The 115,343-nt window shown below is 73.0% G+C and carries 107 protein-coding genes and 1 pseudogene (1 of these 108 running past the window's edge); 73 read left to right on the top strand and 35 right to left on the bottom strand.

The genetic code is table 11. The features are described from left to right. The 4 genes in view from ACFQ46_RS14370 to rutA are tightly spaced (at most 51 nt apart) and all read right to left on the bottom strand, a layout consistent with a single transcriptional unit that may run on beyond the window. A protein-coding gene (locus ACFQ46_RS14370) for a sugar ABC transporter ATP-binding protein (protein WP_380260090.1) crosses the window boundary here: on the bottom strand, positions 1-273 show its 5' portion. It extends 1,323 nt beyond the left edge of the window; 273 of the gene's 1,596 nt are visible here — the first part of the coding sequence; the start codon lies at positions 271-273; the stop codon falls past the left edge of the window. Further along, positions 270-1,451: a sugar ABC transporter substrate-binding protein gene (locus tag ACFQ46_RS14365; RefSeq protein ID WP_380260089.1), complete on the bottom strand. Its 1,182-nt coding sequence runs from the start codon at positions 1,449-1,451 to the stop codon at positions 270-272. The genes ACFQ46_RS14370 and ACFQ46_RS14365 overlap by 4 nt, the downstream gene beginning before the upstream one ends. A gap of 51 nt (positions 1,452-1,502) precedes the next feature. Beyond that, positions 1,503-2,411, bottom strand: a complete 909-nt coding sequence (locus ACFQ46_RS14360; RefSeq protein WP_380260088.1) for a carbon-nitrogen hydrolase family protein — start codon at positions 2,409-2,411, stop codon at positions 1,503-1,505. Beyond that, a complete protein-coding gene (gene rutA, locus ACFQ46_RS14355; protein WP_380260087.1) occupies positions 2,408-3,484 on the bottom strand; it encodes a pyrimidine utilization protein A in 1,077 nt (358 codons plus the stop codon). The genes ACFQ46_RS14360 and rutA overlap by 4 nt, the downstream gene beginning before the upstream one ends. A 375-nt stretch (positions 3,485-3,859) precedes the next feature. Between rutA and ACFQ46_RS14350 the strand changes: the two genes are divergently transcribed. Both ACFQ46_RS14350 and ACFQ46_RS14345 read left to right on the top strand, forming a co-directional pair. Then, positions 3,860-5,089 carry an Ig-like domain-containing protein gene (locus tag ACFQ46_RS14350; protein ID WP_380260086.1) on the top strand — a complete coding sequence of 410 codons (1,230 nt, stop codon included), beginning with the start codon at positions 3,860-3,862 and terminating at the stop codon, positions 5,087-5,089. Further along, positions 5,059-6,030 (top strand): YbhN family protein, encoded by a 972-nt coding sequence (locus ACFQ46_RS14345; RefSeq protein WP_380260085.1) that lies wholly within the window; start codon positions 5,059-5,061, stop codon positions 6,028-6,030. The genes ACFQ46_RS14350 and ACFQ46_RS14345 overlap by 31 nt, the downstream gene beginning before the upstream one ends. A 75-nt stretch (positions 6,031-6,105) precedes the next feature. Here ACFQ46_RS14345 and ACFQ46_RS14340 read toward each other — a convergent pair whose 3' ends face one another. The 5 genes from ACFQ46_RS14340 to ACFQ46_RS14320 form a co-directional block, all read right to left on the bottom strand. Beyond that, positions 6,106-6,867: an SDR family oxidoreductase gene (locus tag ACFQ46_RS14340; protein ID WP_380260084.1), complete on the bottom strand. Its 762-nt coding sequence runs from the start codon at positions 6,865-6,867 to the stop codon at positions 6,106-6,108. A 107-nt stretch (positions 6,868-6,974) separates the two neighbouring features. Continuing rightward, positions 6,975-8,648, bottom strand: coding sequence for a cytochrome bc complex cytochrome b subunit (locus ACFQ46_RS14335; RefSeq protein WP_380260083.1), 1,674 nt, complete (start codon positions 8,646-8,648; stop codon positions 6,975-6,977). Beyond that, positions 8,645-9,676 carry a Rieske 2Fe-2S domain-containing protein gene (locus tag ACFQ46_RS14330; RefSeq protein WP_380260082.1) on the bottom strand — a complete coding sequence of 344 codons (1,032 nt, stop codon included), beginning with the start codon at positions 9,674-9,676 and terminating at the stop codon, positions 8,645-8,647. The genes ACFQ46_RS14335 and ACFQ46_RS14330 overlap by 4 nt, the downstream gene beginning before the upstream one ends. 61 nt (positions 9,677-9,737) lie before the next feature. Beyond that, positions 9,738-10,523 carry a c-type cytochrome gene (locus ACFQ46_RS14325; protein ID WP_380260434.1) on the bottom strand — a complete coding sequence of 262 codons (786 nt, stop codon included), beginning with the start codon at positions 10,521-10,523 and terminating at the stop codon, positions 9,738-9,740. Between the two features lie 108 nt (positions 10,524-10,631). Beyond that, positions 10,632-11,291 carry a heme-copper oxidase subunit III gene (locus ACFQ46_RS14320; RefSeq protein ID WP_380157032.1) on the bottom strand — a complete coding sequence of 220 codons (660 nt, stop codon included), beginning with the start codon at positions 11,289-11,291 and terminating at the stop codon, positions 10,632-10,634. 314 nt (positions 11,292-11,605) lie between these two features. On the opposite strand from ACFQ46_RS14320, the gene trpD reads away from it, so the two are divergent. After that, a complete protein-coding gene (gene trpD / locus ACFQ46_RS14315; RefSeq protein ID WP_380260081.1) occupies positions 11,606-12,676 on the top strand; it encodes an anthranilate phosphoribosyltransferase in 1,071 nt (356 codons plus the stop codon). 28 nt (positions 12,677-12,704) lie between these two features. On the opposite strand, the gene ACFQ46_RS14310 is transcribed toward trpD, so the two are convergent. Together ACFQ46_RS14310 and ACFQ46_RS14305 are read right to left on the bottom strand one after the other, a co-directional pair. Then, entirely contained in the window at positions 12,705-12,983 is a 279-nt protein-coding gene (locus ACFQ46_RS14310; RefSeq protein WP_328295650.1) for an Lrp/AsnC ligand binding domain-containing protein, read from the bottom strand. Positions 12,984-12,992: 9 nt separating this feature from the next. Continuing rightward, the gene (locus tag ACFQ46_RS14305; RefSeq protein WP_380260080.1) at positions 12,993-14,753 is read right to left on the bottom strand and encodes a DEDD exonuclease domain-containing protein; all 1,761 of its coding nucleotides are present in this window, start codon (positions 14,751-14,753) and stop codon (positions 12,993-12,995) included. A 229-nt stretch (positions 14,754-14,982) separates the two neighbouring features. On the opposite strand from ACFQ46_RS14305, the gene ACFQ46_RS14300 reads away from it, so the two are divergent. From ACFQ46_RS14300 to ACFQ46_RS14290, 3 genes are read left to right on the top strand one after another with little or no spacing between them, the layout of a single operon-like run. Then, the gene (locus ACFQ46_RS14300; protein ID WP_380260079.1) at positions 14,983-15,168 is read left to right on the top strand and encodes a hypothetical protein; all 186 of its coding nucleotides are present in this window, start codon (positions 14,983-14,985) and stop codon (positions 15,166-15,168) included. Positions 15,169-15,175: 7 nt separating this feature from the next. Further along, entirely contained in the window at positions 15,176-16,330 is a 1,155-nt protein-coding gene (locus ACFQ46_RS14295; protein WP_380260078.1) for a hypothetical protein, read from the top strand. Further along, positions 16,327-17,517: a glycosyltransferase family 4 protein gene (locus ACFQ46_RS14290; protein ID WP_380260077.1), complete on the top strand. Its 1,191-nt coding sequence runs from the start codon at positions 16,327-16,329 to the stop codon at positions 17,515-17,517. The genes ACFQ46_RS14295 and ACFQ46_RS14290 overlap by 4 nt, the downstream gene beginning before the upstream one ends. On the opposite strand, the gene ACFQ46_RS14285 is transcribed toward ACFQ46_RS14290, so the two are convergent. After that, the gene (locus tag ACFQ46_RS14285; protein WP_380260076.1) at positions 17,420-18,787 is read right to left on the bottom strand and encodes a hypothetical protein; all 1,368 of its coding nucleotides are present in this window, start codon (positions 18,785-18,787) and stop codon (positions 17,420-17,422) included. The genes ACFQ46_RS14290 and ACFQ46_RS14285 overlap by 98 nt on opposite strands. 8 nt (positions 18,788-18,795) lie before the next feature. Beyond that, positions 18,796-20,595: an AMP-dependent synthetase/ligase gene (locus ACFQ46_RS14280; RefSeq protein WP_380260075.1), complete on the bottom strand. Its 1,800-nt coding sequence runs from the start codon at positions 20,593-20,595 to the stop codon at positions 18,796-18,798. A 196-nt stretch (positions 20,596-20,791) separates the two neighbouring features. Here ACFQ46_RS14280 and ACFQ46_RS14275 point away from each other — a divergent pair, with 196 nt between their 5' ends. The 4 genes from ACFQ46_RS14275 to ACFQ46_RS14260 all read left to right on the top strand — a co-directional run bounded on the left by ACFQ46_RS14275 (position 20,792) and on the right by ACFQ46_RS14260 (position 24,390). Next, the gene (locus ACFQ46_RS14275) at positions 20,792-21,400 is read left to right on the top strand and encodes a hypothetical protein (protein ID WP_380260074.1); all 609 of its coding nucleotides are present in this window, start codon (positions 20,792-20,794) and stop codon (positions 21,398-21,400) included. 112 nt (positions 21,401-21,512) lie between these two features. Next, positions 21,513-22,514, top strand: a complete 1,002-nt coding sequence (locus ACFQ46_RS14270) for an ROK family protein (RefSeq protein ID WP_380260073.1) — start codon at positions 21,513-21,515, stop codon at positions 22,512-22,514. 32 nt (positions 22,515-22,546) lie between these two features. Beyond that, on the top strand, positions 22,547-23,629 hold the full coding sequence (locus ACFQ46_RS14265; RefSeq protein WP_380157019.1) for an ROK family glucokinase: 1,083 nt from the start codon (positions 22,547-22,549) through the stop codon (positions 23,627-23,629). After that, the gene (locus ACFQ46_RS14260; RefSeq protein ID WP_380260072.1) at positions 23,629-24,390 is read left to right on the top strand and encodes an endonuclease/exonuclease/phosphatase family protein; all 762 of its coding nucleotides are present in this window, start codon (positions 23,629-23,631) and stop codon (positions 24,388-24,390) included. Before ACFQ46_RS14265 ends, ACFQ46_RS14260 begins: the two co-directional genes overlap by 1 nt. A 9-nt stretch (positions 24,391-24,399) precedes the next feature. Here the strand turns inward: ACFQ46_RS14260 and ACFQ46_RS14255 are convergent, their stop codons facing one another. Beyond that, positions 24,400-24,936 carry a hypothetical protein gene (locus ACFQ46_RS14255; protein WP_380260071.1) on the bottom strand — a complete coding sequence of 179 codons (537 nt, stop codon included), beginning with the start codon at positions 24,934-24,936 and terminating at the stop codon, positions 24,400-24,402. Between the two features lie 114 nt (positions 24,937-25,050). On the opposite strand from ACFQ46_RS14255, the gene ACFQ46_RS14250 reads away from it, so the two are divergent. The 3 genes from ACFQ46_RS14250 (at position 25,051) to ACFQ46_RS14240 (ending at position 28,408) form a co-directional block, all read left to right on the top strand. After that, entirely contained in the window at positions 25,051-25,851 is an 801-nt protein-coding gene (locus tag ACFQ46_RS14250) for a lysophospholipid acyltransferase family protein (RefSeq protein ID WP_380260070.1), read from the top strand. Positions 25,852-25,926: 75 nt separating this feature from the next. After that, entirely contained in the window at positions 25,927-26,958 is a 1,032-nt protein-coding gene (locus tag ACFQ46_RS14245) for a 6-phosphofructokinase (protein WP_380260069.1), read from the top strand. Positions 26,959-27,013: 55 nt separating this feature from the next. Continuing rightward, a complete protein-coding gene (locus ACFQ46_RS14240) occupies positions 27,014-28,408 on the top strand; it encodes a class II 3-deoxy-7-phosphoheptulonate synthase (RefSeq protein WP_380260068.1) in 1,395 nt (464 codons plus the stop codon). Between the two features lie 53 nt (positions 28,409-28,461). Here the strand turns inward: ACFQ46_RS14240 and pknB are convergent, their stop codons facing one another. After that, the gene (gene pknB / locus ACFQ46_RS14235; protein WP_380260067.1) at positions 28,462-30,342 is read right to left on the bottom strand and encodes a Stk1 family PASTA domain-containing Ser/Thr kinase; all 1,881 of its coding nucleotides are present in this window, start codon (positions 30,340-30,342) and stop codon (positions 28,462-28,464) included. Between the two features lie 32 nt (positions 30,343-30,374). Continuing rightward, positions 30,375-31,514 (bottom strand): LysM peptidoglycan-binding domain-containing protein, encoded by a 1,140-nt coding sequence (locus tag ACFQ46_RS14230; protein ID WP_380260066.1) that lies wholly within the window; start codon positions 31,512-31,514, stop codon positions 30,375-30,377. Between the two features lie 175 nt (positions 31,515-31,689). Between ACFQ46_RS14230 and ACFQ46_RS14225 the strand changes: the two genes are divergently transcribed. Next, positions 31,690-32,085 (top strand): Rv2175c family DNA-binding protein, encoded by a 396-nt coding sequence (locus ACFQ46_RS14225; protein ID WP_380260065.1) that lies wholly within the window; start codon positions 31,690-31,692, stop codon positions 32,083-32,085. Between the two features lie 51 nt (positions 32,086-32,136). Here ACFQ46_RS14225 and ACFQ46_RS14220 read toward each other — a convergent pair whose 3' ends face one another. The 3 genes and pseudogenes from ACFQ46_RS14220 to ACFQ46_RS14210 all read right to left on the bottom strand — a co-directional run bounded on the left by ACFQ46_RS14220 (position 32,137) and on the right by ACFQ46_RS14210 (position 35,752). Further along, on the bottom strand, positions 32,137-33,096 hold the full coding sequence (locus tag ACFQ46_RS14220; protein ID WP_380260433.1) for a phytoene/squalene synthase family protein: 960 nt from the start codon (positions 33,094-33,096) through the stop codon (positions 32,137-32,139). Positions 33,097-33,098: 2 nt separating this feature from the next. Continuing rightward, positions 33,099-34,760 (bottom strand): annotated as a pseudogene (gene crtI, locus ACFQ46_RS14215) (phytoene desaturase family protein); the annotation flags it as partial. Continuing rightward, positions 34,655-35,752: a polyprenyl synthetase family protein gene (locus tag ACFQ46_RS14210; RefSeq protein WP_380260064.1), complete on the bottom strand. Its 1,098-nt coding sequence runs from the start codon at positions 35,750-35,752 to the stop codon at positions 34,655-34,657. The pseudogene crtI and the gene ACFQ46_RS14210, both read right to left, overlap by 106 nt. Positions 35,753-35,853: 101 nt before the next feature. Here ACFQ46_RS14210 and ACFQ46_RS14205 point away from each other — a divergent pair, with 101 nt between their 5' ends. Next, positions 35,854-36,498 carry a CDP-alcohol phosphatidyltransferase family protein gene (locus ACFQ46_RS14205; RefSeq protein ID WP_380260432.1) on the top strand — a complete coding sequence of 215 codons (645 nt, stop codon included), beginning with the start codon at positions 35,854-35,856 and terminating at the stop codon, positions 36,496-36,498. Here ACFQ46_RS14205 and ACFQ46_RS14200 read toward each other — a convergent pair. From ACFQ46_RS14200 to ACFQ46_RS14165, 8 genes are all read right to left on the bottom strand, one after another. After that, the gene (locus ACFQ46_RS14200) at positions 36,495-37,961 is read right to left on the bottom strand and encodes a phytoene desaturase family protein (protein WP_380260431.1); all 1,467 of its coding nucleotides are present in this window, start codon (positions 37,959-37,961) and stop codon (positions 36,495-36,497) included. The two genes, ACFQ46_RS14205 and ACFQ46_RS14200, sit on opposite strands and share 4 nt — an antisense overlap. Beyond that, positions 37,958-39,061, bottom strand: coding sequence for a glycosyltransferase family 2 protein (locus ACFQ46_RS14195; RefSeq protein WP_380260063.1), 1,104 nt, complete (start codon positions 39,059-39,061; stop codon positions 37,958-37,960). The genes ACFQ46_RS14200 and ACFQ46_RS14195 overlap by 4 nt, the downstream gene beginning before the upstream one ends. Further along, a complete protein-coding gene (locus ACFQ46_RS14190) occupies positions 39,058-39,846 on the bottom strand; it encodes a carotenoid biosynthesis protein (protein WP_380260062.1) in 789 nt (262 codons plus the stop codon). Before ACFQ46_RS14190 ends, ACFQ46_RS14195 begins: the two co-directional genes overlap by 4 nt. A 44-nt stretch (positions 39,847-39,890) precedes the next feature. Then, complete coding sequence (locus ACFQ46_RS14185; protein WP_380260061.1) at positions 39,891-40,586, bottom strand: monooxygenase; 696 nt, start codon at positions 40,584-40,586, stop codon at positions 39,891-39,893. 9 nt (positions 40,587-40,595) lie between these two features. Beyond that, a complete protein-coding gene (locus ACFQ46_RS14180) occupies positions 40,596-41,417 on the bottom strand; it encodes an alpha/beta fold hydrolase (RefSeq protein WP_380260060.1) in 822 nt (273 codons plus the stop codon). Beyond that, a complete protein-coding gene (locus tag ACFQ46_RS14175; protein ID WP_380260059.1) occupies positions 41,414-41,935 on the bottom strand; it encodes an aminoacyl-tRNA deacylase in 522 nt (173 codons plus the stop codon). Before ACFQ46_RS14175 ends, ACFQ46_RS14180 begins: the two co-directional genes overlap by 4 nt. Before the next feature lie 66 nt (positions 41,936-42,001). Then, positions 42,002-42,778, bottom strand: coding sequence for a PKD domain-containing protein (locus tag ACFQ46_RS14170; RefSeq protein ID WP_380260058.1), 777 nt, complete (start codon positions 42,776-42,778; stop codon positions 42,002-42,004). A 59-nt stretch (positions 42,779-42,837) separates the two neighbouring features. After that, positions 42,838-43,452 carry a DUF6318 family protein gene (locus ACFQ46_RS14165; protein WP_380260057.1) on the bottom strand — a complete coding sequence of 205 codons (615 nt, stop codon included), beginning with the start codon at positions 43,450-43,452 and terminating at the stop codon, positions 42,838-42,840. A 354-nt stretch (positions 43,453-43,806) separates the two neighbouring features. Between ACFQ46_RS14165 and ACFQ46_RS14160 the strand changes: the two genes are divergently transcribed. The 6 genes from ACFQ46_RS14160 to ACFQ46_RS14135 all read left to right on the top strand — a co-directional run bounded on the left by ACFQ46_RS14160 (position 43,807) and on the right by ACFQ46_RS14135 (position 51,472). Beyond that, the gene (locus ACFQ46_RS14160) at positions 43,807-44,211 is read left to right on the top strand and encodes a DUF6504 family protein (protein ID WP_380260056.1); all 405 of its coding nucleotides are present in this window, start codon (positions 43,807-43,809) and stop codon (positions 44,209-44,211) included. 59 nt (positions 44,212-44,270) lie between these two features. Next, complete coding sequence (locus tag ACFQ46_RS14155; RefSeq protein WP_380260055.1) at positions 44,271-44,702, top strand: SAV_6107 family HEPN domain-containing protein; 432 nt, start codon at positions 44,271-44,273, stop codon at positions 44,700-44,702. 97 nt (positions 44,703-44,799) lie between these two features. Continuing rightward, positions 44,800-48,759: a DNA polymerase III subunit alpha gene (locus tag ACFQ46_RS14150; protein ID WP_380260054.1), complete on the top strand. Its 3,960-nt coding sequence runs from the start codon at positions 44,800-44,802 to the stop codon at positions 48,757-48,759. 40 nt (positions 48,760-48,799) lie between these two features. Further along, a complete protein-coding gene (locus tag ACFQ46_RS14145; protein WP_380260053.1) occupies positions 48,800-49,600 on the top strand; it encodes a methyltransferase domain-containing protein in 801 nt (266 codons plus the stop codon). Between the two features lie 27 nt (positions 49,601-49,627). Next, positions 49,628-50,854: a DNA polymerase IV gene (gene dinB / locus ACFQ46_RS14140; protein ID WP_380260052.1), complete on the top strand. Its 1,227-nt coding sequence runs from the start codon at positions 49,628-49,630 to the stop codon at positions 50,852-50,854. Between the two features lie 222 nt (positions 50,855-51,076). Continuing rightward, a complete protein-coding gene (locus tag ACFQ46_RS14135; protein ID WP_328295682.1) occupies positions 51,077-51,472 on the top strand; it encodes a DUF3040 domain-containing protein in 396 nt (131 codons plus the stop codon). A 113-nt stretch (positions 51,473-51,585) separates the two neighbouring features. On the opposite strand, the gene ACFQ46_RS14130 is transcribed toward ACFQ46_RS14135, so the two are convergent. From ACFQ46_RS14130 to ACFQ46_RS14120, 3 genes are read right to left on the bottom strand one after another with little or no spacing between them, the layout of a single operon-like run. Beyond that, complete coding sequence (locus ACFQ46_RS14130) at positions 51,586-53,886, bottom strand: transglutaminaseTgpA domain-containing protein (protein ID WP_380260051.1); 2,301 nt, start codon at positions 53,884-53,886, stop codon at positions 51,586-51,588. Then, positions 53,883-55,208 carry a DUF58 domain-containing protein gene (locus ACFQ46_RS14125; protein ID WP_380260050.1) on the bottom strand — a complete coding sequence of 442 codons (1,326 nt, stop codon included), beginning with the start codon at positions 55,206-55,208 and terminating at the stop codon, positions 53,883-53,885. The genes ACFQ46_RS14130 and ACFQ46_RS14125 overlap by 4 nt, the downstream gene beginning before the upstream one ends. Positions 55,209-55,215: 7 nt before the next feature. Next, entirely contained in the window at positions 55,216-56,235 is a 1,020-nt protein-coding gene (locus ACFQ46_RS14120) for an AAA family ATPase (RefSeq protein WP_380260049.1), read from the bottom strand. A gap of 443 nt (positions 56,236-56,678) precedes the next feature. On the opposite strand from ACFQ46_RS14120, the gene mraZ reads away from it, so the two are divergent. From mraZ to ACFQ46_RS14005, 23 genes are all read left to right on the top strand, one after another. Then, positions 56,679-57,110, top strand: coding sequence for a division/cell wall cluster transcriptional repressor MraZ (mraZ, locus tag ACFQ46_RS14115; protein ID WP_328295686.1), 432 nt, complete (start codon positions 56,679-56,681; stop codon positions 57,108-57,110). 196 nt (positions 57,111-57,306) lie between these two features. After that, positions 57,307-58,464 (top strand): 16S rRNA (cytosine(1402)-N(4))-methyltransferase RsmH, encoded by a 1,158-nt coding sequence (rsmH, locus tag ACFQ46_RS14110; RefSeq protein WP_380162129.1) that lies wholly within the window; start codon positions 57,307-57,309, stop codon positions 58,462-58,464. Next, positions 58,464-58,910 carry a hypothetical protein gene (locus tag ACFQ46_RS14105; protein ID WP_380260048.1) on the top strand — a complete coding sequence of 149 codons (447 nt, stop codon included), beginning with the start codon at positions 58,464-58,466 and terminating at the stop codon, positions 58,908-58,910. The genes rsmH and ACFQ46_RS14105 overlap by 1 nt, the downstream gene beginning before the upstream one ends. Before the next feature lie 55 nt (positions 58,911-58,965). Continuing rightward, positions 58,966-60,873 (top strand): peptidoglycan D,D-transpeptidase FtsI family protein, encoded by a 1,908-nt coding sequence (locus ACFQ46_RS14100; protein ID WP_380260047.1) that lies wholly within the window; start codon positions 58,966-58,968, stop codon positions 60,871-60,873. Between the two features lie 82 nt (positions 60,874-60,955). Further along, positions 60,956-62,524: a UDP-N-acetylmuramoyl-L-alanyl-D-glutamate--2,6-diaminopimelate ligase gene (locus ACFQ46_RS14095; RefSeq protein WP_380260046.1), complete on the top strand. Its 1,569-nt coding sequence runs from the start codon at positions 60,956-60,958 to the stop codon at positions 62,522-62,524. Next, complete coding sequence (gene murF, locus ACFQ46_RS14090; RefSeq protein WP_380260045.1) at positions 62,521-63,984, top strand: UDP-N-acetylmuramoyl-tripeptide--D-alanyl-D-alanine ligase; 1,464 nt, start codon at positions 62,521-62,523, stop codon at positions 63,982-63,984. Before ACFQ46_RS14095 ends, murF begins: the two co-directional genes overlap by 4 nt. Beyond that, positions 63,981-65,072 carry a phospho-N-acetylmuramoyl-pentapeptide-transferase gene (mraY, locus tag ACFQ46_RS14085; protein WP_380260044.1) on the top strand — a complete coding sequence of 364 codons (1,092 nt, stop codon included), beginning with the start codon at positions 63,981-63,983 and terminating at the stop codon, positions 65,070-65,072. Before murF ends, mraY begins: the two co-directional genes overlap by 4 nt. Beyond that, entirely contained in the window at positions 65,069-66,637 is a 1,569-nt protein-coding gene (murD, locus tag ACFQ46_RS14080) for a UDP-N-acetylmuramoyl-L-alanine--D-glutamate ligase (protein WP_380260043.1), read from the top strand. The genes mraY and murD overlap by 4 nt, the downstream gene beginning before the upstream one ends. Position 66,638: 1 nt before the next feature. Next, complete coding sequence (gene ftsW / locus ACFQ46_RS14075; RefSeq protein ID WP_380260042.1) at positions 66,639-67,964, top strand: putative lipid II flippase FtsW; 1,326 nt, start codon at positions 66,639-66,641, stop codon at positions 67,962-67,964. Further along, positions 67,965-69,053, top strand: a complete 1,089-nt coding sequence (gene murG, locus ACFQ46_RS14070; protein WP_380260041.1) for an undecaprenyldiphospho-muramoylpentapeptide beta-N-acetylglucosaminyltransferase — start codon at positions 67,965-67,967, stop codon at positions 69,051-69,053. Next, positions 69,050-70,441: a UDP-N-acetylmuramate--L-alanine ligase gene (gene murC / locus ACFQ46_RS14065; RefSeq protein ID WP_380260040.1), complete on the top strand. Its 1,392-nt coding sequence runs from the start codon at positions 69,050-69,052 to the stop codon at positions 70,439-70,441. The genes murG and murC overlap by 4 nt, the downstream gene beginning before the upstream one ends. A 110-nt stretch (positions 70,442-70,551) precedes the next feature. Further along, positions 70,552-71,394, top strand: a complete 843-nt coding sequence (locus ACFQ46_RS14060) for a cell division protein FtsQ/DivIB (RefSeq protein ID WP_380260039.1) — start codon at positions 70,552-70,554, stop codon at positions 71,392-71,394. Between the two features lie 253 nt (positions 71,395-71,647). Beyond that, positions 71,648-73,102, top strand: coding sequence for a cell division protein FtsZ (ftsZ, locus tag ACFQ46_RS14055; protein WP_380260038.1), 1,455 nt, complete (start codon positions 71,648-71,650; stop codon positions 73,100-73,102). A gap of 15 nt (positions 73,103-73,117) precedes the next feature. Then, positions 73,118-73,846, top strand: a complete 729-nt coding sequence (gene pgeF, locus ACFQ46_RS14050; RefSeq protein ID WP_380260037.1) for a peptidoglycan editing factor PgeF — start codon at positions 73,118-73,120, stop codon at positions 73,844-73,846. Further along, entirely contained in the window at positions 73,843-74,559 is a 717-nt protein-coding gene (locus ACFQ46_RS14045; RefSeq protein WP_380260036.1) for a YggS family pyridoxal phosphate-dependent enzyme, read from the top strand. Before pgeF ends, ACFQ46_RS14045 begins: the two co-directional genes overlap by 4 nt. Before the next feature lie 73 nt (positions 74,560-74,632). After that, the gene (locus ACFQ46_RS14040; RefSeq protein WP_380260035.1) at positions 74,633-75,208 is read left to right on the top strand and encodes a cell division protein SepF; all 576 of its coding nucleotides are present in this window, start codon (positions 74,633-74,635) and stop codon (positions 75,206-75,208) included. A gap of 41 nt (positions 75,209-75,249) precedes the next feature. Next, a complete protein-coding gene (locus ACFQ46_RS14035) occupies positions 75,250-75,555 on the top strand; it encodes a YggT family protein (protein ID WP_328295701.1) in 306 nt (101 codons plus the stop codon). A 134-nt stretch (positions 75,556-75,689) separates the two neighbouring features. After that, positions 75,690-76,373: a DivIVA domain-containing protein gene (locus ACFQ46_RS14030; protein ID WP_380260034.1), complete on the top strand. Its 684-nt coding sequence runs from the start codon at positions 75,690-75,692 to the stop codon at positions 76,371-76,373. A 225-nt stretch (positions 76,374-76,598) separates the two neighbouring features. Further along, a complete protein-coding gene (locus ACFQ46_RS14025; RefSeq protein ID WP_380260033.1) occupies positions 76,599-77,072 on the top strand; it encodes a TraR/DksA family transcriptional regulator in 474 nt (157 codons plus the stop codon). Positions 77,073-77,156: 84 nt separating this feature from the next. Continuing rightward, on the top strand, positions 77,157-77,720 hold the full coding sequence (lspA, locus tag ACFQ46_RS14020) for a signal peptidase II (protein ID WP_380260032.1): 564 nt from the start codon (positions 77,157-77,159) through the stop codon (positions 77,718-77,720). Continuing rightward, positions 77,713-78,636 carry an RluA family pseudouridine synthase gene (locus ACFQ46_RS14015; protein ID WP_328295705.1) on the top strand — a complete coding sequence of 308 codons (924 nt, stop codon included), beginning with the start codon at positions 77,713-77,715 and terminating at the stop codon, positions 78,634-78,636. The genes lspA and ACFQ46_RS14015 overlap by 8 nt, the downstream gene beginning before the upstream one ends. A 107-nt stretch (positions 78,637-78,743) precedes the next feature. Then, positions 78,744-82,295, top strand: a complete 3,552-nt coding sequence (dnaE, locus tag ACFQ46_RS14010; RefSeq protein WP_380260031.1) for a DNA polymerase III subunit alpha — start codon at positions 78,744-78,746, stop codon at positions 82,293-82,295. Then, positions 82,292-82,771, top strand: coding sequence for a hypothetical protein (locus ACFQ46_RS14005; RefSeq protein ID WP_380260030.1), 480 nt, complete (start codon positions 82,292-82,294; stop codon positions 82,769-82,771). Before dnaE ends, ACFQ46_RS14005 begins: the two co-directional genes overlap by 4 nt. A gap of 68 nt (positions 82,772-82,839) precedes the next feature. Here the strand turns inward: ACFQ46_RS14005 and ybaK are convergent, their stop codons facing one another. Then, complete coding sequence (gene ybaK / locus ACFQ46_RS14000) at positions 82,840-83,340, bottom strand: Cys-tRNA(Pro) deacylase (RefSeq protein ID WP_380260029.1); 501 nt, start codon at positions 83,338-83,340, stop codon at positions 82,840-82,842. Positions 83,341-83,350: 10 nt separating this feature from the next. Beyond that, a complete protein-coding gene (locus tag ACFQ46_RS13995; RefSeq protein ID WP_380260028.1) occupies positions 83,351-84,031 on the bottom strand; it encodes an LON peptidase substrate-binding domain-containing protein in 681 nt (226 codons plus the stop codon). A 52-nt stretch (positions 84,032-84,083) separates the two neighbouring features. Between ACFQ46_RS13995 and hisD the strand changes: the two genes are divergently transcribed. Beyond that, positions 84,084-85,403, top strand: a complete 1,320-nt coding sequence (gene hisD, locus ACFQ46_RS13990) for a histidinol dehydrogenase (protein WP_380260430.1) — start codon at positions 84,084-84,086, stop codon at positions 85,401-85,403. Continuing rightward, entirely contained in the window at positions 85,400-85,915 is a 516-nt protein-coding gene (locus ACFQ46_RS13985; RefSeq protein WP_380260027.1) for a hypothetical protein, read from the top strand. The genes hisD and ACFQ46_RS13985 overlap by 4 nt, the downstream gene beginning before the upstream one ends. 13 nt (positions 85,916-85,928) lie before the next feature. On the opposite strand, the gene poxB is transcribed toward ACFQ46_RS13985, so the two are convergent. Then, positions 85,929-87,647 carry a ubiquinone-dependent pyruvate dehydrogenase gene (poxB, locus tag ACFQ46_RS13980; RefSeq protein ID WP_380260026.1) on the bottom strand — a complete coding sequence of 573 codons (1,719 nt, stop codon included), beginning with the start codon at positions 87,645-87,647 and terminating at the stop codon, positions 85,929-85,931. A 64-nt stretch (positions 87,648-87,711) separates the two neighbouring features. Between poxB and ACFQ46_RS13975 the strand changes: the two genes are divergently transcribed. The 9 genes from ACFQ46_RS13975 to ACFQ46_RS13935 all read left to right on the top strand — a co-directional run bounded on the left by ACFQ46_RS13975 (position 87,712) and on the right by ACFQ46_RS13935 (position 94,977). Beyond that, a complete protein-coding gene (locus ACFQ46_RS13975; RefSeq protein ID WP_380260025.1) occupies positions 87,712-88,275 on the top strand; it encodes a TetR/AcrR family transcriptional regulator in 564 nt (187 codons plus the stop codon). 136 nt (positions 88,276-88,411) lie between these two features. Beyond that, positions 88,412-89,392 carry a Gfo/Idh/MocA family protein gene (locus ACFQ46_RS13970; RefSeq protein WP_380260429.1) on the top strand — a complete coding sequence of 327 codons (981 nt, stop codon included), beginning with the start codon at positions 88,412-88,414 and terminating at the stop codon, positions 89,390-89,392. Beyond that, positions 89,389-90,390, top strand: a complete 1,002-nt coding sequence (locus ACFQ46_RS13965) for a Gfo/Idh/MocA family protein (protein ID WP_380260024.1) — start codon at positions 89,389-89,391, stop codon at positions 90,388-90,390. The genes ACFQ46_RS13970 and ACFQ46_RS13965 overlap by 4 nt, the downstream gene beginning before the upstream one ends. 114 nt (positions 90,391-90,504) lie before the next feature. Next, complete coding sequence (locus tag ACFQ46_RS13960; RefSeq protein ID WP_380260023.1) at positions 90,505-91,641, top strand: histidinol-phosphate transaminase; 1,137 nt, start codon at positions 90,505-90,507, stop codon at positions 91,639-91,641. Further along, on the top strand, positions 91,638-92,237 hold the full coding sequence (gene hisB / locus ACFQ46_RS13955) for an imidazoleglycerol-phosphate dehydratase HisB (RefSeq protein WP_328295717.1): 600 nt from the start codon (positions 91,638-91,640) through the stop codon (positions 92,235-92,237). Before ACFQ46_RS13960 ends, hisB begins: the two co-directional genes overlap by 4 nt. Beyond that, positions 92,234-92,875, top strand: a complete 642-nt coding sequence (gene hisH / locus ACFQ46_RS13950; protein ID WP_380260022.1) for an imidazole glycerol phosphate synthase subunit HisH — start codon at positions 92,234-92,236, stop codon at positions 92,873-92,875. The genes hisB and hisH overlap by 4 nt, the downstream gene beginning before the upstream one ends. A gap of 28 nt (positions 92,876-92,903) precedes the next feature. After that, on the top strand, positions 92,904-93,455 hold the full coding sequence (locus ACFQ46_RS13945; protein ID WP_380260021.1) for a hypothetical protein: 552 nt from the start codon (positions 92,904-92,906) through the stop codon (positions 93,453-93,455). An 11-nt stretch (positions 93,456-93,466) separates the two neighbouring features. Beyond that, the gene (gene priA, locus ACFQ46_RS13940) at positions 93,467-94,222 is read left to right on the top strand and encodes a bifunctional 1-(5-phosphoribosyl)-5-((5-phosphoribosylamino)methylideneamino)imidazole-4-carboxamide isomerase/phosphoribosylanthranilate isomerase PriA (RefSeq protein ID WP_380260020.1); all 756 of its coding nucleotides are present in this window, start codon (positions 93,467-93,469) and stop codon (positions 94,220-94,222) included. 59 nt (positions 94,223-94,281) lie between these two features. Next, a complete protein-coding gene (locus ACFQ46_RS13935) occupies positions 94,282-94,977 on the top strand; it encodes an SseB family protein (RefSeq protein ID WP_380260019.1) in 696 nt (231 codons plus the stop codon). Between the two features lie 52 nt (positions 94,978-95,029). Here ACFQ46_RS13935 and ACFQ46_RS13930 read toward each other — a convergent pair whose 3' ends face one another. Continuing rightward, positions 95,030-95,593 carry a DoxX family protein gene (locus tag ACFQ46_RS13930; protein WP_380260018.1) on the bottom strand — a complete coding sequence of 188 codons (564 nt, stop codon included), beginning with the start codon at positions 95,591-95,593 and terminating at the stop codon, positions 95,030-95,032. Between the two features lie 127 nt (positions 95,594-95,720). Between ACFQ46_RS13930 and ACFQ46_RS13925 the strand changes: the two genes are divergently transcribed. Further along, positions 95,721-96,953 carry an MFS transporter gene (locus tag ACFQ46_RS13925; RefSeq protein ID WP_380260017.1) on the top strand — a complete coding sequence of 411 codons (1,233 nt, stop codon included), beginning with the start codon at positions 95,721-95,723 and terminating at the stop codon, positions 96,951-96,953. Here the strand turns inward: ACFQ46_RS13925 and ACFQ46_RS13920 are convergent. Continuing rightward, complete coding sequence (locus ACFQ46_RS13920; protein ID WP_380260016.1) at positions 96,934-97,305, bottom strand: DUF1844 domain-containing protein; 372 nt, start codon at positions 97,303-97,305, stop codon at positions 96,934-96,936. The genes ACFQ46_RS13925 and ACFQ46_RS13920 overlap by 20 nt on opposite strands. Positions 97,306-97,613: 308 nt before the next feature. Here ACFQ46_RS13920 and infC point away from each other — a divergent pair, with 308 nt between their 5' ends. From infC to tyrS, 17 genes are all read left to right on the top strand, one after another. Then, complete coding sequence (gene infC / locus ACFQ46_RS13915; RefSeq protein ID WP_380260015.1) at positions 97,614-98,339, top strand: translation initiation factor IF-3; 726 nt, start codon at positions 97,614-97,616, stop codon at positions 98,337-98,339. Between the two features lie 84 nt (positions 98,340-98,423). Next, positions 98,424-98,618 (top strand): 50S ribosomal protein L35, encoded by a 195-nt coding sequence (gene rpmI, locus ACFQ46_RS13910; protein WP_328295725.1) that lies wholly within the window; start codon positions 98,424-98,426, stop codon positions 98,616-98,618. Positions 98,619-98,752: 134 nt separating this feature from the next. Then, positions 98,753-99,142, top strand: a complete 390-nt coding sequence (gene rplT / locus ACFQ46_RS13905; RefSeq protein WP_328295726.1) for a 50S ribosomal protein L20 — start codon at positions 98,753-98,755, stop codon at positions 99,140-99,142. A 55-nt stretch (positions 99,143-99,197) separates the two neighbouring features. Beyond that, on the top strand, positions 99,198-100,043 hold the full coding sequence (locus ACFQ46_RS13900) for a TrmH family RNA methyltransferase (RefSeq protein WP_380260428.1): 846 nt from the start codon (positions 99,198-99,200) through the stop codon (positions 100,041-100,043). A 55-nt stretch (positions 100,044-100,098) separates the two neighbouring features. Next, the gene (locus ACFQ46_RS13895) at positions 100,099-101,238 is read left to right on the top strand and encodes an ATP-binding protein (protein ID WP_380260014.1); all 1,140 of its coding nucleotides are present in this window, start codon (positions 100,099-100,101) and stop codon (positions 101,236-101,238) included. Positions 101,239-101,337: 99 nt separating this feature from the next. After that, positions 101,338-102,522, top strand: a complete 1,185-nt coding sequence (pheS, locus tag ACFQ46_RS13890) for a phenylalanine--tRNA ligase subunit alpha (protein WP_380260013.1) — start codon at positions 101,338-101,340, stop codon at positions 102,520-102,522. Further along, the gene (gene pheT / locus ACFQ46_RS13885) at positions 102,522-105,095 is read left to right on the top strand and encodes a phenylalanine--tRNA ligase subunit beta (protein WP_380260012.1); all 2,574 of its coding nucleotides are present in this window, start codon (positions 102,522-102,524) and stop codon (positions 105,093-105,095) included. The genes pheS and pheT overlap by 1 nt, the downstream gene beginning before the upstream one ends. After that, positions 105,088-105,897, top strand: coding sequence for an SDR family NAD(P)-dependent oxidoreductase (locus ACFQ46_RS13880; RefSeq protein WP_380260011.1), 810 nt, complete (start codon positions 105,088-105,090; stop codon positions 105,895-105,897). Before pheT ends, ACFQ46_RS13880 begins: the two co-directional genes overlap by 8 nt. A 48-nt stretch (positions 105,898-105,945) precedes the next feature. Then, the gene (gene argC, locus ACFQ46_RS13875) at positions 105,946-107,004 is read left to right on the top strand and encodes an N-acetyl-gamma-glutamyl-phosphate reductase (protein WP_380260010.1); all 1,059 of its coding nucleotides are present in this window, start codon (positions 105,946-105,948) and stop codon (positions 107,002-107,004) included. Beyond that, positions 107,001-108,167, top strand: coding sequence for a bifunctional glutamate N-acetyltransferase/amino-acid acetyltransferase ArgJ (gene argJ / locus ACFQ46_RS13870; protein ID WP_380260009.1), 1,167 nt, complete (start codon positions 107,001-107,003; stop codon positions 108,165-108,167). Before argC ends, argJ begins: the two co-directional genes overlap by 4 nt. Then, the gene (argB, locus tag ACFQ46_RS13865; protein ID WP_380260008.1) at positions 108,164-109,075 is read left to right on the top strand and encodes an acetylglutamate kinase; all 912 of its coding nucleotides are present in this window, start codon (positions 108,164-108,166) and stop codon (positions 109,073-109,075) included. Before argJ ends, argB begins: the two co-directional genes overlap by 4 nt. A gap of 17 nt (positions 109,076-109,092) precedes the next feature. Beyond that, complete coding sequence (locus tag ACFQ46_RS13860; protein WP_380260007.1) at positions 109,093-110,343, top strand: acetylornithine transaminase; 1,251 nt, start codon at positions 109,093-109,095, stop codon at positions 110,341-110,343. Beyond that, entirely contained in the window at positions 110,340-111,260 is a 921-nt protein-coding gene (gene argF / locus ACFQ46_RS13855) for an ornithine carbamoyltransferase (RefSeq protein ID WP_380260006.1), read from the top strand. Before ACFQ46_RS13860 ends, argF begins: the two co-directional genes overlap by 4 nt. Then, the gene (locus ACFQ46_RS13850; RefSeq protein ID WP_380260005.1) at positions 111,257-111,811 is read left to right on the top strand and encodes an arginine repressor; all 555 of its coding nucleotides are present in this window, start codon (positions 111,257-111,259) and stop codon (positions 111,809-111,811) included. Before argF ends, ACFQ46_RS13850 begins: the two co-directional genes overlap by 4 nt. Then, positions 111,811-113,253 (top strand): argininosuccinate lyase, encoded by a 1,443-nt coding sequence (gene argH, locus ACFQ46_RS13845; protein ID WP_380260004.1) that lies wholly within the window; start codon positions 111,811-111,813, stop codon positions 113,251-113,253. Before ACFQ46_RS13850 ends, argH begins: the two co-directional genes overlap by 1 nt. Continuing rightward, positions 113,238-113,885 carry a DNA-3-methyladenine glycosylase gene (locus ACFQ46_RS13840; RefSeq protein WP_380260003.1) on the top strand — a complete coding sequence of 216 codons (648 nt, stop codon included), beginning with the start codon at positions 113,238-113,240 and terminating at the stop codon, positions 113,883-113,885. Before argH ends, ACFQ46_RS13840 begins: the two co-directional genes overlap by 16 nt. Before the next feature lie 14 nt (positions 113,886-113,899). Then, complete coding sequence (gene tyrS, locus ACFQ46_RS13835) at positions 113,900-115,168, top strand: tyrosine--tRNA ligase (protein WP_380260002.1); 1,269 nt, start codon at positions 113,900-113,902, stop codon at positions 115,166-115,168. The last annotated feature ends 175 nt before the right edge of the window (positions 115,169-115,343 follow it).

The following is a 115,343-nucleotide window of genomic DNA, read 5'->3' as shown; positions in this document are numbered from 1 at the left end:
GTCCTGGTGCACGACGCTGATCCCGAGCGCCCGGAAGGCCCCCGGGGCCAGCGGCAGGGGGGCGGGGCGGCCCCCCACCTCCAGGACCGCTCCGGCGTCCGGCTCGTAGACCCCGGTGAGGACCTTGATGAGGGTCGACTTGCCCGACCCGTTCTCCCCCAAGAGCCCGTGGACGGTCCCGGCGGGGATCTCCAGGCTGACGTCGTCCAGGGCGCGGTGGCCGCCGAAGGTCTTGCTCAGCCCGGTCAGCCGGATGGCGGGGGCGGCTGTCACGGTCGGCCCCAGAGCGCCTCGTACCCCGCGACGTAGGCGTCGCCGTAGCCGGTGCCGGCGGCCGGCGGGGTGCCCGTCTCGGCGACGTTGTCGTCGGTGAAGACCTTCAGCGGGGTGCCCTCGTCGCCGTCCTCGACGATCGGGGCCCCGGTCAGGACGCGCCCGGCCTGGTCCAACGTCGAGTAGGCCAGCCAGGAGATGTTCTCGCCGACGTCCATCGCCATGACGTCGCCGTCCTGGATGAGCTTCAGCAGGTCGGGGGTCCCGTTGAACGAGGCCATCTGGACCTGGCCGGTCTTCCCGGCCGCGGTGATGCCCTGCTGCGCGTAGATCGACATGGAGTCGTAGATCGGCAGGACGTAGTTCACCTCTGGGTCGGACTGCAGGGCGGTCTGGACCTCGCTGGAGATCTTCGTCGCCCAGTCGGTGGTCGGGACGTTGACGACCTTGCTCGTGCAGGAGGGGCAGTTCTCCTTCAGCGTGGCCTGCATCGCCTCGACCATGCCGTTGGAGGGCGGCACCTCCTGGGAGGTGATGATGACGGCGTCGACCGAACCCCCGGAGTCGGCGATGGACCAGTTCGCGATGAGGGCGGCGGCCTCGTTGAACGGGGCCGTGACCTGGGCCGCGATCAGGGGCGCCGAGGTGGCGCTGAACGTCGTCCCCGTCTGCTGGGTGTGGGTCACGATGACCGGAATGCCCGCGGTCTTGGCCCGTTGCAGGGCCGGGGTCAGCAGGTCGGCGTTGATGCCCTGCGCGAGCACGATGAGGTCCGCGCCCTGGCTGATGGCCTGGTCGATCCCGGCGCTGTGCTCGGTGGGGGTGCCCTGGTTGGTGTACTCCACCCAGGTGGCTCCGTACTTCTCGGCGATCGTCGCGCTCTCGTCGTCGACGGCCTGGATGTAGGGGATCGCGCTGGAGTTCGGGATGTTGAAGATCTTCTTGCCCTTGATGCCGGACATCGCGAACGCCGGGGCGTCGAGGGTGAACGTCGGGTCGACGCTGGCGGCCTTGACCGCGGCCGCGGCCGCGGTCACCCCGGCCTGGTCGACGTCGCCGGAACCACCACCGGTCGAGGCGTCGGAACTGCTGCAGGCGGTGAGGGTCGCGGACAGGCCGACGGCGAGGAGGAGGGCAGCGGCCCGGAACGAGGGGCGGCGCGGCGAGGCGACGGGCACAGGAGCTCCTGGAGGGTCGGCGGGAGTTCGTGGGGGGTTCGTGCGGGTGGTTCAGCGGGTCGCGACGAGGCGGGCGAGCAGTTCGACGACGTCGGAACGGCGGTCGCGCGACAACGGGAACGCCGCGCGGGTGCGGGTGACCAGGTCGAGGTCCAGGTCGACCTGCAGGACCGCTCCGGCGGAGTGCGCGGGTGCCTCGGAGAGGACGGAGCCGGTGGGGTCGACCGCGCAGGAACGGCCGAAGTAGCTGACCCGGTGGCCGTTGAGCTCCTCGGCGCCGGCCCGGTTGGCGGCGAGGACGAAGACCTGCGACTCCATCGCCCGGATCGACAGTTCCTGCAGGAACAGCTCCTCCCGGCTCCCCAGGGAACTCACGACGGCCAGCACGACCTCGGCGCCCATCGCCCGGGCCAGCGCCCAGTGCTCGGGGAAGGACCGGTCGTAGCAGATGACGCAGGCGAACCGGACCCCGAGCACGTCGAGGACGACGGGGGAGGCGCCGGGGGAGAAGAAGAACTTCTCGTCCACGTCGACGCCACCGACGTGGTTGGCCGGCAGCGACAACTTCCGGTAGGCCGGGCGGCTGTTCCCGTCGGCGTCCCGCCAGGGGAGCAGGTCGCCGTTCGCGTCGACCGCGACGGCGGAGTTGTGCAGGACGTCGGAACCCGTCCGCTCGTACATCCCCCAGACGATCGCGACCCCGAGTTCGCGTGCGAGGGCGGCGAAGCGTCCGGTGGTGGGCCCGGGCAGGGTCTGCGCCCACCCGGAGCGGTCCGTCGCCCGGGAGGTGCAGAAGTAGGGGGTGGTGATGAGTTCCGGGAGCAGCACGAGGTCGGGGGACGTCCCGTCGTCGCGTCGGGATGCTCTGCGCACCAGCGCTTCCAGCGAGTCGAGGTTCGCGTCGAGGTCTTCGGTGGACTCCCCGGCCTGGACGACCGCCGCGCGCAGGACCCGGCTCACGCGGGGACCGCCACGTGCCGGCGACTGGTCATGAGCGGCTGGATGCGTTCCCCGAACGCGTCGACGCCGGCGACGAAGTCGTCGAAGGTCAGCATGACGCCGGCGATCCCGGGGACCGTGGACAACTCGTCGAGCATCCGCGCGACGGAGGCGTAGGAACCGATGAGGGTTCCCATGTTGAAGTTCACCGCGCCCTCGGGGAGGGAGATGGTGCGTGCGGTCGAGTCCGCGTCGGCGTGCACGTCGGCGGCGGCCTCGTCGGCGCGGTAGTCGAGGGCGGAGAGGTCGGCGTTGGCGTGGTAGTCGTGCCACTTCGCCATGGCCAGCTCGTCGGTCTCGTCGGCGATCACCATGAACAGGGCGAGCGCGCCGACGTCGCGACCGGACTCCTTCGTCGCCGCCAGCAGGCGTTCGCCGTGCGGGGCCATCGCGGTCGGGGTGTTGATCCCGACGCCGTTGAGGAAGTCGTACTCGGTGTTCTCGGCCGCGAAGCGGATCCCGGTCTCGGACTGACCGGCGGCGACGACGTCGATGTGTCCGGGACGGGGGGAGAGCACGCAGTCGTCCATCGTGTAGAACTCGCCCTCGAGGTCGCTGCGACCGTTCTCGGTGAGGTCGCGCAGGACCCGCACGTACTCCTCGGCGCGGCGGTAGCGGTCGCGGAAGTGGTCGTCGCCGGGCCAGAGACCCATCTGCGAGTACTCCTTCGGGGCCCATCCGGTGACGATGTTCACGCCGATCCGCCCGGGGGCGATCGAGTCGATGGTCGACACCATGCGGGCGACCAACGCCGGGGGCAGGGTGAGGATCGCGGTCGAGGCGTAGAGCTTGATGCGGTCGGTGACCGCCGCGAGCCCGGCCATCAACGTGAAGGACTCCAGGTTGTGGTCCCAGAACTCCGTCTCCCCGCCGAAACCGCGGAGTTTGATCATCGAGAGGGCGAAGTCGAACCCGTGCTGCTCGGCCTTCTGGACGATGGTCTTGTTCAGTTCGAAGCTGGGCATGTACTGCGGCGACGACTTGGAGATGAGCCAGCCGTTGTTGCCGATCGGGATGAAGACGCCGACGTCCACGAGACTCCTCGGTTGGTCGTGGGTGGGTGCGTGACCTGCTTCGATGACTTCGAATGTCACTCGAGTCGAACGTAGGTCGTCCGCGTTGCTTGCTCGTCTCGTTCCTGTGAACAGCTCGTTTCGCCGGGGCCGGGAACGTCCGGTGCACGGCCCGGGCGGGAAACCCTGCGGCTGGTCGTCCGGGGATCACGGTCTCCCGTCACCCCGTTGCCGCCACCCCTCGGCCGGTGCCCGTCGAGACCGTGACCGGATCGTGATGTGCACGCGTGCAACGCGACGTGCCCGCGCGGCGTCACCCGGGCGAGCCGTCCAGGTGCGAGGATCGACGGTGGGGAAGTACGAGAGGGTCCTGGTGACCCGGGGGAGAAGCGCTCGGTGGAGAACAGCACGTACGTCCAGGTGCGGCGACGCACGATCGTCGCGGCGGTCCTGGCAGGGGTCGCCCTGCCGTTCGGGCTGACCGCCTGCCAGTCGGACGCCGACTCCGGCGCGGCCGGGCAACCGTCCGCGAGCGGGACGCCGTCCGCACCGCCGGCCACGATCACCGTGACCCCGGCCGACCTGACCGGTGACGTCCGTCCGGACGCGCCCGTCACCGTCACCGCGGCCGGCGGCAAGCTCACCGACGTCACCGTGACCGCGGCCGACGGCACTCCGCTCCCGGGCGCCGTGGACGCCGCCGGGGCCACGTGGACCAGCAGCGCGGCGCTCGCGCCGGCCACGGCCTACGCCGTGCACGCCGTCGCCACGAACACCGCGGGTTCGGCCGCGACGCGGGACAGCACCCTCACGACGTTGACCCCGACCGAGACGGCCTTCCCGGCGGTGGCTCCGCTGGCCGGTTCCGAGGTCGGGGTCGGGATGCCGGTCATCGTCACCTTCGACGCCCCCGTCGCCAAGGACAAGCGCAGCGTCGTCGAGCAGAACATGACGGTCACGGGGTCCCCGAACCCCGTCGCCGGGTCGTGGAACTGGCGTTCCGACACCAAGGTCGAGTTCCGGCCCGAGCAGTACTGGCCCGCGCACAGCACGGTGCACGTCGGCCTCGCGCTCGGCGCGATCGAGGTCGCCCCGGGCGTGTGGGGCAAGAGCCGCGACATCGACTTCACGATCGGCTCCGCGATGCTCAGCACCGTCGACATCGGTGCGCACACCCTCACCGTCACCCGCGACGGCGAGGTCCTCAAGACCATCCCCGTCACCCTGGGGCAGTCCGGCAGCGGTGGGCAGTTCGTCACCCGCAGCGGCACCAAGGTGATCATGAGTCTCGAGAAGTCCCGAGAGATGAACTCCGAGACCACCGGCATCGGGCAGGACGACCCGCGCTACTACAACCTCGACGTGAAGTACGCGATGCGTCTGACCAACTCGGGGGAGTTCCTGCACGCCGCTCCGTGGTCCGTCGCCTCGCAGGGCAGGGCGAACGTCAGCCACGGCTGCACGGGCATGAGCACCGAGAACGCGCAGTGGATGTTCCAGAACTCCAAGGTCGGTGACGTCGTGACCTACACCGGCAGCGACCGCAGCATCGAACCCGGCAACGGCTTCAACGTGTGGAACGAGACCTACGACCAGTGGCGCCAGGGCTCCGCGCTGACCGCCTGAGACGCCGCCGGCTGTGGGCCCGTCGCCTCTGGCGGGCCCTCCTCGCGGTCGCCACCGTCGTGGCCGTGGTCGTCCTCGTGCACCGTCTGCAAGGGGCCGACCTGGGGGAGCGGCTGCGCTCCGCCGACCCCGGCTGGGTGACGATCGCCGCGATCGTCGCCGTCGTCCCCCTGCTCGGCAACGTCGCCTCCATGACCGCCCTCTCGCCGGTGCGGATCCCGGTCGTGCGGACCTGCCTGCTCTGGCTCGCGACGTCCTTCGTCAACCTCGTCACCCCCTCGAGCACCGGGGGTGTCGCGCTGACCGTCCGCTACCTGCAGCAGCGGGGCCTGCCGCTCGCGGTCGCGGCCACCACCATCGGCATCGTCCAGTCCACCTCGTTCGTCGTCACCGCGGTGCTCCTGCTCGGCTGCGTCCTCCTCGCGGGGCGCGAGCCCGAGGCCGGGGTGTCGCTGCCCTGGCCGGTCCTCGGCGGGGCGGTCGTGCTCGCGGGCGTGCTGTTCCTCGTCGTCCGCTGGTGGCCCCGCGCCCGGCGTCTCGCCGCCGAGAAGGTGGTCGAGCCGGTCCGGGCGGAATGGCCGGCGCTGCGCCGCGTCCTGACCCACCCGACCCGCGTCCTGGTGGCCCTGCTCGGACACCTGGCCGTGCCTCTGGGGTTCGCTTCCACCCTGCTCTGCTGCGCCCGTGCGGTCGGGGGAGACCCCTCGCTGCCCCTGCTGGTGCTCGTCGTCGTCGGGAGCTCCGCCGTCACCGCCGCGATCCCCGTTCCGGGGGGCATCGGCGCCTCCGAGGCCTCGCTGGCCGCGGGACTGGTGGCGTCGGGGCTCGACCCGGTGCCCGCCCTCTCCGCCGCGCTCCTCTACCGGGCCCTGACGTTCTGGCTCCGCGTGCCCTTCGCCTGGGTCGCGCTCCTCTGGCTGCGGCGGCGTCGCGCGGTCTAGGGGTTCGGATCCTCGACTCACCGGACGCGACGATGCGCCCGGTGCGTCGACGGGTCCCCACCCGGGCGAGCGGGATCAGCCGGTGAAGCTGCCCGTGTCGCCGACGTAGCGGGTGTGGTCCGCGGGGACCGGGTCGAGCGCGGCACGCGCCACCTCGGCGGCGAACTCGGCGACGTCGTAGAGCTTCCCGGCCGCCTCCTTGCGGGTGGCCAGCGCACCGGGGTTGGAGCGTTCGAGCAGGGTGGCGGTGATGGTGCCCTCGATCATGTCCCCGGACACGACGACGAACTCGATCCCGCGCGCCTCGAGATCGGGGAGGAGAGCCCGGAGCGCGTCCTCTCCGGCCCGTTTGCTGCGCGCGACCGCCTCGTACTCCGGCATGGTCTCGGTCGTGTTGATGAAGTGCGCCTGGTGGCTGGTGACGAAGACGATGCGGGAGCCGGCAGCGAGCAGGGGGAGCGCGGTCTGCAGGACGCGCACCTGGGCGTCGCGGTTGAGCTGCATCGCGTAGTCCTCGGCCATGCCCTGTTCCATGCCGCCCGAGGCGTTGAGCACCAGCACGTCGAGACCACCGAGTTCGGCGTGGACCGTGTCGAACATCGCGGTGACGGAAGCGTCGTCCGTCAGGTCCGCGGCGACGGCGAAGGCCGTCGTACCCGACTCGGTGAGCTGGGCGACGAGCTTCTCGGCGCGGACGGCCTTGCTGCGGTAGTTGATCACCACGGACGCACCCGCCTGGGCGAAGTACGTGACGGTCTGGGCGCCGATGCCACGGGAGGAACCGGTGACGAGGACGCGCTTGCCGGTCAGGGTGTCAGGGGCGAAGGGAGAAGTCACGGAGGGAGAGCCTAACCCTCGGGGGAGGAGGGTCGAAAACGCCGAAGGGCCCCTCCGCCCTCCCCGTGAGGGGAGGAGCGGAAGGGCCCCGAGTCGTGTGGCGAGGATCAGCCGTGGGTCGTCTGCGACGTCGCGATGGCCGGGTTGGTGCCGGCGTCGATCTCGTCCTGGTGACCGCCGCCGACCTCACCGTGGTGGTCGGCGTGCGAGGCGGCGAGCTCGGTCGGGGTGACCGGCTCGACGCGGTCCTCGAAGTAGAACTTCGAGAGGCGACGCTGGACCTTGCCGTAGAGCGTGTCCGGGTTCCCGGCGTCGACGCGGTCCTCGATCTCCATGGGGCGCAGGGAGTCGTGCTGGACGAGGGTCCACCGCTCGAGGTCGGTCAGGGCGGCGTGGACCTCGATGAACTCACCGTGCGGGAGCCGGACGATGCGGCCGGTCTCACGACCGTGCAGCGCCTTCTCGCGGTCCTTGCGCTGCAGGCCGAGGCAGATGCGCTTGGTGATCACGAACGCCAGCGGCGGGAGGACGAAGATGCCCACCCGCAGGAAGCGGGTGATGTCGTTGATCGACAGCGACATCATGTGGGCGATGATGTCGTTGCCGCCCGAGATCCACAGCAGGACGTAGAACGTGAGCGCCATGACGCCCAACCCCGTGCGGGTCGGCTGGTTGCGCGGGCGGTCCAGCAGGTGGTGCTCACGACGGTCGCCCGTCGCGGCCTGCTCGATCCACGGGTACACGATCGCGGCGCCCAGGGCGAACACGATCACCAACGTCGTGGGGACGAAGATGTTCATCGAGAACGTGAAGCCCCAGGCGGTGAACTCCAGCCAGCCCGGGGTGAGTCGGACCGCCCCGTCGAGCCAGCCCATGTACCAGTCCGGCTGGGAACCGGCGGTCACGGGGGAGGGGTCGTAGGCCCCGTAGGCCCAGATCGGGTTGATCGAGACGAGCGACGCGATCAGGGCGATGACACCGAAGACCAGGAAGAAGAACCCACCGGCCTTGGCCATGTACACCGGGAAGAGCGGGAAACCGACGACGTTGTCCTCGGTGCGACCCGGGCCGGGGTACTGGGTGTGCTTGTGCACGACGACGAACATGAGGTGCACCGCGATGAGCGCGAGCATGATCGCCGGCAGCAGCAGGATGTGGATGGTGAAGAACCGCGGGATGAAGTCCTGGCCCGGGAACTCGCCACCGAAGAGGAAGAAGCTGATGTAGCTGCCGACCACGGGGACCGCGAGGATGATCGCGTCCGCGATGCGGATCCCGGTGCCGGAGAGCAGGTCGTCGGGGAGGGAGTACCCGGTGAAGCCCTCGAAGACCGCCAGGATGGCGAGCAGGACACCGATGACCCAGTTGACCTCGCGCGGCTTGCGGAACGCGCCGGTGAAGAACACGCGGGCCATGTGGACGATCGTCGCGGCGACGAAGACCAGCGCGGCCCAGTGGTGGACCTGGCGCATCAGCAGACCGCCGCGCACGTCGAAGGACAACCGCAGTGACGAGGCGTAGGCCTCGGACACGTGCTGTCCCGTCAGCGGCAGGTAGATGCCGTTGTACGTCGTCTCGGCCGCGGACGGCTCGTAGAAGAACGTGAGGAAGGTGCCCGTGAGCAGCAGGATCACGAAGCTGTACAGCGTGATCTCGCCGAGCATGAACGACCAGTGGTCGGGGAAGATCTTGCGAGCGAACCCGTTGACGACCTTGCTCGCGCCGACGGTGTCGTCGGCGAAGTTCGCGACGCCACCGGCCGCCTTGTCGATGGTGCTCATCCGCGCTCCCAGAAGCTCGGGCCCACGGCCTCGTTGAAGCCGTCGGTCGCCATGAGGTACCCCTCGTCGTCCACCGCGATCGGCAGTTGGGGGAGGGCCCTCTTGGCGGGGCCGAAGATCACCTTGCAGTCCTGCGTCAGGTCGAACGTCGACTGGTGGCAGGGGCACAGCAGGTGGTGGGTCTGCTGTTCGTAGAGGGCCACAGGGCAGCCCATGTGAGTGCAGATCTTGGAGTAGGCGACGGTTCCGTCGACACCCCATTCCGCGGACTTCTGCGTGAGCAGGCTCGCGTCGAGACGCATGAGCAGGACGGCCGACTTCGCCTTCTCGTTGAGGACCTCGTCGACCTCTTCGATGCCTTCGGGGAGCACGTGGACGACGGAGCCGATGCTCACGTCGGCCGCGCGGATGCGACCACCCTCAGGGTCCTTGACCAGGTAGGTGTCGGCCTTCCACATCGTGGTGGACAGGTCGTCGCCCGGGAGGGGACCGGTGTCGCGGAAGAAGAACACCGCGGGGATCGGGAACAGCGCCAGGGAGCCGATGAGGGTGTTGCGGATGAGGGGACGACGACCGAGACCGGCCTCCGCGGCGCCCTCCTTGAGGATCGAGACGGCCTCGTCGCGCTCGGCCGTGGTGCCGCGCTGACGGTGGCGGTAGTCGATGCGCTCGTCGTCGGGCATGAGGGTCTTGGCCCAGTGCACGGCCCCGACGCCGAGGGCGAAGAGCGAGACGAACATCGACAGGCCGATGGCCTTGGTCGAGAGACTGATCCGCTCGAAGCTGTCGTCGTACTTGATGCCGATGAGCGAGACGATGATCCCGATCGTGCCGATCATGGAGAGCACCAGGAAGAAGGCGACCTGGCGCTCGGCGCGCCGGGCGGCGGCCGGGTCGGTGTCGCCCATGCGGTGCCGGTGTTCGGGCAGCCCGGGGTTCTCGAAGCGGTCGGGAACGCCGCCTTCGGGCTTGGCGAGGGTCGTGCTCGCCTGCCCGTGCGCCTCGTCGGCGCGTTCGATGTCGCTCATGCTCCCTGCCCGTCCGGTTCCTTCACGCTGCTGCTGATGGTCGTGCTCATGGTGCTGCTCATCAGGAGGACTTCATCCCCAACCAGACGGAGACGCCGATCAGGAGGCCGATGCCGCCGATCCAGGCCAGCAGACCCTCGGAGACCGGGCCGACGGAACCCAGCGTGAGGCCACCCGGGTCCGGTCGCACGTCCTCGTTGGTCAACCAGGCGATGATCGCCGTCTTGTCCTCGGTGCTGATGGTGTTGTTGTTGAAGACCGGCATCGACTGCGGCCCGGAGACCATGGCCTCGTAGATGTGCTTGGCGGAGACCCCGTCCAGGCTCGGCGCGTACTTGCCGGCCGTGAGAGCCCCACCCTTGCCGGCGAAGTTGTGGCACATCGCGCAGTTGGTGCGGAAGATCGCGGCACCCTGGGCGAGCTGCTCATCACTGACGGAGCTGGTGTCGAGCTGCTCCTCCGTCGGGATGGCCGGGCCCGGTGCGAGGGAGGCGATGTACGCCGCCATCTGGTTGATCTGGTCCTGCGAGAAGCGGACCTTGCTCACCTCGGGGGCCTGAGCGCCCGACTGGGCCAGCGGCATGCGCCCGGAGCCGACCTGGAAGTCGACGGCCGCGGCGCCCACGCCGATGAGGGAGGGGCCGGGGTTCTTGCCCTCGACCACGCCACCACCCTGCGCGTTGAGCCCGTGGCAGGTGCTGCAGTTGGCGAGGAACAGCTTCTTGCCCGCCTCGACGTCGTCGGCCGACGCGGTCGCGGTGGTCGCCTGCGCGTCGCGCGGGGCCACCGCGGCGTACAGGCCGCCGACGAGGAGGAGCGCCAACGCGATCAGCACGACGACGGCCATCGGGTGGCGCCGTCGGGCGCTGAGTGCGGTGAGGGTCCTGGTCACGGTGCTGGTGCTCGCTTCCTACGGGGCGTTCGGACTGCGGGAACTGCGCTGGCGGTCGGGGCGTTACTTGAGGATGTAGATGATCGTGAACAGACCGATCCACACGACGTCGACGAAGTGCCAGTAGTACGAGACGACGATGGCGCTGGTCGCCTCCTGGTGCCCGAACCGCTTCACGGCGAAGGACCGGCCGATGACCATGAGGAAGGCGATCAGTCCGCCGAAGACGTGGATGCCGTGGAAGCCGGTGGCGAGGATGAAGACCGAGCCGTAGGCGTTGGTGGCGATGGTCAGACCCTCGTGCGCGAGTTCCGCGTACTCGAAGACCTGGCCGGCGACGAAGAGCGCTCCGAAGATGTAGGTGAGGACGAACCACTCCTGCATGCCCCACTTGGAGAGCTGGTGGAGCTTGCCGAGGCGGCGCGGCTGGAAGCGCTCCGCGGCGAACACCCCGAACTGGCACCAGAACGACGAGATCACGAGGATCGTCGTGTTGACGCTGGAGAACGGCACGTTCAGCAGCTCGGGGCCGGACTCCCAGAGCGCCGGGGCCACCGACCTGATCGTGAAGTACATGGCGAACAGGCCCGCGAAGAACATGAGCTCGCTCGACAGCCACACGATCACGCCGACCGACACCATGTTCGGTCGGTTCACGGACCCGTGGGCCGGACTCGGGGTACTGCTCTGGACAGCCTGTGCACTCGCCACGCGCACAATCATGCCCCACCCGTTTCTGCTTCGCTGCCCGGCCCACCGACAACGTGTCGTAGATCTCCGTTGGGCCGGTCGGGGGAGGTTCGCCACGGGGTGTGCGCAGGTCGTGCGGAGGGTGCGGATCCTGCGTGGAGCAAGGCGTCCGGGCCCCGCGACGGCGTCCACCGCCCCCTGAGGTCACAGAACGGTCTCGATCTGAGGACCGCGCGTCCGGCGCGTCGGCAGGTGGGCCCGTCCGTTCCCGCGATCAGTAGGGTTCGGGTCGCCGCGCGCTCGAGCGCGGCCGTCGATCGTGTCGACCCAGGGAGCCAGGACCAGCCATGACCACCCCCGCCGCACCCACGTGGTCCGGGCTGCTGACCGAGCTGATGGCCGGTCGCGACCTCGCCCTGGAGCAGGCGTCGTGGGCCATGGACCAGGTGATGCGCGGAGAGGCCAACGACGTCCAGCTGGCGGGCTTCCTCGTGGCCCTGCGCGCCAAGGGTGAGACCAGCGCCGAGCTGACCGGGCTGGCCGAGGCCATGCTGAGCCACGCCGTGCCGTTGGAGGTCCCCGGTCCGATCGTCGACCTCGTCGGCACCGGCGGGGACCGCGCGCACACGGTGAACATCTCGACCATGGCCTCGCTGGTGCTCGCCGGAGCCGGCCACCGCGTCGTCAAGCACGGCAACCGGGCCGCCTCGTCCTCCTCCGGCTCCGCCGACGTGCTCGAGGCGCTCGGGGTCCGGCTCGACCTGCCGCCGCAGCGGGTCGGCCAGCTCGCCGTCGAGGTCGGGATCACGTTCTGCTTCGCCCAGGTCTTCCACCCCGCCATGCGCTTCGCCGCCGGCGCCCGCAGCGGCCTCGGGGTGCCGACGGCCTTCAACGTCCTCGGCCCGCTGACCAACCCGGCGCGGGCGGGGGCCTGCGCCATCGGGGTCGCCGACCGCCGGATCGCCCCGCTCGTGGCCGGCGTCCTGGCCGGCCGGCGGACCTCGGCGCTGGTCTTCCGCGGCGAGGACGGGCTCGACGAGCTCACGAGCACGGGGCCGGCCCGGATCTGGGTCGTGAGCGGCGGCCACGTCACCGAGACGGTGCTCGACGCCGTCGCGGAGCTCGGGCTGGCGCCGTCGACGCTGGCCGACCTGCGCGGTGCGGACGCGGGCTACAACGCGGAGGTGGCCCGCCGCCTGCTCGCGGGAGTGCGGGGTCCGGTGCGCGACGCCGTCGTCCTCAACGCGGCCGCGGCGATGGTCGCGGCCGGGGTGCGGGCCGCGGGCTCCACCGCCGTCGACCCCGCGCCCGCGCTCGTCGACCACCTCGCCGAGGGGATGCGGCGGGCCGAGTCCGCGCTGGACTCCGGCGCGGCGGCCGACGTGCTCGACCGGTGGGTCCGCGCCAGCGCGGCCTGAGTCCCGGGTGCCCCGCGGTGGGGGTCCCTCAGTCGAAACCGAGGGCGAAGGCCGTCTCGAGGTCGTGCTTGGAGTAGGCGCGGAAGGCGATGTTCGTCGTCGTGCTGACGACGCCGTCGACCCGCGCGATCCCGCCGGCGATGACGTCGGCCAGCCGGTCGTGCTCCTGCACGCGGACCATGACGACGAGGTCGACGTCCCCGGTCACCGAGTAGACCTCGCTGACCCCGTCGAGGTCGGCGAGCGCCTGCGCGACCTCGGGGATGCGCCGGCCGTCGCACTGGACGTTGACGATGGCGGTGATCACGCGCCGAGACTACTCGGGCTGCCCCGAGCGCAGGTGGTACCGCGCCCAGCCCGCGCCGCGCACGGGTGAGGCCCAGGGTCGCCGGTCGTCCTCCTCCACGCTGACCAGGCGCACCCCCGGTTGCTCGAGCCAGCCCAGCAGCAGGTCGGTCTCCTCCACCAGCAGGCCGCTGCGGGCGGCGTCGGGCGTGGGGACGGCCTCGCCGGTGGCCCGCAGGGCGGCGATGTGCGGCATCGGATCAGCCCCCCGCGGGGTCACGCAGGTCCCGGCGAGCCGGCCGTGACGGATGAGGACGACCTCCCAGCCGCCGTTGCGCCAGCCCGGCGTCGAGACGCTGCGCCGGGCCGCGACGATCTCGGGGGCCGAGGCGATCGGCGCGCGACGCTGCGAACGGTCCGCGGCGTGCAGGAACGCCTCGAGGCGGTCCCGGGCCCCGGCGGCCTCCTCGTAGCGCTGCTGCTCGGTGAGGAGCTGCAACCGGTCCCGGCCGCGGGTGAAGGTCGTCGTCGCGTCGTGGTGCATCGCGTCCCGGACGGCCGCGACGACACCGGCGTAGGACTGCGCGTCCTGCCCGCCGCGTCCGGTGCCCAGGCAGGGCGCGCCGCAGCGACCGATCTCGAGCAGCACGCAGGCGCCCGGGCCGTCCGGCGCGGGGTTCTTCGGGATGCGACGGGTGCACTGGCGCAACGGGTGGGCGTCGTGCAGGGCCTCCACGGCGAGCTCGGCGGTGCGGGCCGAGCGGAAGGGGCCCAGGTAGTCGCCACCGTCCTCGCGCCGTTGCCGCACCAGCGACAGGCGGGGCCAGGCGTCGGTGGTGAGCTTGACCCAGGTCACCTTCTCCGGGGCCTTCGAGCGCCGGTTGTAGGGCGGGGCGTGCTCGGCGATGAGTCGGAGTTCGCGCACCCTCGCCTCCAGCGGGGTCTCGCAGACCACCGGGACGACGCTGGTCGCCGCCCGGACCATCTCGGTCATCCGCGGACGCGTCTCCGAGGCCGTGAAGTAGGACGACACCCGCCGGTGCACGTCGACGGACGTGCCGACGTAGAGGACCCGCCCGGCGGCGTCGCGGAACTGGTAGACCCCCGGGGCCGAGGGCAGCCCGACGGCGAGGTGCTTCTTCTCCCGGCGCGCCTTGCTGACGACCGTCGCGGCGAACGCGGTCAGGTCCTCGATCGTGTGGACGCCGCGGTTGCCGACCCGTCCGAGCAGCGCGTGCAGGACGTCGACCGTCGCGCGGGCGTCGTTGAGGGCGCGGTGGTCCGGGGTGGTCACAGTGCCGAACAACCGGGCCAGCGACCCGAGCTTGTTGTTCGGGGCCTCGTCGCGGTCGACGAGCTGACGGGCCAGGACGACGGTGTCCACCACCCGCGGCTTCGGCCAGTCGCGGTCGGTGAGCCCGCAGGCGGCGACGAGGAACGAGACGTCGTAGCGGGCGTTGTGCGCGACGAGGACCGCGCCGCGGTCGAAGCCGGCGAACTCCAGGAACGCGGGGAGCGCCTGCCGCAGCGTCGGCGCCGAGGCGACCATCCGGTTCGTGATCCCCGTGAGGACCTGGACGAAGGCGGGGATGGGGGAGGTCGGACGCACCAGGGTCTGGAACTCGCCGAGGACCTGGCCCCCGCGGACCTTCACCGCGCCGATCTCGGTGATGCCGGCCCCGGCCGGGGGGCCACCGGTCGTCTCGAGGTCGACGACCACGAAGGTCACGTCCGCCAGCGGCCGGCCCAGGTCCTCGAAGCTGCTCTGGAAGCTGGTGGTGCCGGTGGACATGGGGGGACCGTAGGCGCCGGGCCCGACACGACCGCGGCACGACACGCGCAGACCGCCCCCCGCGGGGGTCGGCCGGCACGCCGCTCCGTCGGCCGCTGCGGTGCCCACGGACCTCCGCCCGGCCCGCTGACCTCGTCGAACGTCCGTTCGAGGGGTCGTGTCGGAGGGCGGTGCTGGGATGCGGAGCACCGGCCGCTGGGGCCGGTCCCGACGATCCGGAGGTCACCCGGTGCTCATCGACTGCGACAGCTGCACGGTCCGTCCGCAGGCGTGCTCCGAGTGCGTCGTCTCGGTCCTGCTCGGACCACCGGGGGACGCGGTGCTCGACGCCGACGAGCTCGGGGCGGTGGAGGTGCTCGCGGCCTCCGGGCTGGTCCCCCCGCTGCGGCTGGCGACCCAGTGCGAGGCGGGATGATGCCGCGGTGCGTCCCGTCCCGTCGTTCCCCCGGCGGCTCTTCCTCCTGGCGCCCCCCGTCCTCGCCGGGTGCTCCGCGCCGCCCACGGCCCCCGCACCCGACGACGTCCAGCAGGTCCTCGCCGCCCGTGGGGCCGCGCTGGTGGCCGGTGACCTCACGGCGGCCGGAGCGGGCTACGACCCCGCCGAGCGCAGCGCCGTGCGCGTCCTCGACGCCCGGGCCGTGCGCGCCGGGCTGCGCGAGTGGGCCGTCAGCGGACTCGACGACGCGGCCGCGGACGTCACGGGGACCCTCCGGGTCCGCGTCGAGGGCGAGGGGCGGGCCGTCGCCGGTGCCTTCCGGGCCGGCTGGGACGGTCGGCTCCGCACCTCCACCGCGGGGACACCGCAGCCGTGGGACCTCGGTGACGTCGAGGCCCGGATCGTCGGGGGCGGGGTCGTCCTCGTCGTCGACCCCGCCGCCGGTGAGGTCGCCGACCAGGTCGCGGCCGACCTCCCCGACGCCACCGCGCGCGTCGACGCCGCCTGGGGCGGGCACTGGCCCCGGGGGACGGCGGTCGTCGTCCTCCCCACGGCCGCCGAGGTCACCCGGTTCGCCGGACGGGACGCCTCTGGGCGGCTCGACGCCGTCGCCGTGGGCCTCGACGCCGACCTGCCCGACGGTGCCCCGGCCGGGGTCCGCGTCGTGCTCTCGGTGGAGCGCTTCGCCGCGCTGACCCCGCTGGGGCGCAGCGTCACCCTCACCCACGAACTCGTCCACGTCGCGACCCGGGCGACCCCCCGCGCCGCCGGTGCCGTGGTGCCCACCTGGCTGACCGAGGGCTACGCCGACCACGTCGCCCGCCTGCGTCGCGACGTCGCCGCGACGGCGCTCGCCGCCCCGCTGCTGAGCGCGGACGGCGTCCCGCAGGTCCCCGACGACGCGGCGTTCCGCAGCTCGGAGCCGGCGGCGCTGCAGCTCGCCTACGCCGCGGCGTGGACGTTGGTGACGTCGGCGGCCCGGGTGGCGGGGACGTCGGCGGTGACGGCCCTGCTCCGCACGGTGCTGGCCGGGACGGACCTGGAGGCCGCCTGCCGGCAGGCGCTGGGCCGCTCGTTCGCGGACGTCGTCGAGACCTGGCGCGCCGACGTCGCGAGCGACCTGGTGGGGTGGGGGCCGTGAGCACGCTCGTCGTCACCAACGACTTCCCGCCGCGGACCGGGGGCATCGAGTCGTTCGTCCACGCCGTCGTCCGCCGCCTGCCCGCCTTCGGCGACGGCGACGCGGCCCGGGTCGTCGTGCACACCGCCCGCCAGCGGGGTGACGCCGCCGTGGACGCGGAGCTGGCCGCGCGGGGGATCGTCGTGGTCCGCGACCCGTCCCCGCTGATGGTGCCCACCCCGGGCATCGTGCGGCGGGTGCAGCGCACGGCCCGCGAGCACGACGCCGACCGGGTCTGGTTCGGGGCAGCGGCCCCGCTGGGGCTGATGGCGCCCGCGCTGCGCACGGCCGGGGTGCGGCGCACGGTCGCGACGACGCACGGCCACGAGGTGTGGTGGTCCAGCCTGCCTGGTTCCCGCTCGGCCCTGCGCCGGATCGGGGAGGGCAACGACACCGTCACCTACCTCGGCGACTGGTGCCGCTCGCGCATCGAGCGACCGCTCACCGCCGCCGCGAGGTCCCGGATGCGCCGGCTCACCCCGGGCGTCGACGCGGACGTGTTCCGTCCCGACCCCGCGGCCCGGGAGCGGGTGCGGGCCGAGTTCGGCCTGGGGCAGCGCCCCGTCGTCGTCTGCGTCTCGCGGATCGTCGCCCGCAAGGGCCAGGACGTCCTGGTCCGGGCGCTCCCCGAGATCCGGCGGCGGGTGCCGGGCGCGGCGCTGCTGATCGTCGGCGACGGTCCGCACCGCGGAGCGGTGGAGGCGCTCGCCCGGCGCTCGGGGGTGTCCGGGGACGTCGTCTTCACCGGGTCGGTCCCGTGGGACCGGGCGCCGGAGTACTACGCCGCCGGTGACGTCTTCTGCATGCCGACCCGCACCCGCCTCGGCGGGCTGGAACCCGAGGCCCTCGGCATCTGCTACCTCGAGGCCGCCGCCTGCGGGTTGCCCGTCGTGGCGGGGGACTCCGGGGGAGCCCCGGACGCCCTCCTCGACGGGGTGAACGGTCACGTCGTCGACGGCCGCTCCAGCGCTGAGGTGGCCGCCGCGGTCGCCGGCCTGCTGCAGGACGGGAGGACCGCCGAGGAGTTCGGTGCCGCGGGACGCGAGTGGGTCAGCCGTCGCTGGGGCTGGGAGGAGCAGGCACGTCGACTGGCCGATCTGCTGGCCGGGACCGACGTTCCACCCGACCCGGCGGAACGGCGGGACTGAGCGCGCCCGAGGACGCGGCCACGGCGAGCAGCAGCAGGGCACCGACGAGCCAGAACTGGTTGTAGAAGGCCTGCTTGTTCACCAGGTTCGCCACGAACAGGACGGCCGCGCACCAGCTCAGCAGGCCGGCCAGACCGACCGCGCGGCGGCGCAGCGTCACCACGGCCGCACCCAGGACCGCCAGGACGACCACCCCGACGACGGCGATCGGCAACTGCACGCCGGCCTCGTTGAGCACGAAGGTGTAGAGCGTGTCGGCGAAGCGCAGGGGGGCGAGGTCGAGCATCGTCGTGACCGTGTCGTGCCGGAAGTCGCCGAACCCGGCGACGATCCAGGGCGCCATGAGCAACCCCGCCCCACCGGTGGCGACCGCCGTGCGCCGCCAGCCGAAACGGGGCCAGACCGCGAGCAGCGGCAGCAGGGCCACCACGTGCTGCTTGCTGGCCAGCGCCACCGCGAGCGGGACCACCGCCCACCACGCACGCCCGGTCCGCACCAGCAGCGCCCAGCCGGCGAGGCCGACGAGCACCGTAGGTTCCGTCCAGGCCTGCTCGATCAACGTCCCGGAGCCGGGAGCGAGCAGCAGCAGCGCGGCCGCCGCGACCGCCGGCCGACGCCAGCGGCCCAGCGCACCGACGCAGAGAGCGCTGACCAGGACGAGGACCAGCAGCGCCCAGCGCACGTCCCCGGCGAGCCAGCGACCCGGGGCCGTGAGCACCGCCGTCCACGGCAGGTACGCGAAGGCGTCGGTGATGCCGGGGGAGCCGACCCAGGTCTGGGCGTACATCGACTTCCCCGCGGCCATCGCGTCCGCGGACTGCTGCAGGATGACCCAGACGTCGATGCGGGGCGCCGGGTCGCCGACGATCACCAGCGCGCCCGTGCCCACGGCCCCGACGACCGCCGCGAGCACCGCCAGTCGCCGGCTGGCCCCGCTGCCGGGGAGCAGCAGCCCGGCGACGACGAAGCAGCACACCCCGAGCACGATGCGGACCAGCAGCTGCCCCGCGTCGTCGAGGTAGCTGAAGGCGGGGACGCCCAGGTTCACCAGGCCGACGAGGGTCAGCAGGGCGGAGGGGACCCACCCGCCCGCTGCGCCGTCCCGCGCCTCCCGCCGGTCGTCGCGTGCCGTCCACGCCAGGCCCACGACCAGGGCGGCGATGACGACGTAACCGGCGACGATCCACCACCGGTAGCGCACCACGCTGTGGGTGGCCAGGGCCATCAGCCCCGTCCACGCCACGAGCGTGGACGCGTCGCGGCGGCTCATCGAGTGGATCACGAGGAGTAGAGGGCCTCGACCTGGTGGGCGAGGTCCTTCAGGACCTCCGACCGCTTCACCTTGAGCGAGGGGGTCAGGTAGCCGTTCTCCACGGTGAAGTCGTCGTCCAGCACCCGGAACTTGCGGATGGACTCCGCCCGGCTGACCGACTCGTTGGCCTTGTCGACGGCCTTCTGGAGCTCGGCGAGGACCTCACCGTCGGTACGGGCACCGGCGAGGTCGAGACCGGGTCTGCCGTGGTTGGCGCCCCAACCCGGCAGCGCCTCCTCGTCCAGCGTGAGCAGGCAGGCCACGAAGTGGCGACCGTCGCCGACGACGACGGCCTGCGAGATCAGCGCGTGCGCCCGGAGCCGGTCCTCCAGCGCGGACGGCACGACGTTCTTGCCGTTCGCCGTGACGATGATCTCCTTCTTGCGCCCGGTGATCCGCAGGTTGCCCTCGTCGTCGAGGGTGCCGAGGTCGCCGGTGCGGAACCACCCGTCGGCGAAGGCCTCCTCGGTCTCCTGGGCGCGTCCCCGGTACTCGTGGAAGACCCCGACCCCGCGGGCGAGGATCTCGCCGTCCTCGGCGATCGCGATGTCGGTACCCGGCAGCGGCGGCCCCACGGTCCCGACCTTGATCCGGGAGGGGCGGTTGACCGTCAGCGGGGCCGTGGTCTCGGTGAGCCCGTAGCCCTCGAGCACGACGAGACCGACGCCGCGGAAGAAGTGCGCGAGGTGCTCACCCATCGGCGCGCCCCCGGAGACGGCGTACTCGACGCGGCCCCCCATCAGCGTCCGCAGCTTGGAGTAGACCAGGCGGTCGAAGACGCGGTGCCGCACCCGCAGCGCCACCGACGGGCCCCCGGTGTCGATGGCCCGCGACCACGCGTCCGCGGTGAGCGCGGCCTGCTCGAAGATCCGCGCCCGGAACCTCCCGCCGGAGGCGGCGCGCTGCTCGGCCCCGTTGAAGACCTTCTGGAACACCCGCGGCACGGCCAGGATGAACGTGGGCCGGAACCCGGCGAGGTCCGGCAACAGGTCCTTGGCGTCGGCCGTGTGGCCCATCCGGATCCGGCTGACCAGGCACAGCGCCTGGATGAAGCGGGCGAAGACGTGGGCCAGCGGGATGAACAGCAACGTCGCCGCGTCCTGGCGGCGCAGCACCTCGGGGATGGCCTCGTCGGCGTTGCGGGCCAGGTCGAGGAAGTTGCCGTGGGTGAGCAGGCAGCCCTTGGGCCGGCCCGTCGTCCCGGACGTGTAGATCATCGTCAGCGGGTCGCCCGGACGGGCCAGCGAACGGGAGTGCTCGACGTCGGCGTCGCTGACGTCCTCGCCCGCGGTGCGCAGGTCGGCGACGGCCCCCGACTCCAGCGTCCAGACGTCGCGCAGCGCGGGGAGGCGCTCGCGGACGGAGGCGATCCGGCCCGCGTTCTCGGTCGTCTCCACGACGGCGGCCACGCAGCCGGAGTCGGAGAGGATCCACTCGATCTGCTCCGGGGAGCTCGTCTCGTAGACGGGGACGGTCACGGCCCCCGCGAACCACCCGGCGACGTCGAACAACGTCCACTCGTAGCTGGTCCGGCCCATGATCCCGATCCGGTCGCCGGGGTGGATGCCCGCGGCCAGCAGACCCTTCGCGATCGCGGTGACGTCGGCGAGGAACTCCTGCGCCGTGATGTGCTGCCACGTGCCGTCCGCACCCTTGCGGCTCACGCTGACGTGCCGGGGGTCCTGCCGCGCGGTGTCCACCACGCAGTCGGTCAGGTTGCCGGTCGTGGCGGGCTGGACGAGCGGTGGCTCGCAGCTGCTCCGCACGCTGGTTCCTCCTCGCATCGCTCCCGGGCCGCCGTGCTCGCGCGGTGCGCGGACGTCCGGGCGCCGCCGTCTCCGTCGGCGGTGCGACGACCCTACCTGCGAGGGGTCCCCGCCCCGGCGCGACGTCACCGCGACACCCGCACGGAGCAGCGGGAGGGGTTCAAGGTCGGGGCCGGGGGTGTCGATGCGTGCAGGTGTGAACGACGAGAAGGCGCGACCGCTCCCCGTCGGGGACCTCCACGGCTTCGCGCCGCTCGACGACCAGGGCCTGCTGCCGGCCCCCCGGCACGCCGGTCGCGACACGACCCGCACCAGCGCCGCGTTCGGCGCGGTCGAGGTCGGCCCGCCGGTCAGCCGGCTCGCGCACGAACCCGCCGCGGCGCCCGTGCCCGAGGGTCCCGTCGTGGCGCGCGCCGAGCGCTGCCCCTCCTGCGCCGCCCGGGTCCGCCCCGAGCAGGACTGGTGCTCCCTCTGCCACGCCTCGTTGCTGCCCGCCCCCGCGCCGGTGGTGCCCGCTCCGGTGGTGACCGCCGCGCCCGTGCGCCGTGAGGTCCCGCCCGCACGGGTCGTCGAGGACGAGGACGGTCAGCTCGCGCTGGACTTCGAGCAGCCCCGGCCCGACGCTCCGGCCGTCGACGAGGCCGAGGTCGAGCGCATGCTCGGTGCCCTCGCCCGCACCGACGTCAAGGGACCACGCGGCCTGCAGAGCCGGCAGGCGAAGATCGCCGTCGCCGTCGGGGGCGGGCTCGGGCTGACGGCCCTGCTGCTCGGTGGCATGACCGCCCTGGGAGTCGTCCTCGGCTGAGGCGCGGGACCGGCACGGGTCACCCGCACGCACCGGGTAACCTCGCCGGGGCTGCACGTTCGGGCAGCCGCCCCGGTCGCGGGGCCGACGTCGCAGGGAGAACCGCACCGGCATGGTCGAGCAGCGCGCCGAGACGCACCACCACGACGCCACGAGCAGCGGCAACGCCGTCGGTGTCGACATCGGGGGGACGAAGATCGCCGCCGGGGTCGTCGACCACCGCGGCGAGATCATCGCCCAGACCCGCCGGGAGACCCCGGCCCTGCACCCCGAGGCCATCGCCGACGCCGTCGCGGACGCGATCGCGGAGCTGGAGACGACCCACGAGTTCGGTCCCGTCGGCGTCGCCGCGGCCGGTTTCGTCGACGCCGCCCGGCGCAGCGTCGTCTTCGCCCCGAACCTCGCCTGGCGCGACGAACCCCTCGCCGACCGCCTGGAGTCCCGCGTGGCGCGCCGCGTCGTGGTCGAGAACGACGCGAACGCCGCCGCATGGGCGGAGTACCGCTTCGGTGGCGGTCTCGACGAGGAGGGCAACGCGGTCACCGACCTCGTCATGCTCACGCTCGGCACCGGCCTCGGGGGCGGGATCGTCTCCGGCGGTCTGCTGCAGCGCGGGGCCAACGGCGCCGCCGCCGAACTCGGTCACGTCCGCGCCGTCCCCGGTGGCCGGGCCTGCGGGTGCGGGAACTCCGGCTGCTGGGAGCAGTACGTCGCCGGGAACGCCCTCGTCCGCGACGCTCGCGACCTGCTCCGCTCCGGCGACGCCGACGGTGCGGTGCTGCTGCGCGAGGTCGGTGGCGACCCGGAAGCGGTGACCGGTCCCGTCATCACCCGCCTCGCCCAGGCCGGTGACCCCGGCTGCGCGCGCCTGCTCGCCGACGTGGGCCGCTGGCTGGGCGAGGCCGTCGCGAGCTTCGTCGCGATGCTCGATCCCGAGGTCGTCGTCATCGGTGGCGGCGTGTCCAGCGCCGGTGACCTGCTGCTGGCCCCGGCCCGGGTGAGCCTGGCGGAGAACCTCTCCGGCCGGACCCACCGCAAGCCGCCGCCGCTGCGCACGGCGACGAAGGGCAACGACGCCGGGATCATCGGCGCCGCCGACCTCGCCCGGGTCTGACGGACGACACCCCTGCGATCGGGAGCAGAGACATGGCCGTACCCCGCACCCCGCGCCCGCCCCGCCGTCGGCGCGCACCCGACCCGCGACGGGTCGCGCTGCAGCAACGGCTGCGCCAGCAGACCCGTCGGGTCTTCATCGGGGACGGGCCGGCCGTCGGCGTCGACATCGGCGGGACGAAGGTCGCGGCGGGAGTCGTCGACGGCGAGGGCAACGTCGTCATGCAGTTGCGGCGCGACACGCCCACGACGAGCCCGCAGGGGGTCGAGGACACGATCGCCGAGGTCGTGGAGGAGCTCGCCGCCCACCACGACATCGTCTCCGTCGGCATCGGGGCCGCGGGTTTCGTCGACGCCGAACGCGCGACGGTGCTCTTCGCACCGCACCTGGCCTGGCGCCACGAACCGCTGCGCGAGGCCGTCGAACGGCGCATCCGTGCCCGGCTGGGTCGGCGCATCGGCCGGCGCACGATCGTCGAGAACGACGCCAACGCCGCCGCCTGGGCCGAGTACCGCTTCGGGGCCGGCCAGGAGGAGTCGCGCCTCGTCTGCGTGACGATGGGCACGGGCATCGGCGGCGGGATCGTCAACCAGGGCCGCGTGGTCCGTGGCCGCTACGGCATCGCCGGCGAGTTCGGGCACATGATCGTCGTCCCCGGTGGCCACCGCTGCGAGTGCGGCAACCGCGGCTGCTGGGAGCAGTACGCCTCGGGCAACGCGCTGGTGCGCGAGGCCCGCGAGCTCGCCCGGTCGAACTCGCCCGTCGCGCACACGCTGCTGGAACTCGCCGGGGGTGATCCCGAGGCGATCACCGGCCCCCTCGTCACCGAGGCCGCCCGGGCCGGCGACCCGGCCGCCGTGGAACTCTTCGAGGACGTCGGCCGCTGGCTCGGCATCGGCGTCGCGAACCTCGCCGCCGCGCTGGACCCGGGGACCGTCGTCATCGGGGGTGGGGTCTCCGACGCGGGCGAACTCCTGCTCGGCCCCTGCCGCGAGGCGTTCCGCCGCACCCTCACGGGGCGGGGGTTCCGTCCCGAGCTGACGATCGCCCGCGCCAAGCTCGGCCCGGCGGCGGGTCTGGTGGGTGCGGCGGACCTGTCCCGCGGCTGGGGCTGATGGCCGGCCCGGGTTCCGTCGGGCGCCCTGTCGCCCGGATGCGGGTGGCGACGTTCAACGTGCGCGAGCTGCTCGACGACACCGTCGCGCTGCGCGACCTGCTGCGCACCGCGGCGGCCGACGTCGTGTGCCTGCAGGAGGTCCCCACGTTCGGTCCGGTCGCCCACCGGCTCGGGGACCTCGCCGCCGACACCGGCCTCTGGCTCGCGGCGTGGGGTCGGGCCGGCGCGGGGACGGCGGTGCTCACCGCCGCCCGCGTCGACGTGCGGGCCGGTGCGGTGCGGGAACTGCCGACGGCCCGCTGGCGGGGGCGAAGGCCGGTGCGGCGCAGGGGAACCGCTGAGGCCGTCGTCCGCGTCCCGCTGGGTGGGGGGTGGTCGCGGGAGGTGCTGGTGCGCAGCGTCCACCTCGGCCTGGAGGCGGGGGAGCGCTCCGACCACGTGGCCCGGCTGCTGCCCGCGACCCCCGTCCCGGGGTCCTGCGGGCCGTGGTCCGACGCGCCCCTGGTGATGGCGGGTGACCTCAACGAAGAACCCGGGGGAGCGGTCCACCAGCGCTTCTCGACGGTGCTCGCGGACGCGGCCGAGGTCGCGGGCCGGCCCTTCCCGACCTTCCCGGCGCGGGCACCGCGCAGGCGGCTGGACCTGGTCCTCGTCGATCGCCGGCTGAGCGTCACCGGGGTCAGCACCCCACCGGGGAACGCGGCCGCAGCCACCGACCACCTGGCGGTCGTCGCCGACCTGCTCGTCCCGGCCGTCTGAGGACGGGTCTCAGACCACGGCACCGTCGTCGTCGTCGTCGTCCCGCGAGCCGGGAAGACGGATGACCAGGGTCGCGAACCCGGCCACGAACACCCCCGCGGTGATCGCGGTGACGAGCTGCGGGACGTCGTTCCAGCCCAGCGCCACGACGAGCAGGAACAGTGGTGCGCCGACGACGGCGATCCACGCGGCCCAGCCCAGGAGGTCGCGGGGGAGGGGCTGCGGCTCGGCGGGGACGAAGCGTTCCTCGGAGGAGGACCGCAGTTCGACCGGTTCGTCGTCGCGCCGGCGGGGGGTCGCGAACCACTCGGGCGTCGGGACGTCCTCGTGAGGGGGCGGAGGGAGCGGAGTGACCGGGCGGACCAACCGGGGCTCGGGGCGGGGCGCGTCGCCGGCCTGGGCGTCGTCCTCGTCGGCCTCGGGGGTGGTGTCCCAGGTCGGCGTGTCGGTCCTCGACGTGGCTTCCTCACCCCAGTGCGCGACGATCAGCGCGAACGCCGCATCGACGTCGAGGGGACCGGATCCGTCGTCCGGGGTTCGAGGCACGTCCCAATGGTGTCACGGGTGACCCGGGGTGGTCGAGGTTTCGGCGTGGCGCGCGCCGGTCCGTTCGCTAGGGTCAGCGATCACCGATCGGGCGACGAAGGACGAGGGGGGCCGGTGCCGCGCTTTCCCGTCCTGTACTGGCCGATCAAGCTGCTGGTCGCGGAACCGCTGGTCACGGCCGTGTTCCGGCCCTGGGTCCGCGGGCTCGAGAACGTCCCCACCGACGGTCCGGCGATCCTGGCCAGCAACCACCTCTCCGCCGCGGACACCGTGCTGCTCCCGACGGTGGTCGAGCGGCGGGTCACCTTCATCGCCAAGGCGGACCTGTTCACCGGCCGTGGCGTGCGTGGTCGGCTCACCAAGGGCCTCATGCACGGGATCGGTCAACTGCCCGTCGACCGGTCCGGGGGCCGGGCGTCCTCGGCCGCCATCGCGGGGGCGGTGCGCGTCCTGCAGGAGGGTGACCTCTTCGGGATCTACCCCGAGGGGACGCGGTCGCCGGACGGTCGCCTCTACCGCGGCCGCACCGGTGTCGCCCGCATCGCCCTCGCCTCGGGCGCCCCGGTGATCCCGGTCGCGATGATCGGCACGGAGGACCTGTTGCCGACCGGCCGGAGGCTGCCCCGGATCCGGCGCGTCGGCGCCGTGTTCGGGGAGCCGCTGGACTTCTCCCGCTTCGCCGGTCGGGGGGACGACCAGCTCGTCGTCCGCTCCGTCACCGACGAGATCATGTACGCGATCCAGAAGCTGTCGCGCCAGGAGTACGTCGACGCCTACGCCGAGCGCAGCCGGCTGCGCAGCGAGCTGTCCCGCAGCACCGGCGTCCCCGAACCGCCCAGCACCTCCACGGGCGGCCCGGGCGGGCGCGCCGCCCCGGGCGGCGACGCGCCGGGGCCCGGCGACGCGCAGCACTAGACCCGCGGTGGCAGAGTTCCCCCCGGACGGACGACAGGCACGTCGGCGAAGGCGCCGGGGACTGGAGAACGCACGATGCGGGTCGGGATCCTCACCGGGGGCGGCGACTGCCCCGGACTGAACGCGGTCATCCGGGCGGCGGTGCTGGCCGGGACGCAACGGCACGGGATGGAGTTCGTCGGGTTCCTCGACGGCTGGCGCGGGGTCCTCGACGGGGACACCGTCCCCCTCGACGAGGACACCGTCAGACCGCTGCTGACCATCGGCGGCACGATCCTCGGCTCGTCGCGGACGAACCCGCTGGCCGACGGCGTCGACGACGGCGTCGCCCGGGTCCGCAAGCAGTTGACGGCGCTCGAGGTGGACGCGTTGCTGGCCATCGGCGGCGAGGACACCCTCGGCGTCGCGACGGCCCTGCACGCCGCGGGCATCCCGGTCGTGGGTGCCCCCAAGACCATCGACGACGACCTGTCGGCCACCGATGCGACGTTCGGTTTCGACACCGCGGTGCAGACCGCCGTCGACGCCTGCGACCGCCTCGCCACCACCGGCGCGAGCCACCACCGGGCGATGATCGTGGAGGTGATGGGCCGCCACGCCGGCTGGATCGCGCTGCACACCGGGATGGCGGCCGGCGCGCACGTCACGATCCTGCCCGAGGAGGACCCCGACCTCGACGCCGTCGCCGACGTCACGCGCTCCGTCCTGGCCCGCGGTCAGGCGCCGCTCATCGTCGTCAGCGAGGGCGCGAAGGTCCACGGCGAGGAAGCCGCGAAGAACGCCCCGCGGGACGCCTTCGGACACGCCCAGCTCGGCGGGGCCGGGGACGCCCTGGAGCACGAGCTCCTCGCCCGCGTCCCGGGGTTGTCGACGCGGGTCACCGTCCTGGGCCACCTGCTGCGGGGCGGGACCCCGTCGGCGGCCGACCGGATCCTCGCGACGCGGTTCGGGCTGTCGGCGATCGAGGCGCTCGCGAGCGGGAACCTGGGCACGATGGCGTCCCTGCACGGGGTCGAGGTCCACCAGGTGCCGCTGGCCGAGGCCACCGGGGTGTTGCGCACGGTGCCCGACGCACGACGGGCCGAGACAGCCGGCGTCCGTTGGTGACGCTCGGTCACATGTGTGGCGACCCCACCCCGCGGGGGGTGCGACACTTGCCCGCGTGAGCACTCCCACGACGACGAACTCCGCGGGTCTGTCCAGCATCACGTGGCCCGACCTGCCCGCCGCCCAGCAGCCGCAGTGGCCGGACGCCGCCGCGCTGGCCGAGGTGCACGCGGAGCTCGCGTCGTATCCGCCCCTGGTCTTCGCGGGGGAGTCCGACCAGCTGCGCGGGCAGCTGGCCAAGGCCGCCCGGGGCGAGGCGTTCCTGCTGCAGGGCGGGGACTGCGCGGAGACCTTCGCGGGGGCGACGGCCGACGGCATCCGCCGCCGGCTGAAGACGATGCTGCAGATGTCGGCCGTCCTCACCTACGGGGCGAGCCTGCCGATCATCAAGGTCGGTCGCATGGCGGGGCAGTTCTCCAAGCCGCGCTCCAGCAACGACGAGACCCGCGACGGCGTCACGCTGCCCGCCTACCGCGGTGACGCCGTCAACGACTACGCGTTCACCCCCGAGTCGCGGATCCCCGACCCGCAGCGGCTGCTCCGCGCCTACCACACGTCGTCCGCGACGCTGAACCTCATCCGGGCGTTCACGACCGGTGGGTACGCGGACCTGCGCAAGGTCCACGAGTGGAACCGCGGCTTCGCGGCCACCGCGGCCAACGCCAAGTACGACTCACTCGCGCACGACATCGACAAGGCCATGAAGTTCATGGCGGCCTGCGGCGCCGACTTCGACGCCCTGCAGACCGTGCAGTTCTGGTCCAGCCACGAGGCCCTGCTGCTCGACTACGAGCGTCCGCTGACCCGGACCCTCGACGAGGAACCGCCGCTCAGCGGTCCCGCCGCCGAGGACGTGCGCCAGGGCGGTCCCTACGACGTCGCCGCGCACATGGTCTGGATCGGGGAGCGCACCCGTCAGCTCGACGGTGCGCACGTGGACTTCGCCGCGAAGATCCGCAACCCCATCGGGATCAAGCTGGGGCCGAAGACCTCCGTCGACGACGCGCTCGCGCTCATCGACAAGGTCGACCCCTACCGCGAACCGGGCCGGTTGACCTTCATCACACGCATGGGCGCCTCGACCATCCGCGAGGCCCTGCCCGCCCTCGTCGAGGGGGTCACGAAGTCCGGCGCTCAGGTCACCTGGGTCTGCGACCCGATGCACGGCAACACGATCACCTCGACCAGCGGGTACAAGACCCGTCGCTTCGACGACGTCGTGGACGAGGTCCGCGGGTTCTTCGAGGTCCACCAGGTCCTGGGCACGGTGCCCGGCGGCCTGCACGTCGAACTCACCGGGGACGACGTCACCGAGTGCCTCGGTGGGGCCATGGAGATCGACGACGCGGCGCTGGCGACCCGCTACGAGTCGCTGTGCGACCCGCGGCTGAACCACCAGCAGTCGCTGGAGCTCGCGTTCCTCGCGGCGGAGATGCTCTCCAAGCGCTGACCGTGCACGACGAAGGGCCCGCCACCTCCGGGTGGCGGGCCCTTCGTGCGTCCTCAGACGACGGTGAGGGTGATCGTCGACCCCTTGGGGATCGACGTGCCGGCCTCGGGATCGCTGGAGCGGACGGTGCCGAACACCCCGCCGAGGACGTTGGTGACCTGGACCTGGAACCCGAGTCCCTGGAGCTTGGCGCGGGCCGCGTCGACCTGCGTGCCCTGCACGGGCGGGACGGCCACCAGCGGCGGACCCGAGGAGACGACCAGGTCGACGGCGTCACCGCGGAACAGCGTCCCGTCGGGGGGTGTCTGGGAGATGACCTCACCGGCCGCGACGCTCTCGCTGACCTGCTGGGTGATCTTGCCCACCGACAGACCTGCGGCGGTGATGGCCTTCTGGGCGGCGTCCTGCGTCTGGTTCACGACCCCGGGCACGCCGATCGGTTCGCGACCCTTCGAGACGACGAGGTCGACCCTGGAGTCGTGGGGCACGACCTGCCCCACGCCCGGGGTGGCGGCCACGATCGAGCCGTCCGGGACCTTCTCGTCGAACTGCTCGCTGACGTTCCCGACCGTGAGGCCGGTACCGGTGAGGAGCTGCTCCGCGTCGCTCCGGCTCTTGCCGACGACCTCGGGGACGGCGAACTGCTGGACGCCCTGGGAGACGACGATCGTCACGGTGCCGTCCTTGCGGACGCGACCGCCCTCCCCGGGGTCGCTGGAGACCACGAGGCCCTGCGCGACGGTGTCGCTGAACCCCTGCCGCTGCTCGACCGCGAGACCCGCGGCCTGCAGGGTGCTGGTGGCCTCCTGCGGTGACTTCCCCGCGACCGACGGGGTCGTGGTGTACGCGCCGGGGCCGGCGGTGAAGTACCAGGCCAGTCCGGCGGCGACGGCGAGCACGAGCAGGACCAGTCCGACCAGCAGGCCGCGGCGGGAACGGTGGCCCTCGGTCGGCGCGGGTCGCTTCGTCGGGGTGGCCGCGACGGCGGCGGCCTCGCCGATGCGGGTCGTGCTGCCCGGCGCGGCCGCACCGGCGGGGCGGGGCGGGCGGGCGGCGAGCTGTTCCGGGGTCAGCGAGGCCTGCACCGCGCGCAGCTGCTCGAGCATCTCCCCGGCGTCGTCGGGACGTTCGTCGGGGTCCTTGGCCAGGGCGTCGAGGACGAGGGCGTCCATCGAGGGGGACAGTCCGGGCGCGCGGGTCGAGGGCGGCGGGACCTGCTCGTGCACGTGCTTGTAGGCGATCGTGAACGGGCTCTCACCCGTGAACGGCGGAGCGCCCGTGAGCATCTCGTAGAGCATGACGCCGACGCCGTAGACGTCGCTGCGGGCGTCGGTGGTCCGCGACTCCAGCTGCTCGGGGGCCAGGTACTCCGCGGTGCCCATCAGGTCGCCCATGCCGACGGTGGTGCTCTGCCCCCCGGGACTGGCGGCGCGGGCGAGACCGAAGTCCGCGACCTTGACCCGGCCGTCGTCGGCGACGAGGACGTTGGCGGTCTTCACGTCGCGGTGCAGGACGCCCTTGCGGTGGGCCTCGGCCAGCGCCTCGAGCACGCTGGCGGTGACCTTCAGCGCCTCACCGGGGGTGAGGGCCCCCGCGTCGAGCACCACGTCGCGCAGGGTCCGGCCGTCGACGAGCTCCATCACCAGGTACGCCGTCTCGACGCCACCCTCGTGGTCCACGCCCTGGTCGAGCACCGCGACGACCCCGGGGTGCCCGATCCGCGCCGCCGACTTCGCCTCGGTGACGAACCGGGCGCGGGCCGCCGGGTCGTGGGCGAGGTCGGCCCGGAGGACCTTCACGGCGACGGCGCGGTCGAGCCGCTCGTCCTCGGCGCGGTAGACGACACCCATCCCACCCCGCCCGATCCGTCCCAGGACGCGGTAGCGCCCGTCGAGGCGTCGCCCGACGAGGGGGTCGGAGAGGGTTGCGTCCACGATCAGCGAGTCTAGGTGGACCGGGCGTCAGGTCAGCTGAAGCGCGCCTGCAGTGTCTGCACGTTGGCCACGTAACGACGCGTGTCGTCGTACATCCCGCGCGAGCGCACCGACGCCTGACCCTGGTAGTAGGACGCGATCGCGACGTCCGGCGGGTTGTTGGCGACGAGCGTGCGCAGGATCGCCACCCCGGCCCGCGCGTTGTCGCGCGCGTCGAAGAGGTCGATGGGCCGTCCCAGCAGGTCCGAGGCCCACTCGCCGGAGCTCGGGATGACCTGCATCGCGCCGATGGCGTTGGCGCCGGAGACGACCTTCATGTTGAAGCCGGACTCCTGGTAGCCGATGGCCAGCGCCAGCGACGGGTCCACCCCGAGCTTCACCGCGGTGGAGCGGATGATCTCGCGCATCTCGTCGCGACTCGGCTGGGCGGAGGCCTGCAAGTTCGCGCGGTTGGTCTCGACGGCTTCGCTGACGGTGGCCGCCTGGGTCGGCTGCGGGGCCGGCGTCGCGGCGGTGGGGCGGGCGCCGAGCTGCAGCGCCTGGCCCTCGAGGATGAAGCCGGTGTCGTCGAGGCCGTTGAGCGCGACGAGGTCGTCGACGCTCACGCCGGTCGTCTGCGCGATGTGGGACAGGGTGTCCCCGGCGCGGACGGTGTACGTCGCGCCACCGGTGCGGGTGGTGGGTCCAGCGCCGGCGCCCGTGCCGCCGGGCAGCGTGAGGACCTGCCCGGCGCGGATGAACCCGTCGGCGCTGAGCCCGTTGGCGTCACGCAGAGCACCGACGGTGGTGCCCTGCGCCACGGCGATCGCCCCGAGGGTGTCACCGGGGCGGACGGTGTAGCTGCCGCCGGCGGACGCGTCACCGGCGTCGCTGCCGGTCGCCTCGGGCCCGGGGATCCGCAGGCGCTGACCCTCGACGATGGTGGCGCCGCGGTCGAGGCCGTTGGCCTCCACGATCGCGTCGACGGTGGTGCCGGAGCGGTTCGCGATCGCCCCCACGGTGTCGCCGAGCTGCACGGTGACGGTCTCCTCCGGCGTCGCGGCGTGGGCCGCGGTGGCCGTGGCGGGGACGAGCGCGGTGGGAGCGGCGGCCCCGACGAGGGCGGCGGCCAGCCACCGGCCGCGCCGGGAGTTCTTCTCGGGTGCGTCGCTGGGGTCGTGGTCGTCGGCCATGGCGGGGGTTCCTCGCAGGTCGTCAGGGGTTGGTGGTGCACGAGTTCCGGGTGGGGCTGGTGGGGCGGGGGTGAACCTATCGGACGCTCCCGACACCACCACCCCAACGATGGTGGAGAGCGTGACTTCGTCGGGGGAGGTGGGCGGGCGCGTCGCGAGGCGGCAGACTGGTGGGGTGGTTGCACCGCTGAGAGCAGAGATCGCCCGTGAGACGGGTACCGACGAACTGGACGCCCTCGTCCCCGAGTGGCTGACCGTCCCCGACGTGGCCGAGGTGGCCGGCGTCGACCAGCGCGAGGTCCGGCGCTGGCTGCAGGAACGTGAACTGGTGGCCGTCCGTCGTGGGGAACGTGCCGTCGCGCAGGTCCCCGCCGGGTTCGTCACCCCCGAGGGGCCGCTGAACCACCTGAAGGGCACGTTGTCGGTGCTCGCCGACTCCGGCTTCACCGACACCGAGTCCATCGCGTGGCTCTACACGCCGGACGACACGCTGCCGGGTACGCCCGTCGACGCGTTGAAGGCGAACCGCAAGACCGAGATCCGCCGCCGCGCGCAGGCCCTCAGCTTCTGAGGACCGCGCCCGACGACCTCGCTGGTCCCAGCGAGGCCGTCGGCGGGGACCTCAGCGGGCAGCGGTCCGCCACCGCGACTCCTCGCGGCGCGCCCGCCGGGCCCGGATCAGGCCGGGCAGGGCGACGGCCAGGCGACGGCGTCCGCTGACCCGCACCCGGCGTGCGAGGACGTCGTACCCGGCGCGCTCGACCTCGTCGAGGATCCCGCCGTAGAGCAGGTACGCCGTGCGCAGGCAGTCCCGGCTGGTCGGGTGGACCATGTCCAGCCCGAGCTCCGCCTCGGCGTACAGCTCCCGGGTCCGCTGGGTCTCGAAGGCGAGCAGGTCGCGGACGGCCTGCGGTGTCGTCCCCGCCCTGCGCGCGGCGAAGAGGTCCTCGCGGGTCAGCCCGAACCGCGCGAGGTCCTCACCGGGCAGGTAGACCCGACCGCGGTCGAGGTCCTCACCGACGTCGCGGATGAAGTTCGTCAGCTGGAACGCCACACCCAGGGCGCGAGCCGGCGCGACGGCGGCCGGGGTGAGCGGCTCCAGGATCGGCAGCATCTGCAGACCGATGACCGCCGCGGACCCGTAGACGTAGCGGTCGAGGTCCGCGTAGGTGGGGTACCCGGTCTCGGTGATGTCCATCCGCATCGAGTCCAGGAACGCCTCGACCTGCTCCCGCGGGATGTCCCAACGGCGCATCGTCACCGCCATCGCCCGCCCGACCGGGTCGTGCGGGCCGTCCTCGTCCAACGACTTCAGGAAGTCGTCGGACCACGCGACGAGGGCGTCCGGGTCGGGGTCGGTGAAGGAGTCGACGAACTCGTCGGCGTAGCGGGCGAACCCGTACAGCGCCCACACGTAGGGGCGCTTCGCCGCGGGCAGCAGCAACGTCGCCAGGTAGTACGTCTTCCCGTGGTCGGCGTGCAGGCGCCGGCAGGTCTCGAACGCGGCGCGCAGTTCCGGGTCGTGCAGCGCGGGGTCGGTCGCCGCGGCCGCGTCCAGGGCCGCGGCGCTGCTGCGGGGCAGCTTCACACGCTGCGCCAGGCGCGCGAACGGTACGAGCGGTCCCGGCCCGTCACGCGCTCGGCCGCCAACCGGCCCGAGACGAGCACCATCGGCACCCCGACCCCGGGCTGGGTCCCGGAGCCGGTGAAGACGACGTTCTCGCCCCACATGTTCCCCGGCCGGAACGGCCCGGTCTGACGGAACAGGTGGGAGGACGCGAACGGGGCGCCGTCGGCCATGCCCCGGCGTTCCCAGTCGGCCGGGGTGGCGACGTCCTCGACCTCGAGGGAGTCGCCGAAGCCCTCGTAGCCGCGCTGCTCCATGACCTCCAGGACGTGTTCGCGGTAGCGCGGGGCGTGGGTGTCCCAGTCGATCCGGCTCGAGCCCGCCGAGAGCGACGGCGTCGGGAAGAGCACGTAGTAGACGTGCTTGCCGGCCGGGGCCAGCGACGGGTCGGAGACCGTCGGACGCGAGACGAGGACCGAGGGGTCGCTCATCAGCCGCCCGTCGAGGAGTTCGGCGAACACCTGCTCCCACGCGTCGCCGAAGTGGATCGAGTGGTGGACGGGGTCGGGGTAGTCCTTCGAGGACCCGGCCAGCAGGAGGTAGCAGGAGGGGGAGAAGGTCAGCTTGCGCCGCACCGGGTCCCCGAGGAGCTGCTCCCGGGCGACCGGGAGGTCGGGGTTGAGCACGACGACGTCGGCGGGGAACCGGCGCCCGTCCGCGGTGAGGACCGCGGTGGCCCGTCCGCCGTGGTGCTCCACCTTCGTGACGGTCGTGCCGTAGTGGAACTGCACCCCGTGCTTCTCCGCCGCGGCCGCCATCGCCGTCGGCAGCGCGTGCATGCCGCCCTTGGGGAAGAAGACCCCCGCGACGGAGTCCATGTAGGCGATGACGGCGTAGAGCGCGAGGGCGTCGTAGGGGGACAGCCCCGCGTAGAGGGCCTGGAAGGAGAACATCCGCTGGGTCCGCGGGTCCTTGAGGAACTTCCCGACCTCGGGGGCCATCTTCTTGAAGCCCCCGGCCGCCAGCAGGCGCACGAGGTTCGGCTTGAGCAGGTCCAGCGGGGTGTCGATGTTGGAGTCGATGAAGTCGCGGATCTCGTAGCGGTAGAGGTTCGCGACGTGCTGGACGAACCGCCGGTAGCCGTCGGCCTCCGCTGCGCCGCAGAGCTTCTCGATCTCCACTGCGGTCCGCTCCACGTCCGAGGAGACGTAGAGGCTCGAACCGTCGGCGAAGTTCCCGCGGTAGAGCGGGTCGACGGGCTGCAGGTCCAGCCAGTCGTTCATGTCCTCGCCGAGGGCGTCGAAGCAGTCGGCGATGAGGTCCGGCATGGTGAGGACCGTCGGACCGGTGTCGAAGCGGTACTGCCCGTCCGCCGTGTCCGTCACCACCAGGCCGGCGCGACCACCCGGCACGTCCTCCCGTTCCAGGACGGTGACCTTGCGTCCGGCACCGGCCAGGCGCATCGCCGTGGACAGCCCGGCGAGGCCGGCCCCGACCACGACGACGTTCTCGCTGGGGCCGCTCACGTGCCGGGTGCGGCCCGGCAACCAGTCGAGGGTGCGATCGAGGGCGCTCACGAGCGACGGCTCGTGGCGGCGACGACGAGTTCGTGCAGTGCGGCGCGGGCCGGTTCGCTCACGTCGGCGGCGTCCAGCGTCGCGCAGGCCACGTCTACCTGTTCGGAAATGATCTTCTCCACTCCAGTCAGGGCACCGGTGTCCACCAGAACCTGTCGCAAGGTCTGGACGCCCGAGGCGTCCAGGTCGGGGGAACCCAGGTAGCGCCTGATCTGCGCGGCCTGGGCGGGGTCGGCGGCCTGCACGGCCAGACCGACCAGCACGGTGCGCTTGCCCTCCCGGAGGTCGTCCCCAGCGGGTTTGCCCGTCTCGGTGGGGTCACCGAACACGCCCAGGACGTCGTCGCGCAGCTGGAACGCCTCACCCAGGGCCAGCCCGAAGCGCGAGTAGTCGGCCAGCAGGTCGGTCGAGGCCCCGGCCAGCGAGCCCCCCAGCAGCAGCGGGTGCTCGATGGAGTACTTCGCGCTCTTGAACGTCACGACCCGCCGGGCCCGGTCCACGGCGCCGGCGGCGCCGCGCTGGTCCGAGGACGCCTGCTCGAGCATGTCGAGGTACTGCCCGCCCATGAGCTGCGTGCGCATCACGTTGAAGATCCGCCGGCCGCGGTCCAGGGCGTCGGGGTCCAGGCGGGCCCGGGAGAAGAGTTCGTCGCTCCACCCCAGGCACAGGTCGCCCGCGAGGACCGCCCCGGCCAGCCCGAACCGCTCGCCGCTGCCGTCCCAGCCCTGCGCCGCGTGCAGCGACGCGAAACGGCGGTGCACGGCGGGCTGGCCCCGGCGGGTGTCGGAGTCGTCCATCACGTCGTCGTGGATGAGCGCCGCCGCCTGGAAGAGTTCCAGCGACGCGGCGGCGGTCACGATGCCCTCGTCGGGGAGGTCGCCACCGACGCCGCGGAAACCCCAGTAGCAGAACGCCGGACGTAACCGCTTCCCGCCGGACAGCAACGACGAGATCGCGTCGAGGATCGGCGTGCAGTCGTCACTGACCTCGCTCAGGACCGCGGCCTGGTCCCGCAGGAAGTCGTCGAGGACCTCCGAGACGGCACGTCGCAGATCGCTGGTCACCGTCGGGTGGGCGGGGGAGGCGGGCGGCACAGGTGCACTCTAAGCACCCCCCTGGCGGCAGGCGAACGCGCGTCCGCGCTGGTCACCGGCGGGTCACGGGCGGGTTGGGCTCTACCGTTGGGTCCGTGGCGATGGATCGAGAGGCGTACCTGCGCACCTGGCGCGCACTGCACGGTGGAACGCACGCCAACGCCCTCGTCCGCGGCTGGCTCAGCGCGGCGCACGCCCTCGCCCGCCCGCTCGCCGGGGCCGGTGTCCCCCCGGCGGCGATCACGCTGTCCGGCGGTGCCCTCGCGGTCGTGGCGGGGGTCGTCGCCGTCCTCGGCGGCCGCGGCGGGGTGGCGGCGGTGGTGGCCGGGGCGCTCCTCGTGATCGCCGGGATCTTCGACAACCTCGACGGTGCCGTCGCGGTCATGACGGGCCGGACCAGCCGCCGCGGTGCGCTGCTCGACGCGGCCTGCGACCGGGTCGGCGACGCCGCGTGCGCCGTCGTGCTCTGGGGGTGCGGCGCCCCGGCCTGGTTGGTCCTCACCGCGGGCGGGTTCGCCCAGCTGCAGGAGTACCTGCGCGCGCGGGGTCAGGGCCTCGGCGTCGACGACGTGCGGATCGTCTCCGTCGCCGAACGCCCCGTCCGGCTCGCGATCGCCGCCTCCTGCGCCGCCGCCACTGCCGTCGTCGTCTGGCTGGACTGGGCGACGCTCGGCGCCGGGGTGTGGGCCGTGCTCGGCTTCATCGGGCTGGTGCAGGTCGCGACCGCGGTCGGCCGCCGGCTCTAGGCCGGCCCGATGAGGTCGGTGACGATCCTCGCCGAGAGACCCACCAGGGGCAACCCTCCACCCGGGTGCGAACTGCCCCCGACGAGGAACAACCCTGGGACGGGCGAGCGGTTCGCCGGGCGCAGGAAGGCCGAGCGCGCCCCGTTGCTGGCCGTCCCGTAGATCGCCCCGCCGTCGCTGCCGGTGAGGCGTTCGAGGTCGGCGGGCGTGCGGACCTCGCTCCAGCGCAGCCTGTTCCGGACGTCCAGACCGCGCGACGCCATGGTCTCCAGCACCGTGCGGGTGTGCCGGCGCACGAGGTCGGGCGCGCTCCAGTCGGTGCCGCGCTCCGGGTCGTGGACGGGGGCGTTGACCAGGACGAACCAGGCTTCGGAGTTCTCGTCCGGGCGCAGCGCCGGGTCGTCGGGGGCGCTGACGTAGACCGTCGGGTCCGCCACCGGCCGGCCGGCGGCGAGGTCGGCGAACTCCGCGTCGTAGTCGTCGGGGAAGAGGACCGTGTGGTGGCGCAGCCCCGGGGTCCGCCCGTCCAGGGCCAGCAGCAGGACGAACCCCGACGTCGAGCGGCGCGAGCGGCGGGGCGCCAGCCGCGGTCGGGGCAGCAGCGTCCGGTACAGCTGCGCAGCGTCCACCGCGGAGACGACGACGTCGGCGCGCACCTCGGTGCCGTCGGCGAGGCGGACCCCGCTCGCGCGGACCCCCTCGTTCAGCACGGCGGCGACCGGGGTCCCGGTGTGGATCCGCACCCCCAGCTCACCCGCTCGGTCCGCGACGGCGCGTGCCAGCCCGTGCAACCCGCCGCGGACGTACCAGGCGCCGAAGGCCTGTTCGACGAAGGGCACCGTCGCCAGCGCGGCGGGCGCCTTCGCGGGGTGGGACCCGGAGTAGGTGGCGTAGCGGTCCAGCAGGACCCGCAGCCGTGGGTCGCTCAGGTAGTGCCGTCCCAACCCCCGCAGACTCGCCCACGGGGCCACCGTGGTGACGTCGGAGCGTCTGCGGGCCAGCCGGACCAGCGTCCGCGAACCCTCCAGGGGGGACTCGAGGAACGGTTCGCGGGCCACGTCCCAGATCGCCGCGGCGCGGCGGTGGAACGCCGTCCACTGCGCTCCCGTCCCCGCCCCGAGAGCCTCGTCCAGGGCCTTGGCGACGACCGGCAGCCCGCCCCCCGGCAGGTCGAGTTCCGTGCCGTCGGCGAAGCGGTAGTGCGCGATCGGGTCGAGCGGGACGACGTCCAGCACCGACTCGATCGGGTCACCCGTCTTGAGGAACAGGTCGCGCTGCACCGCGGGCAGCGTCAGCAGCGACGGACCGGTGTCGAAGGAGAACCCGTCCCGGCTGAACCAGCCGAGCTTCCCGCCGACCTCCTCGGCCTGCTCGAAGAGCTCCACGCGGTGCCCGAGGGCAGCCAGTCGCGCCGCGACCGACAACCCCCCGAGGCCCGCCCCGATGACGACGACGGTGCTCAGAGCGTCCGCCCCTTCCAGGTCAGTTCGCCCCGGCCGTGGCGACGCCAGGAGTCGGCCAGCAGCCCGAGGAAGACGGCGATGGAGGCCGGGTGCGCGAACGCGTCCGGGACGGAACGGCCACCGGTGCGCTCCGCCGCCGCGTAGCGGCCGACGACGCCGGCGAGGTAGCCGAGCGCCCCCGCCTTCGACCCCGTCAGGGCCGCGACCGGCGGCACGAGGTAGGCCAGGGCCAGGGCCGCACCCACGGCGCCCGCCGCGGGGGCCGACCCGAACGCCGACCACAACGACTTCGCGTACCCCTCGCGCAGTTCGTCCCAGCCGCCGTACATCCGGCACGTCGCCAGCGCCGTGCCGTCGGCGACCCCACCGCGCCCACCGTGCGCCTTCACCGACCGCAGCAGGGCCAGGTCGTCGAGGACCTCGGCCCGCACCGCCGCGTGCCCGCCCGCGTCGCGGTAGGCGGCGGTGTCGACGAGGAGGAACTGCCCGTTCGCGGCGGCGAGGCTCGCCCGCGGCGAGACCTCCGCCCGCCGCAGCGGCAACGTCGTCAGCCAGGACCACTGCAACAACGGCTGCACGAGCCGCTCGCTCCAGGTGTCGGCGAGCTGGCGGGGGTAGGGACTGACCAGGTCCAGGCCGGTGCTGCGCAGCAGGTCGACCCCCGCCGCCACGGCGTGCGGGGCGAGCACCACGTCCGCGTCCACGAAGACCAGGACCTCACCCCCGGCGGCCCGGGCCAGCAGGTGGCAGGCGTGGGTCTTCCCCAGCCACCCCGGCTCCGGGCCGTCGCTGCGCAGCAACCGGACCCGTGGGTCGGCGGCGGCGATCGCCGCGACGATGTCGCCCGTGCGGTCGGTCGAGGCGTCGTCCAGGACGAGCACCTCGTAGTCGGGGACGCTGAGCTGGTCCAGGAGCGAGGTCAGGCAGGCCTCGACGCGGTCCTCCTCGTCGCGCACCGGCACCAGCACGCTGATCCGTCCCGGGACCGGCGGTGGATCGAGCGGAGGGAGCCGCAACGCGCGGGCGTTCACCAGCGAGTGGGCGGTCAGCGCCACGGCGCTCGCCGTCCCGGCCCAGGTGAGGGTGCGCCACCAGTTCACCGCCGACCCCCGAGCACCACGCGGAGGTAGGGGAGGACGGTGAGCCCCATCGCGACCCCGCCGTAGGCGGCCACGACGGGACGCCGGAAGAACACCGCGTTGCCCAGCGTCGAGCCCAGCCAGGTCCAGCCGAGCAGGGTCGCGGGGACGGTCTGCGGGTCCTCGTCCTCCGCCGGCAGGGCCCGGTGCAGCGCCGCGCAGATCACGAGGGCCGTCAGCAACCAGCCCGCGTAGTTGCCCAGGGGGATGCCCGCCACCCCCGGCAGGTGCGGGTGGGGGTCGGCGAAGACCCAGTGGCCCGCGGCGGTCATCTGCGGGTCGAGGAAGAGGTCCCAGCTGGCCAGCGTCCACGCGGCCGTGACGACGACCACGACGTCACGTCGTCCGCGGGACCACTCCCGGGGCAGCTCCCGGGCCAGGCGCCGTCCGAGCCGGACCGCCGGCTGGGCCAGCATCGTCCACGCCAGCGGGACGACCACCGGCACGTCCAGCACCTGCGGACCGAGGGTCCCGGCGTAGCGGTAGCGCCCGAAGGGTTTCCCCGTGCGGGTACCCACCGCCTCGGCCAGCAGGCCGAGACCGCCCGCGACGGCCAGGGTCGTCACCGTCCCGCGCGCACCGCCCCGGCGGGCCGCGTCACCGAGGGCCGCCGCGGAGAAGGCCGCGACCGATCCGATCGTCGTGCGGCGCAGGGTCTCGCCCCGCAGCAGCGGGTGGGCGATCTGCGTGAGCACGGCCGCCCCGGTGAGGACCCCGGTCAGGAGCGGCGCGAGTTTGGGAGGCACCCCAGCACTCTAGGAGTCGGCTCCGACACGAGCCCCGGCCGGCCTCAGGGCACCGCTCCGTCCAACGTCCCGCGGACCTCCAGCACCCGGAACCGAGCGAACAGTTCCTCCGCGTACCAGCCTTCCCGCGGGGTGGCGGCCATGACCTCGCGGTGGGCGCTGCGGCGGTGGGCGAACTCCCGCATCGCCTTCGTCGACTCCCACAACGAGAACGTCCCCTGGTACCCCAGCGGCGCCTCACCCACCCCGATCGCGCACCGCAACCCGGGCACGGTGTGCAGGTCGGCGGCGACGGGCGGGACCGCCCGCCAGAACGAGGGCGCCTTCGTCGGTCGCAACCGGGCGCGGGTGATCGAGGCCACCGGCCCGCCGTCGTCCGGCGCCGACCGGGACCCGCCGAAGGGTTCGCGCCCGGACCAGCTGCCGCGGCTGCTCAGCGGGGCCAGGCGGACCTGCAACCGCTCGGCGGCGAAACCCCGCCAGGCGCGGACCGGCCGCGAGTCCTCGTAGCGGTCCGCGTCGGCCCGGGAGTTCCAGGCGACCAGGACGGCCCAGTGCAGCGGGTCCGCGTCGCGGACCGTGAAGGTCGTGCCGTCACCGGTGCCCAGGAGCTTCGCGAACTGCGCTCCCGGCAGCCGCGTCACCGTCCGGCGGTCCACGGCCATCCGCCACAGCGCCCTCGGAACGGTCTGCGCCGCAACCTTCCAGACGTCGAGCGTGACGATCTCAGGGGTGGGCACCCGGTGAGGCTACGCGGTGCGCAGCCGGTCGCGGACGACGGTGGCGCAGTCCGCGGGCCGGTCCCACACCGGGACGTGACCGCAGTCCTCCCACTCCAGCCAGTGCGTCTGCGGCGGCGCGCAGGCCCGCACCACGAACGACGGCGGCAGCACCCGGTCCCGCAGACCCGTCACGACCGTCACCGGGACCAGCACCGCACCGCCCCGGGTGAACGCTCCGCCCGCGATGCCGGCGTCCGCGCCGGCGTACCCGGGTGCGGCGGCGATGGACCGCACCGCCGCGCGCACGACCTCGGCCGGCAGGCGGCGGGGTGCGGTGCTGGTCGCTCCGAGGGCCAGCGTCCGCCCGATCCTGGTCGTGACGAGTTCGCTCGGGAACCGGCCGGCGAGGCGGGCGAACTGCTGACCGGTCGGCAGCAGCGGCGGCCGTCGGCGGGGGGTGGTCCAGAGCCCCGGGGGAGTGAAGGCGGTGACGCTGGCGATGGTGTCGCGGGCCCCGGGTTCCGCCGCGGCCTCCAGGCAGATCCAGCCGCCGAGGGAGTGCCCGACCAGGTGGACGGTGCGTCCCTGCCGGCTCGCGAGGGTGGCGGTGAGCCGGTGCAGTCGGGCACCGAGTGCCCGGGGGCTCATCTGGGCGCTGTCGATCGCCGGGCTGACCCCGTGCCCCGGGAGCTCGACGACCAGGAGGCTGTGGTCGGTGGCGAGGTGTGGGACGAGGGGGTCCCACGTGCTCGCGGCGCCGCCGAGTCCGTGGACGAGGACGACGACCGGTGCCTCGGGGGCGGTGGACCCGGCGTGGTGGACGGCGAACCCCTCGAGGAGTTCGGTCATCCGATCTCGACGGGGTGCCCGCTGGTGAGGCGGAGGAGCTCGTCGTAGCGGGTGCGGAACACGGCGTGCGGGTGTCCGGCCGGGACCCAGATCGCCGGGTACGGGGCCAGGGCCACGTCCACGAAGGTCGGCAGTTCCGCGGTGAGTCCGATGGGCGACGCCGATCCCAGGACGGATCCGGTGCGGCGCAGCACTTCAGAGTCGTCGTCCCACCGGAGTTCCGGTTCGCTGAGCACCCCGGCGAGGGTGGGCAGGAAGATCGGGTGCGTCGCGGAGGCCACGACCAGCAGGTGCCTGCCGTCCCGGGTCTTCAGCACGGCCGTGGTCGCCACGGCGGCGAGCGGGACCCCGAGGTGCTCCGCGAGCTCGGCCGGGTTCCGCAGGGTCGCCGGCACCTCGAGGACCTCACCCGCGCCGCCCAGGTCGACGAGAGCGGTCGCGGTGGCCTCTACGGCGGGGGGCGTGACGGTGGCCGGCCCTCCGTTCCCAGGAGTCTCCTGCAGCACCGTCCACCTCATGCACCACCACGGTAGGCCGGTTCGCGCGCCCCGTCGCGCCGAGCGTCCAGGAGACGTTCGTGCAGGTCAGCGCGTGAGGACGGTGGATCCCGTGAGGACGTGGACCGGGGTCGGAGCGGACGTCACCGAGGCGGTGCCGTCGATGGGTCGGTAGGGGAGCCCCGCGATCGTGTACTCGCCGGTGTAGGTGGTGGTGAGGGTGATCTCCCGGTCGCCCGCCGCGGTGTACGTGTGGGTGAGGCTCTGGTGGGGGTAGGGGTTTCCGGGGTCCTCGGTGGGCCCCAGGGTGGAACCGTCGCCGAACGTCCACGTCCAGCTCGTCGGCGTGGCGCGGATGGTGACCGGGTAGCCCAGGACAGTGGTGTCCCGGGTGACCGTCCCCGTGGTGGTGTGCAGGATCAGCGGGACGTTGAGCAGGGCCTCGCCGCCGTCGGGTTGGAGGTTCACCGGGCTCGCGGGCAGCGGGACGCGGCGCAGGTCGGCCTCGGTGACGGTCGGCAGGACGACGGGTGCCGCGGTGGTGGCCCCGCTCGTGCAGGAGTTCCCCTGGTTGACCCAGCGGACGTCGTCGCCGGTCCGGATCCAGGTGGTGACGAGGAACTGCCCGGGTGGGCAGTTCGCGATGGAGGCCCGGCAGGTGTCGGACCCGAAGGAGCCTTCCGGGCCGTTGCGGCCGCAGGCGGGGGTCTTGGAGACCTGGACGGGGGGGTTCTGTCGGGCGGATCTGTTCCGAGGCTTCCTGTCCCAGTCGTCCCTGTTCGTTCGGGTTGCTCCGATGTCGAAGTGCCCGTCCCGAGCGATGCCTCTCGAGTCACGGGTCTCGGCGGCGGAAACCGGAACCATGGAGAGGTTGCAGTGCAAGAGCAGGATGCCTCCTATCGCGATGACCGTGCGCCTGAGTCTCATTGAACCTCCCACACCACCCAGTGGTCATCGACCCAGTTCAGGTCGATCCAGAATTCTCCGTTCGATTCCCCTTCCTCGGATCCGAGGATGTTCCCGCGGCTGTCGGTTGTGTCGAAAGCAGGTCTTGTGATCAGGATCGTCAATCCGATCTCACCGGCTTCTGGGTTCCAGGAGTCAACTCGGGTGCCGGTGAACTGGACGATGAAACCGTCTGATGAGTACCCCTTGCTGCGATATTCATCGATTTCAGCGGCGTAGAAGGTGCATCCACCACAGTTGGGATCAGAGATCGACCGCAGCAACGTGGGGTCTCCCGTTGCGCGTGAGTAGTTCAGGACCCGCGTGAAGTAGGCCGCGAACGTCCCGGCCCCGTCCACCGTGAACGTCCGACTCAGGTCGTCCTGCTCCGGGACCGGGAAGTCCTTCGTCGCCACCGGGGTCGGCGTCGCGACGGGCGTGGCCGACGGCGTCGGGGTCGCGACGGGGCCGCTCGTCGCGGTGGTCGTGGAACTCGCGACGGGTGCGGCGACGGTCTCGTTCGAACACCCGACGAGCAGGCCGGTGGCGGCGAGTGCGACGAGGGGTGCGGCGGCGCGGTGAAGCTGGATCACTGCGGCACGGTCGCACGGTCGTGGCTCTCGGAGGCACCGCCGGACGGCGTCTGTGGACAACCTGTCGGCCGTTCGGGTGACCCCTCACGAGCGCTCACCCTCCGTCCCTGGGGAGGGACTCTCCGCTCTGTGGATGACCCGGTTCACCGTTGACGACCCCTGAGTGGGGTGGTGTAGCTTCGAGTTGCGTTCGAACCGGTGTTCGAACGTGGTGACCGCCCGGTGGCGCGGTCCGGGGGGAGGGGAAGCTCCGCGGGCCGCGCTCCGGGCGTGTCGTCGCGGGCCGCTTCCCCCGGCTCGCCGCGCTGCGGGTGATCCACCGCAGCGCCGGCTCGAGTGGGGAAGGTGACAGCGGTGCGACGGTTCTTCGACGAGGTCCACGTCCGGTCCGGTGCGGTGGGGGAGGCGCCCGACGAACCCGCCCAGTTCGTCTGGCACGGACGGCTCTACCTCGTGCGCGCGGTCCTGTCCCGGTGGCGTGAACGCAGCGCCTGGTGGGAGCACCCGGCCGTCGCCGCCGTCCACGGGGACGGCCCGACGGGAGGCGGTACGGCGACCGCGGTCCGTCCCGTCCTCGAGATCGGCGACCTCGAACGCGAGGTCTTCCGCGTCGAGGCCAGCGTCGGGCGCTCCGGTGCGGTCGGTGTCTACGACCTCGCCCGACGCGTCCCGCCCGGAACGGCGGCTGTGTCGGAGGGCGCTGCTACTCCTTCTCCTGACGGATCGGACGGCTGGCAGTTGCTGCGCGTCAGCGACTGACCCGCCGCCCGACCCCTCACCGAACCGCACCAGACCGACCGATCACGGAGGAGAACGCGATGCCCGCCACCCTCGACGTCCCCCAGGGTCTCCCGCGCCCGCTGACCACCGCTGCTCTCGACCTGCTCGAGCGCTGCGAGGACGAACTGCTCGTCGCCCTGCGCTCCGACGACACCGCCGAGCGCTACGTCCACGCCCACCTCGCCGCCCTGCGCGCGGGCGCTGCCCTCGTCGCCGTCCACGGACGTCCCACCAGTCCCCGGCGCAGCGGCCCCCGCAGCGTCTGGGAGATGCTCCCCGCCTTCGACCCTGCCCTGCAGGCGTGGGCCGAGCGGTTCGCCGCGACCGCCCCGTTGCGTTCCGCGGTCGAGGCCGGCCGGACCGGCGTCGTCGACGAGGCTGCCGCCGAGGAACTCCTCACCGACGCCGAGCAGTTCCACCGCGTCGTGGAATCGCTGCTCGGGCTCAGCGCCCTCCCGCTGGCCGGCTGACCGCCGCGGGCGACCACCGGCGGACGCGCCCGCGACCCAGCACCTCGCACCACTCCGCTCGGCCTTCCCCACGGGCGCGTTCTCGAAGGACGTCCCCATGCGCACCACCGCACCCTCGAACTCCCCGTTCACGCACCTGCACGTGGCCTCCGGCTACTCGCTGCGCTACGGCACCTCGACCCCGACCGCTCTGGTCACCCGGGCCGCCGAACTCGACATGCCGACCCTCGCCCTCACCGACCGCGACGGTCTCTACGGCGCCGTGAAGTTCGTGCGCGCCTGCAGCGAGGCGGGGATCACCCCCGCCCTCGGCGTCGACCTCGCCACCGCCCCCAGCGGGTTGGTCGACGGTCTGCCGGCCTGGGCCGATCCCTCGGTCGCCCTGCGCCGCACCACCTCCCGCAACCCCACCCGCGGTGGGGCGGTCGTCGACCCCCGGCTGCCCCGGGTCACCGTGCTCGCCCTCGGCGCCGACGGCGCCGGCGCCGCTCGCGGCTGGGCGGGGTTGTGCCGGCTGGTGAGCGAGACCCACCTCGGCGGGATGCGCGGAACCCCGGTCAGCAGCCTCGAACTCGTCGCGGCGAACGCCGTCGACACCTCGGGTCGTCCGGCGCTCGTCGTGCTGCTGGGCCCGGGGTCCGAACTCGGGCGGGCGGTGCTCGCCCGACGCGACGACCTCGCCCGGTCCGTCCTGCAGCGGTGGCGGGACCTGCTGCCCGTCGGTTCGCTGCACGTCGAGGTGGTCTGCCACCACGCCCCGCCGGGAACGGCGGGCAGCGTCGAGCACGCCGCCCGGATGCTGGGCCTGGCCCGCGAGGTCGGGGTCCCCGTCGTCCTCACCGCCGCCGTCCGCTCCGCCGGAACCGACGGGGCCCCCACCGCCGACCTGCTCGACGCGATCCGCCGGCTCGTCCCGCTGGGCACCCGGCACCTGGACCGGACGACGGGACAGGGGCACCTGCTGCCCACGGCCGACATGGTCCGGACGGCGGCCGACGTCGCCCGTGCCGCCGGCGACCCCGGCTGGGCCGCGGAACTCCTGAACGCCACGACGACCCTGGCCGAGCGTCTCCGCCTCGACCCGGCCACCGACCTCGGCATCGGCGCCCACCACCTGCCCGACCGGGAGGCCCTGGGGCTCGCGCCGGACGTCGAGGCGATCGCCGTCCTGCGGCAACGCTCCGAGGCGGGCATCCCCCGGCGCTACCCCGGTGCCGACCTCAAGCTCGAGGCCGCGGTCCGTCGCCGCCTCGACGAGGAACTCGAGATCATCGGGAAGGTCGGCTTCGCCAGCTACTTCCTCACCGTCGCCGACGTCTGCGACCTCACCCGGTCCCTGCACGTCCGGGTCGCGGCCCGCGGGTCGGGCGCGGGCAGCCTGGTCAACCACCTGCTGGGGATCTCCGACGTCGAACCCCTCGAGCACGGCCTGCTCATGGAACGGTTCCTCAACCCCCGCCGTGGGCAGTTGCCCGACATCGACCTCGACGTCGAGTCCGCCCGCCGCGAGGCCGTCTACGAGGCGATCCTCGACCGCTTCGGCGGCGAACGCGTCACCTGCGTGTCGATGATGGACAGCTACCGGGTGCGCCACGCCGTCCGCGACGTCGGTGCGGCGCTGGGTCTGCCCCCGGGGGAGGTGGACGCCATCGCCACGGCGTTCCCGCACCTGCGCGCCCGCGACGCCCGCAACGCCATCGACGAGCTGCCCGAGCTGCGGCGCAGCGGGTTGGGGGAGGAACGCCTCGACGTCTTCTTCGACCTCGTCGAACGCCTCGACGGTCTGCCCCGCCACATCGCCCTGCACCCCTGCGGGGTCGTGCTGTCCAACCCCGCCCTGTTGGACCGCACCCCGGTGGAGGCCAGCTGGAAGGGTTTCCCGATGAGCCAGTTCGACAAGGACGACGTCGAGGACATGGGCCTGCTCAAGCTCGACGTCCTCGGGATCCGGATGCAGTCGGCGATGGCCTACGCGGTGCAGGAGGTCGAACGCGTCGAGAGGACGACGGTGGACCTCGACGACCGCGACCAGGTACCGCTGGACGACCCGGCCACCTACAAGCTGATCCAGTCCACCCGCACCCTCGGCTGCTTCCAGATCGAGTCGCCCGGTCAGCGCGAACTCGTCGGCAAGTTCGCCCCCGCCACCTTCCACGACGTCATCGTCGACATCTCGCTGTTCCGTCCCGGACCGGTGAAGTCGGACATGGTCAACCCGTTCCTGCGAGCCCGGCAGGGCTGGGCGCAGCCGGAGTACCTCGACGACCGGCTCCGCCACGTGCTCGAGCAGACCTACGGGGTGGTCGTGTTCCACGAGCAGGTCATCGAACTCATCCAGGCCACCACCGGCCACGACCTCGCGGTCTCCGACGAGTACCGCCGCCACCTCGGCACCCGCGCGGGTCAGGAGGAGATGGAACCGCAGTTCAAGCGCCGCGCGATCGAGCACGGGTACCCCGAGGCGACGGTCGACCGGATCTGGGAGGTGCTCACGGCGTTCGCCTCGTTCGGGTTCTGCAAGGCTCACGCCGCCGCGTTCGCGTTGCCGACCTACCAGTCGGCGTGGCTGAAGGCGCACCACCCGGCCGCGTTCCTGGCCGGGGTCCTCACGCACGACCCGGGCATGTACCCGAAGCGGTTGATCCTCGACGACGCCCGCAACCTCGGCATCGAGGTGCTGGGCCTCGACGTCAACGCCTCCGGCGACACCTACCGCGTCGAACGTGTGGACGTGCCCGAGCCCCGGGCCGGGCACGACGGTCAGGAACTCCTCGACCCCTGGCTCGGTGGCCGCGGGGTGCGCAACGCCGACGGCCTGGGGGAGGGCATCGCCGACGGCACGGGTTTCGGCATCCGGCTCTCGTTGACCGACGTCAAGGGCATCTCCGAGGCCGAGGTCACCCGCATCGTCGCCGGCCGGCCCTACCGGTCGCTGGCCGACCTCTGGCAACGGGCCCGGCCCACCCGGCCGATCGCCGAACGTCTCGTCCTGGCCGGCGCGCTGGACTCCCTGCACGGCATGCGTCCGGTCGGCCGGGCCGGCGACGCCGTCCCCCGCCGGGGCCGCGCCACCCGCCGGGACCTGCTGCTGCAGGTCGCCGAACTCGACCGCTGGAGCCGCGCGCTCACCGGCACCACCACCACCCGCGTCCGCAGGACCGCCCCGCGCAGCGGCCCCCTCGACGTCCGGGCGGCTGCGGCCGCGCAGTCCCGGGCCGCCCGGCCCGTCGACGACTCCGCCCGCACCGTCCAGCTCGCCCTCGACCTCGGGGACGCCCCCGAGGAGGTCGCGCTCAGCGGGTTGCCCGAGATGACCGGGGCCGAACGGGTCCGGGCGGAACTCGACGTCCTCGGCCTCGACGTCAGTGCGCACGTCGTCGACTTCTACGCACCGCTGCTGCGGGCGCTGCAGGTCACCCCGGCCCGTGATCTGCGTTCGCGGCGCAACGCCGCCAAACTGCTCGTCGCCGGGGTGAAGGTCGCCACCCAGACCCCGCCGGTCCGCTCCGGGCGGCGTGTCGTCTTCCTCACCCTCGACGACACCACCGGTCCCCTCGACGCGACCTTCTTCGAGGACGCGCAGGGTCCCTACGCCGCGACGGTCTTCCACTCCTGGTTGCTCGTGGTGCGCGGGGTGCTGCGCCGCACCGGCCCGCGCGGGGTCTCGTTGCGCGCCACCGGCGCCTGGGAACTGCCCGTGTTGTGGGACGCCTGGACCGACGGCGGGATCGAGGTCGTGCGCGACCTCATCACCGGCGCCCCGAACCCCGAGTACTCCCGCGCCGCGACCGTCGGCGCCGCCGCCAGTCGTTCCTCCCGTCCGGTGATGACCCCGGCCCCGCACGCCGAGGAGCACGGTTCCGCCGGGGGGATGGGCACCCGACGCGTGCTGGTGCACGCCAGCGGGTTCCGCCAGTCGCCCTACGCCGACCTGAGACCGGCGGGCGAGGACACCCGCAACTCCCGGTCCATCGGCCGGGCCGAGGCTCCCGAGGAGGACCGGGAGGAGCCCCCGCGCAAGCTGTGGCACTCCAGCCAGGGCAGTTCGGGGTGGTGACCGGGATGGCGGACGGGCACGGCGGTACGGGGTGTCTAGGGTGGGGAGGCGCAGCACCGGCCGGACGAACCGCACGACCCTGGAGGAACGAGTGGCGAAGGAACGGGGCCGTCCCCGCACGTCGACGGTCCTCTGGGAAGGGGTCGCACGCCTGCTCGAGGCGGCTGCGGGGTCGGGAGGCCCGGGCAGCGCTGAACTCACCGTCGTCGACCTCGGTGGCGGCACCGGTGGGCTCGCCGTGCGGGTCGCCGCGCTGGGTCACCGGGTCGTCGTCGTCGACCCCTCGCCCGACGCCCTGGCCGCGCTGGAGCGCCGCACCGTCGAGGCGGGGTTGTCGGACCGGGTCCGCTCCCTGCAGGGCGACGCGTCCGACCTCGCTGCCGTCCTCGAACCCGGCAGCGTCGACGTCCTGCTCTGCCACGGTGTCCTCGAGGTCGTGGACGACCCGGCCGCTGCGCTCCGGGCCGCGCACACGGTCCTGCGCCCCGGGGGCCGGCTCAGCCTGCTCGTCGCGCAGTGGCCGGCCACCGTCCTCTCCCGCGTCCTCGCGGGTCACCTCGACCAGGCGCTGCACGTGCTCTCCGACCCCGACCACCGCTGGAGCGGGCACGACCCGCTGCGCCGACGCTTCGACCGCGCCTCGGCGACGGCCCTGGCCGAGGCGGTCGGGTTCGACGTCACCGCGGTCGAGGGAACCCGGACCTTCAGCGACGTCGTGCCCTCGGCCGGCACCGGGTCCGACGACGCCCTCGCCCTCCTGCGCGAGCTGGAGTCGCGGGCCTCGGCCTCACCGGAGCTGCTCGGCCTCGCCGGCCACCTGCACCTGCACGCGACCCGCTGAACCGCTCCCTCCCACGGGGAGGGGGCGGTGAGCCGCCGGCAGCTGCGGCGTCCCAGCGCGCCCGGTGGCTGGGGACTGGACGACGACGACTCCGGCTGCACGGTGCTGCACGTCGACATGGACGCCTTCTACGCCTCCGTCGAACTGCTGCGCCGTCCCGACCTGGTCGGCACCCCGGTCATCGTCGGCGGCGGCAGCCGCGGGGTGGTGCTGTCCGCGACCTACGAAGCCCGCCGCTACGGCGTGCACGCCGCCATGCCCATGGCCCGCGCCCGGCGGTTGTGTCCGAGCGCCACCGTCCTGCTCCCGCACCACGAGGACTACTCCCGGATCTCCGCAGGAGTCATGGAGGTGTTCCGGTCGGTCACCCCGGTCGTCGAACCGCTCAGCCTCGACGAGGCCTTCCTCGACGTCTCCGGTGCGCTCCGCCGTCTCGGCCGCCCGGCGCAGATCGGCGCGGCCCTGCGTGACCGGATCGCCGACGAGCAGGGCATCACCTGCTCCGTCGGGGTCGCCTCGACGAAGTTCGTCGCCAAGCTCGCCTCCGGTGGGGCCAAACCCGACGGCCTGCTGGTCGTCCCGCACGCCCAGACGGTCGCCTTCCTGCACGCGCTGCCCGTCTCGGCGTTGTGGGGGGTGGGGGAACGCACCGAGGAGGCGCTGGCCCGGCTCGGCCTGCGGACCGTCGCCGACATCGCCCACACCCCGGAGTCGACGCTGGTGCGCGGGTTGGGGGAGGCCACCGGCAAGCACCTGCACGCCCTGGCCTGGGGCCGCGACGGACGTCGGGTCGTGGCGGTCGCCCCCGAACGCAGCATCGGTTCCGAGGAGACGTTCTCCCGCGACGTCGACGACCCCCGGGTGGTGCACCGGGAACTGCTGCGGCTGGCCGAGCGGACCGCCTCGCGCGCCCGGGCCGCGGGGATGGCCGGACGCACGGTCGTCCTCAAGGTCCGCTTCGCCGACTTCACGACGATCACCCGGTCCCGCACCCTGCGCGAACGCACCGACGTCACCCGGGAGATCCACACGACCGCCCGTGACCTCTTCGACGCCCTCGCCCTGGACCGCGCCCGGTTGCGCCTGGTCGGGGTCCGGCTGGAAGGGCTGGCCGACGCCGCGACCCAGCCGCGGCAGCTGGTCCTCGGGGAACGGGCCCACGGGTGGCGCGACGCCGACGGGGCGGTTGACCAGGCGGGTGCCCGCTTCGGAGCCGGGAGTGTGAGACCTGCCACTCTCCTCACTCCCCGGTGATCGCCCGGCCCTGGGGAGCGTTCCCGGTGGCCATCCGGCACACTCGTCTGACCTGCGGTGGAACCGACTGCAGAGCTGCGTCGTTCATCCGGCAGAGGTACGAGACACGCCAACAGCACCACGGCACGACGGTCGGTACGCGACGATGTGGTAAGCCGAGTTTCGTCCGCAGCCGCGGGGACATATCCTTGAAGCTCAACGTGCGCACGCCAGGAGGTACAGGTGCCGCTCTCGGAACATGAGCAGCGTCTGCTCGAGCAGATGGAACGTGCGCTGTCCGCGGACGATCCCAAGTTCGCCAACGCCATGAAAGGTTCTCGTCACGGACGCGCCGCCAAGCGGCGCCTCTTCATCGGCATCGCTGCCGTCGTGGTGGGTCTCGTGCTCCTCATCATCGGGGCCAGCATGAGTCTGATCTGGCTGGGAGCAGGCGGTTTCATCGTCATGCTCGCCGGCACGATCTGGGCCTTCTCGCCGGCTCGGGGAACGTCGGGGACCGCCGCCGGACAGCCTCCCGCGAGTGGCCCACGCCCGACGCGACCGGCCAAGTCGCGGAAGAGCGGGTCCTTCATGGAACGCCTCGAGCAACGGTGGGACCGCCGACGCGGTCAGTGGTGATCCACGCCGCACCGAACCCGGTCCGGTGCGGACCACACGCAGAACACCAGGACGGGCGCCGCGAGATCCTCGCGGCGCCCGTCCTCGTCGTACCCCGGTGACCGGGGGACCGCTCAGTCCCGGTCCCACCACGCCAGCAGCCGACGCACCCCGGCCATCGGGAACAGCCGCGCCCGCCACCGCTGCCACCGCGACCGGCTCGCCGCCACGGTGTCGACCACGACGTCGACCTGGGCGCGGACCAGACGCCCGGTCTGGGCCGCCGTGCGCGACTCCACCAGCACCGAACCCGCCGCGGTGGGCCGGGAGCCGAAGCGGTTGCCCTCCACCGCCGCGCGCATCCGCTGGACCTCCTCCGCCGCGGGCGAGCCGGGAACGGTGAACGCCAGCAACTCCGCCGCCCGCTGACGGGGCGTCGTCGACGGGGACCAGTGCACCCCCAGGTCGTGGACCCGTTCCTCCAGTTCCGACCAGGCCGCCTCCGCCGAGGAGCCGGTGTCGTGCACCCCGGCCCACCGCCGCCGCCCGGTCACCACCGCCGACACCCACGGCGTGAGGACCAGCAGCACCAGCAGCAGGGCCCCGAGGATCCATCCCCACGGCAGCGCGGCCACCCGGCCCCAGCCGGTCAGCGGCGCAGCGTCAGCCGCACCGCTCGCGGTCGCGGTCGAGGTCGAGGAGGTCGCCGTCGGGGAGGAGGCGGACGGCTCGGCGACGGGCGCCGAGGCCGAGGCGGACGGAGCCGCCGTCGGCACCGGGGTCACCGGCACCGTCCAGGACGGCGACCGACCGGTCCGGGTGGCGGGCGTGGGTTCGAAGCGGGTCCAGCCCACCCCCTCGAAGTACAGCTCCGGCCAGGCGTGCGCGTCCTGCGCACTGATCCGCCAGCTGGTGGTGCCGTCGTCGCCGCCGGTGGAGTTCTCCTGACCGGGCAGGAACCCGATGGCCACCCGGGCGGGGATCCCCAGCGAGCGGGCCATCACGGCCATCGCCGAGGCGAACTGCACGCAGAACCCCGACTTCTGGGTCAGGAAGTCCACGACCGCACTCGTGCCGCCGTCGTTGGGGGCGTCCGTCGAGTAGGTGAACCCCCCGGTGGAACGGAACCACTGCTGCAACGCGGCGGCCTTCTCGTACGGGTTGCTCGCCCCGCCCGTGACCTGCTCGGCCGTCTGCTGCACGACCGGGGGCAGGTCCTTCGGCAGCTCGGTGTAACGCGACTCGATGTCGCCCGGTGCCGCGGGGGCGGCCCGCAGCTGGTCCTCCGTCGGCGTCACCTCGAGGTGGTTCACCGTGTAGGAGCGGCCCCGGGTCGTCTCACCGTCGCCGACGACGTTGAGGCTGTCGGTCTCGTAGAGCCAGTCGCCGTTGATGGCGACCTCGAGGCTCGGGTACGGCAGCGGGAGGTACGTCTGGTCCAGCCCGCGCACCGAGATCGAGGTGGTGCGCACCGTCGAGGCGTCGCGCACCACCTCGGACAGGCCCGGCGCGGGTGACAACCCGTCCTGCACCCGCTGGCTGCGGGGGATGTCCGCCCCCGTGCTCGGCGCCCACGTCTCGCCGTCGAACACGTCAGCGGTCACGATCCGCAACGGCGCGGGATCGGGCTGGTCGGTCCGGTACGTCAGGATCGTGGCGTCCGACCGCGCGCCCAAGCTGGCCTTGAGGTTCAGGATCGGGTTGATCACCGCGATGGTGTCGCCCGGGCCGGTGTCGATGGTCAGCGGCCGTTCGTCCAAGCCCGGGACCGCCGCGGGCACGGCGATCGCGGCCACCAGCGCGACGGCCGCCGTGGCGCTCGCGGTCACCCCTGCGACCGAACGGCGGGCGGACCCGGCCGGGCGCACGAAGGCCCCGCGACGGTCGCCCGCCAGCAGCACCAGGAACGGGATGCTCGCGATCACGAAGGTGATCGCCCCGGAACCACCGGGGGCCAGGGCCAACGACACCGCCATCACGACGAGCAGCGGCAAGCCCGCCAGCGCGGGCCGTCGCAGGGTGACGGCGAAGAGGTCCACGGCGAGAGCCGTGAGCCCCGCACCCGTCACCAGCAGCAACCGCAGCCCCCGCAGGTCGACGGCCGGCACGCTGTAGCGACGGATGACCTGCACCCCGTCGGTGGCCAGCTGCACGAACCGGCCCGGGGTGCTGGTCGTGGGGACGACCCCGAGCAGGGTGGTGCTGCCGCCGAACAGCACGAGGAGCACCGCCAGCAGGACGAGGACCTGCACCCCGACGGCGAGCCCCCGACGACGGAACAGCCCCCGGACCAGCAACCCCGAGGCGGTCACGGCGCAGACCATCCCCAGGGCTCCGACGACCCACCCGGAGGAGACGACGAGCGGGCGCAGGGTGAGGACGGCGGCGGCGCTCGCGACTCCCGCCCACAGGGCGGTACGGGCACTTCGGGTCACGGGGCGACCTCCTGGTCGGTGAGCGGGGTCGTGTCGCTGACGCCGGCGGCCGTGCCGGAGGAGACCCCCGTCGGTACCCCCCGCGCGCCGGTGCGGGTCAGCCGGGCCCAGACGTCGGAGACGGGGTCACCGGGACCGGCGAGCGCGGTGCGCCAGCCGGCCCGGGCCAGGACCAGGTGCGCACGCTGCAGACCGGCGCCGTCCTCCGACGGACCGGGACTCGCCCAGGCCGCGGTCCGTTCGAGGATCGCCAGGGCGGGCACCCCGAGCGGACGCGCGGCCAGCAGCGGAGCGACGTCGTCCTCGTCGACGGCACCGAGGACCGCGACCAGCAGGGTGGACTCGGCGCGACCGAGGGCGGCGGCGGAACGCGCCAGCCCGTCCGGCGAGCCGGGCTGCAACCGGGCCAGCGAGCGCATCAACCCGCGGACGGCGGAGGTGTCGTCGAGCTCGCGCGGGGGGTCGAAGGCGCCGTCGTGCAGCAGTCGGACGCGGTGCCCGCGCCGGTGCAGGTGCACGGCGGCCGAGGCGGTCAGGCTGACCGCCCACTCCAGCGAGGAACCCGCGCCCCGGCCCGCGTGCGCCCCGGCCCGGCTGTCCAGCAGCAGCACCACGTCGGGGCGGCCGGGGTGCTCGTCGGAACGCACCATGACCGACCCGCGACGAGCGGTGGAGCGCCAGTGCACCCGACGCAGGTCGTCGCCGACGCGGTACTCCCGGATCGACACGTCGTCGGGGGAGGCGGCCGCCGAGGCGCTCGCGGACGAACCGCGGGCTCCACCCAGCTCGCCGAGGGTGAGGTCGGCCAGCGGGTGGACGCGGGGCAGGACGTCGAGGGTGACGCTCTCGCCGACGGTCCGGCTGGCCGTCAGGAGGCCGAACACGTCACGGGCGATCAACGTCGCCGGTCCGAGGGGGTAGGACCCCCGGACCTCAGCTCTCACCTTGTACTCGAGGTCGAGGGTCTGGCCCTCCCGGAGGCGCGGCACGGCGAGGCGCGCCGTCCCGCCGAGCGTCAGCGGAGCCTGGTCCTCCACGACGAGGCGCACGCCGGACCGCGACCGGCCGAGGACGGTCAACCGCACGGTGCTGGAGACCCCTGCCTCGACCAGTTCGGACTTCGACCTCGTCACGAGGTCGAGGGTTCGCGCGCTGCGCACCGACGACCAGCCGGCGACGACGAGGAGTACCGCCAGCAGGACCCCGATCCGCAGGATGTCGCGCTGCCCCAGCACGGGGGCGCCGATCAGCAGCACCACCGCGACGCCGGCGAAGGACCACCCCCGCGCGGTCGGGCGCAGACGCACCGGACCCTGGTTCACCGTGCGCTCACCGCGGCGAGGGGAGGGCCGTCGTGCGCAGGACGTCGGTGACCACGTCGGACCCGTCCCGGCCGGCGAGCAGAGCGTCCGCGGTCAGCAGCAGGCGGTGGGAGACGACGGGGACCGCGAGGGCCTGGACGTCGTCGGGCAGGACGTGGTCACGCCCTTCGAGCGCAGCCCGGGAGCGGGCCGCCCGCAACAGGTGCAGGGCGGCGCGGGGCGAGGCGCCCAGACGCAGGTCCGGGTGCACCCGCGTGCGCCGCACCAGGTCCACGACGTACTGCTTCAGTGCCTCGGCGGCGTGCACGCTGCGGACGGCCCGGGCGAGGAGCCGGACCTCGGCGACGTCCACGACGGGGCTCACGGCGTCCAGCGGGGCCGCTCCGCCGTGCTCGTTGAGCATGGTCAGTTCCGCGTCCGCCGAGGGGTAGCCCATCGAGATCCGCGCCATGAAGCGGTCGCGCTGCGCCTCGGGCAGCGGGTAGGTGCCGTCCATCTCCACCGGGTTCTGGGTGGCGAAGACGATGAAGGGCCGGTCCAGCTTCCAGGTGGTGCCGTCCACGGTCACCTGGCCCTCCTCCATGCACTCCAGCAACGCCGACTGGGTCTTGGGCGAAGCGCGGTTGATCTCGTCGCCGATGACGACGTTGGCGAACACCGCACCCGGGCGGAACTCGAAGGCACCGCGCTCCTGGTTCCAGATGCTCGACCCGGTGACGTCGCTGGGGAGCAGGTCGGGAGTGAACTGGATGCGGCGGACCGTCCCGTCCACGGCCCGGGCGAGGGTCTTGGCGAGCATCGTCTTGCCGACCCCGGGCACGTCCTCGACGAGCAGGTGCCCCTCGGCGAACAGGACGGTCAGCGCGAGGCGGACCGTCTCGTCCTTGCCCTGGATGACCCGGTCCACGGTCGTGGCGAGCGCGTCGGCGGTGCCGCGCAGGCGTTCCAGGGCCGCGGGGAGCTCTCGGGGGTCGAGGGCGAGGGGCTCGCCGGAGTGGCTGCCCGGGAGTGCGCTCGTCGTGGTCACGTGGCCTCGTCTCGTCGATGGGCGTCCGCGGGTGCGAACGTCCGGAGCCGCCGAAGGGTGCCCGAACCCCTCAGGTCCGAGCACCCCAGCGCGCGACGGCTCCACTCTGCCCCACGACACAGGCGCTCCGCCCGTTCACTCCCACACCCGTTCCCCCCACCTCCCTCCACCCCGCCACCCCCCGCTCCTCCACACCGCTCCACGACCCGCGCGGACCGCTCCTCGAAGGGCTCCCGGACGGCCTGGCGGGCCGTGCGCGCAGCGTGGCGAGCCCACGCCCCTCCACCGGCCCTCCCCGGCGCCCCACGCCTCTGACCTGCGTCGACGGCGCGATCGGACCGTCACTCCGGGTCGATGCACGTTGACCGTGGAGGAAAGTGGAGTACGGTGGAGGAGTCCGGTCCGCCAGGACTGGACGACGACCCGTCCGGGTGGGGGTGCGCGTGTTCCTCGGAACCCACACACCGCGTCTGGACGACAAGGGTCGACTGATCCTCCCGGCTCGTTTTCGGGACCAGTTGCTCGACGGGCTGGTCATCACCAGGGGGCAGGAACGCTGCCTCTACATCTTCCCCATGCAGGAGTTCCAGCAGATGCACGAGGAGATGCGGCAGGCGCCGCTCACCAACAAGGAGGCGCGCGACTACCAGCGCGTCTTCCTGTCGGGTGCCTCGAGCGAGCTGCCGGACAAGCAGGGGAGGGTCACGGTCCCGCCGCTGCTGCGCACCTACGCCGGACTCGAACGCGACGTCGCCGTCATCGGTGCCGGCGCCCGCGTCGAGCTCTGGGACCTGCCGACCTGGGAGACCTACCTCGACGAGGTGGAACCCGCCTTCGCGGGCCAGCGCGAGGAGGTCCTCCCGGGGATCCTGTGATCCCCGACCTCCGGATCGAGGTCGAGACACCGACCGTCGGCCGCGGCCTCCAGCCGCTCTGTCCCGCCGGTCCTGACGCCACTTCCCCGGCGCCAGGGCCGTCGGAGCACGAGCGGATGGGGACCGCGGCCGACGGCCGCCGCTCCGCAGGGGCAGCAGGAAGCAGTGGCACGCAGGAACCCGGGGGGTGACGACGATGGACGAGGACGACCCGCGGGGCGACGCGCAGGGCAGGGCGGACGACGCCGCCCGTCGTCACGCCTCCGTGATGCTGGAGCGCTGCACGCAGGTGCTGTCTCCGGCCCTGGGACACCCCGGCGCGGTGAGCGTCGACGTCACCCTCGGCATGGGCGGGCACGCCCACGAACTCCTGCGCCGCCACCCGGACCTCCGCCTCGTCGGGATGGACCGTGACCCGCAGGCCCTGGAACTCGCCGCCGCCCGCCTGCACGAGTTCGCCGACCGGGTCACCCTGGTGCACAGCGTCTCCGACGGTCTCGACGACGCCCTGGACGACCTGGGGATCGAAACCGTCGACGCGGTGTTCTTCGACCTCGGTGTCTCCTCGCTGCAGCTCGACGAGGTCGAGCGGGGTTTCTCCTACTCCCGCGACGCGGCCCTGGACATGCGCATGGACCGCGGCGCGCCCACCACGGCGGCCGACGCCCTCAACTCCTACTCGCACAGCCAGTTGACGCGGATCCTCCGGATCTACGGCGAGGAGCGCTTCGCCCCGCGCATCGCCTCGGCGATCGTCCGCGAACGTGAGCTGGAACCCTTCACCACCTCTGCGCGACTGGTGGACCTGGTGCGCGCCAACGTTCCTGCCGCCACCCGGCGCACCGGCGGCAACCCGGCCAAACGCACTTTCCAGGCGTTGCGCATCGAGGTCAACGACGAACTCGGCGTCGTGGAGCGGTCGCTGCCGGCGGCGTTCGAACGGCTCGCGCCGAACGGTCGGCTCGCGGTGCTGACGTTCCACTCCCTCGAGGACCGCATCGCCAAGAACGTGCTGCGGGAACTCTCGACGAGTTCCGCCCCGCCCGACCTGCCTTTCGTGCCAGCGGGTTCCGGCCCGCGAGCGGAACTCCTGACCCGCGGGGGGGAAACCGCCGACGAGCAGGAACTCGCGGAGAATCCGCGCGCCGCGTCGGCGCGCCTCCGCGCCGTGCGTCGCCTGCCCCGCGAAGATCGTGACGGTTCAACCGGAACGGACCCGGCGTCGAGGCGCCGGAAACGCACCGGTGGCCGAACCCCCGGGAACTCCGGTTCCCCACGAGAAGACCAGCAGTTCGAGACCGCAGACCACCTCGAGCCGGACGAGCCCGGCACGACCGACGGAAGGACGCCGTGATGAGCCAGCCCCTGATCGCGGCCCGGAACGCTCCGGTCCGCCAGCTCAAGGCGCGTCAGGACGCGGCCGCCGCCCGTCCCGAACTGCAGGTCATCACCCCGCCCGTCATCCGTCGGCTGCGCATCCCGCTCCCCGTCGCGTGCGTGCTCATGCTGACGCTCGGTCTGTTCGGGCTGCTCATGACGAACATCGCCATCGCCGGCGACGCCTACCAGATCACCGACCTGCAGGTCACGTCCCAGCGTCTCGCCGACCAGCAGCAGGCGGCCGCGGAGTCGCTGGCCGCGGCGTCCTCGCCCGGGCAGCTCGCGGCGAAGGCGCAGACGCTCGGCATGGTCCCGGCGCCCGACGCGGTGCACCTCACCGGGAGTTCCGCCGTCGGCGACCCGACACCGGCGCCGAAGGCGTCGAACCCTCCGGCCCAGGGTGAGACCCCGAGCAACTGACGGTCGACCCACCGACGCGTCACAAGCCCGCCCCGAAGTCCCGAGAGGTCACCGCGTGTCCCGACTCCGTCGCAACCGCTCCCACGGCTCCGGCGACGGCGCGCCACGTCCCGACATGAGGATGCGCGTCTACAGCGTCGGCGTCCTGTTCGGGCTGACGGTCCTCGGTGGTCGCCTCGTCCAGCTGCAGGGGGCCGACGCGTCGTCCCTGGCCGAGGACGCCCTCAAGCAGCGGACGTCGAAGACGAAGCTCTACGCCAAGCGCGGGGACATCCTCGACGACAAGGGCGTGGTCCTCGCGACCTCGGTCGAACGGCGGGACGTCATCGCCGATCCCTCGACGATCGAGACGTTCAACACCGACCAGACCGACGGGTCGAAGTACAAGGACTCCCTCGGTCAGGGGCCCGCCGGCGCGGCCGCGCTGCTGGCCCCGATCCTGGGGATCGACGAGCAGACCCTCACCACGAAGCTCACCAAGAAGCGCCCCAAGGACCGGTACGCCGTCGTCGCCGTCGGCATCACCCCGGAGTTGTGGCAGCAGGTCGCGGACGCGGGGGTCAGCGGCATCACCTCCAAGCGTCAGACCCAGCGGATCTACCCGACGGGATCGGCCTCCTCCACCCTGGTCGGGGTGCTCGGCACGCCCGTCACGGACGAGGAGACGGGGGTCGTCAGCGACTACCCCCTCGGCGGTCTGGAGCTGGCGAAGAACACCCTGCTCACCGGCACGGACGGCTCGATGAAGTACGAGCGCAGCCTCGGGGGCCAGGAGATCCCGTTGGGGGACAGGGAGACCGTCGAACCCGTCGACGGCACCTCGCTGCACCTGACCATCGACTCCGACCTGCAGTGGAAGGCGCAGTCGGCGATCGTGGCCAAGGTCGCGGAGACCGGCGCGATCTCCGGAACCGTCGTCATCATGGACAAGCAGCAGCGGCTGCTCGCCCTGGCCAGCGCCCCGAGCATCGACCCCGCGAACATGACCCGCTTCACCAACGACCAGCTGCTGAACACGGCGCTGACCGAGGCGTTCGAGCCCGGCTCGACGGCGAAGGTCGTCACCCTGGCCGCAGTCCTGGAGGAGCGGGTGTTCTCCGCGGACAGTCCCTTCACCGTCCCCGGTGAGCTGAAGCGCTCGGACAAGGTGTTCCACGACTCCCACCCCCACGGGGACGAGAAGCTCACCCTCGCCGGGATCCTCGCCCAGTCCAGCAACATCGGTACGATCATGGCCGGCGAGAAGATGAAGGCCGAGAAGATCTACGAGTACCAGCGGGCCTTCGGTTTCGGCAGCAAGACCACGCTGAACTTCCCCGGGGAGACCGCCGGCATCGTGGCGAAACCCGAGGACTACTCGGGGACCCAGCGCTTCACCGTCATGTTCGGCCAGGGGATGTCCGTCAACGCGGTCCAGGCCGCGTCGGTGTTCGCGACCATCGCCAACGACGGGGTCCGCATCGAACCGACGCTGATCGCCGGGACGTCGGACCCGAACGGGAACTACGTGGCCGGAGCGGCCGGCGATTCCTCCGTGGTGGTGAGCCCCGCGACGGCGAAGACGTTGCGGGACATGATGCAAGCCGTGGTCAGCGAGGAGGGGACCGCTGCCGCCGCGGCGATCCCGGGCTACCTCGTCGCGGGCAAGACCGGTACCGCCTCGCGCTACGACCAGGACCTCGGCCGGTACTCCGGCTACACCGCGTCGTTCATCGGACTGGCCCCGGCCGACGACCCGGAACTGGTCGTCGCGGTGATCCTGCAGGGTCCGAAGACCAACTACTTCGGGGGTTCGGCCGCGGGTCCCGTCTTCAAGGACGTCATGTCCTACGCCCTGTTGCAGCGCGGGGTGACGCCTTCCGCCGAACCGGCCGCCGACCTCCCGCTGACCTGGGGCGGTGACCAGGGCGCCGAGGCCGAGATCAGCCAGGGTGCCGTCGCGGACAGCACGGGGGCGCAGTGATCCGCCGACCGGGACGCACCGAGGACGTGACACGCAGGGCGAGCGGTACGGGTGCCCCCACGAGGACGGGTAGCCTCCCACCGTGCCGTTGAACGACGGCCCGGACGCTCTCGGCGCCCGCGGCCCGCTGAACCTCTCGGACGTCGCGCAGGTCCTCGGTACCTCGCTCGTCGGCGGTCCCACGACCCCTCCTGGACCCCCGGTGACCGGGGTGACCCTCGACTCCCGTCGGGTCGGCGCGGGTGACCTCTACGCGGCCCTGCCCGGCGCCAACGTCCACGGTGCCGCCTTCGCCGCGCAGGCCGCCGCCGCGGGGGCCGTCGCCGCCCTCACCGATCCCGACGGGGCCGGCCTCGTCACCGCCGCCGGTCTGCCGGTCCTCGTCGTGGACGAGCCCCGCGCGGTCCTCGGTGACCTCGCGGCGCGCATCTTCGGCCGTCCCGGCGAGCGCCTGCGCACCGTCGGCGTCACCGGTACGAACGGCAAGACCACCACCGCCTACCTGGTCGAGTCGCTGCTGCGCTCGGTGGGCTGGACCACGGGCCTGCTGGGGACGGTGGAGACCCGCATCGCCGGTGAACGCGTCGAGAGCGTGCGCACCACCCCCGAGGCGCCCGACCTGCACGCGCTGCTCGCCCGGATGGTCGCGGCGGGCGTGCAGGGCTGCGCGCTGGAGGTCTCCAGCCACGCCCTGGCCCAGCACCGCGTCGACGGACTCGTCGTGGACGTCGCGCTGTTCACCAACCTGTCCCAGGACCACCTGGACTTCCACGGGTCGATGGCCGACTACTTCGCCGCCAAGGCCCTGCTCTTCACGCCCGCCCACGCCCGGGCCGGGGTCGTCTGGGTCGATGCCGCGGACGAGGACCGGTGGGGTCCGAAGCTGGCCGCACGCGCGAGCGTCCCCGTCACGACGGTCGGGACGGGCGGGACCGACTGGCTGGTCTCCCGGGTCGACGTCGGCCGGGCCCGCAGCTCGTTCCGGCTGAGCCGGGGCGACGTCGTCCTGGACCTGGTCTGCCCGCTGCCGGGGGACTTCAACGTCGCGAACGCGGCGCTGGCCGTCGTGGCCGCGCTGCAGCTCGGGCTGGCCCCCGCCGAGGTCGTGGCCGGGCTGGCCGCGGCGGACGGCGTCCCCGGTCGGATGCAGCCCGTCCCGGCCGACGAGGACGCCCCGCTCGTCGTCGTCGACTACGCCCACACCCCCGACGCGCTCGAGCGGGTGCTCCGGGCGCTGCGGGAGATCACCCCGGGCCGCCTCGTCGCCGTCTTCGGTGCCGGCGGCGACCGCGACCGCGGCAAGCGGCCGTTGATGGGGGCCGTCGTCGCCGCCCTCGCCGACGTCGCCGTGGTCACCGACGACAACCCCCGTTCCGAGGACGCCGCGGCGATCCGCGCCGCCCTGCTCGCCGGGGCGGGGTCCGGGCCCGCCGAGGTCGTCGAGGTCGCCGACCGCGCCGACGCCATCGCGGCCGCCCTCGAGCGCTGCACCGGACCGGGGGACACCGTGCTGCTCGCGGGCAAGGGCCACGAGACGGGCCAGGAGAGCGCGGGCGTCGTGACGCCCTTCGACGACCGGACGGTCGCCGGGGCGGCGTTGCAGCAGTGGCAGCGGAGCAGGTCCGCGGCCCTACCAGGGGGTGTGTCGTGATCGCGCTGACCGCGGCGGAGGTGGCGGAACTCACCGGAGGTCGCCTCCTCGCCGGCACCGGGTCCACCGAGGTGACCGGACCGGTCGTCATCGACTCCCGGGCCGCCGTCCCCGGGTCCCTGTTCGTCGCGCTGCCCGGGGAACGGGTCGACGGTCACGACTTCGCCGCCGCGGCCGTGGCCGCCGGGGCGGGCGTGGTGCTGGCCGAACGCGCGGTCGACCTCGACCCGGCCGCCGCGCTGGTCGTCGTCGACGACGCGGTCGCGGCGCTGGGGAGGCTCGCGCGGGGCGTGCTCGACCGGCTGCGCGCCAGACCATCACACGCCGGAGTGGCCGGCCCGCTCGTCGTCGGCGTCACCGGCAGCCAGGGCAAGACCACGACCAAGGACCTGCTCGCGCACGTCCTCGCGCCCGGCGGTCCCGTCGTGGCCCCCCTCGGCAGCTTCAACAACGAGATCGGTGCCCCGTTGACCGTGCTCCGCGCCGACGAGGCGACGGCGTCGCTGGTGGTGGAGATGGGTGCCCGCGGGATCGGTCACATCGCCACCCTCTGCGCCATCGCCCCGCCCGACGTCGGCGTCGAACTGGTCGTCGGGTCCGCGCACGCGGGGGAGTTCGGCTCCCTCGAGGCGACGGCGCTCGCCAAGGGTGAACTCGTCGAGGCGCTGACCGCCGACGGTCTGGCCGTGCTGAACGCCGACGACGACCGCGTCGCCGCGATGGCGTCGCGGACCCGGGCCCGCGTCCTCACCTTCGGTCGCAGCCCGGGCGCCGACGTCCGCGCGGTGGACGTCGAGCTCGACGACCGCGCGCGGGCGCGGTTCACCCTGCAGCACGCCGGCGCCGCTGCCCCCGTCACGCTCCGGTTGCACGGCGAGCACCAGGTCACCAACGCGCTCGCCGCGGCAGCCGTGGCCCTCGGGACGGGCCGGACTCTCGCCGAGGTGGCGGCCTCGCTGTCCACCGCGGAGGACCTCAGCCCGGGCCGCATGCAGGTCGTCGAACGGGCCGACGGGGTCACCGTCGTCCACGACGCCTACAACGCCAACCCCGACTCGGTGCGGGCCGCGCTGAAGGCGCTGGTCGGCATGGCCACGACACCCTCGGGGACGCGGCGCACCTGGGCCGTCCTGGGCGAGATGCTCGAACTCGGCCCGGCCTCGCGCGACGAGCACGACGTGATCGGGCGCCTCGTCGTCCGTCTCGACGTCGACCAGCTGCTGGTCGTGGGGGCCGGTGCCCGCCCGATCTACACGGGAGCCGTCATGGAGGGCTCCTGGGGCGAGGAGGCGGCGTTCGCGACCGACGTCGACGACGCGCTGGAGTTCCTGCGGCCACGGCTGCGTCCCGGCGACGTCGTCCTCGTGAAGTCCTCGAACGGTGCCGGCCTCGCCCGGCTCGCGACCACCCTCATCAGCACCACGGACAGCACGCAAGCTACGGAGGCGTCGAACTCGTGAGGACCGTCCTCATCGCGGGAGCGTTCTCGCTCGTCGTCTCCCTCTTCGGGACGCCGCTCTACATCCGCTGGCTCGTCAAGCGCGGGTACGGGCAGTTCGTCCGTGACGACGGCCCGACGAGCCACCACACCAAGCGCGGTACTCCCACCATGGGCGGAGCCGTCATCATCCTGGCCGCGCTGCTGGCCTACGGGGCGGCGCACCTGTTCACGGGGTGGACCCCGACGGCGTCGGGGCTGCTCGTCCTCCTGCTCATGACCGGGCTGGGGATCGTCGGTTTCCTCGACGACTTCCTCAAGATCTCCAAGCAGCGCAGCCTCGGGCTGACGGCCCGGGCGAAGCTCGCCGGTCAGGGGATCGTCGGGATCGTCTTCGCCGTCCTGGCCCTGCAGTTCCCGGCGGCCTCGCGCGGCGGTGCCACCCCGGCGTCGACGCACATCTCGATCCTGCGCGACACCTCCCTGGACCTCGCCGTGTTCGGGGCCGTCGGCGGGACGATCCTGTTCGTCGTCTGGGCACTGGTCATCACCTCGGCGGTGAGCAACGGCGTGAACCTCACCGACGGCCTCGACGGCCTGGCGACCGGGGCCACGACGATGGTGCTCGCCGCCTACGTCCTCATCTGCACCTTCCAGTCCAACCAGAGCTGCTACACGCTGCGCGAGGTCGAGGCCCGCTGCTACGAGGTGCGCGACCCGCGCGACCTCGCCGTCGTCGCGGCCGCGGTGATGGGTGCCTGCTTCGGGTTCCTGTGGTGGAACGCCAGCCCCGCGAAGATCTTCATGGGCGACACCGGGTCCCTGGCCCTCGGCGGTGCCCTGGCCGGGCTGGCGATCCTGTCCCGCACCCAGATCCTGCTGATCCTGCTGGGCGGGTTGTTCGTCATCATCACGCTGTCGGTGATCCTGCAGGTCGGGGGGTTCAAGCTGACCAGGAAACGCATCTTCCGGATGGCCCCGTTGCAGCACCACTTCGAGCTGGCGGGCTGGGGCGAGGTCACCATCGTCATCCGGTTCTGGATCATCGCCGGGTTGTTCGTCTCCCTCGGCCTCGGGGTCTTCTACGCGCAGTGGGTGACGGGCGGATGACCGTGTTCGAGAGCTGGCTGGGCAACCCCAACCCGCGCGCCGACGACACCGACCGCGTGCGCGAACTTCGCCACCTGACCTCCCGCTGGTCCGGCCTGCGCACCCTGGTCACCGGTATCGGGATCTCCGGCTTCGCCGCGGCCGACGCGCTGCTCGAGGTGGGGGCCGAGGTCGCCGTGGTGGACTCCGCGACCGGGGAGACCCAGCAGGAGAAGGCCCGCCTGCTCGAGGTCCTCGGGGCGACCGTGCTGCTCGGACCCGAGCACGTCGTCACCCCGCCGCAGCCGTGGGACGCCTACGACCTCGTCGTGACCTCGCCCGGCTGGCACCCCGACGCCGAACTCCTCGTGGGGGCCGCCCGCGCCGGGGTCCCCGTCTGGGGCGACGTCGAACTCGCCTGGCGGATGCGTCCCGAGACGGGCGCCGCGCCGTGGCTGACGCTGACGGGCACGAACGGCAAGACGACCGTGGTCGAGATGGCCGCGGAGATGCTCCGCGCCGCCGGGTTGCGGGCCACCAGCGCGGGCAACGTCGGGACCCCGCTGGTCGAGGCCCTGCGCCACCCGCACGGTTTCGAGTTCCTCGCCGTGGAGCTCTCCAGCTACCAGCTGCACTGGCTGTCCACCGACGTGGAGAACTCCGTCCGCCCGCTGGCGGCCGCCGTCCTCAACGTCGCCCCGGACCACCTCGACTGGCACGGGTCGATGGAGGCCTACATGCTCGCCAAGGGCCGGATCTACCAGAACACCGAGGTCGCCTGCGTCTACAACGTCGCCGACCCGGTGACCGAGGACCTGGTCCGCGAGGCCGACGTCGTCGAGGGCGCCCGGGCCATCGGGTTCACCCGCGCGGTCCCGGGCCTGTCGATGCTCGGGCTGGTCGAGGACGTCCTCTGCGACCGCGCGTTCGTCGAGCAGCGCCGGGACAACGCCGCGGAACTCTGCTCCCTCGCCGACCTGCGGCCGGAGGGCTCGAGCGAACCCGTCCCCCCGCACACGGTCGAGAACGTCCTGGCCGCCGCCGCGCTGGTCCGGGCGGCGGGCGTCCCGCAGATCGCCGTGCGCGACGGGGTCCGGGCGTTCCGTCCTGCGCCGCACCGGGTCGCGACCGTCGCGGCGCCGAGCGCCGCGACGGGTGAGGTTCGCTGGGTCGACGATTCCAAGGCCACCAACCCCCACGCCGCGAACGCCTCGCTGGGGACGTTCGAGAGCGTCGTCTGGATCGCCGGCGGGGACGCCAAGGGCGTGTCGTTCGACGACCTGGTGACGACCCACGGGCCCCGGATGCGGGGCGCGGTCCTGCTGGGAGCGGACCGTGCGCTGGTGGCCGACGCGCTGCGACGACACGCGCCCGAGGTCCCGGTGGTCGAGGTGGACCTCCCGCAGACTGGCGAGGTGAGCGACCTGATGGATGCCGTGGTGGCCCGCGCCGCCGAACTCGCGCAGCCCGGCGACACCGTGCTGCTCGCCCCGGCCTGCGCCTCCTGGGACCAGTTCCGCTCCTACGGTCACCGCGGCGACGAGTTCGCCGCCGCCGTGACCCGACGGTTCCCACGGGGTTCCTGACGTGGCGGTCACGGGACAGGAACGCACCCGCCCGAAACCGCCGTCGGCCGGGAAGCGCGCGCCGAACTGGCGTCGTCCCGTCTGGCTGGACGCGACGGGGGAGTGGGTCCGCGACCGGGTCCGGTTGCTGGAGTCGCCGTTGGCGACCCACCACGTGCTGCTCGGGACCACGGCGATGCTCGTCGTCATCGGACTCGTCATGGTGCTCTCGAGTTCCAGCGTCGAGTCGCTGACCGAGAAGGGCACCCCCTACTACTACTTCCGCAACCAGGCGACGTTCGCCGTCCTCGGGGCCGTGGTCCTGATGATCGCGAGCCGGGTCCCGGCCCGGCTCTGGCAGCGGCTCGCGCTGCCCGCCCTGTTCGCGTCCGCGTTCCTCCAGCTGCTGGTCTTCGTCCCCGGTCTGGGCAAGTCCGTGGGCGGCAACCGGAACTGGATCCACGTCGGGTCCTTCACCGCCCAGCCCTCGGAGGCCGCCAAGGTCGCGCTGGTGCTCGCCCTCGCCCTCGCCCTCTCCCGACGGCGGGAACAGCTGGGTGAGCCGGGGAAGCTGGTCGGCGCAATGCTGCTCCCCGTCGGGCTCACGGTCGGGATCGTGCTGCTCACCAAGGACCTCGGGACCGCGCTGATCATGATGGTCATCGTGGCCGTCATGCTCTGGGTCGCCGGCGTCCCGGCGAAGTGGTTCGCCCTCGCCGGTGCGGGTGGGGCCCTGCTCGCGACGTTGCTGGTCGTGACCAGCGCCAACCGGGTCGGTCGCGTGAAGGACTGGCTCGTCGGCACGGCCGACACCCAGGGACTGTCCTGGCAGCCCGTGCAGGGCAAGTACGCCCTCGCCTCCGGTGGTTGGTGGGGTCTCGGTCTGGGGGCCAGCCGCGAGAAGTGGTCCTGGCTGCCCGAGGCCCACAACGACTTCATCTTCGCGATCATCGGTGAGGAACTCGGCCTGCCCGGGACGCTCACGATCCTCGCGCTCTTCGGCGTGCTCGCCCTGGTCACCCTCCGCCTGGTCCGACGTTCGGGGAACTTCTACGCGAAGCTCGCCGTCGCCGGTTTCGCCGCCTGGATCCTGGGCCAGGCGACGTTGAACGTGGCCGTGGTGCTCAGCCTGCTGCCGGTCATCGGCGTTCCGCTGCCCTTCATCTCGGCGGGTGGTTCGGCCCTGGTGCTGACGCTCCTCGGGATGGGCATCCTGCTCTCCTTCGCGCGGGCCGAACCCGGTGCGCCCGAAGCCATCCGGACCCGGGAGTCGGTGGTCGCCCGTTCGCTGGCCGTGCTGCCGCGCCGGACCCCGACCCAGCGCACGCGCACGACGAAGGGTTCCTGAGTGAACGTCCTGCTCGCCGGCGGGGGGACGACGGGCCACGTGGCACCGCTGCTCGCCACCGCCGACCGCCTGCGCGCCCGGGACGCGTCCTCGCGTCTGCTGGTGCTCGGCACCGCCGAGGGGATCGAGGCCCGCCTCGTCCCGCAACGCGGGTACGCGCTCGCCGTCGTCCCCCGGGTGCCGTTGCCCCGCAAGCCCTCAGCCGACCTGCTGCGGTTGCCCGGCAGGTTGCGCGCCGCCGTCGCCGCGGCGCGCACGGCCCTCGAGGACGTCGAGGCCGACGTCGTTGTCGGGTTCGGCGGCTACGTCGCGACGCCGGCCTACCTCGCGGCCCGCCGGGCGGGGATCCCCGTCGTGGTCCACGAGCAGAACGCGTTGCCGGGCATCGCGAACCGCCTCGGCGCCCGTTGGGCGAAGAGCGTGGCCGTGACGTTCCCCGGCACACCGTTGCCGCACGCCGTGCACACCGGGATGCCGCTGCGCTCGGAGATCACCGCCTTGGCCCGGGCGGGCGACCGGGCGGCGCTGAAGCGGGCGGCCCGCGTCGAGCTCGGCCTCGACCCCGACGCGCCGACGCTGCTGGTCACGGGCGGTTCGCTGGGCGCGCAGCGGCTCAACGAGGTCTTCGGGGCCTGCGCCGCGGAGCTCACCGCGGCCGGCGTCCAGGTGCTGCACGCCTCCGGGCGGGGCAAGCAGGTCCCGCTGGCCGTCGGCGCCGACGAGGGCCGCTACGTCGTCCGCGACTACCTCGACGGGATGGACACGGCCTACGCGGCGGCGGACCTCGTCGCCTGCCGCAGCGGCGCCGGCACCGTCAGCGAGCTCACCGCGGTCGGGTTGCCGGGCGTGTACGTCCCCCTGCCCATCGGCAACGGGGAACAGCGCCGCAACGCCGAGTCCGTCGTCGCGGCCGGCGGCGGCGTCCTCGTGGCCGACGCCGACCTCGACGCGGCGTTCGTGCGCGAGCGCGTCCTCCCGCTGGTCACCGACCCGCAGGCGCTGGCCGCGGCGGCCGCGGCGGCGGCGGGGTTCGGGATCCACGACGGTGACGAGAAGCTCGCCGACCTCATCGAGGCGGTGGCCCGGTGAGCGGGCTCGAGGACCTGGGGCGGGTCCACCTGCTGGGGATCGGCGGGGTCGGCATGTCCGGGATCGCCCGGTTGCTCCGAGGTCGCGGGGTCGAGGTCTCCGGGACCGACTCGGCCGCCTCGGAGACGCTGGAGCGGTTGCGGGAGCTGGGGATCGCGACCTCCGTCGGGCACGACCCGGCGAACCTGGGCGACCTCGGCGCCGGGGACACCCTCGTGGTCAGCTCCGCGGTCCGGGCGGGCAACCCCGAACTCGTGGCGGCCCGGGAACGGGGTCTGCGGGTGCTGCACCGCTCCGAGGCGCTGGCGGCCCTGATGGTCGGCCGCGCCGGGGTCGCCGTCGCCGGGACCCACGGCAAGACGACGACCTCCTCGATGCTCGGCGTCGCCCTCTCCGCCGCCGGGTTGGACCCGTCCTACGCCATCGGCGGCGAACTCACCGGGGGCAGCGACGGCGGCGCCCGGGACGGTTCGGGTCCCTTCGTCGCCGAGGCCGACGAGTCCGACGGGTCGTTCCGCGCCTACGCCCCCGTCGTCGACGTCGTGACGAACGTCGAACCCGACCACCTGGACCACTACGGCACCGCGGAGGCCTACGCCGCGGCCTTCGAGGAGTTCGTGGCCCGACTGCTGCCCGGTGGCCTGCTCGTCGCCTGCGCCGACGACGCCGGGTCCGCCGCGCTCGTCGAGCACGCCCGGGCCCGGGGGGTCCGGGTCCGGACCTACGGGACGGCCGGCGCCGCCGACGTGCGGCTCGAGGACGTCCGCCCGGGCGTCGCGCCCTCGGCGGTCCTGCTCGACGGGGCCGAGCGGCACGAGCTGCGCCTCGTCGTGCCCGGCCACCACAACCTGCTCAACGCGGCCGCCGCCTACTGCGCCGCCGTCGAGCTCGGCGCCGACCCCGTACCCGTCCTCGAGGGGCTGGCCCGCTTCGGCGGGGCCCGGCGCCGCTTCGAGCTCAAGGGCGAGGCCGCGGGCGTGCGCGTGGTCGACGACTACTCCCACCACCCCACCGAGGTCGAGGCGCTGCTGCGCGCCGCGCGACCGGTGGCCGGGGACGGGCGGGTCGTCGTGGTCTTCCAGCCGCACCTGGTGAGCCGCACGCGCACCTTCGCGACGGAGTTCGGCCGCGCCCTCGGCCTGGCCGACGAGGTCGTCGTCCTCGACGTCTACGTCGCGCGGGAGGACCCCGATCCCGACGTCACGGGTGCGTCGGTGGCCGACGCCGTCCCGCTGCCGCCCGGGCACGTGCGGTTCCTGCCGGACCGCTCCGCCGCGGCCGAGGTCCTGGCCGGCACCGTCCGCGCCGGCGACCTGCTCCTGACCGTCGGCGCCGGCGACGTCACCACGCTCGGACCCGAGGTCCTCGCCCTGCTGGCGGCCCGCTGATGCCCGCGCGTCCGACCCGTCCCCGCCGGCCCCCGTCGTCTCCGCCCGCCCCGGCACCGCGCGACGTCGAGGCGCCCCGGACGAGCGGCGCCCCGCAGCGACGTCGCGCGGTGCGCGCGGCCGCCCAGGCCCCGGCGCACGCCCCGCGGAAGCCCGCGGTGGCCCGTCCGCGTCCGGTGGAGGGGGGCGCTGCGGCCCCCGGACGCCCCGCCGGTCAGCAACGACCGCGGGTGGCCGACCTCGCCGGGGCTCGGCGCGCCCGCCGCCGCCGTCCCGGTCGACGCGCGATCGGTGTCCTGGTCGGTCTCGTGGTGGTCCTCGCCGCCGGTCTGTGGGCGGTGTTCGGTTCTCCGTGGTTGCGCGTGGACCAGGTCCGCATCACCGGGACCGAGCGGACCGACCTGGCCGCGGTGCAGGCCGTCGTGGACGGCCAGCAGGGGCGGGCCCTGGCCCGGGTGAACACCCGGGCGCTCGCGTCCGACGTGTCCTCCCTGCCGCTGGTGGAGAGCACCGACGTGACCCGTTCGTGGCCCTCCACGCTGCTCGTCACGGTGCACGAGCGGCAGGCCGTCGCGGCCGTCCCCTCGACCGGTGGGGGAGTCGACCTCGTCGACGGTGGGGGCACCGTCCTCGTCCACGAGGACGCCGCACCGACCGGTGTCCCGACGGTGGACGTCGACGTGGCGAGCGCAGGCAACGACTCCCTGCAGGCCGCCATCGCGGTGAACTCGACGCTGTCCACCGCGGTCCGTTCCAAGGTGGCGTCGATCTCGGCGACGACGCCGGACGCGGTCCGGTTCCGGCTGATCGACGGCCCGGAGGTCGTCTGGGGTGACGACAGCCGGCCCGAGCGCAAGGCCGAGGTCCTGCTCCGGCTGCTGCAGGACCCGACAGCGGCCGGGGGGAAGGTCCTCGACGTCTCGGCGCCCGACGCGCCGGCCGTCACCCCCTGACGCGGACTCCGCCACACCTCCACCAGGTGTAGTTCGCCGATCACACTGAGTCATATGTGCCCCTGATCCCAGATCCGTCCAGGGTGTTGTCGCGACACGCCGTGCCAGCTGTTGCAGTTCACCCGCTCTGCTCCCTACGGTCACCACCCAGCAGTAAGTGACATAACGTTGACCCTCTACTTGAGGGTCAGGGTTGACACCACAGCCCCATGAGAAGCAAGAACCCAGGCGAAAGAGGCGAGAGGCACTCACCGTGGCAGCTCCGCAGAACTACCTAGCGGTCATCAAGGTCGTCGGCGTCGGCGGCGGCGGTGTGAACGCGGTCAACCGGATGATCGAGGTCGGCCTCAAGGGCGTCGAGTTCATCGCCGTCAACACCGATGCGCAGGCGCTCCTCATGTCCGACGCCGACGTCAAGCTCGACGTCGGCCGTGAACTCACGCGCGGGCTCGGCGCCGGCGCCGACCCCGAGGTCGGCCGCAAGGCCGCCGAGGACCACGCGGAGGAGATCGAAGAGGTGCTCAAGGGCGCCGACATGGTCTTCGTCACCGCGGGCGAGGGCGGTGGCACCGGTACCGGTGGCGCACCCGTCGTGGCCCGCATCGCGCGCTCGCTCGGCGCCCTGACCATCGGTGTCGTCACCCGCCCGTTCACGTTCGAGGGTCGCCGCCGCGCGAACTCGGCCGAGAGCGGCATCGCGGAGCTCCGCGACGAGGTCGACACCCTGATCGTCATCCCGAACGACCGGCTGCTGTCGATCTCCGACAAGCAGGTCAGCATCCTCGACGCCTTCCGCTCGGCCGACCAGGTGCTGCTCTCCGGTGTCCAGGGCATCACCGACCTCATCACCACGCCGGGTCTCATCAACCTCGACTTCGCCGACGTGAAGTCGGTCATGCAGGGTGCCGGTTCGGCCCTCATGGGGATCGGTTCGGCCCGGGGCGACGACCGCGCCATCCAGGCGGCGGAGTCGGCGATCTCCTCCCCGCTGCTCGAGGCGAGCATCGACGGCGCGCACGGCGTCCTGCTGTCCATCCAGGGTGGTTCCGACCTCGGTCTCTACGAGATCAACGAGGCCGCCCGCCTCGTCCAGGAGGCCGCGCACCCCGAGGCCAACATCATCTTCGGTGCGGTCATCGACGACGCCCTCGGCGACGAGGTGCGCGTCACGGTCATCGCCGCGGGCTTCGACTCCGGCACCCCCGTCCGTCGCCGCGACGAGCGTGCGCTCGGCCAGGTCTCGGGTCGTCCGCAGCAGGGCAGCGCCGTCCCGCCGCGCACCACGCGTCCGGACACCTGGGGTGCACCGGTGGCCCCGGCCCAGCCGCAGTACTCCGAGCAGCAGCCCCCGGCCCAGCAGCAGCCCGTCCAGCAGCAGCCGGCCCAGCAGCCGCCCGCCCAGCAGCCGCAGGCCCCGGCGCAGCCCGCCTACGCGCAGGCTCCGTCGCGTCCCTACGGCCAGCAGGAGTACGCACCCTCGCAGTACTCCCAGCCGCAGTACGCCCCCTCGCAGTACGGCCAGCAGCCGGCACAGCACGCGCCCCAGCAGCAGCCCGCGGCCCAGCAGGCGCCGCAGGTCGTGCCCGGCGAGGACCCGGTCCAGGTCCCGCGGATCATCGAACTGCCGCAGGACACCGCGTCCGTGCGTCGTCCGGGACGTCCGCGTCCCGAGGAGGACGACCTGGACGTGCCCGACTTCCTCAAGTGAGGTCCGGGCGTCCCCGTGGTTGAACAGCACGTCCCCCTCGTGGACGCCGGCCTCCCGGTCGGCGTTCACGGTGGGTTCACCACCCGTGCGGGCGGCTCCGGCCGTGCGCCCTACGACGGTCTGAACCTCGGGGACCACGTCGGTGACGATCCCGACGTGGTCGCCGCGCACCGGGACGCGGTGCGCCGCGCCGTGGGTGCCACCCGTCTCGTCGTGGGTGAGCAGGTCCACGGGGCCGACGTCGTCGAGGTGACGATCGCCCCGTCGACGGGGACCCCCCGTGCCGACGCCCTCGTGACCTCCGTCCGCGGTCTCGCCCTGACCGTCGTCGTCGCCGACTGCGTCCCCGTCCTGCTGGCCGACCCCGCGGCGGGACTCGTGGGCGTCGCGCACGCCGGCCGCCCGGGTCTGCTCGCCGGGGTCGTCCCCGCCGTCGTCGCCGCTCTGCGCGCCCGCGGAGCCACCGACATCACCGCGGTCCTCGGCCCCTCCATCTGCGGCGGCTGCTACGAGGTCCCGCAGCAGATGGCCGACGACGTCGCGGAGCGGGTCCCGGCCGCCCGCGCGCGGACCCGGTGGGGGACCCCCGCCGTCGACGTGGCCGCCGGCGTGCTCGCGCAACTGCACGACCTCGGGGTCGTGGCGACGTCGGTCGGGCGCTGCACCTACGAGCACGACGACCTGTTCTCCTACCGGCGCGACGGCCGGACCGGCCGCAGTGGGGGCGTCGTGGTGCTCCGGTGAACCGCGACCAGGAACTCTCCTCGAACCTCGACGCGGTCCGGGACCGGATCGCGGCCGCGGCGCGCTCCGCCGGCCGCGGTCCCGCAGGACTCACCCTCGTCGTCGTCACGAAGTTCTTCCCGGCCGCGGACGTCCGCGCGCTGGCCCACCTCGGGGTGCGCGACGTGGGGGAGAACCGCGACCAGGAGGCGTCGGCGAAGGCCGGTGACCTGGCGCCGGAGTTCCCCGACCTGCACTGGCACTTCGTCGGTCAGCTGCAGAGCAACAAGGCGCGTTCGGTCGCCCGCTACGCCGACTCCGTGCACTCGGTGGACCGCACCAAGCTCGCTGACGCGCTCGGACACGCTGCGGCGCAGGAGGACCGTGAGCTCGGTTGCTTCGTGCAGGTGGACCTCGCGACCGCTCTCGGGCTCACCGGGGACACCGGCCGCGGGGGCGCCGCGGGTGAGGACGTGTTCCGCGTCGCCGACGCGGTGGCCGGGCACGACGCCCTCCGCCTGCGCGGGTTGATGGCCGTGGCGCCGCTGGGGGTGGACCCGGGTGCCGCCTTCGAGGTGCTGGCCCGGACCGCGCAGCGCCTGCGCGGGCACCACCCCGGGGCGGTCGAGCTCTCGGCGGGGATGAGCGGTGACCTCGAGCAGGCCGTGGCCGCCGGCGCGACACACCTGCGTGTCGGCAGTGCCGTCCTGGGATCGCGCCCTCCTGCGCGGTAGCGTCCCTCATGTCCGGTCCCTTGGCCGGACGCACGACACAGGACGAGATCGAGCACATCCCGAGGAGCCTGCGATGGCCGGCGCGCTGCGCAATGCAATGGTCTACCTCGGCCTCGCGGAGGACGACCGCTACGCCGAGGACGGCGAGGTGGAACCGTCGCGTCCCCGGGCCGAGCCCGCCCGTGAGGTGCGCACCGAGTCCCGGCACGAGTCGCGGCAGGAAGCCCGACCCGAGGTCCGGCACGAGCCGCGACCGGACCTGTCCGTCGAACGTCGGCCCAGCCCTTCGACGACCACGGCCCAGGTGACCCCGATCAGGAAGCAGGTGGCCCACGTGGTTCCCCAGACGTCGTCCTCGTCCGTCGCCGAGCTGCACCGGATCACCACGATCCACCCGCGGACCTACAACGAGGCCAAGACCATCGGCGAGTCGTTCCGCGAGGGCGTCCCCGTGATCATGAACCTCACCGACATGGACGACTCCGACGCCAAGCGTCTGGTCGACTTCTCGGCCGGTCTGGTCTTCGGCCTCCACGGCGCGATAGAGCGTGTGACCAACAAGGTCTTCCTGCTCTCGCCGGCCAACGTCGAGGTCGCCTCCCAGGAGGAGGAACGCCCGACCGAGCGAACCTTCTTCAACCAGTCCTGAACTGGTCGTGACCACACAGCGCCATCAGGCAGGATGAATCCGTGGCCGTGGTCTTCAAGCTCGCCGAGTTCATCGTCCTGATCTTCTTCATCTGCCTCATCGGCAGGTTGGTCCTCGACTGGGTCCAGGCGCTCTCGCGAGAGTGGCGTCCGCGGGGTCCGGTGCTGGTGGGCGCGGAGGCCGTGTACACGGTGACCGACCCTCCGTTGAAGCTGCTGCGGCGGATCCTGCCGCCGCTGCGTCTCGGTGCCGTGCAGCTGGACCTGGCCTTCCTGGTGCTGGCCATCCTGTGCTCGATCCTGATGCCCACCTTCGAGGGGCTGGCGAGGACCGCCGCGTTGTCCTGACCTCCTGCGCAGGTGAGGGGGGAGGCCGCACGCGGGCCCTGCCGCACCACCCGCAGGGTCCCGGCGATCACGTGGGCTACCGTTGACCGAGGTCAGCCGTCCGTCCGGGGCGGTCCATCAGCAGAGGTGTGGAGATGCCGCTCACTCCCGAAGACGTCGTCGAGAAGCGTTTCAACCCCACGCGGGTGCGTGAGGGCTACGCCCAAGACGAGGTCGACGACTTCCTCGACGAGGTCGTCGCCGAGCTGCGCCGGCTCAACGGCGAGAACGCCGAGCTGCGCGGTCAGCTCAACCAGTGCCAGGCCCGGGTCTCCGAGCTGACGCGGGCGGGTGCCCAGGCCGCGGAGGTTCCCGCGCCGGCGTCCGAGGTCGTGTTCGAGAAGGAGCCGGAGCCCGTTGCGGCCCCGGAGCCCGAACCGCTCCCGGAGCCCGAGCCCGTCCAGGCCGTCCAGGAGACCCCTGCGGCCGCCGTCCGGCCTGGCGCCCCGGGTGAGGACGCCACCGCGCGTGCCGCCGGGGTCATCGCGCTCGCGCAGCGTCTGCACGACGAGTACGTCCGTGAGGGCGAGTCGCAGCGCGACGCGCTCGTCGCCTCCGCCCAGGAGCAGGCCCAGCAGGTCGTGTCCGACGCGGAAGCCCGCCGCGACCGCACGTTGGGTGAGCTCGAGGGCCGCAAGCACGCCCTCGAGGGCGTCATCCACGAGCTGCACGGCCGGGAGACGACCTACCGCGAGCAGCTCGAGCAGTTCATCGCGACCCAGCTCGAGGACCTGCGTCGCATCGCGCGCGTCGTTCCCGACGACGCGGTCATCCGCTGACCCCAGCCGCACCTGCCCGACAGCCGCCGCTCCCCGTGACCCGGGGGTCGGCGGCTGTCGTCGTTCCGGCGTCGTTCCGGTGTCGTGACACTCCGTGATCACTGCCCAGGCCAGCCGAACAGTCGAATTTCGGCGACTTTCCGTTTCCGGTTGCTTACAGAGGGTGATAGTCCCTAGTGTCTCCCGCACGCGGCAACGGCCGCCGCTCGACGAGGGGGGACCACCATGCACGGGGTGTCTGCAGGAACCGCGACCGCGGGAGCGGCCGCGGGGATCACCGGACGGGCCGTCCGCGCCGCTGCGGTGCGTGAGCTGCCGGTCAAGGAGTCCGAGGAGGCCTGGACCCCGGCCGAGCTCGACGAGGTCCGCGCGGAACTCCAGAGCGAGGTCGACCGCCTCTCCCACCAGCTCCACGACGCCAACTCGTCCTTCTCCGCGCTGGTCCGTTCCGGTGGCGAGGGGGCCGGCGACGACCAGGTCGACCACGGTGCCACCACGGCCGGTCGCGAACACGAGATGACGATCGCCAACAACGCCCGCGAACTGCTCGAGCAGACCCAGCGCGCACTGGTACGCATGGGGTCGGGGGTCTTCGGCGTGTGCGAGTCCTGCAGCGGCCCTGTGGGCAAGGCGCGCCTGCAGGCCTTCCCGCGCGTCACCCAGTGCATGACCTGCAAGTCCCGCGCCGAACGCCGCTGAGCCTCCCCGGTCCGTGAGCCTGCCGGGCGACCGGCGAGATCACGGACCGGGAGGGGGAGCGGGGCGTGGGAGACTGGGGCCGCCATGACCGATGCCTCTCAGTCCCCGGAGCCGTCCCCCCCGGGGACCGACGCCCGGCACCCACGCCGCACGCTGTGGACCTTCCTCGTCTGGGTGGTCGTCTTCGCCCTCGACCAGGTCACCAAGGTCCTCGTCGTCGCGAACCTCGAACCCGGTGTGGTCCAGCCCTTCGTCGGTACGGCGCTGCAGTTCCACCTGATTCGCAACCCCGGTGCCGCGTTCAGCTTCGCCACCGGCAGCACCTGGATCTTCACCGTCCTCGCCGCGGCCGTCGTCGTCGTGGTCGTGCGGTTGTCCCGCAAGCTGCGCAGCACCGCCTGGGCCCTGGCCTTCGGCTTCCTGCTCGCCGGCGCCACCGGCAACCTCACCGACCGGCTGCTGCGCGAACCCGGGTTCGCCCGCGGCCACGTCGTGGACTTCCTGCAGCTGCCGCACTGGCCGATCTTCAACGTCGCGGACTCGAGCATCTGCGTCGCGGCCGTCCTCATCGCCATCCTCGCGATCCGCGGGGTGGGCCTCGACGGCACCCGCGAGACGCGCCCCGAGAAAGCGGCCAACGATGCCTGAGCAGCGCAGTCTCCCGGTCCCCGACGGTCTCGAGGGGGAGCGCGTCGACGCGGGCCTGTCCCGGCTCCTCGGGTTCTCCCGCACCCGGGCCGCCGAGATCGCGGCCACCGGTGGGGTCCTGCTCGACGGCCGCGCCGTCGGCAAGTCCGACCGCCTCACCGCCGGGTCCTGGCTCGAGGTCGAGGTGCCCGACCCGGTCGGCGCCCCGACCGCCGTGGCCGAGGTGATCGACGGGCTGACCATCGTGCACGACGACGACGACCTCGTCGTCGTCGACAAGCCCGTCGGGGTGGCGGCCCACCCCAGCCCCGGCTGGACCGGCCCGACCGTCGTCGGCGGGCTGATGGGCGCGGGGTACACCATCGCCACGTCGGGATCGGCGGAACGCCAAGGGGTCGTGCACCGCCTCGACGTCGGCACGTCGGGTCTGATGGTGGTCGCCAAGAGCGAGCACGCCTACTCCGCCCTGAAGCGCGCCTTCAAGGAGCGGACGGTCGAGAAGGTCTACCACGCGCTCGTCCAGGGCCACCCCGATCCGTTGCGGGGCACCATCGACGCCCCCATCGGCCGCCACCCCGGGGGGACCTACAAGTTCGCGGTCATGGCCGAGGGCAAACCGTCCGTCACCCACTACGAGGTGATGGAGGCCTTCCGCTCCGCCGCGCTCTGCGAGGTGCACCTGGAGACGGGGCGGACCCACCAGATCCGCGTCCACTTCTCCGCGCTGCGCCACCCCTGCGTCGGGGACATGAGCTACGGCGCCGACCCCACGCTCGCGGCCCGCCTCGGTCTGCAGCGCCAGTGGCTGCACGCCGTCCGGCTCGGTTTCGAGCACCCGGGGACGGGCCGGCCCGTCGAGTTCACGAGCAGCTACCCGCTCGACCTGGCCACCGCCCTGGAGCGCCTCGCCGACTGAGGCGCGGACGTGTGTCGGGTCGGGTCCGTGTCCGGGCCGGCACTTACCATCGACAGGCACGGCCAGGCGCCCACCCGGCCGGCCGACCCACCTGGAGGCGCACCCCCATGGCATCCGGTTCGTCCAGCGGCGACTCGTTCGCCCACCTGCACGTCCACACCGAGTACTCGATGCTGGACGGTGCGGCCAAGGTGGACGACCTGTTCCGCACCGCCGCGGAGATGGGGATGCCGGCGGTCGCGACGACCGACCACGGCTTCGTCTTCGGCGCCTACGACTTCTGGAAGACCGCCAAGAAGCACGGGGTCAAGGCGATCATCGGGGTCGAGGCCTACCTCACGCCGGGCACCGCCCGCCAGGACAAGACCCGCGTGAAGTGGGGCGACCCCAACGGCCGCTCCGGCGACGACGTCTCCGGTGCCGGGTCCTACACCCACATGACGATGCTGGCCGAGAACACCGCCGGCATGCACAACCTCTTCAAGATGAGCAGCCTGGCCAGCCTCGAGGGCTTCCTCTACAAGCCCCGCATGGACCGCGAGCTGCTCTCGAAGTACTCCTCAGGGCTCATCGCCACGACGGGCTGCCCCTCCGGGGAGGTCCAGACCCGGTTGCGGCTCGGCCAGTACGACGAGGCCCGCAAGGCCGCCGCGGAGTACCGCGACATCTTCGGCAAGGACAACTTCTTCTGCGAGCTGATGGACCACGGCCTCGACATCGAGCGCCGCGTCCAGGACGACCTGCTGAAGCTCGCGAAGGACCTCGACCTCCCGCTGCTGGCCACCAACGACCTGCACTACACCAAGGCCGAGGACTTCAAGGCGCACGAGGCGCTGCTCTGCGTGCAGTCCGGCTCGACGCTGGCCGACCCGAAGCGCTTCAAGTTCGACGCCGACGAGTTCTACCTCAAGAGCCCCGCCGAGATGCGCCACGTGTGGCGCGACCACCCCGAGGCCTGCGACAACACCCTCCTCATCGCCGAGCGCTGCGACGTCTCCTTCACCGAGTCGACCGGCGCCTACATGCCGCGCTTCCCCTGCCCCGAGGGGGAGAACGAGGAGAGCTGGTTCATCAAGGAGGTCTGGACCGGGCTGGCGCACCGCTACCCGGGCGGCATCCCCGACGACGTCCGCGCGCAGGCGGAGTACGAGATCGAGGTCATCGTCTCCAAGGGGTACCCCGGGTACTTCCTCGTCGTCGCCGACTTCATCAACTGGTCCAAGGAGAACGGCATCCGGGTCGGGCCGGGCCGTGGCTCGGGCGCAGGGTCGATGGCTGCCTACGCCATGGGGATCACCGACCTGGACCCGTTGCGCCACGGTCTGTTCTTCGAGCGCTTCCTCAACCCCGAGCGCATGTCCATGCCCGACTTCGACGTCGACTTCGACGAACGTCGCCGCGGTGAGGTCATCCAGTACGTGGTCGAGAAGTACGGCACCGACCGCGTCGCGCAGATCGTCACCTACGGCACGATCAAGGCCAAGCAGGCCGTCAAGGACTCCTCGCGCGTCCTCGGGTTCCCCTTCTCCATGGGCGACCGGATCACCAAGACGATGCCGCCGGCCGTGATGGGCAAGGACATCCCGCTGGCCGGGATCTTCGACCCGAACCACAAGCGGTACTCCGAGGCGGGGGAGTTCCGCGAGCTCTACAAGTCCGACCCCGAGGTCGTGAAGGTCGTCGACACCGCGCGTGGCCTCGAGGGCCTGAAGCGCCAGTGGGGCGTGCACGCGGCCGGCGTCATCATGTCCTCGGACCCCCTGATCGACCTGATCCCGATCATGAAGCGCGAAGCCGACGGCGCGATCATCACCCAGTTCGACTACCCGACGTGCGAGACGCTCGGGCTGGTCAAGATGGACTTCCTCGGCCTGCGCAACCTCACGATCCTCGACGACGCGTTGAAGAACGTCATCGCCAACGGCAAGGACCCCGTCGACCTCGACGCCCTCGAGCTCGACGACCCGGCGACGTTCGAACTGCTCGGCCGCGGCGACACCCTCGGGGTCTTCCAGTTCGACGGCGGCCCGATGCGCTCGCTGCTGCGCCTCATGCGTCCCGACAACTTCGAGGACATCTCCGCCGTCGGTGCGCTGTACCGCCCGGGACCGATGGGGGCGGGTTCGCACACCGCCTACGCCCGGCGCAAGAACGGCCAGGAGCCGATCACCCCGATCCACCCCGAGCTCGAGGAACCCCTCAAGGAGATCCTCGGTACGACCTACGGCCTGATCGTGTACCAGGAGCAGGTCATGTCGATCGCGCAGAAGGTCGCCGGGTACTCCCTCGGCAGCGCCGACCTGCTGCGCCGCGCGATGGGCAAGAAGAAGCGCGAGGTCCTCGACGCCGAGTACGTCGGCTTCGAGAAGGGGATGCTGGACAACGGGTTCTCCAAGGAGTGCGTCAAGGCGCTCTGGGACATCCTGGTCCCGTTCTCCGACTACGCCTTCAACAAGGCGCACTCGGCGGCCTACGGCCTGGTCTCCTACTGGACGGGCTACCTCAAGGCCAACTACCCGGCGGAGTACATGGCCGCCGTCCTCACCTCGGTGCGCGACGACAAGGACAAGTCGGCGCTGTACCTCAACGAGTGCCGTCGCATGGGCATCCAGGTGCTCCCGCCGGACGTCAACGAGTCGAGCGCGAACTTCACCGCGGTCGGCACCGACATCCGCTTCGGGCTCACCGCGATCCGCAACGTCGGCGCCAACGTCGTCGACGGGATCGTCGAGGCCCGCCAGGCGAAGGGCCGCTTCGAGTCGTTCACCGACTTCCTCACCAAGGTCCCCGCGGTGGTCTGCAACAAGCGGACCATCGAGTCCCTCATCAAGGCCGGGTCCTTCGACTCCCTCGGCCACGTCCGTCGCGCGCTGGTCGCCACGCACGAGGACGCGGTGGACGCCGTCGTCGGAGTCAAGCGCAACGAGGCCATCGGCCAGTTCGACCTCTTCGCCGGGCTCGGCGGGGACGACGACGGGGCCACCGGGTTCCAGGTCGAGATCCCCGACATCCCCGAGTGGGAGAAGGCCGAGCTCCTCGCCCACGAACGGCAGATGCTCGGCCTCTACGTCTCCGACCACCCCCTGTTCGGGCTGGAACGGTTGCTGGCCAACGCCTCCGACATGTCCATCTCGTCCCTGCTGGAGGACGAGTCCCGTCCCGACGGGTCGCAGATCACCATCGCGGGGATGATCACCGGCCTGCAGCGCAAGACGACGAAGCAGGGCAACTACTGGGCGATCGTCACCGTCGAGGACCTCGCCGGGGCCATCGAGTGCCTGTTCTTCCCCCAGTCCTACATGGACGTCGCGCAGTTGCTCGCCGAGGACCTCGTCGTCGTCGTGAAGGGCCGGTTGAACCGTCGGGACGAGGTCCCCACGATCTACGCCTCCGGCCTCACCGTGCCCGACATCTCCAGCACCGACGGGGTTCCCGTGACGGTCACCCTGCCCACCGCGAAGTGCACCGCGCCCGTCGTGGAGCAGCTCAAGACGGTCCTCGAGACCCACAAGGGGTCCACCGAGGTCCGGTTGCGCCTCACCCGGAGCGGTGGCGGCGCCGGCACGCTCATGCGTCTCGACGACTCGCTGCGGGTGACGCCCAGTCCGGCGTTGTTCGGTGACCTCAAGCAACTCCTCGGCCCGGCGTGCCTGGTGTGAGCACGACCCTCCCCGGTGCTGCGCAGCGGTCGGGCCGCCTCCCGCTGGTGCTGCTCTTCGGGCAGGCGGTGCTCGGCCTGGTCGTCGGCGTGGTGTGGTGGGCTGTCACCCGCCACCCGGCGACGTGGATGGTGGGAGAGCCCGTCGTCACCTCGACGTCGGTGTACCCGATCGCCCGGGACGGGGTGTTCTCCGTCCTCACCGGCCTCGTCGGCCTGGCCGCCGGGATCGTCGTCGTCCGCCGCGCCGGGGAGAAACCCCTCGTTCTCTTCGCGACGGCGCTGGCCGGGGCCGTCGCCGGTGCCCTGCTGGCCGCCGGCCTCGCCACCTCGCTGCCCCCCACGAACGCCGAGAACGCGGCGCACGTCACCCTGCAGGCGTGGGTCGCGCTGCTCGTGCAGCCCTTCGTCGTCGCCGCCGTCGTGGCGCTCACCACGTTGGTCCAGTCCCTGCTCGACTGGACCAGGACACCCTGACGACGAGCCCCACCGGTGTCCCGCTCGTCCACGGGCTCGTCGACACCCCGTGCGGGGGTCGGCGTCGTTCACCGGCTGATCGCGGCCACCGTCGCCGCCGTCGCGGCCACCAGGTCCGCGGGCGTCAGCTCCACCTGCAGCCCACGCCGTCCGGCGCTCACGAGGACCGTCTCGAACGACCCCGCGCTCTCGTCCACGAACGTCGCCAGGGCGGTCTTCTGCCCCAGCGGGCTGATCCCGCCGACGACGTAGCCGCTGCTGCGCTGCGCCCGGCCGGGATCGGCCATGACGGCCTTCTTGCCGCCGGCCGCGCTCGCGAGCGCCTTGAGGTCGAGCATCCCGGCGACGGGCACCACGGCGCAGACCAGCCGGCCGTCGACGTCGGCGAGCAGCGTCTTGAAGACCCGGTGCTCGTCGACGTCCACCCCGGCGGCCTGCAACGCGCGGACGGCCTCGTCCCCGAAACCGTCGTGCGCCTCGTGGTCGTAGGGGTGCACGGTGTGCACGACTCCGCGCCCGGTCAGCAGCCTGAGCGCGGGCGTGCCGGTCTCCGTGTTCTTCCTGGCCACGGCGCGGGAGTCAGTTGGGGTTCGCGGGGAGGTCCGGGAGCTCTGTCGCCGGGACCGCGCCGAAGGTCTCGACCAACGCGATCTCCTGCTTCAGCACGGCGAGTTCGGTGCGCAGCCGGGTCGCGGTGTCGGGTGCCTCGAGGAGCGCCTGGCGCTGGTCCAGGGACAGGACCATCGCGGCCGCCACCAGGTAGGACATGACGCGCGGGTCCTCCGGCGCCTCGGCGCCGCCGATGTCCAGGACCTCGCGGTACTCCTCGAAGCGGCGGGCGACGGCCGCCGAGAGCAGCTGCAGACCGCCCTCGTCCTCGTCGTCCTCGGTGTCGTCGTCCCCGAACGGCTCGACGAGCCCCGTCAGGTACGGCGTCCCTGCGGACTCGTCGATCCCGACGACCTTGAACCGGCTGGCGCCGACGGTGACCAGCTCGTAGCGGCCGTCCTCGGTCTCGGTGACCTCGCGCAGCAGGGCGACGCAGCCCACCTCGTGCAGGGCCTGCGCGTTTCCCTCGCCGACCTCGTACCCCGCCTTGATCGCCACGACCCCGAAGCCGCGGACGGCGTCCTTGTCCTCGGCGCCCGCCACCAGGTCCTGCACGAGCAGCCGGTAGCGGGGTTCGAAGACGTTCAGGGGCAGCACGAGTCCGGGGAAGAGGACGCTTCCCAGCGGGAACAGCGGAAGACGTTGCGGCACGCGGCCACCCTACGGCCCACGCGCTCTAGACTGACCCACCGTGACGCCCCCCCTGCTGGCCCGCACCGACCTGCGCGGAACGACCCTCGACGCCATGGCGCTGCGGTCGATCGTCCCGCGCGCCGACGTCGACGTGGCCGCCGCCATCGCGACCGTCGCCCCGATCTGCGAGGACGTGCGCACCCGCGGCGTCCCCGCCCTCCTGGAGCTCACCGAACGCTTCGACGGTGTCGCCATCACCGACGTCCGGGTCCCGGCCCAGGCCCTGACCGATGCGCTGGCGGCCCTCGACCCGCAGGTGCGGGCCGGGCTGGAGGAGTCGATCCGGCGGGCGCGGCTCGTGCACGACGACCAGCGCCGCACCGACACGACCACGCAGGTCGCGCCCGGCGGCACCGTCACCGAACGCTGGATCCCCGTCGGGCGGGTCGGGCTCTACGTCCCCGGCGGCCGCGCGGTCTACCCCTCCAGCGTGGTCATGAACGTCGTCCCGGCCCAGGCCGCCGGGGTCGCCTCCATCGCCGTCACCACCCCGGCGCAGAAGGAGTTCGGCGGCTCCGCGCACCCGACGATCCTGGCCGCCTGCGCGCTGCTGGGCGTCGAGGAGGTCTACACCGTGGGCGGGGCCCAGGCCATCGCGATGTTCGCCTACGGCGCCCGTGACGCCGACGGGACCGTCGTCGTCCGGCCCGTGGACGTCGTCACCGGCCCGGGCAACATCTACGTCGCCTCCGCCAAGCGCTACGTCCAGGGCGTCGTCGGCATCGACTCCGAGGCCGGCCCGACCGAGATCGCCGTCCTCGCCGACGACACCGCCGACCCCGTGCACGTCGCCGCCGACCTGGTCAGCCAGGCCGAGCACGACCCGATGGCCGCCGCCGTCCTGATCACCCCCTCGGTGGCGCTCGCGGACGCCGTCGACGTCGAGCTGGAGAAGCGGATCGCCGCGACGAAGCACTCCGGTCGCATCGAGGAGGCGCTGCGGGGCAGGCAGTCCGGGATCGTCCTGGTCGACTCCCTCGACGACGGCCTCGCCGTCGTCGACGGCTACGCCGCCGAGCACCTCGAGATCCAGACCGCGGACTCCCGCGCGGTCGCGGCCCGGGTCCGCAACGCCGGGGCCGTCTTCGTGGGGGCGCACTCGCCGGTGTCGCTGGGCGACTACTGCGCCGGCTCCAACCACGTCCTGCCGACCGGGGGCACGGCGATGCACGCCGGGGGCCTGAGCGTGCAGACGTTCCTGCGCGCCGTCCACGTCATCGACTACGACGAGGCGGCGTTGCGCGAGGTGGCCCCCCACGTCGTGGCGCTCGCGGAGTCCGAGGACCTGCCCGCCCACGGCGAAGCGGTGACGGCTCGGTTCGGCGCATGAGCGAGGACAGCGGTTTCGACTTCGACGCGGAGTTCGAGAAGGCCTTCGGCCCGAAGAAGCCGGTCCGCTCCGTCCTGGTGGCCCCCGTGGCCAACGCCAGGAAGCTCGCCGAGGTCTGCACGATCGCGAAGGTCAACGCCTTCGTCGTCCCCGTGAAGGGACTCGGGTGCGTCCTCGTGACCGAGGACCCGGGCACGGGGGAGGCCGACGCGCAGACGTTGTCCGGCGTGCTCCAGGGGGCCGAGATCGTGCTGCTCACCGTCGGCGAGGACTCCATCGAGGGACAGACCTGGGTCGGCGGTCAGCGCGGCGACGACCCGAAACCCGGTCTGCTGCTGTCGGTCTGGCCCGACGTCGTGCAGCAGCTCGTGCTCGGCCGCCTCGACCCCGCCGAGGCGGCGGGTGCCGCCGCCGGGGGTGAGGGCAGCCGGATCGGTGCGTTCTGGAAGCTGTTCCGCGGCAAGAACGACGACCAGACCCCCGACGCCGGCACCCCCGACGCCCCCGGCTGACCCGACGGCCCGGTCAGAGCAGCTGACGCAGGTTCGCCTTCGCCAGGTCGAACAGCTCGTCGCCGCGGCCGGAGAGGACCGTCCGGATGGCGTAGAGCGTGAAGCCCTTCGCCTGTTCGGCGGTGACGCTCGGCGGCATCGACAGCTCCTGCCGCTCGGTCACGACGTCGACGAGCGCGGGCCCGTCGTGGGCGAAGGCGGCCTCCAGCGCGCCGGCGAGGTCGTCGGCCTTCTCGACCCGCTGGGCGTGCAGGCCGATCGCGCGGGCCACGTCGGCGAGGTTCGGGTTCTCCAGGCCCGTGCCGTAGGTGACGAACCCGGCCGCCTTCATCTCGAGCTCGACGAAGTTCAGCGAGGAGTTGTTCAGGACGACGACCTTCACCGGCAGCCGGTTCTGGACCAGGGTGATGAGCTCGCCGAGCAGCATGGTCAGCCCGCCGTCACCGGCCAGCGCGACGACCTGGCGGTCCGGGAACGCGGACTGCACGCCGATGGCGTGCGGCAGGGCGTTGGCCATCGTGCCGTGGTTGAAGGACCCGATGAGCCGGCGCCGGCCGTTCATCGTGAGGTAGCGGGCGGCCCACACGACGGGGGAGCCGACGTCGGGGATGAAGACGGCGTCGTCGGTGGCGAGCTCGTCGACGAGGCGGGCGAGGTACTGCGGGTGGATCGGTCCGCGTCCGGGCGTGGCGAGCTCGTCGAGCTTGTCCCGGGTGGCCGCGTAGTGCTTGCGGGCCTCGTTGAGGTGGCCGCGGTCGGTCTTGCGCACGATCCGGGGCAGCAGGGCGGCCGCGGTGTCGCGGACGGTCCCGACCAGGGCGAGGTCGAGGGGGACCCGCTTGCCGAGCTGCTCACCGCGGACGTCGACCTGGATGACCTTTGCGTGCTTGGGGAAGAACTGCTGGTACGGGAAGTCGGTCCCCAGCATCAGCAGGGTGTCGCAGTCCTCCATCGCCCGGTACCCCGAGGCGTAGCCCAGCAACCCGGTCATGCCGACGTCGTAGGGGTTGTCGTGCTCGACGAACTCCTTGCCGCGGAAGGAGTGCACGATCGGGGCGCCCAGGGCGTCGGCCAGGGCCAGCAGTTCCGCGTGGGCTCCTTCGGCGCCCGCTCCGGCCAGGACGGTCACCTTCCCGGCGGCGTTCAGCAGGGTCGCGGCCTCGGTGAGCTCGGCGTCGCTGGGGCGCACCACGGGGTCGGTGCGGCGGATCGTCGCGATGCGCTCCTGGGTGGAACGGGCCAGCAGGATCTCGCCGGGGACGACCACGACGGCCACACCGCGCTTCTCGACGGCCTGCCGCATCGCGATCTCGAGGACGCGGGGGAGCTGCTCGGCGGAGGAGACGAGTTCGGAGTAGACGCTGCACTCGCGGAACAGTTCCTGCGGGTGGGTCTCCTGGAAGTACCCGCTGCCGATCTCCGCGCCCGGGATGTGGGCGGCGATGGCCAGCACGGGGACCCGGCTGCGCTGGGCGTCGAACAGGCCGTTGATGAGGTGCAGGTTCCCCGGACCGCAACTGCCCGCGCAGACGGCGAGCTCGCCCGTGGTGTGCGCGTCGGCCGCGGCGGCGAAGGCGGCGGCCTCCTCGTGGCGGACGTGGACCCAGTCCAGCGTCCCGTCGCGGCGCAGCGCGTCGGTGAGGCCGTTGAGGGAGTCGCCCGGGAGTCCGTAGACACGGCGGACGCCGTGGGCCTTGAGGGTGGCGACGAGGTGCTGTGCGACGGTGGCCATACCCGTTACTGTACGACTTGTTCACGAACCGTGTCTCACCCGAACCGCGCCGAAGGAGGACCGGGTGGCCAGACCGCGCAGCGAGGAGACCCGACGAGCCGCTCTCGAGGCCGCCGTCGACCTCGTCGCCGAGGGGGGACTCGCGGCCGCGACGTTCTCGGCCATCGCGGCGCGGGCGGGGGTCAGCCGGGTGACGGTCTACAAGTGGTGGGACTCCCCGGCCGCGATCGTCCTCGACGCGCTCCTCGAAGGGACCGCCGACTCGGTGCAGCACCCGGCGGCGGCGAGCGCGCGGGACGCCCTGGCCCACCAGATGCACGGGCTGGTCGCGCTGCTGACCGACGACGGCCGGACGGGCGCCGCGCTGCGTGCCGTCACGGCCCAGGTCGCAGCCGAGCCCGGACTGCGTCGCGACCTCGTCGAGCACTGGCTGGGTCCGCGCCGGGCGGTCGCCGCCGCGCTGTTGCGTCGGGGCCAGGCCGCGGGTGAGGTGCGTCCCGGGATCGACGTCGAGGTCGCCGTCGACGTCCTCTTCGCGCCGCTCTACCACCGGCTCCTCTTCGGGCACGGTCGCGTCGACGACGCGCTGGTGGACCACGTCCTCGACCTCTTCGGCGGGTTCTGCTGACGTCCCGTCCGCGCGGGGATGCGAACGTTCCCAGATTGCTCGGCGCGGGCCCTTCCGCGTGAGGGCGCGGGTGACCTAGCGTTTCCCCGTCACGACCCGATGAAGCGTCCCCGGAGGAAACACCCCCGTGCCCCACATGAACGTGGCCGTGCTCGGTTGCTGGCACGTCCACGCCAAGGACTACGCCCGCTCCGCAGCGGCCCACCCCGACACCACGCTGATCGCCGCGTGGGACCACGATCCCGAACTCGGCCAGGCCCTCGCCGCCGACTTCGGGATCGAGTACACCGACGACCTCGACGCGCTGCTCGCCCGTGACGACGTCCACGCGGTGACGGTCACCACCGAGACCACCCGGCACACCGAGGTGATCGGCAAGGCGCTCGCCGCCGGCAAGCACGTGTTCACCGAGAAGCTGCTCGCCCCCACGGTGCAGGAGTGCGAACAGCTGGTCGCGCAGGCCGCCGAGGCCGGTCTCGCCCTCGTCGTCTCGCTGCCCCGGCTCTCGCAGGGCTACACCCTCGCCGTGCGTGACGTCGTCGCCTCCGGCGAGCTCGGGGAGGTGACCTACGCCCGGGTGCGGCTCTCGCACGACGGCGCGGTGCACGGCGGGAACCCCGGCTGGTTGCCGGACCGGTTCTTCGACCCGGTCCCCAGCGTCGGCGGTGCGCTCACCGACCTCGGCTGCCACCCGGTCTACCTCACCCAGCTCCTCCTCGGCGATGACCCGGAGATCGTCCGCGCCGTGTACGGCAACGTCACCGGCCGCCAGGTCGAGGACCACGCCGTGGTGACCCTCGGCTACGACACCGGAGCCCTCGGCGTCATCGAGGCCGGCTTCGTGAGCAACGACGCGTTCACCATCGACGTGCACGGCACCGAGGGCAGCGTCCACTACACCGACGACGGCGGCGGTCGGCTGTGGCGCCGCCGTCCCGACGGTGCCACCGAGGAACTGACCGTTCCCGCCGACGCCCCGGAACCGTTCTCGCAGTGGGTCTCCCACGCGAGCGACGCGACGGTGGCGCAGGAGAACCTGCACCGCGCCGTGGAACTCACCCGGCTCGTCGTGCGGTCCAACGAAGCAGCATCCGGAAGCCAGGGAGAAGCACTGTGAGCGACGTCGTCAAGGTCGGCCTGATCGGTGGCGGCGGGATCACCCGCGCCCACGTGAAGGGCTACCGCGCGCACGCCGAGAAGATCGTCGTGACCGCGGTCGCCGACGTCGTCGAGGAGGCCGCCACCACCCGCGCCGCGGAACTGTCCGCGCAGCCCTACACCGACTACCGCGAGATGCTCGCGAGCGCCGACATCGACGCCGTCGACATCTGCCTCCCGCACCACCTGCACGCGGACGCGATCGTCGCCGCGGCCGAGGCCGGCAAGCACGTCCTGTGCGAGAAGCCGCTGTGCCTCACGGTCGAGGAGGCGAAGCGGGTGGCCGAGGCGATCCAGGCCAACCAGGTGACGCTGATGTGCGCGCACAACCAGCTGTTCTTCCCCTCCGTCGCGAAGGCGAAGGAACTCCTGGACTCGGGCCTGCTCGGCACGGTCTACGAGGTGCGCACGACCGACAGCTTCCACAACGACTTCGACCCCTCCAACATGGGGTGGCGCGCCTCGGCCAAGACCAGCGGGGGCGGCGAGCTGATCGACACCGGCTACCACCCGACGTACCTGCTGCTGCACCTGGCCAACGCCCAGCCGGTCGAGGCGACGGCGTTCCTCTCGACGCACCGGCTGAAGTTCATGGAGGGCGAGGACTCCGCCCAGGTGCTGGTCCGCTTCGAGAACGGCGTCGTCGGCCAGATGGTCACCAGCTGGGCCTACGACCCGGCCCCCGGCACCGAGAAGTTCTCCGTCGTCGGTGAGCTCGGCTCGCTCACGGGTACCTCGAACTCCGTCACCTACCGGCTGCGCTCGGGCGAGGAGGAGACCTTCGAGTTCGCCGAGGTCGACGCGTTCGTCACCGAGATCGGCGACTTCGCCGACTGCCTGCGCGAGGGTCGGCGCCCCATCCACACCGAGGTCGAGGGCATCGCCGTGCTCGGCGTCCTGCTCGCGGCCTACGAGGGCGCCCGCACCGGCACCATCGCCAAGGTCATGACGATCTGACCCCTCCGATCCGCGATCTCGCTGGGACTCCCGGCAAGATCGCGGGTCGACGGTGGGTGCGCGCCGCCGACGGGGGGCGACGACCTGCCCTCCCGGTCTGGGAGACTGGCGCGCGTGACCGACACGACCGACCGCACCAGCCGGGCGACCACCCTGGCCGACCTCCCGCTGCGCGAGGACCTCCGCGGCGAGCACCCCTACGGTGCGCCGCAGCTGGACGTGCCGGTCGTGCTCAACGTCAACGAGAACCCCTACCCGGTCGCGCCGGAGATCGTCGCCGACATCGCGGCGGCCGTCGCGCAGGCCGCCTCGGGGCTGAACCGCTACCCGGACCGCGAGTTCCTCGACCTGCGCGCCGACCTCGCCGCGTTCCTGCGGACGGAGTCGGGCGCGGAGCTGGAACCCGAGCAGGTCTGGGCCGCGAACGGTTCCAACGAGGTCATGCTGCACGTCCTGCAGGCCTTCGGCGGTCCGGGCCGGCGCGCGCTGAGCTTCGCGCCGACGTACTCGATGTACCCCGAGTACGCGCGCGACACCCAGACCACCTGGGTCGTGGGGCAGCGCACGGACGCCTTCACCGTCGACGTCGAGCACGCGCGGGCGATGGTCCGGGAACACCGCCCCTCCGTCGTGCTGCTCGCCAGCCCGAACAACCCGACGGGCACGGCGTTGCCGCTGTCGACGATCGAGGCCGTGCTCGAGGAGTGCTCCCGGTCGTCCCAGGGTGCCGTCGTCGTCGTGGACGAGGCCTACGGCGAGTTCCGCCGCGCCGGCACCCCGAGCGCGCTGGACCTGTTGTCCCGCCACGGGAACCTCGCCGTGAGCCGGACGATGAGCAAGGCGTTCTCCCTGGCGGGGGCTCGCGTCGGGTACCTCGCGTCCTCGGTCGCGTTCGTCGACGCGCTGCGGATCGTCCGGTTGCCTTACCACCTCTCGGCGATCACCCAGGCGACCGCGCGGGCGGCGCTCAAGCACTCGCAGCGGTTGCTGTCGACGGTGGACGAGCTCCGGGAGCGCCGGGACGAGACCGTGCAGTGGTTGCGCGACAGCGGTTTCGACGTCGCCGACTCGGACGCGAACTTCGTCCTGTTCGGTCGCTTCGAGGACCGGCACGCGGTCTGGCAGGGTCTGCTGGAGCGCGGGGTCCTCATCCGCGAGACCGGCCCCGCCGGCTGGCTGCGGGTCAGCATCGGCACGGCCGACGAGATGCAGCAGTTCCGAACCGCCCTCCAGGAAGTGGTGTCCCAGTGAGCCGCACGGCCCGCATCGAACGCAGCACCAGCGAGTCCAGCGTGCTGGTCGAACTCGACCTCGACGGCAGCGGCAGGACGGAGATCGCCACCACGGTGCCGTTCTTCGACCACATGCTCACCGCCCTGGGCAAGCACTCGCTGATGGACCTCACCGTGGTGGCCAAGGGCGACACCCACATCGACGTCCACCACACCGTCGAGGACACCGCCATCGTGCTGGGGCAGGCGTTCCGGCAGGCGCTGGGGGACAAGGCCGGGATCCGCCGCTTCGCCGACGCCACGGTGCCCCTCGACGAGGCGCTCGCCCACGTCGTCGTCGACGTCTCCGGCCGCCCGTACTGCGTGCACACCGGGGAACCCGAGGGGCAGGAGTACCACCTCATCGGCGGGCACTTCACGGGGTCCCTGACCCGGCACGTGCTGGAGAGCTTCGCGTTCCACGCCCAGATCTGCCTGCACGTCCGCGTCCTCGCCGGTCGTGACCCGCACCACGTCGTCGAGGCCCAGTTCAAGGCCCTGGCCCGCGCGCTGCGCTACGCCGTCGAACCCGATCCCCGGGTCCAGGGCGTCCCGTCGACGAAGGGCGCCCTGTGACGCAGAAGGTCGTCGTCCTCGACTACGGGTTCGGCAACGTCCGCTCCGCCGTCCGTGCGCTGGAACGGGTCGGTGCCGACGTCGAACTGACCTCCGACCGGAAGGCGGCGTTGGAGGCCGACGGCCTCCTCGTCCCCGGCGTCGGCGCGTTCGCGGCCGTGAACCAGGGGTTGCAGGCCATCGGTGGTGACTCCATCGTCGACCGCCGCCTCGCCGGTGGCCGCCCGGTGCTGGGGATCTGCGTCGGTCTGCAGGTCATGTTCGAGACCTCCACCGAACCCGGTGAAGGAGTCCCCGACGGACTGGGCCAGTGGCCCGGCACCGTCGAACGCCTCCCCGCCGACGTGGTGCCGCACATGGGCTGGAGCACCGTGGAACCCCCGGCGGGTTCCCGGCTCTTCGCGGGGGTCGAGGACGAGCGGTTCTACTTCGTGCACTCCTACGCCGTGCAGCGCTTCGAGATGCTCGACACCACGGCGGGGCGGGTGCCGCTGCCGCAGATCACCTGGGCCGAGCACGGCGCGCGGTTCGTCGCCGCGGTCGAGAACGGCGCCTTGTCCGCCACGCAGTTCCACCCGGAGAAGTCCGGGGACGCCGGCGCGCAGCTGCTGCGCAACTGGGTGGACTCCCTGACCTGAGGTCGTCCCCCCGACCTGCGCTGGCCGCATGCGCACCCGCACCGTCACCACCCCCGACGGGGTGGTCTGGACGGTGCAGGTGCGCTTCCTGCCGCGCTGGCGGTTCCTGTCCCGACGCATCGCCCGCCGGCGGTGGCGCCGCAGGTCTCCCGACCTGGACGTCAGCGGCCTGGGCGACCTCGTGCCGGACGGCGGGGGCCAGGGCGGTTCGGGGAACTCCGGTGGCGGCCTGGACCTCGACGGTTTCGACGAGGGCGTGGCCATCGTGCTGGTCGTCGTGGGGCTCGTGCTGGCCGTCCTGCTGTGCTGGCTGCTGGTGATCCCGCTGCTGCTGCTCGTGGTGGACGTCGTCGTGGTCGTGGCGCTCCTGGTCGCGGGTGTGCTGGCCCGGGTCGTCCTGCGTCGACCCTGGGAGATCGTGGCGGGGCACCCCGGCGGCGAGCGGGCCGTCGTCACCACCGTGCTCGGGTGGCGGGCCGCGCTGCGCCGGCGCGACGTCGTGGCGGGCCGGCTGGCCAAGGGGGCCCCGGTGGACGCGGCCACGGCCGTCCGCGCTCCCCGCACCCCGAGCGCCTCGTAGACTCGCCCCCCGTGACCAGCGAGAACACCCTCCCCTCCAGCGCCCGGCTGGAACTCCTGCCCGCCGTCGACGTCGCCGACGGCCAGGCCGTCCGCCTCGTGCAGGGGGAGGCGGGCAGCGAGACCTTCTACGGCGCACCGCTCGACGCCGCGCTCGCGTGGCAGCAGGCCGGCGCCGAGTGGGTCCACCTGGTCGACCTGGACGCCGCCTTCGGGCGCGGTTCGAACCGGGAACTCCTCGCCGAGGTCGTCGGCCGTCTCGACGTCGCCGTCGAACTCTCCGGGGGCATCCGCGACGACGCCTCCCTCGAGGCCGCGCTGGCCACCGGCTGCCGACGGGTGAACCTCGGCACCGCGGCGCTGGAGAACCCCGACTGGACCCGCGGCGCCATCGCCCGCCACGGCGACCGGATCGCCGTCGGTCTCGACGTCCGGGGCACGACGCTGGCCGCCCGCGGGTGGACCCGCGAGGGTGGTGACCTGTGGGAGGTCCTCGAGCGCCTCGACGCCGACGGCTGCGCCCGCTACGTGCTGACCGACGTCACCAAGGACGGGACGTTGCGCGGCCCGAACGTCGAGCTCCTGCGCGAGTTCTGCGGCCGGACCCAGGCCCCCGTCGTGGCCTCCGGGGGCGTCTCGAGCCTCGAGGACCTGCGGGTGCTGCGCGACCTCGTCGGCCTCGGCGTCGAGGGGGCCATCGTCGGCAAGGCGCTCTACGCCGGGAACTTCACCCTGCCCGAGGCGCTCGACGTGGCGGGTCGGCCCTGAGCACATCGCCCGACCCCGGCGCCACGGACTCCGCGGGAGTCCCGTGGGCGGGGAGGACGTTGCTGCCCAACGCCTTCGCCGCCGACGACGGCCGTCGCGCCCCGGCCCTGGCCGCCGCGCTGGCGGCCTGGTCCGCCCTGGGCGAGGACCCGTCGGCCCGGGTGCACGCCGAACGCGACGTGGTCGCCGCGCTGTCCGGCAGCCGGGTCTTCGCCCCCGTCGTCGCCCAGCTCGGGGAACTCGACGCCCACGGTGGGGACAAGAGCGCGGACATGGCGCTGGCGTTGCTGACCCAGCCCGACGGCCGCCGCGGGCTGCCGCTGTTCACCGACCTCACGTCCCTGACGACCTGGCGGGCCGACGCGCGTCCGGTGCCGGTGCCTGCCGAGCAGGCCGCGTTGTCGGGGGTCCAGGAGGAGTGCGACGTGCTCGTCCTCGACCCGGCCGGTCCGGTCCGCTTCGTGGTGCGCCGCAGCGCGTTCTGGGCGCTGGCCCGGGGGTCGGCGTGGGTTCCGGCGCCGTTGGACCCCGAGGTCGGGGCGGCGGTCGCCGAGGCGACCCGGGGTCTGGACGCGATCCGCGCGACCCGCTGCGAACCCGGTGCCGGCGCGGAGCTGCGGGTGGTCCTCGGGGTCCGGCCCGGGCTCGGCCGGGACGCTCTCGACGAGCTCCTCCACGTCGTGGGGGAGCGGCTCGCGACCGGCGTCGTCGCCGACCGCGCGGAGTCCGTGGAGTTCCAGGTCCTCACCGCCTGAGACCGCCCGAAGCGGGGGTCCCGTCGCACGCGACGGGACCCCCGCAGGGGGCTCAGGAGGCGACGGGCGTCCCGGGGCCGTCGGCGGGGGCGTCGGCCGCCTCCTGCGCCTGGGCGTCCGCGGCGACGGTGGCCTGACGCGCCTTGATGGTGCTGTAGGCGCCGACACCGGCCGCCCCCAGGGCCAGGACGGTCGTCCACCCCTTGTTGAAGGCGTGACCGGTGGCCCCGTCGACGCTGAACCGGCCGGGCCCGCCCACGGCCAGCGCGACGGAGGCCAGCCCGAGCACCGCCGGCAGCTCGAAGCCGCCGGAGGTGGCGAAGAACCCGTTGGGCTTGTGCACGAAGACCGCTGCGGCCATCGCGGCCGCCGCGGCGGCGCCGCCGACGGGGGTGGCCAGGCCGAGCGCGAGCAGCGCTCCGCCGCCGGCCTCGGACGCACCGGCCAGGACGGCGTTGCGCTTGCCGGGGCGGAAGCCCATGGCGTGCATGGCGCCCGCGGTGCCTTCGATGCCGCCGCCGCCGAACGCGCCGAACAGCTTCTGGGCGCCGTGGGCGACCAGCGTGCCGCCGATTCCGAGTCGCAGGGCCAGCAGGCCGAGGTCGTTCGATGCCACGAGGGATCCTCCAGGTTCTTGCCGGTTCAAGGTCGTGGCCATTCGACCACCGCCGGGTCGGACGGGCGACGGCGGGTGCGGTGGAACCGTCGGGACCGGGTCGTGACCGGCTGGCACAGTGCAGGACGTGTCCTCCGCTCCACCCACCCGCTCCTTCCGCGTCCCGGCGCTGCTCCGCGCGTTCTCGCCCTACGGCGAGGTCCTGCGGACCCGCGGTGTCCTCCCGCTCGAACTCGTCGGGTCCCTCGGCCGGGTCCCGGCGCTCGCGGCGGGGATCGTCTGCGTCCTGCACGTCGTGCAGACCCTGGGCCTCGGCTACGGCCCGGCCGGGCTGGTGGGGGCGACGGCGACCATCGGCACGGCCGTCAGCTCGCCGTGGCGGGGCTGGGTGGTGGACCGCTACGGCCTGCGGCGGGCCCTGCTGCCGACGGTCTTGGCCCAGGCCGCCTGCTGGTCGGTGGCACCGTTCCTGCCCTACCAGGGGCTGCTGGTGGCCGCCTTCGTCTCGGGCGCGCTGGGACCGCCGGTGTTCACCGTGGTCCGCCAGTCCCTCGCCGTGCTCGTCGCGCCGGAGCGCCGCCGCACGGCCTTCTCCCTCGACGCGGTGCTGGTGGAGTTCTCCTTCATGGTCGGCCCCGCCGCCGGCACGGCCATCGCGCTGACCTCCTCCACGACGGCGGCGATGCTCTGCATCGGTGCGGCGCAGGTGGTCTCGGCGTCGGCGATGTTCGCGCTGAACCCGCCGCTGCGCAGTCCCGGGGGCGACGTCGAGGCGGAGGGTGGACCCGTGGCCGCGTCGGAGCGGGTCTGGACCTCCGCTCTGCTGCTCGCGATGGCCTGCGCCTTCGCCGCCGACCTGGTGCTCTCGGCCACCGACCTCGCCGTCGTCGCCCAGCTGCGCGAGGAGGGCGCGGTCCGCTGGACCGGGCTGGTGCTGGCGGTCTGGGCCGCGGGCTCGGTGGTGGGTGGACTGGTCCACGGGGCGCTGCCGCGCTCGGTGCCCCCGTGGCTGCTGGTGGCCTGCCTCGGCGCGGCGACGGCCCCGCTCGTCCTCGTGCACGGGCCGGTCGGTCTGGCGGTCGGGACCTTCGTCGCCGGGTTGTTCTGCGCCCCGGTGATCAGCGCGACGGTCGACCTCGTCGTGCACGGGGTCCACGAGTCGGTCCGCGGTCGGGCGATGGGGTGGCACGCCGCGGCCACCACGGTCGGGGCGGCGGTCGGGGCCCCGTTCGCGGGCGCGGTCAGCGACGCGGCCGGTCCGGGCACCCCGTTCCTCGTCGTCGGTGTCCTGGGGGTCTGCGCGGGAGCGGCGACCGCCGTGGTCGCCGCCCGCGTGCAGCTCAGACCACGCTTCCCGTGAGCCGTTCGCCGGGGCCCTTGCCGGGCTCGTCGGGAACGGCGGAGGCCTCCCGGAAGGCGAGCTGCAGCGAGCGCAGCCCGTCGCGCAGGGACCGCGCGTGCTGGCCGCCGACGTCCGGGGCGGACGTGATGACGAGACCGGCGAGGGCGGTGATGAGGATGCGGGCCTCGGCGAGGTCGAGGTGGTCCTCCGCGTCCTGTCCTTCGGCCAGTCCGCACTTCACGGCGGCGGCGCTCATGAGGTGCACGGCAGCGGTCGTGATGATCTCGGCGGCGGGGACGTCGGCGATGTCGCGGGCGGCCACCGCGCCGGTTCCGCCGAGATCGTCACCTGGAGTCGTGTCAGCTTGCATGCTGATACCCTGACAGGCGACCGACCGGCACACGTCACCGGTCCACGATCTGCGGGGCTTCGACGCTCCCAGGCTGCGGACCGGTCTCGCAGGGCCGGCACGTGAAGCGGAGGCCTCCTCCCACCCCCGGTGCTCACCGCGCCGAGGGTCCCGGTCCGCGCTCCTCCCCGGAGGGGCGCCGTGCTCCTCTCCGGAGGAGCGCAGCGACGCCCGTCGTCGTCGTGTCCTCGTGGGCACGCCGTGGACGTCCAGGTGTCGTCGGAACCGGCAAGGCCTCCGTCTCACGTCCGAGCACGGGGGCCTTCCTCGTGTCCGGCGGCCCCACGACGACGAAGGAGCAGCACATCAGCGAGCCCCGCATCAACGACCGCATCCGTGTTCCCGAGGTGCGGCTCGTGGGCCCCAACGGTGAACAGGTCGGCATCGTGCGCGTCGAGGACGCGCTGCGGCTGGCGGACGAAGCAGGCCTCGACCTGGTCGAGGTCGCTCCCACGGCGCGACCGCCGGTCTGCAAGCTCATGGACTTCGGCAAGTTCAAGTACGAGTCCGACATGAAGGCCCGCGAAGCCCGCAAGAACCAGTCGAACACGATCCTCAAGGAGATCCGTTTCCGGCTCAAGATCGACCCGCACGACTACGCCACCAAGAAGGGGCACGTCGAGCGGTTCCTCAAGGCCGGGGACAAGGTCAAGGTCATGATCATGTTCCGCGGACGTGAGCAGTCCCGCCCTGAGATGGGCTTCCGGCTGCTGCAGCGCCTCGCGGAGGACGTCGCCGAACTGGGCGGGGTGGAGAGCTCGCCGCGCCAGGACGGCCGCAACATGGTGATGGTCATCGGGCCGCACAAGAAGAAGGCCGAGGCCAAGGCCGAGGCCAAGGCCGAGGAGAAGCGCCGCAAGGACTCCGAGGACGCCGCGGTCGCCGAGGAGGCTCCCACGGAGCAGTCGCAGCCCGCCGCCGAGCCGGAGACCGCCACGCAGCCGGAGACGGTGGCCGAGGTCGCACCGGACGAGACGGCCGCGACCGCGTCCTGACGTCGAGGCCCGCGGGACCGTGAGGTTCCGCGGGCACCCGCCAGACACGCCGGGGGACACCCCGGCACGAACACAGGAGAAGACGTGCCCAAGAACAAGACCCACTCCGGCGCCAAGAAGCGTTTCCGCATCACCGGCACCGGGAAGGTCATGCGCGAGCAGGCCAACAAGCGCCACCTGCTCGAGGTCAAGTCGAGCAAGCGGACCCGTCGCCTCTCGGTCGACCAGGTCGTCTCGCCCGCGGACGTGAAGAAGATCAAGAAGCTCCTCGGCCGCTGAGCCTGCAGACCTGACGCGAGGCCGGTCCACCGACCGGCACCGCGACGACCCCGACCACCGCGGGCGCGCGACCTGAGCACACGACGTGACCAGGTCCCGCCGCCGCCCGCGACCCGACCAGCTAGGAGTACCCCGTGGCACGCGTGAAGCGCGCAGTCAACGCCCAGAAGAAGCGTCGTACCGTCCTCGAGCAGGCCAGCGGCTACCGCGGCCAGCGCTCGCGGCTGTACCGCAAGGCGAAGGAGCAGGTCACCCACTCCCTCGTCTACGCCTACCGCGACCGCAAGGCGCGCAAGGGCGACTTCCGTCGTCTCTGGATCCAGCGCATCAACGCTGCGGCGCGCGCCGACGGCATGACGTACAACCGCTTCATCCAGGGCCTCAAGGCCGCTGAGATCGAGGTCGACCGTCGCATGCTGGCCGAGCTCGCCGTCTCCGACCCGGCCGCCTTCAGCGCGCTGGTGACGACCGCCAAGGCTGCGCTCCCGGTCGCCCCCGTGGCCGCCGAGGGCACCGCGGCCTGAGCACGCCGAACGACTGAGCACCCTGAACGACACCGAACGCCCGGCCGTGGCGCACCTGGACCTCCCCCTCCTCTCGAACCCTCGAGCGGAGCGGGTGAAGGCCGTGCGCGCACTGACCGGGCGTTCGGCGCGTCAACGGCACGGTCGGTTCCTCGTCGAGGGTCCGCAGTCCGTCCGCGAGGCCGTCGCCGCAGGCGCCGCCCTCGAGCTCTACGCCAGCGACGGCGCCGCCCGGCGCTACCCGGAGATCCTCGCCGGAGCCCCGTCGCGGACCTGGCTCGTGACCGACGAGGTCCTGGCCGCGATGACCGACACGGTCACCCCGCAGGGCCTCGTGGCCGTCTGCCCCACGACCGCCACCACCCTGGACGAGGTCCTCGCGGCCCAGCCCCGGCTCGTCGCCGTCCTCGACCGGGTCCAGGACCCGGGCAACGCGGGCACCGTCCTGCGGGCCGCCGACGCGGCCGGCGCCGACGCCGTCGTCCTCACCCAGGGCAGCGTCGACCCGTTCAACCCCAAGTGCGTCCGCTCGACGGCCGGCAGCCTCTTCCACCTCCCCGTGGTCGTCGGCGTACCGCTCGCCGACGTCGTGACGGCTCTGCAGCGCAACGGGTCCACCGTGCTCGCCGCCGACGGCGGGGGCGAGGCGGACCTCGACGACCTGGCCGACGCCGCGGCCACGGGCAGCACCGGGGTGGTCGACCTGCGGCGCCGGACGGCGTGGGTCTTCGGCAACGAGGCGGCCGGCCTCGACGACGCCGGGCGGGCGCTCGCCGACGCCGTCGTCCGGGTGCCGTTGCACGGGCGCGCCGAGAGCCTCAACCTCGCGACGGCCGCCGTCGTCTGCCTCTACGCGAGCGCACGGGCCCAGCGGCGCGACAGCGCGAACCGCCCGGGCTGAGGCGGTCCGACGGCGCTGGGCTGGTGCCTGGTCCCGCATGCCCTAATGTCGCACCGTGCCCGAGGCGAGGGGGAGCGCCGAGGCCGCGCAGTCGGCCCCGCTCCTCACCCTGCCCGTGGACCGTCCGCCGCTGACGCTGGACGACCTCCCCGACGCCATCGTGATCATCGACGGTGACGGCGCGACGGCCGACCTGAACACCGCCGCCGAACGGCTCCTCGGCCGCTCCCGGGCCGAGCTCGTCGGGACACCGTTGCGCCGGGCGCTGCCCCTGCAGGACACCTCGGGCCGTCGCTGGTGGGACGTCCTGCGTGGCGGTGACCTCCCCGGGGGCGTCACCGCCGGCGGGCACGGGGAACGCCTCCTGCTGCTGCCGGGCGGTACCGAGCTGCTGGTCACGGCCCGCTTCCACCGCGCCGAGGACGGTTCCCTCGACCGCGCGGTCCTCGCCCTGCGGACCCCGGACGAACGCCGGCGCGCGGAGACGGACACCACCAGCCTCATCGCGACCGTCGCGCACGAGCTCCGCTCGCCCCTCACCTCGGTGAAGCAGTTCACCGCCAGCCTGCTGCGTCGCTGGGACCGCTTCAGCGACGAGCAGAAGCGGCTGATGCTGCAGACGGTCCAGGCCGACGCCGAGCGCGTCAGCCGCCTGGTGGGGGACCTCCTCGACGTCGCCCGCGTCGACGCCGGCCGCCTCACGGTGCACCGCCGCCCGATGGACCTCGCGACGCTCGTGCGCGAGCACGTCGACCGGTTGCGGATGGCCGGCTACGACGACGAACGGTTCGTCCTGACCGTGGCCGCTGACCTGCCCGAACTGTGGGCCGACCCCGACCGGATGGCCCAGGTCGTGACGAACCTCGTCGACAACGCGGTCCGCCACGGCGCCGGCACGGTCGTGGTCGACGTCTCGGTCCTCACCGCGGCGCAGGCCGCCGCGGCCGGTGACGGTCTGGGTGAGGCCCTCGTGCTCGTCGTCGACGACGCGGGCGAGGGCATCCCGGTGGAGAACCGCCCCTACGTGTTCTCGAAGTTCTGGCACGGCGGTGGGCGCAGCGGCACCGGGTTGGGCCTCTACGTCACCCGGGGCCTCGTCGAGGCGCACGGCGGCGACATCGACGTCTCCTCCGCCCCCACCGGCGGTGCGCGCTTCACCGTCCGCCTCCCCGCGGGGGAGCCGCCCACGGTGTGACCGGTCGCGGGCGCATCTGGGAGGATCGGGGCGCGCGGGCCACCCCGCGAGGCAGCCCCGCCCGACGCACCGCACGACCCGAGTGAGGAACGCTCCACGATGGCGCAGCACGAGTCGCCCGACCAGCACCCCGACTCCCAGCCCGGCGAGCCGTCGCCGGTGTCCGAGGCGGCGGTGCAGACCGCGCTCCACGCCGCCCTGGCCGCCGTGGCCGCGGCCGCCGACCTCGACGACCTGAAGGCCGCGAGGCTCGCCCACGCGGGCGACCGCAGTCCGCTGGCCCTGGCCAACCGCGAGATCGGTGTCCTACCCGGCCCCGAGAAGGCCGCGGCCGGCAAACGCGTCGGTCAGGCGCGCGGGCAGCTGAACAAGGCCCTCGCGGCGCGGGCGGAGGTGCTCGAGGCCGAGCACACCGAACGCGTCCTGCGCGAGGAGGTCGTCGACGTCACGCTGCCCTCGCCGCGTCCCGAGGGTGGGGCCCGTCACCCGCTGCCCCTGCTGATGGACCGCGTCGCCGACGTCTTCACGGCCATGGGCTGGGAGGTCGCCGAGGGCCCCGAGATCGAGGCGGAGTGGTTCAACTTCGACGCCCTGAACTTCGACTCCGACCACCCCGCCCGCCAGATGCAGGACACCTTCTTCGTCGCCGACGAGCAGGGGGGCGCGGAGTCGGGACTCGTCCTGCGCACCCACACCTCACCGGTGCAGGCGCGCTCGCTGCTCACCCGCGGTGTCCCGCTGTACGTCGTGTGCCCGGGCAAGGTGTTCCGCACCGACGAGCTCGACGCGACCCACACCCCGGTGTTCCACCAGCTCGAGGGCATCGCCATCGACGAGGGCCTGACCATGGCCAACCTCAAGGGCACCCTCGACACCTTCGCCCGCGCGATGTTCGGTGACGCCGTGGAGACCCGCTGGCGGCCCGCGTTCTTCCCGTTCACCGAGCCGAGCGCCGAACTGGACCTGCGCTTCTCCCTCGGCCGCGACGCCGAACGGGGCTGGATCGAGTGGGGCGGCTGCGGCATGGTCAACCCGAACGTGCTGCGGGCCGCGGGGATCGACCCGGACCGCTACCAGGGTTTCGCCTTCGGGATGGGCATCGAGCGGACGCTGATGTTCCGCAGCGGAGCGACGGACATGCGCGACATGGTGGAGGGTGACGTGCGGTTCAGCCGGGCGTTCGGTGTGGAGGACCTGTCGACGTCCGGGGTCGCCTCCGTGCTCGTGGGCCCCGCCGGTGATCTCGTCGATCCGGGCACCGCGACGGGGGAGGAGAACCTCTGATGCGGATCCCGCTGAGCTGGCTCGCCGAGCACGTGGACCTCGAACCCGGGGCACGCGGCGTCGACGTCGCCGCCTCCCTGGTCAGGGTCGGGTTGGAGGAGGAGGGGCTGCACACCGCCGGCATCGCCGGTCCCCTCGTCGTCGGTCGCGTCCTGGACCTCGTCGGGGAGCCGCAGAAGAACGGCAAGACGATCAACTGGTGCCACCTCGACGTGGGCCCCGAGCACAACGGACCCGAGGGCAACCGCGGGATCGTCTGCGGTGCGCACAACTTCGTCGAGGGTGACCTCGTGGTCGCCGCGCTGCCCGGGGCCGTCCTGCCCGGCGACTTCGCCATCGCTGCGCGCAAGACCTACGGCCACGTCTCCGACGGGATGATCTGCTCCTCGAAGGAACTCGGCCTCGGGACCGACCACGACGGCATCATCGTGCTCACCGACTTCCTGCCCGGGGTCGAGATGACGCCCGGCCAGGACGCCCTCGCCCTGCTCGGCCTCGGTGAGGAGACCGTCGAGGTCAACGTCACCCCCGACCGCGGGTACTGCTTCAGCATCCGCGGCATCGCCCGGGAGTACGCCCACGGCACCCGCCGAGCGGTCGGGAAGGTCCTGCGCGATCCCGTCGACCCCGATGTCGTCGAGGTCCCGGCCCCCACCGCCGACGGGTACCCCGTCCGCCTGGCCGACGACGCCCCGCTGCGGGGTGCGCAGGGCTGCGACCGGTTCGTCGCCCGCACCGTCCGTGGGGTCGATCCGAGCGCCCCGTCGCCGCGGTTCGTGACCGACCGGCTGCGCCAGGCCGGGATGCGCCCGATCTCCCTGGCCGTCGACGTCACGAACTACGTGATGCTCGCGACCGGTCAGCCCCTGCACGCCTACGACCTCGACGCCCTGCAGGGGCAGATCGTCGTCCGCCGGGCCCGCTCGGGCGAGAAGCTCACCACCCTCGACGACGTCGAGCGCACCCTCGACCCCGAGGACCTGCTCATCACCGACGAGGTGGTCGGGGACCCCTCGACGTCACGCGTGCTGAGCATCGCCGGCGTCATGGGCGGGGCCTCGACCGAGGTCTCCGGCAAGACCGTGAACGTGCTCCTCGAGGCGGCCCACTTCGCGGCGGTCAGCATCGCGCGCAGCGCCCGTCGCCACCGGGTGCCCTCCGAGGCCGCCAAGCGCAACGAGCGGGGGACCGACCCGACGATCTGCGCCCGGGCCGCCGAGCTCGCCGTCCGCCTCCTCGTCGAGCACGGCGGCGGCACGGCGGACGTCGCGGTCACCGACGTCGGCGAACCCGCTGCGCCGCGACCCATCACGATGGACGCCGGGTTCCCCGAGCGCATCGTCGGGGTCCACTACACCCCGGACGAGGTCGTGGGTCACCTCACCGAGATCGGCTGCGACGTCACCGTCGACGGCTCCACGTTGACGGTGCTGCCGCCGCCGTGGCGTCCCGACCTCGTCGGCCGGGTCCACCTCGTCGAGGAGGTCGCCCGCCTCGGCGGCTACGACGCCATCCCCTCGGTCCTGCCCGCGGCTCCCGCCGGGACGGGGCTGACGTCGACCCAGCGGGCCCGGCGGTCCCTGGCCCGGGCGCTCGCGGACGAAGGTTTCGTCGAGGTGCTGACGTACCCGTTCGTCGCGCCGGCCGTCCACGACGCCCAGCACCTCCCGGCCGACGACCTGCGCCGCGTCGCGCTCCGGCTGGCGAACCCGCTCTCCGAGCAGCAGCCGCTGATGCGGACGAGCCTCCTCGACTCGCTACCGGAGACCGTGCGCCGCAACGTGTCCCGTGGGCTGCGCGACCTGGCGCTGTTCGAGGTCGGGTCCGTCACCCACCCGCTGCCGGGTGCCGGTCGGGCCGAGGTCCTCGGGGTCGAGCGACGTCCCACCGACGAGGAACTGGCCCGCGTCCAGCGGGCCGTCCCGCCGCAGCCGCTCCACGTGGCCGGGATCCTCACCGGGGCGCGTCGTCGTCCCGGCGCGGTGGGCGACGGCTTCGCCCGCACCGCGGAACCGGCCGGGTGGGCCGACGCGGTCGACGCGGCACGCACCGTCGCGGCCTCCATCGGGGTCGTCGTGGGCGTCGAGGCGGCCGAGCACGCCCCCTGGCACCCGGGTCGTTGCGCGCGGATCGTCACGGCGCAGGGTCACACCGTCGGCTACGCGGGGGAGTTGCACCCGAAGGTCGTCACCGCGCTGGAACTGCCGGCCCGGGCGGCCGCGTTCGAGCTGGACCTCGACGTGCTGCTCGACCAGGTCGGGGCGAGCCTGCAGGTCGAGTCCCTGTCCGGCTACCCGGCCGCGACGCAGGACGTCGCCCTCGTCGTGGACTCCGCGGTCCCCGCCGGGGCAGTGCAGGCGGCGTTGCGCGCCGGCGCGGGTCCGCTGCTCGAGGACGTCCACCTCTTCGACGTCTACACGGGTGCCCAGGTCGGTGAGGGTCGCAAGTCCCTCGCCTTCGCCCTGCGGTTCCGCGCCCCGGACCGGACGCTGACCGCCGAGGAGGCCAGCGCCGCGCGGGACACCGCCGTCGCGGAGGCCGCCGCCCGCACGGGGGCGACGCAGCGTGTCTGACGTCCAGCCCGTCCGGGCCCTCGTGACCGGTGCCACCCAGGGCATCGGTCGCGAGGTCGCCCTGGGCTTGGCCGCGGCCGGGTTCGTCGTGGGGGTGACCGGGCGCACCGCCCGGTTGCTCGACGAACTGGTCGAGGAGATCACCGCGGCCGGGGGCTGGGCCGTCGCGACGGCCTTCGACGTGAGCGACGCCGCGGCGGTCGCGCACGGCGTCCGCGCCCTCGAGCACGAACTCGGCGGGTTCGACCTGCTCGTGCAGTCCCACGGCCGCATCGAGCAGGACGAGGTCCCGCCCTGGGAGGCCGACCTCGCCCAGGTCCGCGCGGTCCTGGAGACCAACGTCCTCGGCGCCTTCCACGTCGTGCGGGCCGTCGTCCCGGGGATGGTCGCGCGCCGCAGCGGTCGCGTCGTGGACCTGAACTCGGGCTCGGCCTCCAAGGACGGCGGGACCCACGCCGCCTACGGGGCCAGCAAGGCCGCCCTGTTCCGGCTCGGCGGTGCGCTCGCCGCGGCGGGTGCGGTGCACGGGCTGCGGGCGTTCGAGCTCTCGCCCGGGGTGGTGCGCACCGCGATGTCGACGGGCATGGCCCAGCACGCCGAACGGACGGAGTGGACCGACCCCGCCGACGTCGTCGCCATGGTCCTGGCGATCGCCCGGGGCGAGCTCGACGCGTGGACGGGACGTTTCCTGCGCGTCGGTGTCGACACCCCGGGGTCGCTGCTGGCGGCCGAGGCGACCCGCACCCCGAACGCACGCCGGCTCACCGTCGCGCCCTACGGCCCGGACGATCCCCTCGCCTGAGTCCGTCCGGCAATGCATGCCTACCCGAGTCGGTGTATGGTCATGCACATGGAACCGGGGAAACGACTGTCGGTCGCCGTCGCAGGGGCCAGCGGCTACGCCGGTGGCGAGGTCCTGCGCGTGCTGCTGAACCACCCGAACGTCGAGATCGGCGCGCTCACCGGCGCCTCGAACGCCGGGACGCGACTGGGGGAGCTGCAGCCGCACCTGCTGCCCCTCGCCGACCGCGTCCTGCAGCCGACGACCCCCGAGGTCCTCGCCGGCCACGACGTCGTCTTCCTCGGCCTGCCCCACGGCACCTCCGCCGCCGTCGCCGCCGACCTCGGTGACGACGTGGTCGTGGTGGACCTGGGGGCCGACCACCGCCTCCTCGACGCCACGCAGTGGGAGCGCTTCTACGGCGGGACCCACGCCGGCAGCTGGCCCTACGGCCTCCCGGAGCTCCCGCTCGCGGGCGGTGGTCGGCAGCGGGAGAACCTGGTCGGGGTCACGCGCATCGCGGTGCCCGGTTGCTACCCGACCGCGGTCACCCTGGCCCTCGCCCCGGGTTTCGCCGCCGGTCTGCTCGACCCCGCCGACGTCGTCGTCGTCGCGGCGTCGGGGACCTCGGGTGCGGGCAAGAGCCTCAAACCCCACCTGCTCGGCTCCGAGGTCATGGGGTCCATGAGTCCCTACGGCGTCGGCGGCGGTCACCGCCACACCCCCGAGATCGAGCAGAACCTCGGCCTCGCCGGCGGTGGCGCGGTGCAGGTCTCCTTCACCCCGACGTTGGCGCCGATGTCGCGGGGCATCCTGGCCACCTGCACCGCACGCCTGGCCCCCGGCGTCGCCGCGGCCGACGTCCGTGCCGCGTGGGAGGCGGCCTACGTCGCAGAACCCTTCGTGCACCTGCTCCCCGAGGGGCAGTTGCCCTCCACGGCCATGGTCCTGGGGGGCAACGCGTGCGCCCTGCAACTCGCCGTCGACGAGCACGCGGGTCGTGTGCTCGTCGTCGCGGCCATCGACAACCTCGTCAAGGGAACCGCCGGAGGAGCCGTGCAATCGGTGAACATCGCCCTGGGCCTGCCCGAGCACGCCGGGCTCACCACCGTGGGAGTCGCCCCGTGAGCGTCACCGCCGCAGCAGGTTTCCGGGCGGCCGGGGTCACCGCCGGTCTGAAGACCTCGGGTCGTCCCGACCTCGCCCTCGTCGTCAACGACGGCCCGCTCGACGCGGGTGCCGCCGTCTACACCTCCAACCGGTGCAAGGCCCACCCGGTGCTCTGGAGCGAACGCGCCAGTGCCGACGGCCACCTCAAGGCGGTGGTCCTCAACTCCGGCGGTGCGAACTGCTTCACCGGCCCGGACGGTTTCCAGACCACGCACGCCACCGCGGAACTCGTGGGTGAACTCGTCGGGTCCGGCGCCGGTGACGTCGTCGTCTGCTCGACCGGTCTGATCGGCGTGGCACTGCCGCGGCAGAAGGTCCTCGACGGTGTCCGCACCGCGTTCGCGGACCTCTCGACCGAGGGCGGGACGGCGGCCGCGACGGCCATCATGACGACGGACACCGTGTCCAAGCAGGCCATCGAGACCGGCGTCGGACCGCAGGGCGACTCCTTCGTCGTCGGCGGCATGGCCAAGGGGGCGGGCATGCTCGCCCCCGGGCTGGCGACCATGCTCGTGGTCCTGACCACCGACGCCGCCGTGGAACCCGCCGACCTGGACCGGGCGCTGCGGGCGGCGACCCGCACGACGTTCGACCGCGTCGACTCCGACGGGTGCATGTCCACCAACGACACCGTCGTGCTGCTCGCCAGCGGCGCCGGCGGCGTCACCCCCGAACCCGCGGTGTTCGACGAGGTCGTCCGCCGGGTCTGCGCGGACCTGGCCCGCATGCTCGTCGGCGACGCCGAGGGCGCCGACCACGACATCGCCATCGAGGTCGTCGGCGCGGCCGACGAGGCCGAGGCCGTCGAGGTCGCCCGCTCCGTCGCCCGGAACAACCTGTTCAAGGCCGCGGTGTTCGGCAAGGACCCGAACTGGGGCCGCGTCATGGCGGCCGTCGGGACGACGTCGGCGCAGTTCGACCCGCAGGCCCTGGACGTGAGCCTCAACGGGGTCGCGGTCTGCGTCGGGGGGACCCCGCACGCCGACCCGGCGACGGTCGACCTCGGACCCCGCGAGGTCCGGGTCGTCATCGACCTGCACGTGGGTTCCGAGACGGCGACGGTGTGGACGAACGACCTCACCCACGCCTACGTCCACGAGAACAGCGCGTACAGCTCGTGAGCGAGACCATCGACCTCGACGACCTCACCGCCTCCGACAAGGCGAGCGTCCTCGTCGAAGCCCTGCCGTGGCTGCAGAAGTGGCACGGCGCCCTCGTCGTGCTGAAGTACGGCGGCAACGCCATGGTGGACGACGACCTCAAACGCGCCTTCGCCGAGGACGTGGTGTTCCTGCGCACGGCCGGCTTGCGTCCCGTCGTCGTGCACGGCGGTGGTCCGCAGATCTCGACCATGCTCGACCGGTTGCAGATCCACAGCGAGTTCCGCGGCGGCCTGCGGGTCACCACGCCCGAGGCGATGGACGTCGTCCGGATGGTGCTCACGGGTCAGGTCGGGCGGGAACTCGTCGGTCTGCTGAACTCCCACGGTCCGCTGGCCGTCGGGTTGTCCGGGGAGGACGCGGGGCTGCTGCGCGCGAAGCGGCGGCACGCGATCGTCGACGGTGAACCCGTCGACGTCGGCCTCGTCGGCGACGTCGTCGGGGTCGACCCGCGCGCGGTCGTCGACCTGCTCGACGCCGGTCGCATCCCGGTCATCTCGACGATCGCCCCCGAGGTCGACGACGAGGGGAACCTGCTGCACGGGCAGGTCCTCAACGTGAACGCCGACACCGCCGCCTCGGCCATCGCCGTCGCGCTGGGCGCCCAGAAGTTCGTGGTCATGACCGACGTGGCCGGGTTGTACCGGGACTGGCCCGACCGGAACTCGCTCGTCCGCGAGATCGCGGCGGAGGAGCTCGCGGACCTGCTGCCGTCCCTGGAGTCGGGGATGGTCCCGAAGATGGAGGCCTGTCTGCGCGCGGTGCGCGGCGGGGTCCCCCGTGCCACGGTCATCGACGGCCGGACGGCGCACTCGGTCCTGCTGGAGGTCTTCACGACCTCCGGCAACGGCACGATGGTCGTGCCGTGAACCCCCAGGGAGTTGACGTGGATCTCGCGACGGCGGCGGAAGCCCTGCCGGTCACCGAAGGCACCGGCGACGCGTGGCTGCAGCGCTACTCGACGTCGGTCATGCAGACGTTCGGCACCCCGCAGCGCGTCCTCGTCCGCGGCGAGGGCTGCCACGTCTGGGACGCCGACGGGAACAAGTACCTCGACCTCCTCGGGGGCATCGCGACGAACGTCCTCGGGCACGCGCACCCGCTGCTGGTCGCGGCCGTCACGGCGCAGCTGACCACGCTGGGGCACGTCTCGAACTTCTTCGCCAGCGCACCGCAGGTGGTTCTCGCCGAACGCCTCCTGGAGGTCTCACGGGCTCCGCAGGGTTCCGCGGTGTTCTTCGCGAACTCGGGGACCGAGGCCAATGAGGCCGCCTTCAAGATGGCCCGCCGCACCGGTCGCACGAAGATCGTCTCGACCCTGGGTGCGTTCCACGGCCGCACCATGGGCGCGCTGGCCCTCACCGCGAAGGAGTCCTACCGGGCACCCTTCGAACCGCTGCCCGGCGGCGTCGAGTTCGTCCCCTACGGCGACGTCGGCGCGCTCGGACGGGCCGTCGACGGCGCCACGGCCGCGGTGTTCCTCGAACCCCTGCAGGGCGAGAACGGTGTCGTCCCCGCGCCGGACGGGTACCTGGCGGCGGCGCGGCGCATCACCGCCGAGCACGGGGCCCTCCTCGTCCTCGACGAGGTGCAGACGGGCATCGCCCGCACCGGTCACTGGTTCGCGCACCAGAACCCCCGCCACGAGGGCGTCGTCCCCGACGTCATGACGCTGGCCAAGGGACTCGGCGGTGGGATCCCGATCGGGGCCGTCGTCGCGTTCGGCCCGGCGAACGCCGCACTCCTCGGCGCCGGCCAGCACGGTTCGACGTTCGGCGGGAACCCGGTCGCCTCGGCCGCCGGTCTCGCCGTCCTGCACGCCGTCGAACGCGACGGGCTGCTCGAGAACGCCGACGCCGTCGGTCGCCACCTGCGGGAGACCGTCACCGCCCTCGGTCATCCCCTGGTCGAAGGAGTGCGCGGGGAGGGCCTGCTGCTGGGGATCGCCCTGACGCAACCCCTCGGCGCTCACGTCGTGGAGGCCGCGCTGGCCCGCGGGTTCATCGTCAACTCCGCCCGACCGGACACGATCCGCCTCGCACCCCCGCTCGTCCTCACCACGGCGCAGGCCGACACGTTCGTGGCCGCCCTGCCCGAGATCCTCGACACCGCGGTCCAGAACGGAGCCTCCTCGTGAGCGTGCGGCACTTCCTCGCCGACGACGACCTCAGTCCCGCCGAACAGGCCGAGGTCCTGACCCTCGCCGCCCGGCTGAAGGCCGACCGGTTCGCGGAGAAGCCCCTCGCGGGTCCGCAGACCGTCGCGTTGCTCTTCGACAAGCCCTCGACCCGGACGCGCGTCTCCTTCAGCGTCGGCGTCGCCGACCTCGGCGGCGTCCCGCTCGTCGTCGACGCCGCGGGATCGCAGCTCGGTCGCGGTGAACCGGTCGCGGACACGGCCAGGGTCCTGGAACGCCAGGTCGCCGCGATCGTGTGGCGGACGTTCTCGCAGGCGGACCTCGAGGAGATGGCCGCGAACTCCGGGGTACCGGTCGTGAACTCCCTCACCGACGACTACCACCCGTGCCAGATCCTGGCCGACCTGCAGACGGTGATCGAGCACAAGGGCGCCCTCGCGGGGCTGACCCTGGCCTACGTGGGGGACGGGGCCAACAACATGGCCCACTCCTACGCCCTGGGTGGGGCCACTGCCGGGATGCACGTCCGGATCGGCACGCCCGGCTCGGACCTGCCGAACCCCGACATCATCGCCCGAGCCCAGGCCGTCGCCGCGACCACGGGCGGGTCCGTCACCGTGACGACCTCGGCCGAGGAGGCCGTCGCCGCCGCCGACGTCGTCGCCACCGACACCTGGATCTCGATGGGGCAGGAGGGGCAGGAGTTCGAACGGTTCCGGCCCTTCTCGCTGACCTCGGCCCTGCTGAGCGGGGCGGAGGACGACGCGATCGTGCTGCACTGCCTGCCCGCCTACCGCGGGAAGGAGATCGACGCCGCGGTCATCGACGGTCCGCAGTCGGTGGTCTGGGACGAGGCCGAGAACCGCCTCCACGCACAGAAGGCGTTGCTCGTCTGGCTGCTCGCGAACTCCCGATGACCTCTCCCACCGGCGCCGGCGCGGGGACGAAGGCCTTCCGGCACGACCGGATCGCCTCCCTCCTCGGTCGGCTGCCCGTGCGCTCCCAGACCGAGCTGGCGACCCACCTCGCCGAGGAGGGGGTGGCCGTCACGCAAGCCACCCTGTCCCGCGACCTCGTCGAACTCGGTGCGGTCAAGGTGCGCGACGGTGACCGCGGACTCGTCTACGCCCTGCCCGCCGAGGGCGGGGACCGCACCCCCCGCAGCGGCATCGGCCAGGAGGTCCTGGACGCCCGGCTCGCCCGCTGGTGCGAGGAACTCCTGGTGAGCGCGGAGGCCTCCGCGAACCTCGTCGTCCTGCGGACCCCGCCGGGGGCCGCGCAGTTCCTGGCGAGCGCGATCGACCACTCGGTGATGCCGACCGTGCTGGGCACGATCGCCGGGGACGACACGGTGCTGGTCATCTCCCGTGCCCCGCTCGGGGGCGACGCCGTCGCCGCCCGCTTCCTGGCGCTGGCCCGCCGGGACAGTTCCACCCCCGAAGACCCCGAGAGCGAAGTGGACGTGTGATGTCGGACGAGAACCAGCAGGGCGAGAAGGGTCTGTGGGGCGCTCGGTTCGCCAGCGGTCCCGCCGCGGCGATGGCGGCGCTGTCGAAGTCCACCCACTTCGACTTCCGCCTCGCGCGCTACGACCTCGCCGGGTCGCGGGCCCACGCCCGCGTCCTGCACACGGCGGGCCTCCTCGACGACGACGTCCTCACGGCGCTGCTCGCGGGGCTCGACGCGTTGGAGGTCGACGTCGTCTCCGGGGCGTTCGTCCCCGCCGAGGAGGACGAGGACGTGCACTCCGCCCTGGAACGCGCCCTCGTGGAACGGGTCGGCGGTGACGTCGGTGGCCGGCTGCGTGCGGGACGGTCCCGCAACGACCAGATCGCCACGTTGCTGCGCATGTTCCTGCGCGACCACGCGAAGCTCATCGCGGGTCTGGTGCTCGACGTGGTCGAGGCGTTGCTGACCCAGGCCGCGGCCCACCCCGGGGCCGCGATGCCGGGACGCACCCACCTCCAGCACGCCCAGCCCGTCCTGCTCGGGCACCACCTCATGGCCCACGCCTGGCCGCTGCTGCGCGACGTGGAGCGGCTGCGGGACTGGGACGCCCGCGCCGCGGTCTCGCCCTACGGTTCCGGTGCGCTCGCGGGGTCCTCCCTCGGGCTGGACCCGGTCGCCGTGGCCCGCGAACTGGGCTTCACCCGCAGCGTCGAGAACTCCATCGACGGGACCGCCTCGCGCGACGTCGCGGCCGAGTTCGCCTTCGTCGCCGCCATGATCGGCGTCGACCTCTCGCGCATCTCCGAGGAGGTCATCGCCTGGGCGACCAAGGAGTTCTCCTTCGTCACCCTCGACGACGCGTGGTCGACGGGGTCGAGCATCATGCCGCAGAAGAAGAACCCCGACGTCGCCGAGCTCGCCCGCGGCAAGGCGGGCCGGCTCATCGGTGACCTGACGGGTCTGATGGCGACCCTCAAGGGACTGCCGCTGGCCTACAACCGGGACCTGCAGGAGGACAAGGAACCCGTCTTCGACGCGGTCGACACCCTCGAGGTCCTGCTGCCCGCCGTCGCCGGGATGATCGCCACCCTGCACTTCCACACCGAGCGCATGGCGTCGCTGGCGCCGCAGGGGTTCGCGCTCGCGACGGACATCGCCGAGTGGCTCGTCCGCCAGGGGGTGCCCTTCCGCGACGCGCACCAGATCTCCGGGGCGTGCGTGCGCCGCTGCGAGGAGCTGTCCGTGGAACTCGGCCGCAGCGTCGAGCTCTGGGACCTCTCGGTGGAGGACCTCGCGACGATCTCTGCCCACCTCACCCCCGAGGTCAAGGACGTCCTCTCGACGGAGGGGTCCTTGTCCTCCCGGGACGGGATCGGTGGCACCGCCCCCATCCGGGTCGCGGAGCAGCTCGAGACCGCGCAGGACGCACTCGCGGGACACCTGGCGTGGGCGCGTCCCTGAGGCTCCCGCGGGAGTTCTACGACCGGGCCGTGACCGAGGTGGCGCGCGACCTGCTGGGCTGCGTCGTGCGCCACGCGACGCCCGCCGGTGTGGTCGGTGTCCGGCTGTCGGAGGTCGAGGCCTACGCGGGGGAGTCCGACCCCGGGTCGCACGCCTTCCGCGGTCGGACTCCCCGCACGGAGGTCATGTTCGGGCCGCCCGGGCACGCCTACGTCTACTTCTCCTACGGCATGCACTGGTGCATGAACCTGGTCTGCGCGGGGGAGGGCACGGCGTCCGCGGTGCTGTTGCGGGCCGGTGAGGTCGTGGAGGGTCTGGAGCTGGCCCGCTCGCGCCGGGTGAGCGCCAAGCGTGACGTCGACCTGGCCCGGGGACCGGCCCGGCTCACCCAGGCGCTCGGGGTGGACCGCGCCCAGAACGGCCTCGACGTCTGCGGTGCGGGGGAGCTGGAGGTCCTCCGTGGCGCTGCGGTCGACGACGTCGACGTCGTGTGGGGACCCCGCGTCGGGGTGGCCGGAGCGGGGGCGCCGACCCCCTGGCGCGTTTCTCTCTCGAACGACCGCACCGTCTCCGACTACCGTGTCGGCGGGCGACGGTCGCCCGGGCCCCCGAAGTCGGGGCGCAGGACCTGAGGAGCCGACGAGTCGTGAGCGACGTCTGGGACGAACTGCAGTGGCGGGGCCTGGTGGCGCAGTCCACCGACGAGGCCGCGCTGCAGGAAGCGCTGCGGACGGGACCGCTCACCTACTACGTGGGCTTCGACCCGACGGCGGCGAGCCTGCACGTCGGCCACCTCGTGCAGGTGCTGACGGCGAGACGTCTGCAGCAGGCGGGGCACCACCCGCTGATCCTCGTGGGCGGGGCCACCGGCCTGGTGGGGGATCCGCGTCCCTCGGCCGAGCGCACGATGAACGACCCGTCGGTGGTCGCCGGGTGGGTGACGGGCCTCCAGGGCCAGATCGAGCCCTTCCTCGACTTCGACGGCCCCGCGGCCGCGACGATGGTGAACAACCTCGACTGGACCGGACCCATGTCGGCCATCGAGTTCCTCCGCGACGTGGGCAAGCACTTCAGCGTCAACCGCATGCTCGACCGGGAGGCGGTGAGCAAGCGGCTCGCGACGACGGGGATCAGCTTCACCGAGTTCAGCTACGTCCTGCTGCAGAGCAACGACTTCCTCCAGCTGCACCGTCGCCACGGCTGCGCGCTGCAGCTCGGTGGCTCGGACCAGTGGGGCAACATCACTGCCGGCTGCGAGCTGGTGCGTCGGGTGGACCAGCAGACGGTGCACGCCCTGGCGACCCCGCTGCTCACCAAGGCGGACGGGACGAAGTTCGGCAAGACGGAGTCCGGCGCGGTCTGGCTCGACCCCGACCTGACGTCGCCGTACGCCTTCTACCAGTTCTGGCTCAACGCCGAGGACGCCAAGGTCGTGGACTACCTGAAGGCGTTCAGCTTCCGCTCCCGCGAGGAGATCGAGGAGCTGGGTCGACAGGTCGTCGAGAACCCCCGAGCCCGGGCGGCGCAGCGTGCCCTGGCCCACGAGGTCACGGCGCTCGTGCACGGTGAGGCGGCCTCCGTCGCCGTCGAGGACGCTTCCGCCGCGTTGTTCGGCGGCTCCGAGCTCGACGGGATCGACGAGCGCATCCTGCGGGGTGCCCTCGAGGAGCTGCCGACAGCGACGCCGGCCGACCGTGACGTGCGCCTGGCGCAGCTCTTCGCCGACACCGGCCTGGCTCCGAGCCTCGGTGGTGCCCGTCGGACCATCGGGGAGGGTGGCGCGTACGTGAACAACACCAAGCTGACCGACCCCGAGGCGACGCTGGCGGACGTGGAGCTCCTCCACGGCCGCTACGCGGTGTTGCGGCGGGGGAAGAAGACCCTGGCTGCGGTGGCACTTCCGTTGCCGCAGTAAATCAGTGGCTGTCGGGGTGACGCGGATTTGCCCTTCGCCCCGACAGCCGCGTACTGTTCCTCATGTCGCCCCGACGGGGCGGAAAACCGGAGCTTCTGAGCTCGGGTGGCCCGCGTCTGGTGGGTGGCGCCGGAAGCCTTGATGGTGGCTGGGTTGCAGTTTGGCCTGGTTGGTG

It is taken from the genome of Kineococcus sp. GCM10028916, assembly GCF_042674865.1.
Classification (GTDB): Bacteria; Actinomycetota; Actinomycetes; order Actinomycetales; family Kineococcaceae; genus Kineococcus.
This window is presented reverse-complemented; position numbering and strand designations above follow the sequence as displayed.

Excerpts from the sequence above, each read along its gene's own strand:
- ACFQ46_RS14335 (WP_380260083.1), bottom strand. The coding sequence starts at position 8,648 with ATGAGCACCATCGACAAGGCGGCCGGTGGCGTCGCGAACTTCGCCGAC.
- ACFQ46_RS14330 (WP_380260082.1), bottom strand. The coding sequence starts at position 9,676 with ATGAGCGACATCGAACGCGCCGACGAGGCGCACGGGCAGGCGAGCACG.
- ACFQ46_RS14325 (WP_380260434.1), bottom strand. The coding sequence starts at position 10,523 with ATGGCCGTCGTCGTGCTGATCGCGTTGGCGCTCCTCCTCGTCGGCGGC.
- ACFQ46_RS14320 (WP_380157032.1), bottom strand. The coding sequence starts at position 11,291 with ATGATTGTGCGCGTGGCGAGTGCACAGGCTGTCCAGAGCAGTACCCCG.
- trpD (WP_380260081.1), top strand. The coding sequence starts at position 11,606 with ATGACCACCCCCGCCGCACCCACGTGGTCCGGGCTGCTGACCGAGCTG.
- ACFQ46_RS14305 (WP_380260080.1), bottom strand. The coding sequence starts at position 14,753 with ATGTCCACCGGCACCACCAGCTTCCAGAGCAGCTTCGAGGACCTGGGC.
- ACFQ46_RS14285 (WP_380260076.1), bottom strand. The coding sequence starts at position 18,787 with ATGAGCCGCCGCGACGCGTCCACGCTCGTGGCGTGGACGGGGCTGATG.
- ACFQ46_RS14270 (WP_380260073.1), top strand. The coding sequence starts at position 21,513 with ATGGTCGAGCAGCGCGCCGAGACGCACCACCACGACGCCACGAGCAGC.
- ACFQ46_RS14265 (WP_380157019.1), top strand. The coding sequence starts at position 22,547 with ATGGCCGTACCCCGCACCCCGCGCCCGCCCCGCCGTCGGCGCGCACCC.
- ACFQ46_RS14260 (WP_380260072.1), top strand. The coding sequence starts at position 23,629 with ATGGCCGGCCCGGGTTCCGTCGGGCGCCCTGTCGCCCGGATGCGGGTG.
- ACFQ46_RS14245 (WP_380260069.1), top strand. The coding sequence starts at position 25,927 with ATGCGGGTCGGGATCCTCACCGGGGGCGGCGACTGCCCCGGACTGAAC.
- ACFQ46_RS14230 (WP_380260066.1), bottom strand. The coding sequence starts at position 31,514 with ATGGCCGACGACCACGACCCCAGCGACGCACCCGAGAAGAACTCCCGG.
- ACFQ46_RS14205 (WP_380260432.1), top strand. The coding sequence starts at position 35,854 with ATGGATCGAGAGGCGTACCTGCGCACCTGGCGCGCACTGCACGGTGGA.
- ACFQ46_RS14180 (WP_380260060.1), bottom strand. The coding sequence starts at position 41,417 with ATGACCGAACTCCTCGAGGGGTTCGCCGTCCACCACGCCGGGTCCACC.
- ACFQ46_RS14175 (WP_380260059.1), bottom strand. The coding sequence starts at position 41,935 with ATGAGGTGGACGGTGCTGCAGGAGACTCCTGGGAACGGAGGGCCGGCC.
- ACFQ46_RS14170 (WP_380260058.1), bottom strand. The coding sequence starts at position 42,778 with ATGGTTCCGGTTTCCGCCGCCGAGACCCGTGACTCGAGAGGCATCGCT.
- ACFQ46_RS14155 (WP_380260055.1), top strand. The coding sequence starts at position 44,271 with ATGCCCGCCACCCTCGACGTCCCCCAGGGTCTCCCGCGCCCGCTGACC.
- ACFQ46_RS14150 (WP_380260054.1), top strand. The coding sequence starts at position 44,800 with ATGCGCACCACCGCACCCTCGAACTCCCCGTTCACGCACCTGCACGTG.
- rsmH (WP_380162129.1), top strand. The coding sequence starts at position 57,307 with ATGGACGAGGACGACCCGCGGGGCGACGCGCAGGGCAGGGCGGACGAC.
- ACFQ46_RS14105 (WP_380260048.1), top strand. The coding sequence starts at position 58,464 with ATGAGCCAGCCCCTGATCGCGGCCCGGAACGCTCCGGTCCGCCAGCTC.
- murD (WP_380260043.1), top strand. The coding sequence starts at position 65,069 with ATGACCGTGTTCGAGAGCTGGCTGGGCAACCCCAACCCGCGCGCCGAC.
- ACFQ46_RS14040 (WP_380260035.1), top strand. The coding sequence starts at position 74,633 with ATGGCCGGCGCGCTGCGCAATGCAATGGTCTACCTCGGCCTCGCGGAG.
- ACFQ46_RS14030 (WP_380260034.1), top strand. The coding sequence starts at position 75,690 with ATGCCGCTCACTCCCGAAGACGTCGTCGAGAAGCGTTTCAACCCCACG.
- ACFQ46_RS14025 (WP_380260033.1), top strand. The coding sequence starts at position 76,599 with ATGCACGGGGTGTCTGCAGGAACCGCGACCGCGGGAGCGGCCGCGGGG.
- lspA (WP_380260032.1), top strand. The coding sequence starts at position 77,157 with ATGACCGATGCCTCTCAGTCCCCGGAGCCGTCCCCCCCGGGGACCGAC.
- ACFQ46_RS14015 (WP_328295705.1), top strand. The coding sequence starts at position 77,713 with ATGCCTGAGCAGCGCAGTCTCCCGGTCCCCGACGGTCTCGAGGGGGAG.
- dnaE (WP_380260031.1), top strand. The coding sequence starts at position 78,744 with ATGGCATCCGGTTCGTCCAGCGGCGACTCGTTCGCCCACCTGCACGTC.
- ACFQ46_RS13985 (WP_380260027.1), top strand. The coding sequence starts at position 85,400 with ATGAGCGAGGACAGCGGTTTCGACTTCGACGCGGAGTTCGAGAAGGCC.
- poxB (WP_380260026.1), bottom strand. The coding sequence starts at position 87,647 with ATGGCCACCGTCGCACAGCACCTCGTCGCCACCCTCAAGGCCCACGGC.
- ACFQ46_RS13970 (WP_380260429.1), top strand. The coding sequence starts at position 88,412 with ATGAACGTGGCCGTGCTCGGTTGCTGGCACGTCCACGCCAAGGACTAC.
- ACFQ46_RS13945 (WP_380260021.1), top strand. The coding sequence starts at position 92,904 with ATGCGCACCCGCACCGTCACCACCCCCGACGGGGTGGTCTGGACGGTG.
- ACFQ46_RS13920 (WP_380260016.1), bottom strand. The coding sequence starts at position 97,305 with ATGCAAGCTGACACGACTCCAGGTGACGATCTCGGCGGAACCGGCGCG.
- pheS (WP_380260013.1), top strand. The coding sequence starts at position 101,338 with ATGGCGCAGCACGAGTCGCCCGACCAGCACCCCGACTCCCAGCCCGGC.
- pheT (WP_380260012.1), top strand. The coding sequence starts at position 102,522 with ATGCGGATCCCGCTGAGCTGGCTCGCCGAGCACGTGGACCTCGAACCC.
- argC (WP_380260010.1), top strand. The coding sequence starts at position 105,946 with ATGGAACCGGGGAAACGACTGTCGGTCGCCGTCGCAGGGGCCAGCGGC.
- ACFQ46_RS13850 (WP_380260005.1), top strand. The coding sequence starts at position 111,257 with ATGACCTCTCCCACCGGCGCCGGCGCGGGGACGAAGGCCTTCCGGCAC.
- argH (WP_380260004.1), top strand. The coding sequence starts at position 111,811 with ATGTCGGACGAGAACCAGCAGGGCGAGAAGGGTCTGTGGGGCGCTCGG.